The sequence below is a fragment of the Kaistia granuli DSM 23481 genome, assembly GCF_000380505.1.
GTDB lineage: Bacteria > Pseudomonadota > Alphaproteobacteria > Rhizobiales > Kaistiaceae > Kaistia > Kaistia granuli.
Genome location: NZ_AQYH01000019.1, coordinates 57,672 through 170,563, shown reverse-complemented (window position 1 = coordinate 170,563; position 112,892 = coordinate 57,672). Strand labels below are relative to the sequence as shown.

General features: G+C 64.1%; 108 protein-coding genes, 1 tRNA gene and 1 pseudogene (2 of these 110 cut by a window edge). 60 read left to right on the top strand and 50 right to left on the bottom strand.

Annotated features, from left to right (window positions below):
* From G342_RS0121300 to acuI, 3 genes are all read left to right on the top strand, one after another.
* On the top strand, positions 1–923 hold the 3' portion of the coding sequence (locus tag G342_RS0121300; RefSeq protein WP_051094415.1) for a patatin-like phospholipase family protein. The gene continues 121 nt to the left of window position 1, outside the view; 923 of the gene's 1,044 nt are visible here — the last part of the coding sequence; its start codon lies beyond the left edge, outside the window; it ends in the stop codon at positions 921–923.
* Between the two features lie 2 nt (positions 924–925).
* Entirely contained in the window at positions 926–2,374 is a 1,449-nt protein-coding gene (locus G342_RS0121295) for a GntP family permease (protein ID WP_018185202.1), read from the top strand.
* Between the two features lie 98 nt (positions 2,375–2,472).
* Positions 2,473–3,459 (top strand): acrylyl-CoA reductase (NADPH), encoded by a 987-nt coding sequence (gene acuI / locus G342_RS0121290; RefSeq protein ID WP_018185201.1) that lies wholly within the window; start codon positions 2,473–2,475, stop codon positions 3,457–3,459.
* Between the two features lie 36 nt (positions 3,460–3,495).
* Here the strand turns inward: acuI and G342_RS24915 are convergent, their stop codons facing one another.
* From G342_RS24915 to G342_RS0121275, 3 genes are all read right to left on the bottom strand, one after another.
* The gene (locus G342_RS24915) at positions 3,496–5,169 is read right to left on the bottom strand and encodes a L,D-transpeptidase family protein (RefSeq protein WP_018185200.1); all 1,674 of its coding nucleotides are present in this window, start codon (positions 5,167–5,169) and stop codon (positions 3,496–3,498) included.
* Positions 5,150–6,109 carry an amino acid ABC transporter substrate-binding protein gene (locus G342_RS0121280; protein ID WP_018185199.1) on the bottom strand — a complete coding sequence of 320 codons (960 nt, stop codon included), beginning with the start codon at positions 6,107–6,109 and terminating at the stop codon, positions 5,150–5,152. Before G342_RS0121280 ends, G342_RS24915 begins: the two co-directional genes overlap by 20 nt.
* 238 nt (positions 6,110–6,347) lie before the next feature.
* Positions 6,348–7,205, bottom strand: a complete 858-nt coding sequence (locus G342_RS0121275; RefSeq protein WP_425402251.1) for a class I SAM-dependent methyltransferase — start codon at positions 7,203–7,205, stop codon at positions 6,348–6,350.
* A 455-nt stretch (positions 7,206–7,660) separates the two neighbouring features.
* On the opposite strand from G342_RS0121275, the gene G342_RS0121270 reads away from it, so the two are divergent.
* The gene (locus G342_RS0121270) at positions 7,661–8,641 is read left to right on the top strand and encodes an AraC family transcriptional regulator (protein WP_018185197.1); all 981 of its coding nucleotides are present in this window, start codon (positions 7,661–7,663) and stop codon (positions 8,639–8,641) included.
* A gap of 107 nt (positions 8,642–8,748) precedes the next feature.
* Here the strand turns inward: G342_RS0121270 and G342_RS0121265 are convergent, their stop codons facing one another.
* The gene (locus G342_RS0121265; RefSeq protein WP_026304673.1) at positions 8,749–10,371 is read right to left on the bottom strand and encodes a GMC family oxidoreductase; all 1,623 of its coding nucleotides are present in this window, start codon (positions 10,369–10,371) and stop codon (positions 8,749–8,751) included.
* A gap of 27 nt (positions 10,372–10,398) precedes the next feature.
* Entirely contained in the window at positions 10,399–11,124 is a 726-nt protein-coding gene (locus tag G342_RS0121260; protein WP_156831052.1) for an FCD domain-containing protein, read from the bottom strand.
* A gap of 225 nt (positions 11,125–11,349) precedes the next feature.
* On the opposite strand from G342_RS0121260, the gene G342_RS0121255 reads away from it, so the two are divergent.
* The 8 genes from G342_RS0121255 (at position 11,350) to G342_RS25510 (ending at position 22,147) form a co-directional block, all read left to right on the top strand.
* Positions 11,350–12,828, top strand: coding sequence for an aldehyde dehydrogenase family protein (locus tag G342_RS0121255; RefSeq protein ID WP_018185194.1), 1,479 nt, complete (start codon positions 11,350–11,352; stop codon positions 12,826–12,828).
* Positions 12,829–12,878: 50 nt separating this feature from the next.
* Positions 12,879–13,979 carry a mandelate racemase/muconate lactonizing enzyme family protein gene (locus G342_RS0121250; RefSeq protein ID WP_026304671.1) on the top strand — a complete coding sequence of 367 codons (1,101 nt, stop codon included), beginning with the start codon at positions 12,879–12,881 and terminating at the stop codon, positions 13,977–13,979.
* Positions 13,980–14,061: 82 nt separating this feature from the next.
* Complete coding sequence (locus G342_RS0121245; RefSeq protein ID WP_026304670.1) at positions 14,062–15,045, top strand: ABC transporter substrate-binding protein; 984 nt, start codon at positions 14,062–14,064, stop codon at positions 15,043–15,045.
* A gap of 194 nt (positions 15,046–15,239) precedes the next feature.
* Positions 15,240–16,763, top strand: a complete 1,524-nt coding sequence (locus G342_RS0121240) for a sugar ABC transporter ATP-binding protein (protein WP_018185191.1) — start codon at positions 15,240–15,242, stop codon at positions 16,761–16,763.
* A 41-nt stretch (positions 16,764–16,804) separates the two neighbouring features.
* Positions 16,805–17,758, top strand: a complete 954-nt coding sequence (locus tag G342_RS0121235) for an ABC transporter permease (protein WP_018185190.1) — start codon at positions 16,805–16,807, stop codon at positions 17,756–17,758.
* 10 nt (positions 17,759–17,768) lie between these two features.
* Entirely contained in the window at positions 17,769–18,755 is a 987-nt protein-coding gene (locus G342_RS0121230) for an ABC transporter permease (protein ID WP_018185189.1), read from the top strand.
* A 947-nt stretch (positions 18,756–19,702) separates the two neighbouring features.
* Positions 19,703–20,851, top strand: a complete 1,149-nt coding sequence (locus G342_RS0121225) for an SH3 domain-containing protein (RefSeq protein ID WP_040879212.1) — start codon at positions 19,703–19,705, stop codon at positions 20,849–20,851.
* Between the two features lie 105 nt (positions 20,852–20,956).
* Complete coding sequence (locus G342_RS25510; protein ID WP_018185187.1) at positions 20,957–22,147, top strand: HNH endonuclease; 1,191 nt, start codon at positions 20,957–20,959, stop codon at positions 22,145–22,147.
* Positions 22,148–22,167: 20 nt separating this feature from the next.
* Here G342_RS25510 and G342_RS26190 read toward each other — a convergent pair whose 3' ends face one another.
* Positions 22,168–22,794, bottom strand: a complete 627-nt coding sequence (locus G342_RS26190) for a recombinase family protein (protein ID WP_156831051.1) — start codon at positions 22,792–22,794, stop codon at positions 22,168–22,170.
* Positions 22,795–22,888: 94 nt separating this feature from the next.
* On the opposite strand from G342_RS26190, the gene G342_RS0121210 reads away from it, so the two are divergent.
* From G342_RS0121210 to G342_RS26340, 3 genes are all read left to right on the top strand, one after another.
* Positions 22,889–24,376 carry an ADP-ribosylglycohydrolase family protein gene (locus G342_RS0121210; protein WP_018185185.1) on the top strand — a complete coding sequence of 496 codons (1,488 nt, stop codon included), beginning with the start codon at positions 22,889–22,891 and terminating at the stop codon, positions 24,374–24,376.
* 104 nt (positions 24,377–24,480) lie between these two features.
* Positions 24,481–25,203, top strand: a complete 723-nt coding sequence (locus G342_RS26185; RefSeq protein WP_156831050.1) for an 8-oxoguanine DNA glycosylase OGG fold protein — start codon at positions 24,481–24,483, stop codon at positions 25,201–25,203.
* A gap of 1,564 nt (positions 25,204–26,767) precedes the next feature.
* A complete protein-coding gene (locus G342_RS26340; RefSeq protein ID WP_198010850.1) occupies positions 26,768–26,962 on the top strand; it encodes a hypothetical protein in 195 nt (64 codons plus the stop codon).
* A 75-nt stretch (positions 26,963–27,037) separates the two neighbouring features.
* On the opposite strand, the gene G342_RS25845 is transcribed toward G342_RS26340, so the two are convergent.
* From G342_RS25845 to G342_RS0121180, 4 genes are all read right to left on the bottom strand, one after another.
* A complete protein-coding gene (locus G342_RS25845; RefSeq protein WP_083931318.1) occupies positions 27,038–28,981 on the bottom strand; it encodes a helix-hairpin-helix domain-containing protein in 1,944 nt (647 codons plus the stop codon).
* Entirely contained in the window at positions 28,965–29,783 is an 819-nt protein-coding gene (locus G342_RS25840; RefSeq protein ID WP_083931317.1) for a PP2C family serine/threonine-protein phosphatase, read from the bottom strand. The genes G342_RS25845 and G342_RS25840 overlap by 17 nt, the downstream gene beginning before the upstream one ends.
* 3 nt (positions 29,784–29,786) lie before the next feature.
* Positions 29,787–30,452: a vWA domain-containing protein gene (locus G342_RS25835; protein WP_083931316.1), complete on the bottom strand. Its 666-nt coding sequence runs from the start codon at positions 30,450–30,452 to the stop codon at positions 29,787–29,789.
* A 374-nt stretch (positions 30,453–30,826) separates the two neighbouring features.
* Positions 30,827–31,111 (bottom strand): hypothetical protein, encoded by a 285-nt coding sequence (locus G342_RS0121180; RefSeq protein WP_018185179.1) that lies wholly within the window; start codon positions 31,109–31,111, stop codon positions 30,827–30,829.
* Positions 31,112–31,701: 590 nt separating this feature from the next.
* Here G342_RS0121180 and G342_RS25830 point away from each other — a divergent pair.
* Positions 31,702–33,234, top strand: a complete 1,533-nt coding sequence (locus G342_RS25830; protein WP_026304666.1) for an AlbA family DNA-binding domain-containing protein — start codon at positions 31,702–31,704, stop codon at positions 33,232–33,234.
* A 429-nt stretch (positions 33,235–33,663) separates the two neighbouring features.
* Here G342_RS25830 and G342_RS0121170 read toward each other — a convergent pair whose 3' ends face one another.
* Positions 33,664–34,641 (bottom strand): hypothetical protein, encoded by a 978-nt coding sequence (locus tag G342_RS0121170; RefSeq protein ID WP_018185177.1) that lies wholly within the window; start codon positions 34,639–34,641, stop codon positions 33,664–33,666.
* Between the two features lie 186 nt (positions 34,642–34,827).
* Here G342_RS0121170 and G342_RS0121165 point away from each other — a divergent pair, with 186 nt between their 5' ends.
* Together G342_RS0121165 and G342_RS0121155 are read left to right on the top strand one after the other, a co-directional pair.
* Complete coding sequence (locus G342_RS0121165; protein WP_018185176.1) at positions 34,828–35,373, top strand: recombinase family protein; 546 nt, start codon at positions 34,828–34,830, stop codon at positions 35,371–35,373.
* A gap of 1,627 nt (positions 35,374–37,000) precedes the next feature.
* Entirely contained in the window at positions 37,001–37,375 is a 375-nt protein-coding gene (locus G342_RS0121155; protein WP_018185174.1) for a hypothetical protein, read from the top strand.
* Between the two features lie 519 nt (positions 37,376–37,894).
* On the opposite strand, the gene G342_RS24895 is transcribed toward G342_RS0121155, so the two are convergent.
* A complete protein-coding gene (locus tag G342_RS24895) occupies positions 37,895–39,424 on the bottom strand; it encodes a tyrosine-type recombinase/integrase (protein WP_018185173.1) in 1,530 nt (509 codons plus the stop codon).
* Positions 39,425–39,676: 252 nt separating this feature from the next.
* Positions 39,677–39,750: transfer RNA gene (locus G342_RS0121145), tRNA-Gln, on the bottom strand.
* A 750-nt stretch (positions 39,751–40,500) separates the two neighbouring features.
* On the opposite strand from G342_RS0121145, the gene G342_RS25825 reads away from it, so the two are divergent.
* From G342_RS25825 to G342_RS0121120, 5 genes are all read left to right on the top strand, one after another.
* Complete coding sequence (locus tag G342_RS25825; protein ID WP_018185172.1) at positions 40,501–41,064, top strand: hypothetical protein; 564 nt, start codon at positions 40,501–40,503, stop codon at positions 41,062–41,064.
* Between the two features lie 665 nt (positions 41,065–41,729).
* On the top strand, positions 41,730–42,833 hold the full coding sequence (locus G342_RS0121135; protein WP_018185171.1) for an ABC transporter substrate-binding protein: 1,104 nt from the start codon (positions 41,730–41,732) through the stop codon (positions 42,831–42,833).
* A gap of 197 nt (positions 42,834–43,030) precedes the next feature.
* Entirely contained in the window at positions 43,031–43,915 is an 885-nt protein-coding gene (locus tag G342_RS0121130) for an ABC transporter permease (RefSeq protein WP_018185170.1), read from the top strand.
* Positions 43,912–44,697, top strand: a complete 786-nt coding sequence (locus G342_RS0121125; RefSeq protein ID WP_018185169.1) for an ABC transporter permease — start codon at positions 43,912–43,914, stop codon at positions 44,695–44,697. Before G342_RS0121130 ends, G342_RS0121125 begins: the two co-directional genes overlap by 4 nt.
* A gap of 16 nt (positions 44,698–44,713) precedes the next feature.
* The gene (locus G342_RS0121120) at positions 44,714–45,784 is read left to right on the top strand and encodes an ABC transporter ATP-binding protein (protein ID WP_018185168.1); all 1,071 of its coding nucleotides are present in this window, start codon (positions 44,714–44,716) and stop codon (positions 45,782–45,784) included.
* A gap of 9 nt (positions 45,785–45,793) precedes the next feature.
* Here G342_RS0121120 and G342_RS0121115 read toward each other — a convergent pair whose 3' ends face one another.
* Positions 45,794–46,783 (bottom strand): aldo/keto reductase, encoded by a 990-nt coding sequence (locus tag G342_RS0121115; protein WP_018185167.1) that lies wholly within the window; start codon positions 46,781–46,783, stop codon positions 45,794–45,796.
* A gap of 153 nt (positions 46,784–46,936) precedes the next feature.
* Between G342_RS0121115 and G342_RS0121110 the strand changes: the two genes are divergently transcribed.
* Positions 46,937–47,830: a LysR family transcriptional regulator gene (locus G342_RS0121110; protein ID WP_083931313.1), complete on the top strand. Its 894-nt coding sequence runs from the start codon at positions 46,937–46,939 to the stop codon at positions 47,828–47,830.
* A gap of 15 nt (positions 47,831–47,845) precedes the next feature.
* Here the strand turns inward: G342_RS0121110 and G342_RS0121105 are convergent, their stop codons facing one another.
* The 11 genes from G342_RS0121105 to G342_RS0121055 all read right to left on the bottom strand — a co-directional run bounded on the left by G342_RS0121105 (position 47,846) and on the right by G342_RS0121055 (position 57,650).
* Positions 47,846–48,259: a GFA family protein gene (locus G342_RS0121105; protein WP_018185165.1), complete on the bottom strand. Its 414-nt coding sequence runs from the start codon at positions 48,257–48,259 to the stop codon at positions 47,846–47,848.
* A 45-nt stretch (positions 48,260–48,304) separates the two neighbouring features.
* Positions 48,305–48,769 carry an SRPBCC family protein gene (locus tag G342_RS0121100; protein ID WP_018185164.1) on the bottom strand — a complete coding sequence of 155 codons (465 nt, stop codon included), beginning with the start codon at positions 48,767–48,769 and terminating at the stop codon, positions 48,305–48,307.
* A gap of 2 nt (positions 48,770–48,771) precedes the next feature.
* The gene (locus G342_RS0121095) at positions 48,772–49,086 is read right to left on the bottom strand and encodes an ArsR/SmtB family transcription factor (protein ID WP_018185163.1); all 315 of its coding nucleotides are present in this window, start codon (positions 49,084–49,086) and stop codon (positions 48,772–48,774) included.
* A gap of 173 nt (positions 49,087–49,259) precedes the next feature.
* On the bottom strand, positions 49,260–50,696 hold the full coding sequence (locus tag G342_RS0121090) for an aldehyde dehydrogenase family protein (RefSeq protein ID WP_018185162.1): 1,437 nt from the start codon (positions 50,694–50,696) through the stop codon (positions 49,260–49,262).
* Between the two features lie 121 nt (positions 50,697–50,817).
* Entirely contained in the window at positions 50,818–51,822 is a 1,005-nt protein-coding gene (gene araD1 / locus G342_RS0121085) for an AraD1 family protein (RefSeq protein WP_018185161.1), read from the bottom strand.
* Positions 51,823–51,899: 77 nt separating this feature from the next.
* A complete protein-coding gene (locus G342_RS24885) occupies positions 51,900–52,679 on the bottom strand; it encodes a FadR/GntR family transcriptional regulator (RefSeq protein ID WP_018185160.1) in 780 nt (259 codons plus the stop codon).
* Between the two features lie 183 nt (positions 52,680–52,862).
* Complete coding sequence (locus G342_RS0121075) at positions 52,863–53,573, bottom strand: glutathione S-transferase N-terminal domain-containing protein (protein WP_018185159.1); 711 nt, start codon at positions 53,571–53,573, stop codon at positions 52,863–52,865.
* A gap of 173 nt (positions 53,574–53,746) precedes the next feature.
* Entirely contained in the window at positions 53,747–53,953 is a 207-nt protein-coding gene (locus G342_RS0121070) for a hypothetical protein (protein ID WP_018185158.1), read from the bottom strand.
* A 74-nt stretch (positions 53,954–54,027) separates the two neighbouring features.
* Positions 54,028–55,509 (bottom strand): Asp-tRNA(Asn)/Glu-tRNA(Gln) amidotransferase subunit GatB, encoded by a 1,482-nt coding sequence (gene gatB, locus G342_RS0121065; protein WP_018185157.1) that lies wholly within the window; start codon positions 55,507–55,509, stop codon positions 54,028–54,030.
* A 121-nt stretch (positions 55,510–55,630) separates the two neighbouring features.
* Entirely contained in the window at positions 55,631–56,140 is a 510-nt protein-coding gene (locus G342_RS0121060; RefSeq protein ID WP_018185156.1) for a CreA family protein, read from the bottom strand.
* An 85-nt stretch (positions 56,141–56,225) separates the two neighbouring features.
* On the bottom strand, positions 56,226–57,650 hold the full coding sequence (locus G342_RS0121055) for an MATE family efflux transporter (protein ID WP_026304665.1): 1,425 nt from the start codon (positions 57,648–57,650) through the stop codon (positions 56,226–56,228).
* A gap of 301 nt (positions 57,651–57,951) precedes the next feature.
* Between G342_RS0121055 and G342_RS0121050 the strand changes: the two genes are divergently transcribed.
* Positions 57,952–59,010, top strand: a complete 1,059-nt coding sequence (locus G342_RS0121050; RefSeq protein WP_198010849.1) for a DUF2865 domain-containing protein — start codon at positions 57,952–57,954, stop codon at positions 59,008–59,010.
* 191 nt (positions 59,011–59,201) lie between these two features.
* Positions 59,202–60,440: an AGE family epimerase/isomerase gene (locus G342_RS0121045; protein WP_018185153.1), complete on the top strand. Its 1,239-nt coding sequence runs from the start codon at positions 59,202–59,204 to the stop codon at positions 60,438–60,440.
* 204 nt (positions 60,441–60,644) lie between these two features.
* On the opposite strand, the gene gltX is transcribed toward G342_RS0121045, so the two are convergent.
* The 3 genes from gltX to G342_RS0121030 form a co-directional block, all read right to left on the bottom strand.
* Positions 60,645–62,018 carry a glutamate--tRNA ligase gene (gltX, locus tag G342_RS0121040; RefSeq protein WP_018185152.1) on the bottom strand — a complete coding sequence of 458 codons (1,374 nt, stop codon included), beginning with the start codon at positions 62,016–62,018 and terminating at the stop codon, positions 60,645–60,647.
* Between the two features lie 61 nt (positions 62,019–62,079).
* Entirely contained in the window at positions 62,080–63,069 is a 990-nt protein-coding gene (locus tag G342_RS0121035; RefSeq protein WP_018185151.1) for a potassium channel beta subunit family protein, read from the bottom strand.
* Between the two features lie 111 nt (positions 63,070–63,180).
* Entirely contained in the window at positions 63,181–63,663 is a 483-nt protein-coding gene (locus G342_RS0121030) for a VOC family protein (RefSeq protein WP_018185150.1), read from the bottom strand.
* 450 nt (positions 63,664–64,113) lie between these two features.
* Here G342_RS0121030 and G342_RS0121025 point away from each other — a divergent pair, with 450 nt between their 5' ends.
* The 4 genes from G342_RS0121025 (at position 64,114) to G342_RS0121010 (ending at position 68,271) form a co-directional block, all read left to right on the top strand.
* Positions 64,114–65,532, top strand: coding sequence for a circularly permuted type 2 ATP-grasp protein (locus G342_RS0121025; protein ID WP_018185149.1), 1,419 nt, complete (start codon positions 64,114–64,116; stop codon positions 65,530–65,532).
* 138 nt (positions 65,533–65,670) lie between these two features.
* Positions 65,671–66,612, top strand: a complete 942-nt coding sequence (locus G342_RS0121020; RefSeq protein ID WP_018185148.1) for an alpha-E domain-containing protein — start codon at positions 65,671–65,673, stop codon at positions 66,610–66,612.
* A 12-nt stretch (positions 66,613–66,624) separates the two neighbouring features.
* Positions 66,625–67,443, top strand: coding sequence for a transglutaminase family protein (locus G342_RS0121015; protein WP_018185147.1), 819 nt, complete (start codon positions 66,625–66,627; stop codon positions 67,441–67,443).
* A gap of 81 nt (positions 67,444–67,524) precedes the next feature.
* On the top strand, positions 67,525–68,271 hold the full coding sequence (locus G342_RS0121010) for a proteasome-type protease (RefSeq protein ID WP_018185146.1): 747 nt from the start codon (positions 67,525–67,527) through the stop codon (positions 68,269–68,271).
* Positions 68,272–68,327: 56 nt separating this feature from the next.
* Here G342_RS0121010 and G342_RS0121005 read toward each other — a convergent pair whose 3' ends face one another.
* Complete coding sequence (locus G342_RS0121005; protein WP_198010848.1) at positions 68,328–68,600, bottom strand: usg protein; 273 nt, start codon at positions 68,598–68,600, stop codon at positions 68,328–68,330.
* Between the two features lie 246 nt (positions 68,601–68,846).
* Between G342_RS0121005 and G342_RS0121000 the strand changes: the two genes are divergently transcribed.
* The 3 genes from G342_RS0121000 (at position 68,847) to G342_RS0120990 (ending at position 70,570) form a co-directional block, all read left to right on the top strand.
* Complete coding sequence (locus tag G342_RS0121000; protein ID WP_018185144.1) at positions 68,847–69,182, top strand: ArsR/SmtB family transcription factor; 336 nt, start codon at positions 68,847–68,849, stop codon at positions 69,180–69,182.
* Complete coding sequence (locus G342_RS0120995) at positions 69,179–69,631, top strand: SRPBCC family protein (protein WP_018185143.1); 453 nt, start codon at positions 69,179–69,181, stop codon at positions 69,629–69,631. Before G342_RS0121000 ends, G342_RS0120995 begins: the two co-directional genes overlap by 4 nt.
* A 183-nt stretch (positions 69,632–69,814) precedes the next feature.
* Complete coding sequence (locus G342_RS0120990; RefSeq protein ID WP_018185142.1) at positions 69,815–70,570, top strand: DUF899 domain-containing protein; 756 nt, start codon at positions 69,815–69,817, stop codon at positions 70,568–70,570.
* A gap of 10 nt (positions 70,571–70,580) precedes the next feature.
* Here G342_RS0120990 and G342_RS0120985 read toward each other — a convergent pair whose 3' ends face one another.
* Genes G342_RS0120985 through G342_RS0120965 form a run of 5 tightly spaced genes read right to left on the bottom strand, consistent with a single transcriptional unit; the run spans position 70,581 to position 75,399 of the window.
* Positions 70,581–72,191, bottom strand: a complete 1,611-nt coding sequence (locus G342_RS0120985; RefSeq protein ID WP_018185141.1) for an NTP transferase domain-containing protein — start codon at positions 72,189–72,191, stop codon at positions 70,581–70,583.
* Positions 72,188–72,910: an XdhC family protein gene (locus G342_RS0120980; protein WP_018185140.1), complete on the bottom strand. Its 723-nt coding sequence runs from the start codon at positions 72,908–72,910 to the stop codon at positions 72,188–72,190. The genes G342_RS0120985 and G342_RS0120980 overlap by 4 nt, the downstream gene beginning before the upstream one ends.
* Position 72,911: 1 nt before the next feature.
* Entirely contained in the window at positions 72,912–73,253 is a 342-nt protein-coding gene (locus G342_RS0120975; protein ID WP_425402250.1) for an XdhC family protein, read from the bottom strand.
* A gap of 2 nt (positions 73,254–73,255) precedes the next feature.
* Entirely contained in the window at positions 73,256–74,488 is a 1,233-nt protein-coding gene (locus G342_RS24880) for a vWA domain-containing protein (protein WP_018185138.1), read from the bottom strand.
* Positions 74,485–75,399, bottom strand: coding sequence for an AAA family ATPase (locus G342_RS0120965; RefSeq protein WP_018185137.1), 915 nt, complete (start codon positions 75,397–75,399; stop codon positions 74,485–74,487). The genes G342_RS24880 and G342_RS0120965 overlap by 4 nt, the downstream gene beginning before the upstream one ends.
* Positions 75,400–75,580: 181 nt before the next feature.
* Here G342_RS0120965 and pcaD point away from each other — a divergent pair, with 181 nt between their 5' ends.
* Positions 75,581–76,366, top strand: a complete 786-nt coding sequence (gene pcaD / locus G342_RS0120960) for a 3-oxoadipate enol-lactonase (protein ID WP_051094403.1) — start codon at positions 75,581–75,583, stop codon at positions 76,364–76,366.
* Here the strand turns inward: pcaD and G342_RS0120955 are convergent, their stop codons facing one another.
* The 3 genes from G342_RS0120955 to G342_RS0120945 all read right to left on the bottom strand — a co-directional run bounded on the left by G342_RS0120955 (position 76,367) and on the right by G342_RS0120945 (position 80,002).
* Positions 76,367–76,780 carry a DoxX family protein gene (locus tag G342_RS0120955; protein WP_040879211.1) on the bottom strand — a complete coding sequence of 138 codons (414 nt, stop codon included), beginning with the start codon at positions 76,778–76,780 and terminating at the stop codon, positions 76,367–76,369.
* Between the two features lie 101 nt (positions 76,781–76,881).
* Positions 76,882–78,543, bottom strand: coding sequence for an electron transfer flavoprotein-ubiquinone oxidoreductase (locus G342_RS0120950; RefSeq protein ID WP_018185134.1), 1,662 nt, complete (start codon positions 78,541–78,543; stop codon positions 76,882–76,884).
* Between the two features lie 145 nt (positions 78,544–78,688).
* Positions 78,689–80,002, bottom strand: a complete 1,314-nt coding sequence (locus G342_RS0120945) for a PQQ-dependent sugar dehydrogenase (RefSeq protein WP_018185133.1) — start codon at positions 80,000–80,002, stop codon at positions 78,689–78,691.
* Positions 80,003–80,088: 86 nt separating this feature from the next.
* On the opposite strand from G342_RS0120945, the gene G342_RS0120940 reads away from it, so the two are divergent.
* Together G342_RS0120940 and G342_RS0120935 are read left to right on the top strand one after the other, a co-directional pair.
* Complete coding sequence (locus G342_RS0120940; protein ID WP_018185132.1) at positions 80,089–80,913, top strand: uracil-DNA glycosylase; 825 nt, start codon at positions 80,089–80,091, stop codon at positions 80,911–80,913.
* Between the two features lie 145 nt (positions 80,914–81,058).
* Positions 81,059–82,363, top strand: coding sequence for an MFS transporter (locus G342_RS0120935; protein ID WP_018185131.1), 1,305 nt, complete (start codon positions 81,059–81,061; stop codon positions 82,361–82,363).
* Between the two features lie 25 nt (positions 82,364–82,388).
* Here the strand turns inward: G342_RS0120935 and G342_RS0120930 are convergent, their stop codons facing one another.
* Positions 82,389–82,886 (bottom strand): flavin reductase family protein, encoded by a 498-nt coding sequence (locus G342_RS0120930; RefSeq protein ID WP_018185130.1) that lies wholly within the window; start codon positions 82,884–82,886, stop codon positions 82,389–82,391.
* Between the two features lie 274 nt (positions 82,887–83,160).
* Between G342_RS0120930 and G342_RS0120925 the strand changes: the two genes are divergently transcribed.
* The 7 genes and pseudogenes from G342_RS0120925 to G342_RS0120895 all read left to right on the top strand — a co-directional run bounded on the left by G342_RS0120925 (position 83,161) and on the right by G342_RS0120895 (position 89,998).
* The gene (locus G342_RS0120925) at positions 83,161–84,078 is read left to right on the top strand and encodes a branched-chain amino acid ABC transporter permease (protein ID WP_026304662.1); all 918 of its coding nucleotides are present in this window, start codon (positions 83,161–83,163) and stop codon (positions 84,076–84,078) included.
* A 3-nt stretch (positions 84,079–84,081) separates the two neighbouring features.
* On the top strand, positions 84,082–85,467 hold the full coding sequence (gene livM, locus G342_RS0120920) for a high-affinity branched-chain amino acid ABC transporter permease LivM (protein ID WP_026304661.1): 1,386 nt from the start codon (positions 84,082–84,084) through the stop codon (positions 85,465–85,467).
* Positions 85,467–86,342: pseudogene (locus G342_RS24875) on the top strand (ABC transporter ATP-binding protein); the annotation flags it as partial. The gene livM and the pseudogene G342_RS24875, both read left to right, overlap by 1 nt.
* 20 nt (positions 86,343–86,362) lie before the next feature.
* Positions 86,363–87,100, top strand: a complete 738-nt coding sequence (locus G342_RS0120910; protein ID WP_018185126.1) for an ABC transporter ATP-binding protein — start codon at positions 86,363–86,365, stop codon at positions 87,098–87,100.
* A 37-nt stretch (positions 87,101–87,137) separates the two neighbouring features.
* Positions 87,138–87,482 (top strand): DUF6867 family protein, encoded by a 345-nt coding sequence (locus tag G342_RS0120905; protein ID WP_018185125.1) that lies wholly within the window; start codon positions 87,138–87,140, stop codon positions 87,480–87,482.
* Positions 87,483–87,646: 164 nt separating this feature from the next.
* Positions 87,647–88,765 carry a branched-chain amino acid ABC transporter substrate-binding protein gene (locus G342_RS0120900; RefSeq protein WP_018185124.1) on the top strand — a complete coding sequence of 373 codons (1,119 nt, stop codon included), beginning with the start codon at positions 87,647–87,649 and terminating at the stop codon, positions 88,763–88,765.
* A 105-nt stretch (positions 88,766–88,870) separates the two neighbouring features.
* Positions 88,871–89,998 carry a branched-chain amino acid ABC transporter substrate-binding protein gene (locus tag G342_RS0120895; RefSeq protein WP_018185123.1) on the top strand — a complete coding sequence of 376 codons (1,128 nt, stop codon included), beginning with the start codon at positions 88,871–88,873 and terminating at the stop codon, positions 89,996–89,998.
* Positions 89,999–90,036: 38 nt separating this feature from the next.
* On the opposite strand, the gene G342_RS0120890 is transcribed toward G342_RS0120895, so the two are convergent.
* On the bottom strand, positions 90,037–91,284 hold the full coding sequence (locus tag G342_RS0120890; RefSeq protein WP_018185122.1) for an NAD(P)/FAD-dependent oxidoreductase: 1,248 nt from the start codon (positions 91,282–91,284) through the stop codon (positions 90,037–90,039).
* A 161-nt stretch (positions 91,285–91,445) separates the two neighbouring features.
* On the opposite strand from G342_RS0120890, the gene rpe reads away from it, so the two are divergent.
* The 5 genes from rpe to G342_RS0120865 all read left to right on the top strand — a co-directional run bounded on the left by rpe (position 91,446) and on the right by G342_RS0120865 (position 95,220).
* The gene (gene rpe, locus G342_RS0120885) at positions 91,446–92,114 is read left to right on the top strand and encodes a ribulose-phosphate 3-epimerase (protein WP_018185121.1); all 669 of its coding nucleotides are present in this window, start codon (positions 91,446–91,448) and stop codon (positions 92,112–92,114) included.
* A 47-nt stretch (positions 92,115–92,161) separates the two neighbouring features.
* A complete protein-coding gene (locus tag G342_RS0120880; protein WP_018185120.1) occupies positions 92,162–92,875 on the top strand; it encodes a DUF2259 domain-containing protein in 714 nt (237 codons plus the stop codon).
* Positions 92,876–93,010: 135 nt separating this feature from the next.
* Positions 93,011–93,274, top strand: coding sequence for a hypothetical protein (locus G342_RS0120875; protein ID WP_156831046.1), 264 nt, complete (start codon positions 93,011–93,013; stop codon positions 93,272–93,274).
* A gap of 70 nt (positions 93,275–93,344) precedes the next feature.
* Positions 93,345–94,652, top strand: a complete 1,308-nt coding sequence (gene purB / locus G342_RS0120870; protein ID WP_018185118.1) for an adenylosuccinate lyase — start codon at positions 93,345–93,347, stop codon at positions 94,650–94,652.
* A gap of 91 nt (positions 94,653–94,743) precedes the next feature.
* Positions 94,744–95,220: a glutathione peroxidase gene (locus G342_RS0120865; RefSeq protein ID WP_018185117.1), complete on the top strand. Its 477-nt coding sequence runs from the start codon at positions 94,744–94,746 to the stop codon at positions 95,218–95,220.
* Between the two features lie 86 nt (positions 95,221–95,306).
* Here the strand turns inward: G342_RS0120865 and G342_RS0120860 are convergent, their stop codons facing one another.
* The 3 genes from G342_RS0120860 to G342_RS0120850 all read right to left on the bottom strand — a co-directional run bounded on the left by G342_RS0120860 (position 95,307) and on the right by G342_RS0120850 (position 97,205).
* The gene (locus G342_RS0120860; protein ID WP_018185116.1) at positions 95,307–96,005 is read right to left on the bottom strand and encodes an MIP family channel protein; all 699 of its coding nucleotides are present in this window, start codon (positions 96,003–96,005) and stop codon (positions 95,307–95,309) included.
* A gap of 76 nt (positions 96,006–96,081) precedes the next feature.
* Positions 96,082–96,855: an HpcH/HpaI aldolase family protein gene (locus tag G342_RS0120855; RefSeq protein WP_018185115.1), complete on the bottom strand. Its 774-nt coding sequence runs from the start codon at positions 96,853–96,855 to the stop codon at positions 96,082–96,084.
* Positions 96,856–96,881: 26 nt separating this feature from the next.
* Positions 96,882–97,205 carry a DUF1476 domain-containing protein gene (locus G342_RS0120850; RefSeq protein WP_018185114.1) on the bottom strand — a complete coding sequence of 108 codons (324 nt, stop codon included), beginning with the start codon at positions 97,203–97,205 and terminating at the stop codon, positions 96,882–96,884.
* A gap of 286 nt (positions 97,206–97,491) precedes the next feature.
* On the opposite strand from G342_RS0120850, the gene purC reads away from it, so the two are divergent.
* The 3 genes from purC (at position 97,492) to purQ (ending at position 99,250) form a co-directional block, all read left to right on the top strand.
* The gene (purC, locus tag G342_RS0120845) at positions 97,492–98,259 is read left to right on the top strand and encodes a phosphoribosylaminoimidazolesuccinocarboxamide synthase (RefSeq protein ID WP_018185113.1); all 768 of its coding nucleotides are present in this window, start codon (positions 97,492–97,494) and stop codon (positions 98,257–98,259) included.
* 72 nt (positions 98,260–98,331) lie between these two features.
* Positions 98,332–98,574 (top strand): phosphoribosylformylglycinamidine synthase subunit PurS, encoded by a 243-nt coding sequence (purS, locus tag G342_RS0120840; RefSeq protein WP_018185112.1) that lies wholly within the window; start codon positions 98,332–98,334, stop codon positions 98,572–98,574.
* Positions 98,575–98,593: 19 nt separating this feature from the next.
* A complete protein-coding gene (purQ, locus tag G342_RS0120835; protein WP_018185111.1) occupies positions 98,594–99,250 on the top strand; it encodes a phosphoribosylformylglycinamidine synthase subunit PurQ in 657 nt (218 codons plus the stop codon).
* Between the two features lie 10 nt (positions 99,251–99,260).
* Here purQ and G342_RS0120830 read toward each other — a convergent pair whose 3' ends face one another.
* Positions 99,261–99,653 carry a VOC family protein gene (locus tag G342_RS0120830; protein ID WP_018185110.1) on the bottom strand — a complete coding sequence of 131 codons (393 nt, stop codon included), beginning with the start codon at positions 99,651–99,653 and terminating at the stop codon, positions 99,261–99,263.
* A gap of 196 nt (positions 99,654–99,849) precedes the next feature.
* Here G342_RS0120830 and purL point away from each other — a divergent pair, with 196 nt between their 5' ends.
* The 4 genes from purL (at position 99,850) to G342_RS0120810 (ending at position 103,456) form a co-directional block, all read left to right on the top strand.
* Positions 99,850–102,063: a phosphoribosylformylglycinamidine synthase subunit PurL gene (gene purL / locus G342_RS0120825; protein WP_018185109.1), complete on the top strand. Its 2,214-nt coding sequence runs from the start codon at positions 99,850–99,852 to the stop codon at positions 102,061–102,063.
* A 41-nt stretch (positions 102,064–102,104) separates the two neighbouring features.
* Positions 102,105–102,338 (top strand): BolA family protein, encoded by a 234-nt coding sequence (locus G342_RS0120820; protein ID WP_018185108.1) that lies wholly within the window; start codon positions 102,105–102,107, stop codon positions 102,336–102,338.
* 32 nt (positions 102,339–102,370) lie between these two features.
* A complete protein-coding gene (gene grxD / locus G342_RS0120815) occupies positions 102,371–102,706 on the top strand; it encodes a Grx4 family monothiol glutaredoxin (RefSeq protein ID WP_018185107.1) in 336 nt (111 codons plus the stop codon).
* Between the two features lie 273 nt (positions 102,707–102,979).
* The gene (locus G342_RS0120810; RefSeq protein ID WP_018185106.1) at positions 102,980–103,456 is read left to right on the top strand and encodes a BA14K family protein; all 477 of its coding nucleotides are present in this window, start codon (positions 102,980–102,982) and stop codon (positions 103,454–103,456) included.
* Between the two features lie 49 nt (positions 103,457–103,505).
* Here the strand turns inward: G342_RS0120810 and ttcA are convergent, their stop codons facing one another.
* On the bottom strand, positions 103,506–104,396 hold the full coding sequence (gene ttcA, locus G342_RS24870) for a tRNA 2-thiocytidine(32) synthetase TtcA (RefSeq protein ID WP_018185105.1): 891 nt from the start codon (positions 104,394–104,396) through the stop codon (positions 103,506–103,508).
* 139 nt (positions 104,397–104,535) lie between these two features.
* Here ttcA and G342_RS0120800 point away from each other — a divergent pair, with 139 nt between their 5' ends.
* Genes G342_RS0120800 through G342_RS0120790 form a run of 3 tightly spaced genes read left to right on the top strand, consistent with a single transcriptional unit; the run spans position 104,536 to position 105,841 of the window.
* Positions 104,536–104,898 carry an ArsR/SmtB family transcription factor gene (locus tag G342_RS0120800; RefSeq protein WP_018185104.1) on the top strand — a complete coding sequence of 121 codons (363 nt, stop codon included), beginning with the start codon at positions 104,536–104,538 and terminating at the stop codon, positions 104,896–104,898.
* Positions 104,895–105,308 (top strand): VOC family protein, encoded by a 414-nt coding sequence (locus G342_RS0120795; RefSeq protein WP_018185103.1) that lies wholly within the window; start codon positions 104,895–104,897, stop codon positions 105,306–105,308. Before G342_RS0120800 ends, G342_RS0120795 begins: the two co-directional genes overlap by 4 nt.
* Positions 105,305–105,841: an SRPBCC family protein gene (locus G342_RS0120790; RefSeq protein WP_018185102.1), complete on the top strand. Its 537-nt coding sequence runs from the start codon at positions 105,305–105,307 to the stop codon at positions 105,839–105,841. Before G342_RS0120795 ends, G342_RS0120790 begins: the two co-directional genes overlap by 4 nt.
* Positions 105,842–105,848: 7 nt before the next feature.
* Here G342_RS0120790 and G342_RS0120785 read toward each other — a convergent pair whose 3' ends face one another.
* From G342_RS0120785 to G342_RS0120770, 4 genes are all read right to left on the bottom strand, one after another.
* Positions 105,849–106,742: a DMT family transporter gene (locus tag G342_RS0120785; protein WP_018185101.1), complete on the bottom strand. Its 894-nt coding sequence runs from the start codon at positions 106,740–106,742 to the stop codon at positions 105,849–105,851.
* 141 nt (positions 106,743–106,883) lie between these two features.
* Complete coding sequence (gene rpsD, locus G342_RS0120780) at positions 106,884–107,501, bottom strand: 30S ribosomal protein S4 (protein WP_018185100.1); 618 nt, start codon at positions 107,499–107,501, stop codon at positions 106,884–106,886.
* A 190-nt stretch (positions 107,502–107,691) separates the two neighbouring features.
* Positions 107,692–108,468, bottom strand: a complete 777-nt coding sequence (locus G342_RS0120775; protein WP_018185099.1) for an SDR family NAD(P)-dependent oxidoreductase — start codon at positions 108,466–108,468, stop codon at positions 107,692–107,694.
* Between the two features lie 94 nt (positions 108,469–108,562).
* Positions 108,563–109,552 carry a Gfo/Idh/MocA family protein gene (locus tag G342_RS0120770; RefSeq protein WP_018185098.1) on the bottom strand — a complete coding sequence of 330 codons (990 nt, stop codon included), beginning with the start codon at positions 109,550–109,552 and terminating at the stop codon, positions 108,563–108,565.
* Positions 109,553–109,714: 162 nt separating this feature from the next.
* Here G342_RS0120770 and G342_RS0120765 point away from each other — a divergent pair, with 162 nt between their 5' ends.
* Positions 109,715–110,716, top strand: a complete 1,002-nt coding sequence (locus G342_RS0120765; protein WP_018185097.1) for an LLM class flavin-dependent oxidoreductase — start codon at positions 109,715–109,717, stop codon at positions 110,714–110,716.
* Positions 110,717–110,746: 30 nt separating this feature from the next.
* Here G342_RS0120765 and murI read toward each other — a convergent pair whose 3' ends face one another.
* Both murI and G342_RS0120755 read right to left on the bottom strand, forming a co-directional pair.
* Positions 110,747–111,544 (bottom strand): glutamate racemase, encoded by a 798-nt coding sequence (gene murI / locus G342_RS0120760; RefSeq protein WP_018185096.1) that lies wholly within the window; start codon positions 111,542–111,544, stop codon positions 110,747–110,749.
* On the bottom strand, positions 111,541–112,350 hold the full coding sequence (locus G342_RS0120755) for an RNA methyltransferase (RefSeq protein WP_018185095.1): 810 nt from the start codon (positions 112,348–112,350) through the stop codon (positions 111,541–111,543). Before G342_RS0120755 ends, murI begins: the two co-directional genes overlap by 4 nt.
* Before the next feature lie 134 nt (positions 112,351–112,484).
* Between G342_RS0120755 and G342_RS0120750 the strand changes: the two genes are divergently transcribed.
* Positions 112,485–112,892, top strand: the 5' portion of a protein-coding gene (locus G342_RS0120750) for an HdeD family acid-resistance protein (RefSeq protein WP_018185094.1). 156 nt of this gene lie beyond the right edge of the window; the window shows 408 of its 564 coding nt (coding positions 1–408); its start codon is at positions 112,485–112,487; its stop codon lies off the right edge, out of view.

Sequence of the window (112,892 nt, the reverse complement as noted above, 5' to 3'; positions counted from 1 at the left end):
CCTGGCTGAAGATCGAGGCGGTCTCGGGCACCTCGGCCGGCGCCATGAACGCCGTGGTGATGATTTCGGGCTTCGCTATCGACGGCGCCGAGGGTGCGCGGCTGGCGCTGCAGGATTTCTGGGAGCGCGTCGCCAAGGCAGGCACGATGAGCCCGCTTCAGCGCAACCCGATCGACAAGGTGATGGGCAACTGGTCGCTCGACAGTTCGCCCGCCTTCCTCGCCATGGATCTGATGGCACGGATGTTCTCGCCCTACGACCTCAACCCGATGGGCTACAATCCGCTGACCGATATCCTGGCCGAGAGCGTCGATTTCGACCGCCTCGCCAAGGCGCCGATCAAGATCTTCGTCACGGCGACGAATGTCCGCACCGGGCGCGGCCGCATCTTCCGCAACAAGGAGATCACGCCCGACGTCCTGCTCGCCTCGGCCTGCCTGCCGACCATGTTCCAGGCGGTCGAGATCGACGGCGATCCCTATTGGGACGGCGGCTATGTCGGCAACCCGACGATCACGCCGCTGGTGCGCGAGAGCGACGCGCTCGACACCATCCTCGTCCAGATCAACCCGCGCGAACGACCGGGCACGCCGCGCACGGCGTCGGAAATCCTGAACCGGCTCAACGAGATATCCTTCAATGCTGCCCTGATGAAGGAACTGCGCATGATCGCGTTGATGCGCGAGATGGCGACGCCGGCGACGCCCGAAGGCGCGCGCTGGGCCGGCATGCGCACCCATCGGATCATGACCGAGATGATGACCGATCTCGGCCATTCCTCGAAGCTCAACGCCGAATGGGCCTTCCTCACCATGCTGCGCGACGAGGGCCGGCGCGCGGCGGGCGAATTCCTCGACGACCATGGCGACGATATCGGCAAGCGCTCCAGCGCCGATCTCGACGTCCTGCTGCAGGAGTGCTGAGCATGGGACTGCTTGGCATCATCCTCGGCCTCGCCCTCCTCGTCGGCCTCGCCTTTCGCGGCTGGACCGTGCTGCTGCTCGCGCCGCTCGCCGCCCTCGTCGCGGCGCTGTTCTCGGGCGAACCGCTGCTTGCCCACTGGACGCAGACCTTCATGGGAAGCGCCGCGCAGTTCCTAGCGCAGTTCTTCCCGCTCTTCCTGCTCGGCGCGCTGTTCGGCAAGCTGATGGAGGACAGCGGCTCCGTCACCGTCATAGCCGACGCGATGATCCAGAAGCTCGGCCAGCGCCGCGCCGTGCTCGCGGTGGTGCTCGCCGGCGCCATCGTCACCTTTGGCGGCGTGAGCCTGTTCGTCGCCTTCTTCGTGCTGGCACCGATGGCAGCCCAGGTGTTTCGTGCCGCGAACGTGCCGCGCCGGCTGATGCCGGCGGCGATCGCGCTCGGCACCTCGACCTTCACCATGTCGGCCTTTCCCGGCACGCCCTCGATCCAGAACGCGATCCCGATGCCGTTCTTCGGCACCACGCCCTTCGCAGCCCCCGGCCTCGGCATCATCGCCTCGATCATCATGCTGGTCTTCGGCATGGCCTGGCTCGGCCGCGTCGAGGCCGCGGCCCGCAAGGCCGGTGAAGGCTTTGGCGGCACGACGACGGTCACTGCCGCCAGCAAGGAGGACGGCCTGCGCGAACGGGCGGCGACCGCGCACGAATTCGACACCGCCGAGCTTTCGCGCGGCGAACACAGCAGCTCGGCCCCGTCGCTCTTCCTCGCAGCGCTGCCGCTCGTCGTCGTCATCCTCGTCAACATGGCGATGTCGCTGGTGATCCTGCCGCGGCTCGACCTCGCCTTCCTGGCCGAGCCGCGCTTCGGCGAGACCTCGCTCGCCGGCGTCGGCGGCGTCTGGGCCGTGATCACGGCGCTTGCCAGCGCCATTGTCGTCGCGCTGGCGATCAATTTCCGCCGCCTGCCGGCCGTGCGCGCCACGATCGATGCCGGCGCCAACGCATCGGTGCTGCCGGTGCTCAGCGTCGCGAGCCTCGTCGGCTTTGGCGCGGTGGTGGCGGCGATGCCGGCCTTCCAGATCGTCAGCGACTGGGTACTCGGCATAGGCGGCGGACCGCTCGTCTCGCTCGCCGCCGCGACCAACATCCTCGCCGCCCTGACCGGCTCGGCCTCCGGCGGCCTCACCATCGCGCTCGACGCGCTCGGGCCCACCTATCTGGAGCGCGCCGCCGCCATCGGCATGGACCCGGCCCTGCTCCACCGCGTCGCCGTGATGGCGTCGGGCACCCTCGACAGCCTGCCGCACAACGGCGCAGTGGTGACACTGCTCGCCGTCTGCGGCGTCAGCCACCGCGAGGGCTATCGCGACATCGTCATGGTCGGCATCGTCGGCGCGATGATCGCCCTCGTCGCGGTCATCCTGCTCGGCGGCCTGTTCGGCTCGTTCTGAAGGCAGAATAGCCAAGGCAACCTTATCATAGACTTCTTGCGAGAATGGTGGGCAGACGCCATCTGGATGCCATAGGCAATCATCGATCGGAATGAACTATGGCATTCAAGGCCTTGTGGGCGACGAAACCGGACGACGCGGTCAAGGTGGAACTCGTCGATCTCGAGACGGATGCGCTGATGGCTGGCGACGTCACCGTCGCCGTCGACTATTCGACCGTCAACTACAAGGACGGCCTCGCTGTCACCGGCGCCGCGCCGATCATCCAGACCTTCCCGCTCGTCCCCGGCATCGATTTCTCCGGCCGGGTCGAGACGTCGTCCCATCCCGACTTCAAGCCAGGCGACCGCGTCGTCCTGAACGGCTTCGAGCTCAGCATGAGCCATCAGGGCGGCTACGCACAAAAGGCCCGCGTTCCCGGGGAATGGCTGGTGAAGCTGCCCGACGCGATCTCCAACCGCGACGCCATGGCGATCGGCACGGCCGGCTATACGGCGATGCTGTCGATCCTGGCGCTTGAGCATGGCGGCGTCACACCGGATCGCGGCGCCATCCTCGTCACCGGCGCCTCGGGCGGCGTCGGCTCGATCTCGATCGCGCTTCTGTCGAAGCTCGGCTACCGGGTCATCGCCTCGACGGGCCGTCCCGAGGGCGCCGATTATCTGAAGCGGCTCGGCGCGGCGGAGATCATCGACAGGGCGACGCTGTCCGCGCCGGGCGCGCCGTTGGGACCCGAACGCTGGGCCGGCGCCGTCGACAGCGCCGGCGGCCGGACCCTGGTCAACGTGCTGGCGCAGACGCAATATCGCGGCACGGTGGCGGCCTGCGGCCTCGCCGACAGCCTCGACCTGCCCGGCTCGATGGTGCCCTTCATCCGACGCAACATCACGCTGGCCGGCATCGACTCCGTCAACGCGCCGCAATCCGTGCGGAGTACCGCCTGGCAGCGCCTCGCCACGGATCTGGACCTCGCCAAGCTCGGGCAAACGGTCGAAGAAATCGGCCTCGCCGAGGTACCCGCCGTGGCTGCCGCGATCCTGCAGGGCAAGGTGCGCGGCCGCACGCTGGTCGACGTCAACCGATAGAGCCAACCCATCGGCGGGTCGCGAAAGCGGCCTGCCTCACCAGGCGAGCGCCTTGCCGTCCAGCGCGGCGAGCAGCTTGGCGTCCTGCTTGTAGATGTCCTTGCGGAAATTGACGCCATTCTCGTCGACCCAGGCGGTCAGATAGGTGAGATGGATCGGCAGCGGTTCGTTGAGCTTGACGACGGTGTTCTTGTCCGTCGCCACGGTCTGGTTGATCCGATCGCGGTTCCAGCCGGAAACGCCGCCGGCGACCAGCACCTGCTCGGCCAGATCGAGCGGCTGGCTCACCCGGATGCAGCCATGGCTGAAGGCGCGCTCGCTACGGGCGAACAGGCTGCGCGACGGCGTATCGTGCAGATAGACGCTATGCTCGTTCGGGAACATGAACTTGACCCGCCCGAGCGCGTTCTTCGGGCCCGGCTGCTGGCGCAGCTGGAACGGGAAATTGCCCGGCCCGTAATTCGACCAGTTGATCGAGCGGAGATCGAAGACATCCTTCCCGCGCACGGCCTCGAACCCCTGCGCCGCGAGGCCGCCGGGATTGCTGCGCAGCTTGCCCAGCTCCTCCTTGACCGCGATGCCGGCCGGCACCGTCCAATAGGGGTTCAGCTCGATATAGCGGACCATGTCGCTGAAGACGGGCGTGCGGCTATAGGGCTTGCCGACGACGACCGACATGCGCTGCTCGGTCTCGCCGTCCTTGACGCGGCGCAGGTCGAAGCCGGCGATGTTGACCATCAGATATTGCTGGCCGAGATCGCGCGGCATCCAGCGCCAGCGCTCCATCGCCAGCACGATTTCCTGGACCCGGTCCTCGACCGGAACATTCATGGCGACCAGCACCGCCGGACCGACGACGCCGTCGACATCGAGCCCGTGCCGGGCCTGGAACCGCTCGACTGCCGCCACCAGATCGGGATCATAGGTGTCGGCACCACTCGGGCCCTCCGGATCGGCGGCATCCGTCACCGCCAGGCGGGCGCGGATGTACGCGACGCGCGGATCTGTCATGCCGGGCTTCAGCGGCGGCCCCAGCGGTACCAGATCCCAGCCGCCCTCAGCCTCGAATTCGCGATACTGCGCCAGAGCGCCCCGGAGCGAAGCGTAGTAGCTGCTGCTCGGCTGCCAGCTCTCGAAGAAGTCGTCGAGGCTGTCCGCCGTGGCGACTGCCTGCAGCGCCGCCCCCTGGTCGAGCGAGCGCGCCTTCAGAAAGAAGTTCGGGTCGACCTTGCTCGGCAGGAAGCGGCCGACGGAGAGGTCGGCGGTGTATTCGAGGAAGGCGGCGGAGAAATAGAGCTCGATCAGCGCCAGGCCGCGAACGTCCTTGAAATCCGTCTCCTGCAGCAGCGAGAGCAGCTGGCCGGTCGGGTAATCGTCCGGCCGCAATCCGTCCGCGGCGGCGCCGTCGAGGGCCGCCACCAATTGCTCGGGCCGGTCGTCGCGAAGCCAAAGCAGCTCGCCGCCCTGCTCCTCGTAATAGGCGCGCAGGATATCGCGGCGCTGCTGGATCGGCAGCGGCAGCCGCTCCCCTTTCGCCAGCAGGTCGATCGCATTGATGCGGATGATCGCCAGGCTGCGTTGCAGTTCCTGCACGGTCGCCGCCCGGGCCATCGGCGGCGCGACGACGGCCGTCGTGAACACGAGAAAAGCGCCGGCCAGAAGCCGGACGGAATGACGGGAGAGGGCGAAGCTACTGAAGGGGCGGCGCATAGAGAATTCCGCCTTGCGTCCAGAGTGCGTTGATGCCACGGGCGAGTTGCATTGGCGTTTCCTCGCCGAGATTGCGCTCGAAGATCTCGCCGGAATTACCGACGCCGCCAATCACCTTGGCAAGCCAGTCATCCGGCAGGCCGAGCAGCGGCCCGCTCGACGCGCCGAGCCGCTTCGCCTCGGTGGCCTGGCCGGTGGCGACGTTCGATTGGTTCAAACCGCTCTCCTCGGCCTCGATCAACCCGAACAACACCCAGCGGACCAGATTGACCCACTTCGCGTCGTCGTCGCGCACGACGGGGCCGAGCGGCTCCTTCGAGATGACGTCGTTGAGGATCATGTGGCCGTCGGGCTTCGGCAAGTCGGCCCGCTCCCCGGCCAGCGCCGAGCGATCAGCGGTATAGGCGTCGCATTGTCCGTCGGCATAGGCCTTGCGCGCATCCTGCCGCTCGGCGAAGGGCAGGAACGACACTTTGAGGCCAGCCTTGTCGAAATAGGCGGCGGCGTTGTCCTGCGTCGTCGTTCCGCTGACGACGCAGATGGTGGCGCCGTTCAGCTGCAGCGGGCTGGTCGCGCCGTAGAGCGCGGGCACCATGAAGCCCTGGCCGTCGAAATAGCTGACGCCGACGAATTCCAGCCCCTGCCCGGCGTCACGCGACAGCGTCCAGGTGCTGTTGCGCGCCAGGAGATCGACCTTCTTGTCCGCGAGCGCCTTGAAGCGATCGGTGGCCGATAGCGGCACGTAGTCGACTTTGGCGGCGTCGCCGATAACGGCGAGCGCGACGGCTTGGCAGAAATCGACGTCGAAGCCGCGCCATGTGCCGGCTGCGTCCTTCTCGGAAAAGCCGCCGAGCCCCTCGCTGACACCGCAGACGACCGTGCCGCGCGCCTTGACGTCTTCGAGTGTGCCGGCCCTGGCGCCCGTCGTGGCGAGAAGCATCAGGGAACATACCGTGGCGCGCGCCATCCAGCGCGCAGCGGGATTTCGTATCATCTTGTCCCCGTCCGGGTCGTTTCGTATCGGCAGTCGCGCCATGATTGCATCGACGGTGGCTGCCAACAAGCCGGTTCGCAACCGGATGCCACCATCCCCAACGCGAAAAGGCGGCGCCGCAACCTTCGGGCCGCGACGCCGCCGTCTCAGGGATCGGAGTTGGCGGGATCGTCCCGCCGCACTCTCAACGCCTCGTGATAACGATCTCGAGATATTCCGACGGCACCACCAGCGTGCCGTCCTCGGCCTTGTTGAAGCGCGCGATCAAGGCGGCGATGTCCTCGGCCAGCGCCTGCTTCCCCGCATCTTCCAGCGCGCCGAAGGCCTTCAGCGTCGGCCCGTAGAAGCGGCGGAAGACATCGAGAAAATGCGACGTCGAGCGATAGCGGAAGGTGAACATCCGCGGCTCGACGGCGATCGCCCGCGCCCCGGCGCCGAACATCTCGTCGATCCGGGCACGCGTGCCCCAGAGTGCCGGCGACTTCGCACCGGGCGGCGGCGGCACATGCTTGCCGATCGTCTTGAACATCTGGCCGATGAAACCATCCGGCGTCCAGTTGGCCATGCCGATCTTGCCGCCGGAGCGGCAGACCCGCAGAAGTTCCTCGGCGGCGCGGTCGTGATCGGCGGTGAACATGACGCCGAAGGTGGACATCACCGCGTCGAAGGCGCCGTCCGGGAACGGCAGGTTCTCCGCGTCGGCATGGCGGAAGGTAACATCGAGCCCCTCCGCCTCGGCGCGCTTGCGACCTAGCGCCAGCAAGGCGTCGACATAATCGGTCGAGGTGACCTCGCACCAGCGCCGCGCGGCGGCGAGCGTGGCGTTGCCGTTGCCGGCGGCGACATCGAGCACCGTCTGGCCGGAACGAAGATCCATCGCCTCCGCCAGCCTTTCGCCGACGATCTGCAACGTCGTGCCGACGACGGCATAGTCGCCGGCCGACCAGGTCGCCTGCTGTCGCGCCTTCAGGGCGCCGAGATCGGGGTTTGCCATGACGGCGGCCGGCGCCGCCATTTCGCTTCCAGTCGTGGTCATTGTCATGCTCGTCTCCTAGACGGTTCTGCGCACGCGGCGCGTTGTCGAGAGTTCAAGCGGCCGCGTAAGCGGTCGTGACGGGGATGCGAAGCGCGGCCTGTGCCGTCGGCGGACCGGCGGTCACGGAACGATCGGCTGCGTTATCAGGCACCGATGAGCGGAAGCGAACGTCCTGTTCGCTGCCCGGGACCATGCCAACCCGACTGAGGCTGCTCACGCCTTGCCGCGCGGATCTGCCCGACACGATGTCCCTGAGGCGGCGCATTGGGTACCGCGATTGCCGTTGCAGCAGAATGATCGATCCGCCGGATTTCTTGCCCGAGCGTCCAGACCTGCTATGGTTTTGACAGAACGTCCCGAGCGCTGCCCGGATACAGGCAAGCCGGCGCTGCTGCCGCCCGACGTTCCAGTTCATGCCCGCGACTGGAAATTGGCCGCATACGGCGATCACGGGTTCGCGCATGAGTACGGATGTACTTTCGGACGTTCTTTCCGCCGTGCATCTGACCGGCGCGGTCTTCTTCGACGTCAGCGCCCGCGCGCCCTGGGTGGCGGAAGCGCCGCCGAGCCAGCGGATCGCCAGGGACGTGGCCCCGGGCTCGCAGCACACGATCGAGTATCACGTCGTCACGCGCGGCTCGTGCTGGATCTCGATCGTCGATCGCGGCGATTTCGAACCGGTCGAGCTCGGCGAAGGCGACATCGCCGTCATGCCGCATGGCGATCCGCATGCGCTGTCGAGCCGGCCCGGCATGCGGGCCGAGCCCGAATGGAGCATCTTCCAGCGCCCGCAGGACGCCAATTTGCTGCCCTTCCGCCTGAATACCGGCGGCGACGGCCCGGCCGACACCCATCTGGTATGCGGCTTCTTCAGCTGCGACGCCCGGCCGTTCAATCCGCTGCTCGCCTCGCTGCCGCGCTTCATGCGGCTCGGCCGGACGGCGAACACGCCGGAGGGCCTGCTGGACCAGTTCATCCGCCTCGCGACCGCCGAGGCCGGCAACAAGCGGGCGGGCAGCCAGAGCATCCTGAACCGGCTGTCGGAGCTGATGTTCGTCGAGGTGGTGCGCCAGCACATGGACCAGCTCGGCGGCGACCATACCGGCTGGCTGGCCGGGCTGCGCGATCCGCTGGTCGGGCGCGCGCTGGCGCAGCTGCACGCCCACCCTGCCCGCGCCTGGACGCTGGAGGATCTCGCCTCCGAGGCGGGCGCCTCGCGCTCGGCGCTAGCCGAACGCTTCGCCCAACTCGTCGGCTATCCGCCGATCCAGTATCTGACGCAATGGCGCATGCAGATCGCCGCCCGGCGGCTAACGGATCGCGGCGTCAAGGTGGCCGCGGTGGCACAGGAGATCGGCTACGATTCCGAAGCCGCCTTCAGCCGCGCCTTCAAGAAATTCGTCGGCCAATCGCCGAGCGAATGGCGCTCGTCCCCCGGCTGAACCGTCTCGCACTGATTTTCGAGGAAATCGGCGATGAAGAGACTTTTCCCACCGGCTCGCGAACTTGGGCATCCGCATCCCGTCGAGTGCCCGGAATCGTGCGCCATTCAGTTTCGGTCGAGGATGAAGTCGGCACAGCGGTCGCCTAGCATCATGGCGGGCGCGTTTGTGTTGCCGGCATTGATGTTTGGCACTGCGGACATGTCGCAAACGCGCAAGCTTTCGACGCCGCGAACCCGCATGCGCGCGTCGAGCACGGCCATCGGATCGCCATCCGCGCCCATCTTGCAGGTGCCAGCCGGGTGGTAGTTGGTCTTGACGAAGCGCTTGCAATGCTCCCGGATCGCGTCGTCGTCGGGATCGGGCGCCGCAGGCAGGGCGATCCGTTCGATGCGGCTGGCCAGCGGATCGGTCCGGAACGCGCGCAGGAAGAAGCGTTGGCCCGCCATCATCTGGCGCATGTCTTCCTCGTCCTTGAGAAGGTTTGGGGAGACCAGCGGCATGGCGGCCGGATCGGCCGAGCGCAACTTGACGGTGCCGCGTGATTTCGGCTTCACCACGACCGTGGTGATGGTCAGGCCATAAGTATCCTTCATGGACTTGCGGGTGTCGCGATCGAGATAGACGATCGGGACACAGAAGGCCTGGATGGTGGGCGGCGCGTCGCGATCGAGTGGATTGACGAAGGCGCCGGCCTCGACGCCAGCGGAGGTGACGGGGCCACTGCCGAACAGCTTGAACTGGATGCCGTTCATCAGCATCCTCCAGCCGACACCCTGGTTGAAATAGCCGTATCGGCCATTGGTCGTGCTGGTGATCGGCACTTCCGGATGGTCAATGAGGTTGGAGCCAACGCCGGGCAGATCGGCGACGCATTCGATGCCGTGCTCGGCCAGATGATCGGCCGAGCCGATGCCCGAAAGCATCAGCAGCTTGGGGGTGACCAGGGCGCCGGAACTGACGATGACTTCGCCATCGGCATGGACGACATGCTCGACGCCGTCCTTGCGGTAGACCACGCCGACGGCCCTGCCGTTCTCGATCAGGATGCGCTGCACCTCGGCGTTGAGGCGGACGGTCAGACGCGCATCGTCCTTGAGCGGCTCGATGAATGCATAGGCGGCGCTACTGCGCTTTCCGGCCCGATTCATGAACTGGTAGAAGCCGACGCCGCGCTGGGCCGGACCGTTGAAATCGGAATTGAAGGGTTCGTCGAGCGCCTGCACAGCCTGGACGAACCAGCGCGACAGTTCATTGATGTGACCGGGATCGGAGACGAGCAGCGGACCATCCGCGCCATGCGCAGCGTTGTGCAACCGATTGTTGCCCTCCATGCCCCGGAAATGCTTCAGGACCGCGTTCCAGCTCCAGTCGGCGCCGTCATTGTTGCCGCGCAGGACGGCATCCCATTCGTCATAATCGGCCGCGCGACCGCGAATGTAGACCTGCGCGTTCACCGACGATCCGCCGCCCAGCACGTTGCCCTGCGGAATATCATGCGCCCGGCCGTCCAGGTGCTCCTGCGGCACGGTCGTGTGATATTTCATATACTTGCTGCCGTTGATCATCTTGAAGATGCCAGGCGGCATGTCGAGCAGAGGGTGATGGTGCGAAAAGCCCGCCTCAAGCAGGAGCACGCGATGGTTCCCCTTGGTAACCAATTGCGCCGCGGCCACGCATCCCGAGGATCCGCCACCGACAACGATATAATCAAACGCCTCCCGAGCCACTTCCCGGTTCCTTCCCTGTGAAATTCGCTAAAACGTGCCCCGGACCGTTTCCCATGCCTCCTCAAGATGGGACTTCAGGGCTGTTTCCGCGCCCTCGGGGTCACGATCGATGATCGCGTCGAATATCGCCTTGTGGCCGGCGTGATAGGCCAGGTTTTGCTCGGCTGAGCGGGGCATGCTTTGCCAATGACCGAAGAGCCAGCTGACGAACGCTCTGTGGACGGCCGGAAAGATCGGGTTTCCGGGGATCGCGTAGAAGACGGCGTGGAAGGCGACATCGGTATTGTCGAACGCGACCGGATCGTCGATGGCGGCGCGGTTTGCCGCGAGCGCCTCGCGGAGTGCCACGATGTCTTCCTTGCGCGCATGGAGCGCGGCATGGCGGACCAACGCCGCTTCCAGAAAGATGCGGACGTCGAACAGCGCTTTGACGCCGTTGTTCTGCTTCAGGAGGTGAACGACCACCCCGCCAACGGCCGAGAAGGCGGCGTCATAGCCCGGACTGCGCACGATCGGCCGATGGCGCGGCTTGCACTCCAGCAGCCCGCGCGTCGTCAGCGTCGCGATCGCCTCGCGCACCACGGTCCGGCTGATGCCGAAGCGGCCCATCAGGTCGCGCTCCGGCGGCAGAGTGTCGCCATTCGTCAGCCTCCCGGTGACGATATCCTGCTCGATCTCCATCACCACCGCGTCGGCGGCACGGCGCTCGGCCGGCCGGGCCGTCGCCTCATCCTGCTGGGCTTCGTTCAGCATGCTGTCCATCCGGCGGGAAACTCCCCTGCCCGCAGCAATCCATCAATCCGTCGCGAAGATCAAGGCCAACCGAACTTGGACGGACCATAAATTTTAGCTGAGTCCGCATACATACCTGAAAACGGCCGAAATCTGGCAAACTCGGTTTTATTTGACTCATCGTCGGGACTGTGGTCCAACTTTGTTGAGGATTTGGTCCTACCAAATAATCATCCGGAGGAAGCCTTGCTCGAAAAGTTGAAGGCCGCTGCGATGGCGGGAACGCCGTCGCATGTCGGCATGTATATCGATGGCGTCTGGCTGGCCGAGTCGAATGCAGCGCGGGTCGAGGTCGAGAATCCGGCGACCGGCGCAGTTGTCGCGACGGTGCCGGACGGCACGGCCGATCATGCCCAGGCCTCCCTCGACGCCGCGGCAAAGGCGCAGCCCGCCTGGGCGGCGATCCCCGCGCCCGAGCGCGGCCGGCTAGTAGGCTTGCTCGCCGATGCGATCCGCGACAACAGCGACGTCCTGGCACGCATCGTCGTCGCCGAGCAAGGCAAGCCGCTGAACCAGGCACAGGGCGAAATCGGCGCCACCGAGACGTTCCTGCGCTATGCGGCCGAAAGCGGCCGGCGGATCGAGGGCGATATCATCCCCTCCGATGCTGCCAACGAAGAAATCTGGATCCGCCGCGTGCCCTATGGCGTCGTGGTCGGCCTGACTGCCTGGAACTATCCTGCCGCCCTCACGGCGCGAAAGCTCGGCCCGGCGCTGGTCGCCGGCAACACCTTCGTGCTCAAGGCGCATGAGTTCACACCGCTCTCGGGCCTAGCGATCGCAGCCCTCGCGGAGAGGGTCGGCATTCCCGCCGGCGTCTTCAACGTGGTGACGGGAACCGGACGCGCGGTCGGTCAGGCGCTGGTCGAAAGCCCGCGCTCCGATCTCGTGACCATGACCGGCAGCACGCGAGCAGGTCGCGAGATCTACGCCGCCGGCGCGTTGCGCATCAAGCCGCTCCGGCTGGAGCTTGGCGGCAAGGCGCCCTTCATCGTCATGGAGGACGCCGATATAGACCGAGCGGTCGAGAGCGCGCTGACGGCGCGGTACACCAATTGCGGTCAGATCTGCACCTGCAACGAGCGCATGTATCTGCATCGCGCCATCGCTGACGAGTTCATCCAGAAGTTCGTCGCCCGCAGCCGCGCGCTGACCATTGGCGATCCGCTGGAAAATCCCGATATCGGGCCGAAGATCAGCGGTCCGGAGATTACAAAGATCGCCGATATCGTGCGCCGAAGCACCGAAGCGGGGGCGGAAACCCTCCTCGAGGGCGGCCGCCTCGGCGACGGTGCCTATGCCAAGGGCCATTGGTATGCGCCGACAATCCTGCTGGCCAAGGACAACGCCGTTCCCGCGATGCGCGAGGAAATCTTCGGGCCGGTAGTGCCGATCGTCATCGTCGATGATTTCGAGGAGGCGCTGGCGCTCGCCAATGATTCCGACTTCGGCCTGTCAGCCTATGTCTATACGGGCAGCCTGAAGCGACTGATGCGCCTGACGGACGGCCTGAACTTTGGCGAGATCTATTTCAATCGCACCAATGGCGAACTGATCCAGGGGTTCCACAGCGGCTGGGGCCAGTCCGGCATCGGCGGCGAGGATGGAAAATACGGCCTGGACGGCTATTTCCAGAAGAAGACCTTGTACGTGAACTGGAGCTGATCCGGCTCTGTACGATCCAGACACAACACCATCCCTAGGATATAATATAAATGTCCAGCCGAAGCATGATTAGCGGCATCCAATCTCGTGTCTTCAGGGTTCCACTCGAAGAGCCGATGCAGGATGCGCGGCACGGCCTGCAGACCCATTTCGAACTGGTGACGGCCGAGATCACGACCTCGGACGGCCAGACGGGCACGGGCTACACCTACACCATCGGCACAGGCGGCCACGCCACCAAGGCGATGATCGACCACGATCTTGCGCCGATGCTGATCGGCCACGATGCTGATGCGATCGACCAGCATTATGACGAGATGCAGTCGCGACTGCATTATGTCGGCCGCGGCGGCATTGCCTCCTTTGCCATCTCGGCCATCGACATCGCCCTATGGGATCTGCGCGGCAAGTCACGCGGCTTGCCGCTGTGGAAGATGGCAGGCGGCGCCGGCAAGACGCCGCTGACCTATCGCGGCGGTGTGGACTTGAACTATCCGCTGGAGAAGCTGGTCAAGAGCGTCGGCGGCTACATCGACCAAGGGTTCGTGGCGGTGAAGATCAAGGTCGGCAAGCCCGACCTCGCCGAGGACGTGGCGCGTCTGCACGCCGTGCGCGAGCGCATCGGCCCTGCCCACAAGCTGATGGTCGACGGCAATTTCGGCTATGATCTCGATCAGGCGATCGCCGCGGCCAAGGCTTTCGAGCCGTTCGACCTCACCTGGTTCGAGGAGCCGATGGAGCCCGACGATTTCGCTGGCTACGGCCAGCTCGCCAAGGCAACAACCGTGCCGCTGGCAATGGGCGAGAACCTGCACACCCTGCAGGAGTTCAAGCATGCCTTCGAGCATTCGTCGCTGTCCTTCATCCAGCCGGACGCCTCGAATTGCGGCGGCGTGACGGGCTTCCTGCGCGTGGCGAAGCTTGCCGAGGCCAGGGGCATCCCCGTCTGCAGTCACGGCATGCAGGAACTGCATGTGAGCCTTGTTCCCGCCGTGCCGAATGCCGGCTGGCTTGAAGTGCATGCCTTCCAGATCGATCGCTATACCCATCGGCCGCTGGTGGTGGAGAACGGCCGCGCCGTCGCGCCGGATGAGCCGGGCTCGGGCGTGCGCTTCAACTGGCAGGCCCTGGAGGAGGCCGATCGCGCCTGAGGCGCGATCTGGAGGAGGATCACGGCGGCCAAGGGCCGGCCGGGTAAGAACGAACACAACAAGCCTTGGAGGAGGTACTACAATGTCTGCAATCACCCGTCGCATGTTCATGATGGCGACCACGACGCTCGGCGTTCTCGCCATAACGGGCGCATCGGCCATGGCCGATCTGCCCAAGCTGGCGCAGAAGGAAAAATACAAGGTCGGTTTCGCCCAGACGGAATCGAACAATCCCTGGCGCATCGCCCAGACCGAAAGCATGAAGGCGGAAGCGGAAAAGCTCGGCTACCAGTTTGTCTATACGGATGCCGCGGGCTCGGCCGCCAAGCAGGTTGCCGACGTCAATTCGATGATCGCCCAGGGCGTCGACGTCATTTTCCTCGCCCCCCGCGAAGAGAAGCCACTGATCCCTGCCGTCATGGCCGCCAAGAAGGCCGGGATTCCGGTCATCCTGCTCGATCGCACCGTGGATCCGAGCCTTGCCAAGCCGGGCGTAGACTATCTGACCTTCATCGGTTCGGATTTCGTAGAGGAAGGCAAGCGCATCGCCGAATGGCTGATCCAGAACGCCAATGGCAAGACCAAGATCATCGAGCTCGAAGGCACCACCGGCTCGTCGCCGGCCAATGACCGCAAGAAGGGCTTTGACGACGCCATCAAGGCTGCCGGCGGTTTCGAGATCGTCGCGTCGCAATCGGGCGATTTCGCCCGCGACAAGGGCCGCCAGGTCGCCGAGGCGCTGCTGCAGGCGCATCCGGACGCCAATGTGATCTACGCCCACAACGACGAAATGGCGATGGGCGCGATCTCGGCCATCGAAGCGGCCGGCAAGGTTCCCGGCAAGGACATCCTCGTGCTGTCGATCGACGGCGGCAAGGAAGCGGTCCAGGCTGTCGTTGACGGCAAGATCAACGCCGTCGTCGAGTGCAACCCGCGCTTCGGGCCCAAGGCCTACGAGACGATGCAGCGCTATGCGAAGGGCGAAGCGATCGAGCCCTGGGTCATCAATGTCGACAAGTTCTACGACCCGTCGAACGCCGCCGCGGAGCTCGAAAGCGCCTACTAGCGTCTCTGGCCGGGGGGATTGGCGCGTGGAAGGACAGCACGCCCTTCGGGACTGGAACGCTCAGAATCGTTGCTTCAGGGTGACGTTCCGGAGCGCAGCCGCCCCCCTAGTCGACGAGAGGCTCGCGCTTAGGCTGATTTACCGGCCGGGGCTCAGTGCGCCGGCCGGTTCATACCCAGGAAGGACCTGCCGGCATGCTGTTGTCGATGCAGAATATCAGCAAATCCTTCGCCGGAATTCCGGCGCTCCGGGAGGCGTCGCTCGAGATCGCCCCCGGCGAAGCCATGGCGCTGGTCGGCCAGAACGGCGCGGGCAAGTCGACCCTGGTCAAGATCCTGACCGGCGCCTACACGCGCGACAGCGGCACCATCCGATTTGGCGGCCGCGACGTCGCCTTTGGCTCGCCGGCCGAAAGCCAGGCGGGCGGGATTGCGACGATCTATCAGGAAATCAACCTCGCGCCGCAGCGTTCGGTGGCGGAAAACATCTACCTTTCGCGCGAACCGCGCCGCTTCGGCTTCCTGGACCGCGCCGCGATGCGAGAAGGCGCCCGCAAGGTGCTGAAGACCTTCAACCTCGACATCGACGTCGACCTTCCGGTCGCACGCTTCAGTGCGGCGACCCGGCAGATGGTGGCGATTGCCCGTTCCGTCACCCAGAACGCCAGGCTGCTGATCATGGACGAGCCGACCTCGTCGCTGGATGAGCGCGAAGTGGTCGTGCTGTTCGAAACCATCCGCACGCTGAAGAAACGCGGCGTGGCGATCCTGTTCATCGGCCACCGGCTGGATGAGCTCTATGCCATTTGCGAGCGCGTGACGATCATGCGCGACGGCCAGACCGTCGCCGTCAGCGATATGGCCGCCATGCCCAAGATGGAGCTGGTGCGCCACATGCTCGACCGCGAGCTGGCTGCTTTCCAGGCCATGGCCTCCAGCAAGGTCGAAGGGCCGGAGAAGCCGGTGCGAATGGAGGCGGACGCCATTGGTTCGGGCGTGCGGGTTCGCGACGTCGACCTCACCATTCGCCAAGGCGAGATTTCGGGCCTTGCCGGACTGCTCGGCTCCGGCCGTTCCGAGACGGCGCGGATCCTGTTCGGCGACGATCGCTTCGACAAGGGCAGCCTGCGCTTCGAAGGACAAGAGCGGCGTTACCGCGAGCCGGCCGACGCGATCGCCGACGGCATCGGCCTGGTGTCGGAAGACCGCAAGGTCGATGGCATCATCCCGGACATGAGCATCCGCGAGAACATGACGCTTGCCCTGCTGCCCCGGCTCAGGAAAGCGGGCATCGTGGATCGTGCCCGGCAGGAGGAGATCGTCCGGCACTTCATCAAGGCGCTCGGCGTCAAGTGCGCCTCGCCTGACCAGCCGATCAAGGAACTCTCCGGCGGCAACCAGCAGAAAGTGCTGCTCGCCCGCTGGCTCTGTACCGACCCGAAGGTTCTGATCGTCGACGAGCCGACCCGCGGCATCGATATCGGCGCCAAGGCGGAAATTCTGAAGCTGCTCCGCAGCCTCGCCGATGAGGGGCTGAGCGTGCTGATGATCTCCTCGGAGCTGGAGGAATTGCTGGCAGCGGCCGATCGCGTCACCGTCTTGAGCGACGGCCGCTCCGTCGCCGAATTGCCACGCGCGGCGCTGTCGGAAGCGTCCCTGCTCGCCGCCATGGCTCACCAGGATGCGGAGCATCAGAATCCAGCTGGAAATGTGTCATGACCGTCAGTGCCAGTTCATCCCCCGGGGCAGCGACCGCCTCCATGTCGCCCCTGGTCTTTCTCAGCCGCTACGGCACCTTTCTCGCCTTCCTCGCGCTCATCCTGTTCAACGTCTTCATGACGCGGAATTTCCTGTCCTGGCAGACGCTGAACGTGAACCTGACCCAGGTGGCGCCAATCGTCATCGTCGCCATCGGCATGACTCTGGTGATCGCGACCGGCGGCATCGACCTTTCTGTCGGCTCGCTGATGGCGATCGCGGGGGCGATTGCGCCGATGATCTTCATGGGAAAGCTGTTCCCGGTCGATCCGGTTCTGGGCGTGGCGCTGGCTTTGGTAATCCCCATCCTGATCGCCGGCATGCTCGGCTGGTTCAACGGCTTCCTGGTGACGAATTTCCGGATCCAGCCGATCGTCGCCACGCTGGTACTGTTCATCGCCGGTCGTGGCATCGCGCAGGTCATCACCAACGGCAATCTGCAGGTCTTCAAGAACCCGGAGTTCCAGTTCATCGCCATGGGCAGGATCGGCGGAATCCCTGTCCAGGTCATCCTGATGCTGGCGGTCGCGGCCCTTGCCTTCGCCCTGATCCGCCAGACGGTGATCGGCCGCCAGATCATCGCCGTCGGCGGCAATGAGAAGGCGGCGCGGCTGACCGGCATCCCCGTCCGCCGCGTCAAGCTATTCGTCTATATCGTCTCCGGCGCGCTGGCCGGCCTTGCCGGCCTGATCGTCATTGCCCGCAATTCGGCCAGCGATGCCAACCTGGTCGGTTTCGGCATGGAACTCGACGCCATTGCCGCGGTGGCCGTCGGCGGATCGCTGCTGACGGGCGGACGCGCCAACATCATCGGGACCGTGCTGGGCGCCTTCGTCATCCAGCTGGTCCGCTACACGCTACTTGCCAATGGCGTGCCGGATGCGGCCGCCTTGGTCGTCAAGGCCGGGCTGATCGTCGCGGCGGTCTTCATCCAGCAACGCGCCAGCAAGGCTTGAGGAAAATCTGATGTTTCCAGCCATCTTGAAGCCGAAAACGTCCGGCGACCTTGCCCGCCTCTGCGTTATCGTCGCGCTGTTCGGGCTAATCGCCTTCGGCGCGCTGCGCTATGACAATTTCCTCTCCTCGTTCAATATGCTGAGCTTCCTGCGCTACAATTCGATGTTCTGCCTGATCGCGCTCGGCATGGCGTTCGTCATCATCTCGGGCGGCATCGACCTGTCGGTCGGCGCCGTCGCGGCCATGGCCAGCGTTTGCGCGGCGATGCTGTCGAACCATAGCTGGTATGCCGGTCTTGCCGCTGGCGTGGGGGCGGGTCTCGCCGCCGGGCTGCTGAACGGCTTCATGGTCGCCAAGATGCGCATTCAGCCCTTCATCGCCACGCTGGCGATGATGCTGGCGGCCTATGGCACAGCGCTGCTTCTGGCCAACAACCAGTCGGTGTCGGTCTCATATGAAACCGGCTTCACGATCATCGGCCAGGACGATTTCCTGGGCTTCCCGATTCCGGCCTGGATCGCGCTGGCAGCCTTTGTGCTGGGCTGGATCGTGCTCGAGCGCCGGCCCTCAGGCCGCCACATCCTGGCGGTGGGCGACGGCGAGATGACCGCGAAGCTGATGGGGCTCAACGTCGATCGCACGCTGGTTGCCGTCTATGCGATCTCCGGTGCGCTGGCCGGTCTCGCCGGTGTCATCCTGGCATCGCAGTTCGGGGCGGGCCAGCCAACCGAGGGCATCGGCTGGGAATTGTTCGCCATTGCGTCGGTCGTCGTCGGCGGTACATTGCTTACGGGCGGGTCAGGATCGGTCGGCGCGACGCTCGCGGGCGCGCTGCTGCTTTCTATGGTCTTCAACATCCTGAACTTCGAGAACGGCCTTGGATGGATCTCGCTCTCGGCCTATTGGCAATCGGTCATCCGGGGCGGCTTCCTGCTCGTCGTCGTCGTGCTACAGGCGCGGCTGAACAAGCACAGCCATGAAGGCGCCGCCGCCTGACGGCACGACCGCTGCACCGACGGGATGCCTGTGCCGACCAAGCAAGCTAGCCTCGCTCCCGAACGGGTGGGATGTACGCTGCTGATGGCCGACTTCGTTGAGGCAAGGCGCGCTGACGCTCTAGAAGCGAACCGGTCCTGTTGCCCGCTCGTGCACTCGATGTCCACATCATTGGTCCCACCCGGCAGGCCCGAATAGCTCATATTAGGTGCCGGGTTGCCGCAATCGGCCGCAATGATCTGTGTTCGCGTCTCCTCAAGCAGAGGGCGTCTCTCGAGCCTGAAGGCAGCAAGTATCCTCTAGCATCGGCCATAGGATCAGCGATTCGGACGTCAAAATGCGCGCTGGGTCTTCGGCGATATACTCGGCGCGCCCGAAATTCCTTGCATTGAGAGACAGGGCAACTTGGCCGGATGGGGACGAGGCAGCCGACGCCCGAAATAGCACATGCCACCCTTGCGGGGCGATGCGGGAAGATTGCGGAAGCGTCATGAACAAAACCCCGGCAACAGACGATGCCGAGGTGAAAACGCTTCAATATTCGAATGCTTGGAAATGAGTGGCTGGGGAACCTGGATTCGACTCTCCCGCGACTAACCCCAAGCAGAACCTACGTTTCCCGCTTCGGTCATCGTGACTTGTGGGAGTGTTGTGGGAGTCTGTCAACCACTAGCCTTGCGTGTCAGGTTGTCACCCCGCCCAAGGTGGCGCCCGACACACCAGATCGTCTCGCGTAGAGCAGCGGTAAGCGTCCACTAACTAGGCTGGGTTGGGCGGGAGAAGCCCAAGTCACGCGTTCATAATGCAATAAAGTCAATGACTTAACATGCGTCGATCAAACTATTTTAGTACATAACTTTAGTACATCTCCCAGGCCGCGACAGACCGTCGGCCGCGCTCGACACCACCCCGCGCCCATCGTACGGTCGGACGCGGGGGCAGGACTGATGACATCAAGAAAATTCTGGTACTTGGCGGCATTGATTGCGGCCGCGAACGCGCTCATTGAGCCAGCCAGCGCGCAGCTTCAGTTTCAAACGAGCGCCTCGGATGAGATGACGATCATCATCGCATCGGGAGAGATTGAGTTCACCGACGATCTCAACGCCTTTGAAAGGATCGCCCAGTCGAGCGGCGCTCAACTGGTGACGTTCGATTCCATCGGCGGCAACCCATACAAAGCCATGGAACTCGGGAGATTGATCCGCCGTCATGGCTTGGCCACCATGCAACTTCGATCCGGTGAGTGCGCATCAGCGTGTGCGCTCGCTTTCCTGGGGGGGACTTGGCGAGCAGCCATGCCCGGAGCCATCGGCGTTCACAAAAGCTCCTTTAGCAACACCTTCGGCATCACCACCAATGACGCGGTCTCGTCGATTCAGGCGCTGACTGCTGACATGATGATCTACATCGGCGAGATGGGGGCCGATCCATCGTTGTTAAAGCTAGCCCTGCAGTACGATTCCGACGACATGCGTTACCTGTCACGGCGCGAGATGGAAGAATATCGCGTCACTACCCTGTCCGCAGATAGCTCTGCGACTGCACCGAGGGCGGCGGCGGCCCCACTCCCGCCTCGAAACTCGACCGCCGCAGAAGCGACTACGTCCAAGTTCAAGATCCCCAACCCGACATCCGGGCGCGTCCAGCATCCGGGCGAGCATGTCGATCTCAAACAAAGCCCATTCGAAAATGCGCCTGTTGTTCGCCAGATAGCGAACGGAACGCAGGTTGCAATACTGGGGCGCACCGCTGAATGGTACCGCGTCCGCGCGGCCGGACTGGTTGGTTACGCGCACACGTCGTGGATCCTTGTTGACCAGTTCGAGGCGGCAATCCCCGGAGTGAGGCGCATCCAGGTGAAGAGCTTCCGTCGTTTTGAAGATGCCGAGGCATTCGTCGAGGCATCGTCGACTCCGCTAGCCGCCTACCTGACCACGAGTGGCTGGTTTGCCGTCACGCTTAGGGAACAAGTTCAAGACCGCGCGCAAGGACTCAAACTGTTGCAGCGAATGAAGTCACGCAACCTCGTGCCCAAGGACAGTCTCCTGACCTTTGGAAACACCTATGTGCGAGAGGTGTGCTGCGGGTCGTGAACATACAGATCAGCCCAAAAAAAACAGGGACTCACGCCCGACGATGGCTTACTTAAACTACCTTATACTTACAATTTTCCGAGCAATAGCCGTTGGGGAGGGAGCATGATACTCAATAGAGACGACCTCCAGGTCTTCGATAGATACCGTAATGCTGGTTCCCATGCGTTTAGTACGGGCACGGTCACAGAGGATGACAAGGACGCCTACCTCAGGATATTCGATGCCCTCTCATCGGCAGCCCACATCGCACTGGAACAGAATGGGCTTAGCTCCGTCTGCAAGACGTGGAGCACTCGCTTTTATCGCAATGGCGGGGTCCAAGGTCAGAGGCCGCTAGATCTCTGGGCATCAGTGATCAACCAAGAGCCAGACTCGTTTGGACCATTTCCTCAGACCTACGCTATCGCATCCGAAGCTGGACTAGAGCTGGGCTTCTCCGTCGCCATTCACGAGGATGACTACTACAACAACACGGTCAAGCTTCGGAACCGAGAGATCATTCCAGCACTCTACCGAAAGCTACCGGAACCAGACAGCGCAGTTGTTCATACGCTCTCAAGCTCTCTCAATGACGACGGGGGGTGGCAATTCGGCATCAAGTCTCGACAGGGTCCGGACGGCAGCTTTGCCAACCTCTCGGAGCTCCTCCAATTTCTCAAGGCGACTAGCCCTGAGCGCGGTGGCGGCTCAATCTACAAGCTCGTGCCGTTGCCCGCTGTGGGGAGTGCGTTCAATATTGAGGCGGAGTTCAGTCGGACGGTGAAGCTCTTCGCGCCGCTAATGAGAACCATTGTTCCAACTGCAGCCGAGCGCTCAGTAATCGACAACAGCGAGGCCGTCAGGAAGTTTGCCGAGCAACTTAGCGAGTTGCCCCTCCCCGCATCCTTCGGCGGGAAACAGTGGCTGCTTCGGCAGATCGCGATTCGCCAGGGCCAAGCACGATTCCGCGATCAATTGATCGACGCCTATGGGGGGCGATGCGCGATTACCGGAACGCCCATCATCGCGACACTGCAAGCCGCCCATATCAAACCATACGACGGCCCCTCCACCAACTCGATATCAAACGGCCTCCTGCTACGCGCGGACATCCACAACCTATTCGACCTCGGGCTACTTCAAATTGACCCGCAGAGCCTCAGCGTTGTAGCGAGCCCTGACATTCGACAGAGCAGCTTTGGCAAACTGCATGGGAGACGAATTCGAGAGCCTGTAAACCCAAAGCACCGCCCGTGTCGCACTGCACTCGCTGCTCGTTGGGCAGAACACAACGGAACATCGCTCTCGTCGTAAACTTCATTCCGCCAGTCACATCACTCTCCAACTACCTCCGGCATCAAAAGCGCCTTCTTGACGTTCTCGCCGGTCCAGGCCTTGCCGGTGAACGTCTTGACACCAGTCTGGTTGAGGAGGTGAGCGATTTTTTCGTAGCGGCCGGGATCGGGCCCGATCTCGCGACCCGCCTTTCGAAGGGCGGCAATGGCATCGCGACGGCGAGCGGCAGAGGCGGCTTCACCTGCGCTCGCCCAGTGCCGGAAATGCTCGATCGGCTCGAACCGGACACCATCGATCGTCATCGGCTGCGGATCCAGGTCGACAAAGTCGATACGCATTTCTCCCAGGCGGTGATGCAGAAAATGATGCTGACGCCAGCGTCCAAACCGCGCAATCACCAGTCGAGCGTTGTGCGCAACACAGATGGGCTGCACCCGCGAAACAGCCTCGTAAATGGCGTCGGTTGGACGATCCGGACTAGAGTCCATAAATGTCACCTCATCAACGAGATGACCGGCCTCGTCGGCAACCCAGCGGCGAATCAGCTCCCTCTGATATCGAATCGTGCGGCTCTGAGCCGCTGCAGCATCGACATCTACGGAGAGTTGACGAAAGCCAGCCCAATTCACCGGGTAGGTCCAATACAGTCCGACAAACGCCTCCATCAGCCCTCTTCTTCTGCCTCCGGGAAAAATCCGGCGGAGCCTGTGTCGCCTATGAATCCCATGCCATGCTCTCTCCACAACCAAGGAGTGATGCATGCACAAAAAGAACTCAAGATTGCGAATTGCAGAAATCGAAAGCGGCGAAGGGTGCGGTCTTCTCGGCGTGACCTTTGCTCCCGGAAAAAAACAGGTCGGCGCCCTGAGCGGCAATCACGACCGCGATCTCGGCGCGGATCTCGACGTCATTGCAGACTGGAATGCGGCTGCCATCATTACGCTGCTGGAGCCCCACGAACTCGCAGCACTTCACATCGACGCCCTCGGCCACGAAGCTCGGCGGCGCATGATGGAGTGGCATCACCTGCCGATCGAGGATGGCAACACCCCCGACGCCGGCTTCGAACTCGGATGGGAAGCGGAGTCGGCACGGTTGCGGGGACTTCTCCGCAATGGAGCGAACGTGCTCGTTCACTGCAAGGGTGGGCTCGGGCGAGCGGGTATGATTGCGGCCCGGCTGCTGGTCGAAATGGGAGTGCCATGCGCGGAGGCAATGGTGCAGGTCAGAAGTGCTCGCCCCGGCGCGATAGAGACGCGCGCCCAGGAACGCTGGGTTGCGCGCGGCGAACGCTCGAACACGCCCTCGGCGGGAGCGGGTCAGCTCGATGTCTTGGATCGAGGCCAGGGCGCCCTCGTCGGGCTCGCTGTGGGTGACGCGGTCGGCACGACACTAGAGTTCGAACCCAAACCAGCCTTCGCCCGCCTTTCCGACATGATTGGAGGCGGGCCCTTCGGTCTCCAACCCGGTCAATGGACCGACGATACCGCGATGGCCCTCGCCCTCGCCGACAGCTTGCTGGCCAGTGAGGATTTTGCCCCCCGCGATCTGATGATGCGCTTCGTCGACTGGTCGGAGAACGGGACTTACTCCTGCACCGGCGAGTGCTTCGACATCGGCAATACGGTGGATGACGCGCTTCAGCGCTTCGAAGCCACCGGCGATCCGCTGTCTGGTTCGACTGACCCGATGTCCGCTGGAAATGGTGCGCTCATGCGCCTCGCACCGGTCGCCATCCGTCACTGGGACGATCGTTCCACCTTGATGAAGGTCGCGGAGTTGCAGACGCGGACGACCCACGGCGCGGCGGAAGCAGTCTTTGCATCACGCCTGTTCGCAAACATGCTCGCCGACGCCATCGGTGGCAGACGTCTTCCGGATATTCTGAACGATTTTGCCGATTTGGGCCCACTTCATCCATGGCGAGGAACACATCGGGATGAGATTCGCGGTTCGGGCTATGTCATGCACTCCGTCCAAGCCGCGATCTGGGCAGTATCTCGAACCACAGATTTCCGCTCCGCCATCTTGCTAGCCGCCAATCTTGGCGAAGATGCCGATACGACGGCCGCGATCGCAGGACAGTTGGCTGGCGCGATCTACGGCCTTACAGGAATTCCACCGGAATGGCGGAACCGCCTCGCCTGGCACGATCGCCTCATGAAGACGGCAGAAAGGCTGCTGTCAGCGAACACCAGCGTCAACCAGGGCACAGCCCTCATTCCGGAAGTCCAAAAGGACGAATAGGCTCCAGCACCGTTGAATTCGCTCACAACGCCATACCGACTACGTGAAGCAGATGGTGAGCGTTCGCACGCACAAATTCCATAGAGATCGGGGGTTCGTACATCATGAAATTCAGGCCACCTGCAATCGAGATTCTAGACAACATCGTCTTGACGCGGCAACGCGACGAAAATGGCAATCTGTTACCGAATGGCCCAGCGTGGCTCGGCAAATCGTACCGAAAGTGGGCTCTGTCGGTAACGGGCAAGCAACAACCGAATCTCCCCAATGAGCGACACACTAGAGAACGGCTGCATTGCCTCATCCGGGACGGCGGGCTGTCAGAGAGCGAGATCTATCTTGCAGTCATGGCATGGGGCGGCCAACGGAGAAACCACGGTCGGTCGAGTTGGGCCGGGATTGACCGCCTAGAGCCAATTCTGGGAGCGCTCAGGCTCGGAGAAATTTGCCGTCTCGAAGGATATCGTCAGTTCAGCATCGCCACCACGGGTAGCGACAAAGCAGTCAGGGGACTAGGACCCGCATTCTACAGCAAGTTGCTCTTTTTCGTGCCGCCCGCCTCGCCGGGTTTTATCATGGACCAGTGGACGGCGAAATCGATGCAATTGCTTGTCGAGCGTGGAAGTGCTGCACCGCCCATCAAGTTGAGTAGTGGAATTGTATCCACAACCAACAACGCTGACGTCTACGAACGATTCTGCCACTTCATCGAAGAGTTGGCCGGACGGTACAGCATCGACCCCGGCAATGCGGAGGAGCTGATTTTCTCAGGGTCCCGCCAACCGTGGCGATCTCACGTGGTTAGCAATTGGACGGCGGACGCTTGACCCCACCTGATTATCTCGCCGTCCATAAGCGATCGCGAGACTACCGAGCCATTGACGTGCGCTGCGGGTATTGAGTCTCCTTGGTTAAAAAAACAGGGGCTCGCTTCCAATTATGGCGTGACGGAGCGCCATCGGTCCGTCGCGAAACCCTGATTCCAGCTTCTTTTCACCAAGGTCGTGAAGCAATGAAACTTGGAAGGACCGCCGCTCTGCCTGATGTTACCTCACCCTCCGGCGCTGACCGCTCGGGCGCAACTTCCAAACGTTTCGCCAGCCGGGACAGGGTCGACATAGAACATCCCGTCGCCGCAGCAATGTCCCGCCACTTCTGCACACCTCGGAGCATCTGGAGAATAGCGGCATTCCTCTCGGTGTCCTCTGGTCGCCCCCAATAGGGCCCCCCTCCTCCTTCGCCTTGGCGATGCCTTGAGCCTGACGCCGGAGCCGGTCCTCATAGTCCTTGCGCGCAATGGCAGCGAACATGTAGAGCATCATCGCGTTGATGGCGCTGAGCATCCGGCTCTGGATGTCGTCGGACTTCGACTGGATCATACCAAATCGAAGCAACTGGGTAGGGCCGGGCGACATGAGCAAGAAATCGCCGCAGATGGGCGTGGTTGCGGCGGAACCACCCAAAGAAACAACCGGCGCCTAGCGCGGATGAAAGGCGAACCTTTTGTAGCAGCGGGACGGCCGAAGGGCGCCGGGGGACCGCGCGCTCTGCAAAGAGTGATTTCGCCCCCTCGGATTTTTGTGCACTTTAGACGCTCAGCAACCCACCTTCGACACCAGAGCAAACGGGTCCGTCATAGCGTTCGAACTATGCGTTTCTCAGTCTTGCAATTCTGTCGGAAACGCCTTGAACAACAACCCGTCCTTGGGTAATGACGTGATGCTACTTCTAGGCGCGTGAACCCCACGGACACAGCCTCCGAAGGCCATTCGGATGGGATCTAGCCCGACCAGGCAACGGACCCAAATCGAATTATCGGGAAGTACGACGAAAGAAAATGCGCTCAGAACACGCATCTACACCTGCTGGTGACGGAGCGGACGTCTGAGGCACAAATCTGAAAGGTTAGCGCGATTCAGCAGTTGCCATGCCCCCCCCACGCACCTAGAGACTGGTGACACGCTATGCGCGATAACATCCCAGGAATTCGATTGAACTCTCCTTGGAAAGTATTTCTTCTGCCGGGACTTGTCATCCAATGGCTACTGTATATGCGTCCGGGGAAAGGTATCAGCGGCGTGGCTGCCTCAACCCGCGCGGCACGTTCACCACTAATGACGTGGCTATTCTCAATCGGAGCCTGGGGAATCGCGGCCTTCTACGCTATATCGTGGGCAACTATGCCCTCCCCTTGACGCGGGTCCGATCCCCCGAGCAAATACTCAACCTAGAAGTGCAACATGCAGCTGCTGCTAGGGGGATTCTTTGAGCGTCATACTGGGCATAGCAGCGATAGTCATCGCTATCGTATTGATCCGAAACTTTAAGACTAAAAAGAGAAGAAACTTTCTCTTAAATAAATACAAAGACGATTCTATTGTTGATAGAATCATGAAGGAGCTGATCTGGCAAGGCATGTCAGAGGAACAGTTGATAGATTCCTGGGGCAAGCCGATCGCAAAAGACCATAAGGTCTATAAGACAAAAACGTCTGGAACGTACAAATACAATCAGATCGGAAAAAATCGATTCGGGAGTCGAGTGCAGCTAGAAAATGGTGTTGTCGTTGGCTGGTATCGAAAGTGAGAGATAGCCCAGCTTCCAACACTAGACGCCTTCCAACGCCTCCTTGATCCACAGCACACTTCGTCAAACCGCGCCCTACCCCCCAAGAGCCGCTTTCAGATTTGCCACAGCCTGGGCATGGGCCAGTTGCAATACCTCCATCTGAGGACGCAGATATTTGCGTGCGACGCGTATCTGATCATCGACCTGCCGCAATTCGAGCAGAGTTGAGCGGAGCTTGTCCTCGATGTTTCTCCTTTGCGTAGACACCTCCAGCTCTATCTTTGCCGTATCCCGGGGGTCCACGCCTTTATTCGGGTCGAAGAGAAATCTCCGTTCGATTGACGCGCGCCAGGCAATAAGTGCCGCTTGGAGTTTCGGCCCGAATCCCGGGACGCTGGCGATACGATGCTTTTTAACGTCAGCTGCAGTCTCGATGCCGTAGGACTCAAGCGTCCGTTTGCGCCCAGCACCCACCCCCTCAATCTTAGCCGCATCAATCTCAAAGCTGTCCAAGTACCGCTCTAGCTGATGGTTTCGCTGATCCTGCTTCAGCTGCATCAGTTTTCGTTGCCTTAGATTAGGGATATCGTTCCACTCGGCTCTGAGCGCAACCATCTTTGCTTTTCTGGTATCAAATTCTCCAGAACCGGCTCTGCGAACCCATTCCTCCCTTGCGAGTTGCCACTTTTTTTCGGCCTCTGCCAATTCGGACCGAAATTTCCCAACCGCTGCGCTATTGTCGAAAAGGTGACGCACCACGAAGAAGGCTAGGATTCCCGCAATCCAGAGTAAAATTCCAGAACTTCCCACGTTTCCAAATATCGCGAAGCCGATAAGGGCGCCGGAAACACTCAACGCCCTGAAATTCCTAGCGAAGGCGGAAGTAGTATCCTTTGCCTCTCGGGAGGCGTCGGTCGTAATTGCGCCAAATTCAGGGGCGGTGCCGGGATGGGGTATGGCTTCTAGCTGCTTCCAAAGTAGATCAAGATCAAAAAGCGTTCCTGCAGATCCGTGGACAACAACCGGAAACAGCGGCACACCGGTAGCAGCTTCCATCTGACACCAAGGGCACACGGCCAAGTCTTTATGATGCCAGTGAGACGGGCTTTTTCCACATTGCTTGAGCCGCTGCTCCAAACTCTCAAGGGCGGCAATCCACTCTTTGGCGTCGGGGCGCCCACCGGCGACCATCTGTTTTGAAAATGCAAGCTCAAACAATATGGATACGTCGTCACCGGCAATAGAAAGAGGGGGAGTTCCCGGCGGCCTCTCCATGTTAAGGTCCGTGCGCCTGACCCCATATGCGAATCTGAATTGCTCAATTGCCTTAGGTATCGGCATATCCCCAGCGCCGAGATATCTTCCCGAAAAGGGATGGCGCCCCATAAAGAGCAGCAGAAAAACCATGACGGCCAAGCCAAAATTGTCATGATTGCTCGTACGGACGATCCCTTTGAAGGGCCTATCCTGCAGTTCTGGGGAAGTAAAAGTCTCGACGCCCACTTCGCAAAGGAACTTCCTGCCATTCGAAATAACTTGAAAGCTATCACAGTCGATCAGTTTTACCGTGGCATCCTGCGCTACTAAAACGCCGCCGTGATTAACGTCTCCTATGACACAACCGGCCTCATGAACGGCAGCAAACGCTCTTGCAGTATTGGCGGCCGCACGAACTAGGAAGCGCCAATCTGCACGCTGAAAATCTGCCCGCCGACTCTTGGGGCTATAGAGATGATGGATATCTTTGCGACCAACAATCTTCGGCATCAGTAGGCCGATGGGCTCCCCCGACCGCCTCAACAACAACTCCAACGGCCACGCAGACAGCGCCGATATCTTGTCATTGCGCAGGCTCGCCATAAGGCGAATTTTGTCAGCTTTGTCACTATTCAAAGGCTGATGATAGATTTTCGCAACACATCTATCATCCGATTTTATCTCGAAGACCGAGCCTTCTCCGCCTCTGCCGATTTCTCGCCCGAGCGCTACCGTGCGTCCTTTGGAATCGACGATATCTTGCCTAAGAGCCTGACTCATCGCCCGCTCCCTGCATCTCAACGAGGGACCGCCGCGAAGCGAGGATCAGGGTTTTATCATCGTCTGTTTTTTCGCAAATCCTTGGCGATGAAAGGTACTGTTCGAGCCGCTCAGACAGCCTTAAGTCGACGCCCGCAGAGGCAGCACGAACGGGAGGGAACATCGAATCAAAAAACGCTGCATGAACCGTTTTACTAGCCTGGTGGAGGACAAGATTTTCTATCCCGTCAGAAAAGATCGCAAATTCTTCAATTCTGTTTGCTGACACGGCAAAATCCATGAGTCCCGCCACGTCGGGAGAAACTATAAAATTCGTCGTATTGGCGAACTCGCCGTGTTGCGGCCAAAAGACCCACGACCACCCGTCGTCCTGCCCCTCCGAAACGACAATTGCTCCGTCTCCCACTTGAATAAAAACAGCGCTGTTCTCACCCACCACCGCAACAAGCAAAGTGCACGCGTAGTCTCGGACTTGATGTCCAGCCCCACGGGCGGCTATCTCAAGAGCTTCAGCAGTTTCAAGAAGCCATTGTTCGGCAATAGTGCGATCTATGGACTGCAGTGCTCCGCCCTGCTCAAGAAACAGGCTGACATGTTCGGCGAATGTTTGGGCGGCAAGCCAAGATCCGACATCTGAATGAGCAGCGCTTCCTGCGCCATCGCAAACGACACCAATCAGAATGGTCCCACCAGCCGTTTTAACGAATTGATGCGTAGCGCTGTCCTGACATGGCGACCCAGTCGCTATATGGGAAGTACCAATCGACGACGCGAGGGCTACCCGCCAAGGATCACACTCCATGGGCTATACCTCTGCCCACCCCGCAGGAGAACTAAGCGGGACCGCTTGACCTACCTGAGATCGGGAAACTCCGCTTAGCGAACTCGACAGCCAAGCAAACAGCTCTCGAAATTTCAGGCCGTCCAATTTTAGCGGAGTGCGTGTTGAGATCTGAGCCAAGACGTCCATACTTGCGCCTTGAACACCTACGGCGAAGAACGAAAAAGCCTTTGCATTCTCGCCCTCTTTCACAAGTTGGGCAGCGCGGCTCCAGTTGTCGGTGGGAGCACCATCGGTGATGAGGAAAATCCAAGGCCGATAGTAAGAAATTCCGTTCGCGCGATACTCGTCCTTGCGTCGGCGCAGCATTTCCAGTCCCTGCTCAATCGCAGCACCCATCGGGGTGTCCCCACTAGTTGCAAGCGGAGCAGGATGGAACATATCGGGTGTCTGAAATTCGGCGAGCACATTGACGGGGCCAAAGGTAACGACCGCCACCTCTACCCTTTTCATTGCTAGGCTGTCCGTGGCCAGTTCATCTTTAAACCCAAGAAGCCCCCTATTGAGTTCGCTAATTGGAGCACCCTGCATCGAATAAGAGGTATCGAGAAGCAACAGGCAGGGGCAGCGCGGTTCCGGATTGTCCGCAAATTCCGATGCACCGAACGGTATCTGATCGAATTCAGTCACTTCAGTTCCCCCCGAGCCACGACGGCCGCCAGCGCGACTATCGCGGGCGCCGGGACGATGTTCAAGCTACGAATGCAACCAGTTCACGCCTACATTCGAGAATTAATCGCTAGAGATGCTGGGGATTGTCGATCCAACGCCAAGCCGAGGGCAGCTTCCTCTCACACTGCCGATGATCTGGCCGGTTGTCGCCCTTCTACATGGGCCGTGACATCAAGAAGCTTGTGAAGGAGGGTATCAGCAATTTTGCGGAGCCCCGTATGTCTCCGCAGACCTCTAGGAGACTCACTGACAGTAATCCCCCTATCCAGGCTCGGTGCTCTAGCCGGGCCCCGCCAGAACCCGCTCAGTGACTCTACCGCAAGGCTGGGTGCCTAGCAGAACATCCGCTGCTTAGTCACCAGACCCTGGTCATCGGATTGGACAATGAGCCCGCACTTGTTGTCCTCCCCGAGATTCGTCAGGACCACGGTCATGCCGGTCAGCTTCTTCCTGTTGTCACGCTGCATGACGACCCAGCTGATTGGCCTTCCGGTGGTCAGGAACTCGTCAATGAGGAGACCCGGCTTTACCGGGATGTCCTTGTAATTGGCCTTCTCCTCAGCCAACGCGGGGGAGAACAGGATCGTGGACAGGATGATGGCGGACAGTATGCGCATGCGGACTGGATCCCGTTTCAAAAAATAGTGTCGCATTTACAGGCATATATCTCTGGGCGCGCGCGTTCCAGCGCCCCCGTAGTCCGGCCCCCGAAGGGCCCCAGCTTCCGCTCACACACAGGCTCCGCTCTATCGACCGGGCGACCAGCCTTGGTTTGTCGCCACTGAGGTGTGCATCACTCTCAGTCTGGTCAATGTGACGCTGCTGGACGAGAAGGGTGTTGCCGCCTTGCGGCATCCTCGTCAGAATGTCCCGCTCGCTCATCCCGTATGGCCAAGCCGCCGCCACCATGTGGGAGACTCACTGAGAGGCGGTTAGTTATGGCCACATCTGAAGCCAAGCCCCCTCAGGAACCCGCTCAGCGAGTCTACCGCAAGGCGACGCGGGCTACTTGGGGATAAAGACCTGGAGATCCCGCCCGGCCGATCTGAATACCAGGAGGCAAAACAGTCATTGCGTGCCACCAGCGCGAAGAAAGGCGACTGAGCCAAGCCGAGTCCTCCGCGCTGCTCAAATGAATAGTGCAAGCCGACAGTAGGCGCTTATGATCTAAATGTCGGTAGCGTTAAGCGGCGGGGGACGCCTGAATATGACCAAGAGATCAATAACCGATGACGAGATTGCTCTTATAAAAGGAATGATCCGCATTGGGATGAAGAACAAGGATATTCAGTTTTACTTCAATCGGCCGAATCGTGCAGTGAACAGCGGCAGAATCTCTGGAATTGGCAACGGATCCTACAGCAACTCAAACGAAATTTTGGCAGCAAGTGACGAGAAAATCGCCGATTTCATACGCGCCTACGTGTCAGAAATCGGCACATCGGTCCAAACTTTACCCGAGGATACAAAAGCTGCCGGATCGCGGACGGGCGACGACGTGACAGAGCTTTTTGTCTCCGATGAGAGCGGCCTGTGGCGCCTCAAGCAGGGTGAGACCGACCAGCATGAATGCAAGAGTGGTTTTGGTTTTAAGCACGCAGACAAATGGCTAAGGGCAATTGCCGCGCTTGCCAACAACCGTGGTGGTTACGTTCTTTTTGGCGTTCATGACAAGGGCACCAAGGGACCAGAAGGGCAGGATCTCGGCTACGTTGCCACGGGCCTCGGAAATTCTGATTTTCAAGATGCAGACCCGGCCGATTTTTCAACTCGGCTCAAATCATTTTTTGATCCAACTCCGCGCATTAGGACCTCAGTAAAAACTATCGGATCTGCGACTATAGGGGTGATCCATGTTGAGCAACATCCAAGCCGCCCAATCATAGCGACCAAGAACGAAGGCAGCATACGCGAAGGGGACATATTCTACCGCTACCCAGGTCAATCGAGCAGAATAACATACAGCGACCTTCGCGCGATTCTCGACGATCGCGATCTGCGCGCCCGAGAACAAATATTGCCAATGGTTGAAAGGCTGCTCACGCTTGGGCCGTCTCGGGCCATGGTTGCCGATCTCGAAGCAGGATCCCTAACTGACGGACGAGGCGTGATTCAGATAGACAAGTCGCTGCTGGAAAAGATTAACTTTATCAAGGAAGGCGAATTTAGCGAGACGAACGGCACACCTACCTTGCGACTTGTGGGTGATGTCCAATCGACGACACCCGTCGCCAGTCCTCCGATCAAAGGCGTCATAACGCGCTCTGACCTGATTGCAGATTTCCTAAATCAAACCAATGTCCAGCAACCGAGTGAATATCTGCGTTTCGCACTTGAGGCGACTAGCGGAGAGTGGTTGCCAATCAGGTACTTCGCCAAGCTGGCAGGAATGTCGACTGAGGAGCTTCTAGCGCTTGTTGACAACACAAATGCGGCTCCCGGTCGAAAGGCAACTTATCGCCGCCGCATCGCGGATCCCAACGCGGCCTACGAAAACCATGGGGGAACTCCAGCGGAGATGCTCCAAGCGTTGGAGCGTGGCGAGACCCTAGCAATAGAAAACTATCGGGATGCCAGCTTTGTTGGGCGAGCGCTCCAAGGTTTGCAGATGGACACAACTTTAGGGATCCCCACGCTTCTGGACCTGCTCATGCAGTCATGGCGGCTCGCTCGCGGATCTGGTGAAAGTGTCGTCAGAAGGGCTGTCTGTCGAGCTGACGAAGTTTTCTTCGGGCTCTGACATTGCGACGCGGAGCCGTAAGGCCCACATGCAGATTCAGACTTGATGGTGCGTTGCAGCCTTGCGGTCACTCCTCTGGTGGCCATTTGTGCTCGGCTGGATCAACTACGCCAAGCGAACCTAGACGCCCGCCCCTGCTGTCACCGCAAGGCGGAAAGCAGGATCCTCAATGCTTGGCATCCATACGGAGGCCGCCCGATCCTGCGCACTAACGATGGCGACGGATGGACGAGGCGAACATCCGAGGCTCTCACGAGTGGCGCCGTCGCGCCATTTTAGGACCGTGTTGCATATCAAAAATCGGCTAACGATTTACGGACATATATTGATGTGGGACGAAATCAGCAGCGCCCCCGTGCCCCCGCCAGAAGCCCTCCCCCCGAAAGCGACGAGAGAATTCCAAGCCAAGTCGCGCCCTTGGCGAGTGGGTCAGTCTTTGAAGTCAGCCGTCAACTCTTCAAACGTTTTTGCCGTGCTCAGAGCGTCCTGATCGGTCAGCTGGCTGAAGTGGGCTCCAGAGGGAGGACCTTCCTCCGGGTCTGTATTGGTGACAATCGACGCTCGCATTGGCTTGTCACCCTCTGACCTCACGCGAACTACGCACGAAGACGCACCCTCAGCTCCGAAACCGTTGAAGGTATATTCCACGGTTTTCTTGTCGACCCTACGACTAGGAGCCGTCCGAGCCCGATCACAAGCATCTGTAGTGCTGAAGCCGCCGTTACGGACGATACACGCGTTGCAAGCTTCGGGCGGAGCCCACCGCGCCTTTGGAACGCCAAAGAGCTGAATGTCCAGCTCCGCAGACTTCAACACCGTATCGACTAAGTAGACCTCATCGGGGCCCTTCTTCAGCAATTCGAGGATCACTCGGTTAGGGATATGTCCCTCACCTAGGCCGTAGGCATTTTGGCCCAAAGTCATCATTCTCGCGACAGCATCCAGCCCAACGGCATATGCAGCCTTAATGTGCTCCGACGTGTAGGATGTCACTGGCGGCAAGACATAGGGCGCATGAAAGCCTAGTTGGGCTGTGATGTGCATTCTCCGCAACGACAATTGGATTCCTTCTTCACTCTCGCTTCCGGCCATGAAGATGATCGCGCAGGATGAGAAACAGTGGGATTTTCGGTCTATGACTGTGTAGATTCCTCGTCCGACGAGGTACTCGGCAATATTGAGGCCCGCTTGGTAGCTGCCTCCATCGCTCTCCAGACATAGAGAGTCGCCATACTTAATCTCGGTCGCTTGGAGTTCTTCCAGGTCACCTTTTGCGATTTCTCCCTTCAGGAGATACTTGCAAGCCGGGCGATCGACCTGGGTGACTTGCGCCGCGCCAGCATGTGACGCTGCCGACATCAGTGCAGCAATCACCCCCATGAGCAGTCCAAGGCGCTTCAGCGTCATACTTCACCCCCCCCCACCGGTTTTCTCTGCATACCAAGCCGGTGACAAACTGGCGATGCTAACGTTTGGGTACACTCCAGCGTTACACGTGGATGTGACGTTAGGATCGTCACATTAGGATTGATTTAGCATCAATGTTACGCCATAGCGGCAGGGTGGATCCTAATGTGACATCCGGAGAACCTCATGGCCCGCTATGGCTACGCTCGCGTCTCGACCCATGATCAGGATCTTGAGACCCAGAAGACTCGGCTCAGCGCGGCCCGATGCGATCTGGTGCGCTCCGAGAAAGTCAGCGGAAAGAGCCGCGAAGGGCGCGACGAGTTGGCGATCCTGATCGATTTCATCCGCCCCGGTGACGAGCTTGTGGTCGTCAAGCTCGACAGGCTCGGACGATCCACGCGGGACGTCCTCAACCTCGTACATGAGTTGGACGCCAAGGGAGCGGCCCTTCGTGTCCTGGAGCCCGAGTTCACGACCGGCACTGACACCGGACGCATTCTGGTGACGGTACTTGGCATGGTCGCGGAGATGGAGCGCACCTTCATTGCCGACCGCCAGCGGGCGGGCATTGAGAAGGCCAAGAAAGCTGGCGTTTACAAGGGGCGGGAGGCGAAGATGCCAGTAGGCACCATCAGAGCGCGCCACGATGCGGGAGAGAGCCCCACCAAGATCGCAGCCGACCTCAAGATATCCCGGATGAGCGTCTATCGCGCCCTCAAGAGCGCCTAGTCGCCGCTTGGCAATCAACAGGCATTGGCTACTGGATCCGATATTCGCGACCCGCGCGAGTCCGGCTAGTCGATGACGCGCTTGTATGATCAGGATCGATCACCTGATCTACTCCACGATCTCGGGAGCCGTGAGGGCACCCGACCTCAGGCGGCTTCCCGCCGAGGGGAAAGACGATGACCGAGAGCTATTACAAAGGCACGTAGAGTCGGGCTTAGCCGATTGAGTGTAGGCGCTTGGTCTGGAGCCTCGATTGCTGCCTTGCGGTATCCGCAGGGACGGCCTTTCTGCGCCTTCGATGTACTAACTCAGCCAAATTACGCTAACGCCAGCCCTGGGGCCGACCGACTCGCAAGCCAAACCCCATTTATTTCTTCCATCTGGGGGGATGATAAGAGTTGGAGGACGTACGTAATGTAACCACTATGTGTACGTTATGACCGACGCAGAGTCCGACGCAAGGCAACACGATACGAGTAGGAACGTACGAGTGAGATTTATCCCTTCCATACGGGAGAAGTTCCCCCCCTACGGTTTGAGATGATACATTAAGGACGAACATTAGGTAGACGCCATGTGGCCTTCATGTGCACGAGACGTTGAGCGTGATGGTCTACGACAAGTGTTCTAGATTGATACTCTGTATAAAGAGGAATAGAGGGATTGATCCTATCAATCCCGAGATTTCTCAACACATATCGATCTAGAACAACAGCTACCCCTTATCCACTCCATCTGTAGGGTCGTCCTCCAGGTTTCAGGATCGATGATCCATGGGGGGCGCTGACACTTCCGTGACGACGGACGTCTTCGGACCAGCACTCCCCAGAGGCGCTTGCGATCCACGCCCGATAGCGTTCAGCAGCGCGGCAGCATCATTGCAGCGCTCCCGTTAGCCTCGCACATACATCCTCTCGATATCCGATCGTCGGTCAGGTGCCGTATTGCTTCACCAAGGCTACCGATCGCTGACGATACGCCGAGGGTGCGAGCGGTCACCACCTTTGCGGTCCGCTACAGGGGCCGAGCCCCTCGTTCGATTCGTGGTCATCCATTCGGCGGATTGGACGGCCGATTGTTGTTCGCTCTCGCGCCCTGGTTCCCAGCGGTTGCGTACCCACGGACCCCGCTCTACCGAACCCTTTCAAATCGAGAGAGGCGACATCGATGCGAGCCCCTGTCCGGTTTTTGTCGAACAACGACATGCATCGCTTCCCACGCCCCTTCATGTTTGCAGAGAAAGAATATGCCCTACAATCCAAACCCCAGACTTACCGAACGCATATCCGTGCGTCTTGCTGACGAAGAACTCCAGATGCTCGATGCGGTGTGCCGCGCCATTCTTCCGTATGGGCGAGCCACGATTTCGACGGCACTGCGCTATCTAATCCGAGACTGGACGCATCGAGACCATTCTTGATCGTTCACATATCCGAGATCCTCGCGGCTCTGGTGGCCGTCTACCCGGCGCTGCCCAGATCGACCGTTGTCCATGCTCTTCACTGCTCACTTCTAACCTTGCGGACTCGTCGCTGGGAGCCGTTCGTACGCGGCTTGAGCAAATCCTCCATGTCAAAGCAGACGCCCGTCCCTGCCTGGACCGCAAGCCGGGAACGGAGGGCCTCCCTTGCTGGCAATCCTGACTGAAGCCAACCCGATCCAGCGCACGATCGATGGCGATAGAAATCATATCGTCATCGTAACGCTGTTGCGTGGGGAGAAGGCGCTCCTTTTGGAGGAGGACTTCAACCGCATTATAGCGCAAGGCTACAGCCCACTATGGCGTATGGCGCGTGCGCGTGACGGCTCCAGCTACGTCGCCATTTATGGCAGATCCGGTAGGGCGGCGAAGTTCCGCCCGGCAATCGCCGATCTTGTGGTCGAACGGAAGCGATCCCAGCCCTTGCCCATTCACCTCGACAACAATCCACTGAACCTCCGGCGAGACAATCTTCTCATCCCGCAAAGGCAGAGCGGCGGTCAGAATCCACGCCCCGCCTGATCATTCGAAAGCTCCTACCCCATCCGGCCCGCCCCACCCAGGCGGGCTTTTTTTCATGTCTGGAACTATGACACCGCAATCCATCGAACTTATCCTCATCCCATCCGCCCGCCGCAGAGCCTCTGACCGGGTAGCGTCCGAGGCCCGTATGGGCGACCGACTCATCTGCACATCAGACCAGCCGTTATTCGACGGCGCGCGCGTCCTTCTCGCAGAAGGCTTTGTGCCTGACACTGCGCTAACGACCCGGTGGGCAGGTTCTCCGCATGTGGCTATGCAATCGACCATCGGAGAGGCCGCCAAGTGGACCGTATGGGAAACTGACGATGGCCCCGTGTTCGCGCGATATCGCCCTATCGATAGAGAGCGAGTCGAGAGCAAGCGAAAATCGCCAGTTCGCAACTTATCGTAACGTCAAGACAGAGGGCTGGTCCCTCTGTTTTTTTTCGAGCGCACCTATGCGACCGACTCGGCTGTGATTGCAACGTACAGTCTCTAAACGTCGCGTGGCGGCCATCCTCAAGGGTTAAGATGGGGAAGCGACGACAACTCAGGCCAATCGACAAGACATATGGCCTCTTGCAAGCGCCTCAATGGAAGATCCTTGAGATAGACTTTTCGACTTGTCCCCCCACCCTCATGTCCAGTGAGCATTTCGACCACCGCCTCCGGCACATCGGCAGCGAACAGTTTGTTTGTCACGCCATGTCGGAAAGAGTGGTAGTCGAGGCGCTTCTCGTAAAGCCCAACGTCCCGGCGATATCGAGTCCACCACTTGCTGAAATAGTATCCATACTTCCGGTCTGGACCACCAGGTTTCAACTGCGGAAAGATCCGATCGGTCGGCGCCTTTGTGGTTTGCTCGACGTAGTCGAGGAAGCCCATCGTAACGAGATTCGGGTGAAGCGGTACACGACGAGCGGACTGGGCATTCTTGATCTGCTTGTCATCTTCGTCGTTGATGTCAAGGTACCAGATGCCGCCATCATTTCGGAGATCTCCCCGGAGTAGTTGGGCGAACTCCTCGAGCCGGTTGCCGTGATAGAGACCGAGCAGAGGCAGCCAGTATTTTTCGTCTTTGATTATGAGAGTGCCTGGCGACGATCGGCGCGACTCAGATTCACAGCCCGACCAAACCGGTGATGAGAAAAGGTCGCGCAATCTCTCGCCCTGCCAGAACTCCCGCCCTGCGTTCGCCCTGAAGCGCTTCCCTCTCGGGAAATCGAACCCGTACGCCGGATTCTCTCCGAGATACTCGCCACGCTTCCTTAGGTGCTCAAATAGGCCGCCCAGCGCTGCAAAATGACGCTTAATAGTCGTCATGGAGAGACGATCGATATTCTCGTCCTTAGTACGTGCTGCTATCTCCGCGAGCGGAAGCTTGTTCCATTCGGGCTTTTTGGAATAGAGCGCCGGGAGTCCTCGAAGCACGTCGTAGAATGATGCGATGTCCCGACGTGAGTACTCCGAAGCGGACCTGTCGCCGCAGTGGCTGATGAACATGCGATACGTGGCGCGGCTTTGGGCTAACGTTTGCCCAGTCCAAGTTTCGGTCGAACGCATCAACTCGGCGAAGTTCGACGCTAGTTCCGAGAGCTTCAGCCGCGTATCGGAAAAATCAGAGGGAGGCTCTGAACGTACCGACTCGACGATCGGCCCGTCCACAAGCGGTGCCTGATGCCAATCGATATCGATTGGGCCATTCTTGAGCCATTCAAGCTCTTGCTCCATCACCGAGATGTACATCGCTACCCAAGCCATTCGATACTCAAGATAGGAACTCTCGGGAACGCCATACTCGTCCATCGATTTTCTGACGAGCGAATCGGGTGCTACCCACTGCCTCTTGGCAAGAGCTGTCTTGAGCGTCGCGATCCAAGTCTCGTGCCCATCAATATCGGCCTGATTGGCCTCATCGGGATCGCCCGCGTAGTTGGTCGCGAAAACCGGCCGTCCATATTCCGTTGCAAGAATTCGATCGCGCGACTCCTGCAACCGGCGGGTCCGCTCCTGCTTTAGAGCGGCGACGATTCTATCGGATTCCATCATTGGATCATCATTGAGAAGACGTTCGAAGAGAGCGGTTAGGCGTTCGGCAACATACTCGGCGAGCCTGAAATCCCTGATCCCGAGTGAGATAGCAACCTCCCCTCTACGGGGGTCAGGGAAACGACGACGGAAATAGTAGATGCCACGCTTCCGGGTGATGTGGGAGCATTGTGGGAGCGTCATAGGAAAAACCCCGGCAAGAGACAATGCCGAGGCAGGAAACGCTATGATTTTCAACTACTTGGAGATGAGTGGCTGGGGAACCTGGATTCGAACCAAGACTAACGGAGTCAGAGTCCGTCGTTCTACCGTTAAACTATTCCCCAACTAAGCCGTTGCACCATCTCGATAAATCTTCCGGATCTTGCAATCCGGCGAGAGGTTTTTCGCAACTGGCCGCGCCGTGGGTGTGGAGATAGGCTGTTTCGGCATAAGGGTCAAGCGCCTCTTTCGTCAATTCACAGCCGGGCCAAATATCACGCGAAAACGACAATCGCGCCACCGAGAGAAAGCGGCACTCGGCGGAACGCAACGAGACGTTCGCGCCATTCGAATCGCATTTGCGTAGCGAACGCAACGATGTCGCCCCGTTACGGCGAGCGATGACAGCCCGGCCCGCGGTACGCCAGCACCGCCATCCGATCAACATGTCGTGAGACCCGGCCTCGAAGCGGCGGCAACCGACGCTGCCGGACAAGGCATGTCAGCGCGCTGTTGTCCCGCCCTTCCCCAGCCGTCCTTCGAACTTCTTTCGTAGGTCTTTCCCGCAATTATTTCAAAATTCATTCTAATTTTTCCCCGACAGTTAGGCTCCCTTAGATTTTGAAAGCCATAGCAACCAAAGCAGCATTCGTTAAATCCTGACAACCGGGCCCATTGCGAACAACAAGCAACTACAGAATATTAAATCGATCTTGGGGTTTAGGGGTTAAGGTGAAAATCAAATGGACCTCAAACGTATTGTCTTCGCGACTGCGATCGGATTCATCGGTTCGAACTACATTGCCGATCGTGAGTTTATTTCAACATCGATCGCCCAACAAAGATTAACTTGCAACAACCCGATTGTCTTCGAGATGCTGAAGACGTCCTCCTGCGCCTCGGCGTTGTCGAGCGGCACCGGAGGGGCCGGCTTCCTGGCCCGCAGCAACCGAGCCGCCCCCCCGCGGAGCGGCGGCGGCACGCCCGGCGGCCAGAGTGGTGGCGGCGATGGTGGCTCCAATGGCACCGGCGGTGAGGGCGGCGGCGGCACCGGCAACGAAGGCGGCGGTGGCACCGGCGGTGAGGGCGGCGGCGGCACCGGCGGCGAGGGCGGCGGTGGCACCGGCGGCGAAGGTGGCACCAGCGGCGAGGGTGGCACCGGCGGCGAAGGCGGCACCGGCGGCGAGGGCGGCACCGGCGGCGAAGGTGGCTCCGGCGGCGAAGGCGGCACCGGCGGCGAAGGTGGCTCCGGCGGCGAAGGCGGCTCCGGCGGCGAAGGCGGCACCGGCGGCGAAGGTGGCTCCGGCGGCGAAGGCGGCGCCGGCGGCGAAGGCGGCACCGGCGGCGAAGGTGGCTCCGGCGGCGAAGGCGGCACCGGCGGCGAAGGCGGCGGTGGCACCGAGTCGGGCGGCGAAGGCGGTACCCGCGGCGGCGGCTGACACGGCCGCGAGGAGCGCCCGATGGATGGACTACGATTTGGGGAGCGGGAGCCAAGGCGATAAGGGCAGTGAGAAGTCCCGGCCTTGCGCCCGGTGAACGAGAACGGCGGCCTGTCAACAGGTCGCCGTTCTTGTTCAGGCAACAGTTGTTCTGGCGGAGCCTGCATTGCAACCGTCGCCGAGGCCGTCATGAACCACTGGACGCGAAGTCCTGCCATCGCGAAGCCCCACCGCGGCGCCGGCTCGCGCTGGCGGCGGCTCAGGAGTTCAAGGGGCAATGGATGCCGCGCGGTTGCCGTGACCGAGCCAAGCCGGCGAAGAGGCCGGCGCCCGATCGCAATCAGATCCCTTCCCTTCTAGCCGACTGCCCGTCTCGCCAGCGCCGTTCACGAGGTGGCTTACCGATCGGCGATCGCTGCGATAAGCTTGCCGCTCGCCGGCCGCGCCTCGCTTGCAGCCGGCGAACAGAGGGACGGAACCACGATCGCCCGGACCCTGGCCGGAACAACTGTGGATGGAGCCATCCACTGGGCCGCGCCTCGATCCCGGGCGACATCGAAGCTTCAAACTTGCGTGCTAGCTTTCAGAATAGACGGCTTATCATCTGGCCGGCCACGGGGCCGAGCCGGGGCAAGTGGGCGATGATTCGCCGAGGGAGAAGAAGCATGAAGACGAATTGGATGCGGATGTCGGTTTCCGCACTCGCCATCTGCGCGACGACGGGCGTTGCCTTCGGCCAGAACCTCGACGAGCTGATCGCGGCGGCGAAGAAGGAAGGCCAGCTGACGACGATCGCGCTGCCGCATGACTGGTGCGGCTATGGCGCCGTCATCGAGGGCTTCAAGAAGAAGTACGGCATCGCCGTCAACGAACTCAACCCGGACGCCAGCTCCGGCGACGAGATCGAGGCGATCAAGGCGAACAAGGGCAACACCGGCCCGCAGGCTCCCGACGTGATCGACGTCGGCCTGCCCTTCGGCCCGTCGGCCAAGGCCGATGGCCTGCTGCAGCCCTACAAGGTCTCGACCTGGGACACGATTCCGGACGCTGCCAAGGACGCCGAGGGCTATTGGTACGGCGACTATTACGGCGTGATGTCCTTCCTGGTGAACACCGACATCATCAAGACGGTGCCGCAGGACTGGAAGGACCTTCTTTCCGACGAGTATGCCAACTCGGTCGCACTCGCCGGCGATCCGCGCGTCGCGGCGCAGGCGATCCAGGGCGTCTTCGCCGCCGGCCTGTCGGGCTCGGAAGGCGACATCGCCAAGGCGGGTGACGAGGGGCTGAAGTTCTTCGCCGAGTTGAACAAGAAGGGCAATTTCGTCCCGGTCATCGGCAAGGCCGCGTCGCTGGCGCAGGGCTCGACGCCGATCGTGATCGCCTGGGACTACAATTCGCTCGCCTGGCGCGACGTGCTGAAGGGCAACCCGGCCGCCGAGGTCGTCGTGCCGAAGACCGGCATCGTCGCCGGCGTCTACGTCCAGGGCATCAGCGCCTTCGCGCCGCATCCGAACGCCGCCAAGCTCTGGATGGAGTATCTCTATTCCGACGAGGGCCAGCTCGCCTGGCTCGCCGGCTACTGCCACCCGATCCGCTTCGACGATCTCGCCAAGAACGGCAAGATCCCGGCCGACTTGCTCGCCAAGCTGCCGCCGGCCGAAGGCTATGCCAAGGCCGTGTTCCCCACGGTCGAGCAGCAGAACGCCGCCAAGGAAGTCATCGCCAAGCAGTGGGATTCCGTCGTCGGCGCCGACATTCCGAAATAAGGTGCAGCCGGGCCTGCCCGGAAACCTTCGGCGGCAAACCAGTCGCCGCGCGAACAAGGGAGCCCGGCCCGCGCCGGGCTTTCCCGCATCGGGGCGAGCGATGGCCTCGCCGTCCCGCATTATTTTGACCCCTGCCCTTGCCTGATGCGGGTCAGGTCAGCATCCTGCATTCCCGTAGCGACGACAGATAGGCTGCCATGGCAGAAACCGCCGCCGAGCTCGCCCGTACGAGACCGCGCCCCGTCTCGCTGACATGGCTCGGCGTCGTGCCGTTCATGCTGTTCGCGCTGATGTTCCTGATCGTTCCGGCGACGCTTCTGATGATCGGCGCCTTCCAGGATCCGCAGGGCAATTTCACCCTGCAGAACATCGCCAATCTGAACCAGCCAACGATCATCCGCGCCTACCAGACCAGCATCGCGATCAGCGCCGCCTCGGCCTTCGGCGGCGCGCTGCTCGGCTTCGGGCTCGCCTATGCGGTGGCGCTCGGCCATGTGCCGCGCTGGATCCGGCCGACGATGATGACCTTTTCCGGCGTCGCGTCCAATTTCGCCGGCGTACCGCTTGCCTTCGCCTTCATGGCGACGCTCGGCCGCACCGGCCTCGTCACGGCGCTGCTGACCAGCATCTTCGGCATCAACATCTACCGCTACGGCTTCAACCTGCTGAGCTTCGGCGGCCTGACGCTGACCTATCTCTATTTCCAGATCCCGCTGATGATCCTGATCATGACGCCGGCGATCGACGGGCTGAAGCGAGAATGGCGCGAGGCCTCGTCCATTCTCGGCGCCTCGACCTGGCAATACTGGCGAATGATCGCCTTTCCGATCCTGTGGCCGAGCCTGCTCGGCTCGTTCCTGCTCCTGTTCGCCAATGCCTTTGGCGCCATCGCCACCGCCTATGCGCTGACCGGCTCGTCGCTCAACATCATCACCATCCTCCTATTCGCGCAGATCCGCGGCGACGTGCTGCACGATCCCAACCTCGGTTACGCGCTGGCGCTCGGCATGATCCTGATCACCGGTCTTTCGAACGGCGCCTATATCTGGCTCCGCTCGCGCAGCGAAAGGTGGATGCGATGAAGCGTCCCGTCATCGGCCCGTGGATCGCGATCATCATCGGCGTGATCTATTTCCTGGTGCCGCTCATCGCCACCTTCGAGTTCTCGCTTCGCATGAAGCGCGGCGTCTATTCCTTCGAAGCATACCGCGTCGTCTTCGGCGATCCGAATTTCCAGGCGAGCTTCACCTATTCAGCCGTGATCGCGATCGCCGCCATCCTGTTCGGCATCCTGATCGTGGTGCCGACGGCCTATATCGTGCAGCTGAAGCTGCCGCGCCTGCGGCCGCTGGTCGAGTTCATCACGCTGCTGCCTCTGGTCATCCCGGCCATCGTCCTCGTGTTCGGCTATCTCAGGATGTACAATTCCTCGTCCTGGATCCCGCTGACGAACTCCGTGCGCGGCACGGATTTCCTGCTCACCTGCGCCTATGTCACGCTCGCCCTCCCCTACATGTATCGCGCCGTCGATACGGGCCTGCGGGCGATCGATATCCGCACGCTGACGGAAGCGGCCCAGAGCCTCGGCAGTTCCTGGCCGCGCATCCTGTTCCAGGTGATCCTGCCGAATGTGCGCGTCGCCGTGCTCTCCGGCGCCTTCCTGACGTTCGCCATCGTCATCGGCGAATTCACCATGGCGAGCCTGTTGAACCGGCCGGCTTTCGGACCCTACCTGCAGCTGGTCGGCGCCAACCGGGCCTACGAGCCGGCGGCGCTCGCCATCATCGCCTTCATCATCACCTGGGCCTGCATGGGCCTGATCCAGCTTTTCGGCGGTGGTCGCCAGAACGCTACCCGTCGCTGAATTGGGGCCCGGACGCATGACCTTCCTGACGCTCGAGAGCATCACCAAGACCTTCGGCAACCAGACGACGATCCACGGCATCGACCTCGCCGTCGAGCGCGGCGAGTTCGTCTCGTTCCTGGGGCCGTCGGGCTGCGGCAAGACGACGACGCTCCGCATGATCGCCGGCTTCGAGACGCCGACCAGCGGCACGATCAAGATCGACGAGAAGGATGTCACCGACCTGCGCCCGAACCAGCGCAATATCGGCATGGTGTTTCAGGCCTACGCTCTGTTCCCCAACATGACGGTCGCCGACAACATCGCCTTCGGCCTCAAGGTTGCGAAGAAGTCGTCTTCCGAGATCGCGGCCAGGGTCAAGGAGATGCTGGCGCTGATCAAGCTGCCGGATGTCGGCAGCCGCTATCCCTACCAGCTCTCCGGCGGCCAGCAGCAGCGCGTGGCGCTCGCCCGCGCGCTCGCCATCCAGCCGAAGATCCTGCTGCTCGACGAGCCGCTCTCCGCCCTCGACGCCAAGATCCGCATATCGCTGCGCGAGGAAATCCGCGCCGTGCAGCGGGCGCTCGGCATCACGACAATCTATGTGACGCACGACCAGGAGGAAGCGCTCTCCATGTCGGACCGGATCTGCGTCATGAATGACGGCCGGATCGAGCAATTGGGCACGCCGTTCGAGATCTACAACTATCCGAAGACCCGCTTCGTCGCCTCCTTCGTCGGCACGCTCAACATCCTCGCCGGCAAGGTGCTCGATTCGACCGCCGGCCGGATCGCCATCGACGACCAGGAAGTCGTCGCCTCGACCGGTCTCAACGGCGCCAGTGCCGGCGACACGCTCGCGGTGGCGCTGCGGCCGGAGGCGCTGTCGATCGGGCATGCGAATGGCGGCAGCAACAATCTGACCGGAACCATCGACGAGGTGCACTTCCTCGGCTCGGTCGTCCGCATCCGGGTCCGCTTCGGCGACAATGTCGTCTCGCTCGATACCTTCAACCGGCCGCACAGCGCCCCGCCCGAGCGCGGCCAGCCGGTGACGGTCAATTTTACCCGCGAGGACATTCTCGTGCTCGACCGGCCGGCGATCTGAGCCGGGTGCTCAGGCGACAGCTTCCTGCTCGCGGCCGATGACGCGCTCGATCTCGGCCATCACGTCGGCGGCGAGCGGCCCCTTCTCCAGCGCGCCGGCATTCTCGGTGATCTGCCGAGGCGTGCGGACGCCCGGGATCGGCAGCGTCCGGTCAGAACGGCCCCAGAGCCAGGCGATCGCGCCTTGCGTCAGCGTGCGACCGTCCGTCTGGAGCAGGTCGCGGATGCGCTCCAGCCGCGCGGCATAGGCGGGCGCCGCCTGCCCGTCCTTGAAATAGGTCATCCAGTCGAGCGCCGCGACGCGGACGTCGTTGACGGCAAGCGTCGCGCCGCCGGCAAACTTGCCGGTCAAGAGGCCCATGGCGAGCGGCGAGCGGTTGATCGAGAGAAGGCCCGCCGGCTCCACCGCCGCGATCATAGCATCGGCAGGCTCGAAGACATTCATCGCGTGCTGGATCGCGACAAAGCCGTCCAGCCCGGCGAAATGGCGGGCGCCGTCCGGATTGTCCGTGCTCCAGCCGAACGCATCAATCTTGCCGGCCTGTCGCAGCGCCGCCAGTTTCTCGAAGATCGGCGCGGCGCGCGCGATCGGAAGATCGTTCAGGTGGAGCTGCAGCAGGTCGATCCGCTCCCGGCGCAACCGCCGCAGCGAGGTTTCGACAATCGCCTCGATCGCATCGGGCGACGATTCCTCCCCCAGCGCCTGCTTGGTGACGGCATCGACGACATGGCCGAACTTGGTCGCAATCACGACATCGTCGCGGCCGGCAAGCGCCTCGCCGAGGATCTCCTCGGAGTGACCGCCGCCATAATTGCTGGCGGTGTCGAAGAAGCGGATGCCGAGGTCAAGCGCCGCATGGATCGCCGCGACCGATTCCCGGTCGTCGACGTCGCCCCAGCCAAGCGGAACGGTGCCGGCATAGAACGGGCCGCCGATCGCCCAGCCGCCGAAGCCGAGTGCTGCGACCTTCCGGCCGTTCCAGAGCGTGCGTGTGAGCATGACGAACTCCTTGTGAGGAAAGGCTGCCTATTACAAAATCGCAACGACGCGCGACCTTTCCTGCTGGCGTGGCCGCAGGACCGTCGGGGGTGTCGCGAGCATCGCGCCTATTCCTAGCCTTTGACCGCCAAGCCCGAAACGAACGAAGCCGCAATGAGCATTTCAAAAATGAACGAGTTCGACTGGCAGGATCTGAAACTGTTCCTCGCCGTGGCGCGGGCCGGCGGCCTCGGCCCGGCGGCGCGGGCGAGCGGCAGCAGCGCGCCGACGCTGGGACGGCGCATGACCGCGCTCGAGCGCGCGCTCGGCGTGCGGCTGTTCACGCGGGGACGGCAGGGCTACGAACTGACGGAGGACGGGCGCACGCTGCTCGCCCACGCCCAGGACGTGGAAGCGGCGGCGGCGGGCGTCGAACGCTGGCGGGCCGGCACGGCGACCCGGCCGGTGGTTCGCATTTCCGCCGGCCACTGGATGACGGCCTTTCTCGCTCGCAACATCGAAGCGGTGTGGACGGTGGCGGATGCCTGGACGCTCGAATTCACCACCGCCAATGCCCGGCTCGACATCGGCCGGCGCGCCGCCGACATCGGTATCCGCAACCGGCGGCCGGAAGAGGCATGGCTGGCGGGACGGCGCGTCGGCGTCGTCGCCTTCGCGAGCTATGCCCGCCGGACGATGACCGAGGATTGCGCCACCCTGCCCTGGATCGGCATCGGCGGCGAGGCCGCGATCACGCCCTCCGCCCAGTGGCTGGCCGCCGAACATGGCGAGGCGATCGCCATCCGGGCGAGCGACCCGCGCACGCTGCTCGACCTGGTGCGCGCCGGCGCCGGCCGGGCCGTCCTGCCCTGCCTGATCGGCGATGTCGAGCCGGATCTCGAACGCGCCGGCGAACCGATCGCGGCGCTCGCCTCCGAACAATGGCTCGTCACCCATCACGAGGACCGCCACCAGGCCGCGATCCACACCGCGGCCGAGCGCGTCGCCCGCCTGATCGGCCGGCACCAGCCGCTCTTCTCCGGCAAGACGCCGCTCATCCGCGGCTAGCCGAGGTTGCCTGCTCTACCCGGGCATCCGCTCGAAGCGCGGCAAAGCGGCATCGATCGTGTCCCAGGCGAGGCCGCGGACGCCATAGGTGACGAATTGGGGCTTGAACCGGCCGGGTTCGTCCAGGCTGGCCGCGTGGACCGCGATCAACTCCGGCATGGCAACGAAGGTCAGATAGACCGGCGTGCCGCAGTTCGGACAGAAGGCATGGACCTTCATGTTGCCGCTCTCGCCGGCGACCTGCCACTCCTTCGCCTCGCCGGTGATGGTCATCTCGGACCTCAGGGCGAAGGTCAAATAGGAGCTATGGCCGGTGCCGCTCCGCTTCTGGCATTCGCGGCACTGGCAGTGGAGCTCGACGATGGGCTCGCTCGTCGTCTCGTAGCGGATCGCGCCGCACGCGCATCCACCCCGGTAGGGCTCGGTCATGCTCGTTCTCCTGGAGTCAGGTTTCCGGATCGGTACCGTTCGGGATCAGGCCGCTTTCGGCTTGGCGAAGACGTCGATGGCGCGGCCGGTTTCCAGGAAGGATTTCAGGCTGGAGAGGACGATCGGCCATCCCTGCTGGATGCCCTTCGCCATGCCGCTGCCGGCCTCGAGCTCCTCATGGCTGACGGTCAGCCGAACCATGTCGTCATAGGGATCGATCGCGAACGTCACCCGGCTGTGGCTTGCCGGATTGTCCATCTCAGACGGGTCAGCCCAGGAGATCACGAGGCGGGTCGGCGGCGAGCTCTCGAGAACCTTGCCGACCAGATCGACCCGCCGCTCGTCATTGGTGCGGACATGCTGCCAGTTCGAGCCCACCTTCCAGTCGGAGACATTCTCGTGGCCCCAGTAGCGCCGGGCGACTTCCGGTTTCGTGATCGCCTCGAACACCTTCTGGGGCGTCGAGACGATGTAGGTCACATAAACAAAACTCGTCTTGTCCTTGGCCATGACTACTCTCCTTCCAGTTCTCGCTTCAGATCATGCAGCAGGCTGAGCCGCTGCTTTTCGAACTTTCGCACCCACCGCTCGTAGACCTCGTGCAAGGGCACGGGGTTGATGAAGTGCAGCTTTTCCCTGCCGCGCCGGACCGTGCTCACCAGATTGGCCGCTTCCAGGATCCCGAGATGCTGGGTGGCGGATTGCCGGGCCATGTCGAGATGCTCGCAGAGCTGGCCGAGCGTCTGCCCGTTCTGCTCGCAGAGAAGGTCGAGCAGCCTTCTGCGGGTGGGGTCGGCCAGCGCCTTGAAGACATCGTCCGCGTGCATCGATCTCCCTCGCTTCGGAGACAGAGATATGCAGGTAAATACCTGCATGTCAAATCACGGTTGAGCGTGCCCACCTCCCGGCTAATCACATCGCGAGCCTGCCCTGTTGCCGTGGCCCGAAACGAAAACGGGCGCCCGAAGGCGCCCGTTCTGAACTCGATGACGACAGCCGATTACGGCTGCGTGTAGGCCGTCTTGACGGTCGTGAAGAACTCGACCGCGTACTTGCCCTGCTCGCGCGGGCCGTAGCTCGAACCCTTCCGGCCGCCGAACGGCACGTGATAGTCGACGCCTGCCGTCGGCAGGTTGACCATGACCATGCCGGCTTCCGAATGGCGCTTGAAGTGGGTCGCGCTCTTCAGGCTGGTCGTCACGATGCCGGCGGCGAGGCCGAACGGCGTGTCGTTGGCGACCGCGAGCGCTTCCTCGTAGTCCTTGACCTTGATCACGCTGGCGACCGGGCCGAAGACCTCTTCCTTGTTGATGCGCATGTCGGGCGTCGTGTTGGTGAACAGCGCCGGCTGCAGGAAGAAGCCCGGATTCTCGCGCTCGATGCGCTCGCCGCCGTAGGCGAGCGTGCCGCCTTCGTCCTTGGCGATCTGGATGTAGCGCAGATCCTGGTCGAGCTGGCTCTGGTCGACCACCGGGCCGACATGGGTACCCTGCTTGACCGCGTCGTCGACGACGATGTCCTTCATGCGGGCAGCGAGCGCCTCGACATACTGGTCGTGGATCTTCTCGGTGACGATCAGGCGCGACGAAGCCGTGCAACGCTGGCCGGTCGAGAAGAAGGCGCTGTTCGCGGTCGACTCGACGGCGACCTTCAGATCGGCGTCATCGAGCACGATGGTCGGGTTCTTGCCGCCCATCTCGAGCTGGAACTTGCGCATGACGGCGATCGAGGCCTCGGCGACCTTCTTGCCGGTGCCGACCGAACCGGTGAACGAGACGGCATTGACCTTCGGCGATTCGAGGATCGCCTGGCCGACGACCGAACCGCGGCCCATGACCAGGTTGACGACGCCCTTGGGCAGGCCGTTGCGGACGAGAATGTCGACGATCGTCCAGGCGCAGCCCGGGACGAGATCGGCCGGCTTCAGGACGACGGTGTTGCCATAGGCGATGGCCGGGGCGATCTTCCAGGCCGGAATGGCGATCGGGAAATTCCACGGCGTGATCAGGCCGACGACGCCGACCGGCTCGCGGGTGATCGCGACGTCGATGCCCGGACGCACGCTCGGCAGGATCTCGCCGGCCAGACGCAGGGTTTCACCGGCGAAGAAATGGAAGATCTGCGCGGCGCGCGTCGTCTCGCCAATGCCCTCGGGAAGGGTCTTGCCCTCTTCGCGCGACAGCAGGCGGCCGATTTCTTCCTTGCGCGCCAGGATCTCGTCGCCCGTCGCCTTCAGGATGTCGTGGCGCTGCTGGATGCCCGAGAGAGACCAGGTCTTGAACGCATCGGCGGCGGCGTCGATCGCAGCCTTGGCGTCTTCCGCCGTCGCCTGTGCGAATTCACCGACCACTTCGTTCGTATTGGACGGGTTGATGTTGGGACGCGCGGTGCCGCCGACCCATTCGCCACCAATGTAGTTCTTGTGCAGTGTGCTCATCAGTTGATCCTTGAACGTCGTGGAACGGATATGGCCCGGCCGGAGCCGGGATGGAGGGGGCAGGAACCGAGGTTCGGAAAGTTCCGTCCTTTTATCCCGCCAGCCCCCCGATGGCCAACCCTCAAAGCTGGGTGACGGTGACCTTCTCTTCCTTGGCGAAGGCGAGCGGGTTCGTGAGCGGCAGACCGAAAGTGTCCGACTGGATGTCGAACACGTCGCCGGCCTGCGTCTTGATTCCGAAGGCAACGCTCAGAGTCGCCGTGCCATAGGTGTGGACATGCACCTGGCCCGGACGACGGAAGAAGTCATACTTGAAGTGGTGATATTCGAGGTTTTCCAGCGTGTGCGACATGTTCGCCTCGCCCGAAAGGAACGGCTCGTCGAAGATGACCTTGCCGTCGCGGTAGATCTTCGAACGGCCGCGCACGTCGTCCGGCAGCGCACCGACGAGGAGTTCCGGGCCGACCGAGCACGGACGCAGCTTGGAATGGGCGAGATAGAGATAGTTCACCCGCTCCATGATGTGGTCGGAGAACTCGTTCGCCATGGCGAAGCCGATCCGGTAGGGCTGGCCATTGTCGCCGACGATGTAGATGCCGGCCACTTCCGGCTCCTCGCCGCCGTCCTGGGCGAAGGACGGCGCGGTCAGCGGCTGGCCCGGGCCGACGAGCAGCGCGCCGTCGCCCTTGTAGAACCACTCCGGCTGCACGCCCTGCTGGCCGACGGCCGGCTTGCCGTTCTCGAGGCCCATGCGGAACATCTTCATCGAGTCGGTGAGGACCTCGTCCTCGTCCGGCGTCTTGTGCATGGCGTCGCGGGCCGAGGCGGAGCCCAGATGGGTCAGGCCCGTGCCGGTGATCAGGAGATGCGCCGGATCCTCATGGTCGATCGGCGCCAAAACACGGCCGGAGGCCAGCAGGGCTGCGCGGTCGACTTCCTCGGTCGCGCCGGCCGAAGCCGCCTCGACGATCGCCTCGATGCCCGACTTGGCGGCGATCGCGGCCTGCGCGATGGCGTAGACGGTGGCGAAGCCCGGCACGATGTAGGACCGCTCGCCGGCGCCGTTCGGCACCGTGGCGACGACGGCGCGCTCACCGGCTTCGGTCTTGATCTGCATCAGTCTCATTGTTTCTCTCCTGTTGTGCCAGACGGCCGTCTGCGCAGGCGCCGCGGCCGATTTTCGTTGATGGAACGGTGGTGAAGCTAGCTGAGGCTGGTTTCGCCTTCGGCGTCGGCATTGCGGCCGACCCAGATAGAGTCGAAGACATTGCCCTTGGCGTTGCGCAGCAGCCGGCGCATGGCGAGGAACGCCTCGTCCGGATTGCGGTCGCGGATCGCTTCGAACACATCGCGATGCTGCAGCACCGCGTCGTCGCCCATCACCGTGCGCCAGCCGAGCGAAAAGCTGATGATCAGGCCGGATTCGATCAGGCCACCGACCGACCGAAGCATTGGGTTGTGCGACGCCTCAAGCACGGTCATGTGAAAGGCGAGATCGGCGCGGATCTGGTCGACGCTGCCACGATCGCGGTTCTTGATGCCGTCAAGCGCCTTGCCGAGCTTGTCGATCTCTTCCGCCGTCGCCCGTTCCGCCGCGCGCGAGGCCGCGGCCGGCTCGATGATCTCGCGCATCTCGAACAGGGAATGGATGAACTCGTCACTCGGCCGCTGGTCGATCTGCCAGTGCAGGACATCGGGATCGAGCATGTTCCAGTCGACGCGCGGCCGCACCTTGGTGCCGATCTTCGGGCGCGAGACGGTCAGCCCCTTGGCCGACAGCAGGCGGATGGCCTCGCGGACGGCGGTGCGGGAAACGCCGAACTCTTCCTGGACCATCGGCTCGGTCGGCAGCGTATCGCCGGGATTGTAGACACCGGACACGATGCGGCGGCCGAGCTCGGCGGCAACCTGATCCGACAGGCTGCCGGACCTGTCCCTGCCGGGGGCACGCAGTGTCCGCGTCTTATCCTGGGTACCGCGCATCCGCCAGGGGCCCCTTTCCGCAATCACGGGCGTCAAACGAAACGCGGCATCAGTGCAATACCGCCATGCCGTTATCATAGTATGTTTGCCCTGACGGGGCTACCACCCCGCCAGAGAACAACATCTTATCCGTTTCGCGGTGGGTCAACCGGCCAACTGGCGCGGAACCGTCCGTCCCGGGACTTATCGGGCGCGCTGATTGAAGAGAATCTTCTGCGCTTCCTTGTCGTCGGCGAGACTGACCGGGGCGACGGGAGCCTTGACCGCCATGCCGCGCGCGACGGCCGGACGCGCATTCATCCGATCGATCCAGCGCTTCACATGCGGGAAGTCCGACGTATCGAACTGCTGGGTCTCCCAGCCGGCGGCCCAGCCAAAGATCGCCATGTCGGCGATCGAATAGTCGCCGGCGACGAAATCGCGATCGGCGAGGCGCCGGTTGAGCACGCCATAGAGGCGATGCGTCTCGTCCTGATAGCGCTTGGTGGCGTAGGGAATGCGCTCGGGCGCATAGACGGAAAAGTGGTTGCGCTGGCCGAGCATCGGGCCGAAGCCGCCCATCTGCCACATCAGCCATTCCTCGACCTCGACGCGCGCCCGCTCGTCATCGGTCGGATAGAACCGGCCGAACTTGCGGGCGAGATAGAGCAGGATGGCGCCCGATTCGAACACCGAGATCGGCTTGCCGTCCGGGCCTTCCGGATCGACGATCGCCGGCATCTTGTTGTTCGGCGAGATCTTCAGGAAGTCCGGCTGGAACTGGTCGCCCTTGCCGATATTGACGAAGTGGAGGGAGTAGGGAACGCCGAGCTCCTCCAGCATGATGGTGATCTTCTTGCCGTTCGGGGTCGGCCAGTAGTGCAGCTCGATCGGCTGGGTCTGGTTCACGGACATGGAAAACCTTTGGCTTGGCTGGGGCTGGATCGGTCACCGATCGGCAAGCGATCGGTCATAGATTCATATTTGGGTTTCCCACGACGGCAAGGCAAGGCTTCCATAGCAAGCGTGAAGCTCCCGCGCCCCGGCAGCCGCGGCCGTTGACGCTGAATGCGGCCTCTATCGAGGCGTCATCGCCCCGGGTCGCGGATGTCGAGATGCTCGACCGTAAGCCTGCCGACCGACAGCTTGTCGATGCGGGCCTCCAGGATCCGCAGACGGCCGATCGCCATGGCGCCAAAGGCGATCGCGCCAATCGCGGCGGCGCCGATCGCGAGAGCCCCAAGCGCTGACGCACCGGTGGCGCTCGCCTGTGTCTTCCGCACAATCTTGGTCATGGTTGCCCTCACGACAGTTCGATGTCGGCGGCAACCATAGCGCGGAATGCAATCGGTTCGCAGGTTTCCCCGCCCTACTCCAGGCCGAGCTTCTTCTTTAGGATATCGTTGACGACCTGCGGATTGGCCTTGCCTCCCGACGCCTTCATGATCTGGCCGACGAACCAGCCTGCCAGCGTCGGCTTGGCCTTGGCCTGCTCGACCTTTTCCGGGTTGGCGGCGATGATGTCATCAACGACCTTCTCGATCGCGCCGGTATCGGTGACCTGCTTCAGGCCGCGCGCCTCGACGACGACCTTCGGGTCACCGCCCTCGTTCCAGACGATCTCGAACAGGTCCTTGGCGATCTTGCCGGAAATCGTGCCGTCACCGATCAGGTCGATGATGGCGCCGAGCTGCTCGGCCGAGACCGGGCTGGACGCGATGTCCTTGCCGTCCTTGTTCAGACGGGCGGCCAGTTCCTGCGTCACCCAGTTGGCCGCCGTCTTGGCATCGCGCCCGTTGGCGACGACCTCAAAATAGTCCGCCGTGTCGCGCTCGAGCACCAGCACGCTGGCGTCATAGGGCGAGAGGCCGAGATCGGCGATGAAGCGCGCCTTCTTGGCGTCGGGTAGCTCCGGCAGCAGCGCCTTCAGTCCGTCGACCCAGGCCTGCTCCAGTTCGAGCGGCAGCAGGTCGGGATCCGGGAAGTAGCGATAGTCATGCGCCTCTTCCTTCGAGCGCATCGACCGCGTCTCGCCCTTGTTGGCGTCGAACAGGCGGGTTTCCTGATGGATCGAACCGCCATCCTCCAGAATGCCGACCTGGCGGCGCGCCTCGTAGTCGACGGCCTGGCCGACGAAGCGGATCGAGTTGACGTTCTTGATCTCGCAGCGCGTGCCGAGCGGCTCGCCGGGACGGCGCACCGAGACGTTGACGTCGGCGCGCATCGAGCCTTCGTCCATGTTGCCGTCGCAGGTGCCGAGATAGCGCACGATCGTGCGCAGCTTGGTCAGATACGCCTTTGCCTCGTCGGCCGAACGCAGGTCCGGCTTCGAGACGATCTCCATCAGCGCGACGCCGGAACGGTTCAGGTCGACAAAGCTCATGGTCGGATGCTGGTCGTGCAGCGACTTGCCGGCATCCTGCTCCAGATGCAGGCGCTCGATGCCGACGGTGACGCTCTCGCCGCCGTCGAGATCAATGATGATCTCGCCCTCGCCGACGATCGGCTGCTTGAACTGCGAGATCTGGTAGCCCTGCGGCAGATCCGGATAGAAATAGTTCTTGCGGTCGAACACGCTGTAATTGTTGATCTGCGCGTTGAGGCCGAGGCCGGTGCGCACAGCCTGCGCCACGCATTCCTCGTTGATCACGGGCAGCATGCCGGGCATCGCCGCGTCGACGAGGCTGACATGGGAGTTCGGCGGTCCGCCGAATTCGGTCGAGGCGCCCGAGAACAGCTTCGACTTCGACAGGACCTGGGCATGCACCTCCAGGCCGATCACGATTTCCCAGTCCCCGGTCGCGCCTTTGATCAGCTTCTTGGGATCGGGCTGGCGGACGATGGCGTTCATGCGAAAAGAGCTCCGAATAGAATACTGATCATCCGGTTAGAGCCTCGCGCGGCTTCCGGCAAGTCGTGTCGGTCAGAACGATGCCTGCGCACCGCGGAAAACCGGCGGCACGCGGCGCCCCTTATCGCAGGAAATCACCGCATTTGGCCGCCGGCTGGTCGCCCCAGGGCATGATCGGCACGCTTGAGATGGAGTTCTTCGGGCTGCCGTCGACGAGCTTGTCCGAATAGACGAGATAGACGAGCACGTTGCGCTTCGCGTCGCAGCCGCGCGAGATCCGCATCTTCTTGAACCAGATCGAGCGGCGCTGATTGAACATCTCCTCGCCCTGGCCAATCTTGCCCTTGAAGGAGATCGGGCCGACCTGCCGGCAGGCGAGCGAGACGTCCGAGGTCTCCTCGGCCACGCCGAACATGCCGGCGACACCGCCGCGCTCGGCCGCGGCGAAATAGCAGGCAACGCCCTCGACGTCCGGATCATCGACGGCATAGGTCGCGATCTTGTCGTTCGGCGTCACCCATTTGAAGGTCGTCGATTCCTTGAAGATCAGATCGGGATCGGCGGCCATCGCCGGCGCCTCAGCCCCGGCAAGGGTGACGACGGCGGTCAGGGCAGCGAGGGCAAGGCGCATGGCGTTCTCCGTTGCGAAACTGTGCCCAATATAGGAATGCCGGGCGCCGCCGCGAGACCCGCCGCGGCCGAAAATGGCGCCAGGCTCAGGGCGCCACGATCGGCTCGGTGCCGCCGCGCACCAGACCGAGGCGCTCGCGACGCAGCCAGCGCGTGATCAGCATCGCCGAAACGGCGGCGAGACCGGTCGCCAGGCCGATCCAGATGCCGATGCCGCCAAGCCCGAACCAGAAGCCGAGCAGGACGCTGAGCGTGAGGCCGACACCCCAGAAGCCGAGTGCCGCATAGATCATCGGCACCCGGGCGTCGTGCAGGCCGCGCAGCATGCCGCCGGCGATCGCCTGGGCGCCGTCAAACACCTGGAACAGGGCGGCGATGCCGAGGAAGGACACGGCCAGCGCGATCACCTCGGCATTGTTCGGATCGGCCCGGTCGAGGAACACCCCGATCAGCACGTTCGGAATGGCGAACATCATCAGCGCCGTGCAGGCCATGAAGCCGACGCCGAGGATGAACGGGGTCCAGCCGGCGCGGCGGATCGCATCGGGATCGCCGGCGCCATAGGCGATGCCGACCCGGACGGTGACGGCCTGCGAGAAGCCAAGCGGCACCATGAAGCAGAGCGAGGCGACCTGGATGGCGATGGCGTGCGCCGCCACGGCGGAAGCGCCGATCAGCCCCATCAGGAATACCGCCGCGTTGAACACCGTGACCTCGAGACCGATGGCGATGCCCATTGGCAGGCCGAGACGCCAGAGCGCGCGGAAGCGGGCCCAGTCGGGACGCCAGAAGCGGCCGAAGACGTGATAGCGGCGAAACTGGCGGTCGAACAGACAGACCAGCGCCATGCCGATGAACATCAGCATCGCCGACAGCGTGCTGCCAATGCCGGCGCCGAACATACCGAGCTTCGGCAGGCCGAAATGGCCGAACACCAGCGCCCAGACGATCAGAGCGTTGAAGATGACACCAGCGATGCCGACCACGAGCGACCAGGCCGGCCGCTCCAGCGCGGCGATGAACGAACGCAGCACGATGTACCAGAGGAACGGCAGCATCGCCCATTGCAGGCCGCGCATATTCTCGGCCGCGAGCCGCGCCAACTCGGGCTCCTGCCCGAGCCACAACAGGATTTCCTCGGTATGCCAGAGCACGATCCAAAACGGGATGACGAGGGCGACCGACGCCCAGAGGCCCTGCCGCACCGTGCGCCGCACTTCCCGCACCGCATGACGATTGCGGCCGCGCTCGCGCGCCACCATCGGTGCCACCGCCGACACCAGGCCAATACCGAAGATCAGCAGCGCGAAATAGAGATTGGTCGCCAGCGCGCCCGCTGCCAGATAGGCCGCGCCGACCCAGCCCAGGATGACGACATCCGTGGCGGTGATGACGGTCTGCGCCAGATTGGTGAGAATCAGCGGTACAGACAGCTGGATCGTGGCCCGGATCTCGGTCCACCAGGGCCCGGCCGGATCCTTCGCGGCCAGGGAAACGTCGCGCGCGGTCATGATGCAAAGGCTCTTTTCATGCAGGGAGCGGACCACGGCCCGCAGTTCCAGCGCGCCACCTAGTCACAAGATGCCGGCGTTTGCCATCCAAAGATCGGGCTATCAGGCATCCTTACGGTGCTTTCCGGCAACGCCGGCGCCGATTCACGCCCGATCGGCGCGCGGCATGGATGACCCTGCCGGCCATCCATGCTATTTCGATTTGCCCTTTCTGGGCATGGGCGGACGAATTGATGGCAGCGCGGTAAGGGCCGCTTCAATGGGTATCGAAAGAGTGTTCTCGCGTATCGTAATGGCTGCGATGATCCTTGCCGCGGGCGTCGGCGTCGCGGAAGCGGCGTCGAGCGTGTGCGTCCGGCTCGAGCGTCAGCTCGCCTCGCTGCAGCGTGGCCAGAACGCCGCCGCCGGCCAGCAGGCCAATCTCAACCGCTACCGGGCCGATCTCAATGCCGCCAATGGCGAAGCACGCCGCGCCGGCTGCAAGGGCGGCTTCTTCCGCTCCGCCAATCCCGGCCCGGAATGCGCCGGCATCAACAAGCGCATCAGCGCGATCCAGGGCCGCATCAGCAAGGCGGAACAAGGAAGCCGGGCTGCAGACCCCGCCACCTCCGGCCGCCAGCGCACCGATATCCTGCGCCAGCTCGGCCAGAACGATTGCGGCCCGCAATACGCCAATTACGTCAATGCCGGCCAACGCCCGCGCAACTTCTTCGAACGGCTCTTCAACCCCGACAACCGCGTCTACGACCAGCAGCAGGACGTGGCGCGGATCCCGGCGCGCGAACCGAGCACGCGCTCCGAGACCAGCTCGAACGAGCGCGGCTTCGGCGGCGGCAATTACCGCACCCTCTGCGTCCGCACCTGCGACGGCTATTATTTCCCGATCAGCTTCGCGACACGCCGCTCCAATTTCGCCGCCGACGAGGCGACCTGCCGGCAGATGTGCCCGAGCGCCGATGTCGCGCTCTACGCCCATCGCAATCCCGGCCAGAACAGCACCGATGCCCGCTCGACCGTCGACGAGACACCCTATAGCGCGCTGTCGACCGCGTTCTCCTATCGCACCAGCTTCAATTCGAGCTGCACCTGCGGCAGCCCGACATCGCTGCAGGCCCTGAACGGCGGCTATGATCCCGCGAGCCTCGCCAAGACGCCGGCCGCCGAGGCCATGCCGCCGATCCCGGGATCGGCGCCCTTCCTCGGCGAGGACCCGGAAACGCTCGCCAACCGCGCCGGCAATCTCTCGCCGGACGATCTCGGCACCGCCAGCATCGAAACGCCCGTAGCCGGGCTTTCGGGCGCGCCGCGGACGGCGGGCGTGACGCGCCGCGTCGGTCCCTCCTACTTCTACGCCCAATAGCGATCCGCGGGCCGCCGCCGCGGTGGACGGCCCGATCGACTCAGTGTTCAACTAGCCGCCGCCGGCCGGGCACGCTTGGCCGGGCCGTCGCCTGTGCGCAAACGCCGGCGCGGCGACACGCCATGAACGAGCCCATCCGACACTGCCGGGAGGCGGACGCTGCGCGATGGGCCTTACGGGAGCAGGACGCCATGACATCGACCGCCACCCCGCCCTGGCTCGGGCTGAGGTCTCACTGCGACTGGCTGGACGATCAGTTCCGCCGCCTCGTCCATTTCATGAACGGCGCCCGGCTTGATGCTGGCGGCTTCGGCTATCTGCTCGAGGACGGCACCAGCGACCTGACCCGTCCGCGCGAGCTCTATCTCACCTGCCGCAAGACCCATGTCGCAGCGCTCGCACAGCTGCGCGGCATTCCCGGCGCTGGCCCGCTCGTCGACCACGGCATCACGGCGCTGCTCGGCATCTTCCACGACAAGGCGAATGACGGCTGGTACTCGGCGCTGAGCCCGACCGGCGGCCCGCTCCCGGGCCGCAAGGAGGCCTATGCCCATGCCTTCGTGCTGCTCGCCGGCTCGTCGGCGACCGAGGCGGGTCGTCCGGGTGGCCGCGAACTGTTCGAGCGCGCCCAGGCGGTGTTCCTGAAGCATTTCTGGGACGCGGAAGCCGGCATGTCGCGCGAGTCCTTCGCGGACGATTTCTCGGATTCGGAAAACTATCGCGGCGCCAATTCCAACATGCACCTGGTCGAGGCCTGCCTCGCCGCCGGCGACACCTCGGGCGATCCGGCCTGGTATGACCGCGCGCTGTCGATGGCGGACCGGCTGATCAACGGCGCCGCGCGCCGGCACAACTGGTTCCTGCCCGAGCATTTCGACACGGCCTGGCAGCCGACACCGGAATACAATACCGACGACCGCGCCCATCCGTTCCGGCCCTATGGCTCGACGGTCGGCCACTGGCTCGAATGGTCGCGCCTGCTGATCCATGTCGAAGCATCGCTCGAGACGCCGCCCGCCTGGCTGCGCGAAGCCTCGATCGCCCTCTTCAACCACGCCATCACCTATGGCTGGGCTGTCGATGGCCATGACGGCTTCGTCTACACGACGGATTTCGACGGCAAGGTCGTCACCGACGTCCGCATGCACTGGGCGCTCTGCGAAGGCATCGCCGCTGCCGCCCTGCTCGGCGCGGTGACCGACGATCCGGCCTACGAGCATTGGTACCGCAAGCTCTGGGACCATGCCGCCGTGCACTTCGTCGAAGCGGAACGCGGCACCTGGCGGCACCAGCTCGCCGCCGACCTCTCCGAGGCCGGCACCGTCTGGCCGGGCCGCCCCGACGTCTATCACGTCGTCAACGCGCTGCTGCTGCCGCAGCTTCCGGCAACACCCAGCGCCGCTCCGGCCCTGGCTCGCGGCTTCCTGTAGAGGGAGCCCCGCGGCTCGTGCCTCAGAGATGAGAGGCAGAGCGTGTCGCCCCGGCGGAGGCCGGGGCCCATAAGCGCCGGCGCGGCAAGCCGTGACACGGCTTTCTGGCCATACGGCAGTGTGTCTGGATCCCGGCCTCCGCCGGGATGACGGCGGCGCTTAGCCAGCGTTGTGCGAAGGCCCCTCAGGGGGAGGTAGAGGGCCTCAGTCCGCCGGCGCTGTCACGGCGTCAAGCCGGGCAACGGTCCGGTCGCGACCGATCAGGGGCAGCAGCGCCGCCAGTTCCGGACCATGGTCGAGGCCGGTCAGCATCTGGCGCAGCGGCATGAACAGCGCCCTGCCCTTGCGCCCGGTCGCCGCCTTCAGCGCATCGGTCCAGGCCTTCCAGCTCTGCCCATCGAACGTCCCCTCCGGCAGCGCGGCCCGCGCCGCGGCGAAGAAGGCGACCTCGTCGGCATCGGCGGCGACATGGGCGTCGACCGGTCCGGTCACGACGCGCCACCAATCGCTCGCCTCCTGCAGACGGACCAGATTGCCGCGCACGGCATTCCAGAAATCCTCGCCGCCAGCGACGCCGAGCGCCGAAAGCCGGTCGGCCACTTCGGCATAGGGCTTGGCGTGCAGCAGCTTGGCGTTGAGGCCGTCGAGATCGGCGGGATCGAACTTCGCCGGCGCCTTCGACACCATGGAGAGATCGACGATGCCGGCCAGCGTCGCGAGATCGGCGACGGGCTCGACGGAATGGGAAGTGCCGATCAGCACGGCCAGCGAATTGACCGCCATCGGCTCGTAGCCGGCGTCACGCAGCGAGCCGAGCGACAGCGCGCCGGTCCGCTTCGAGAGCCCCTCGCCCGTCGACGTCGTCAGCGTGTTGTGATGGCCGAACACCGGCGCCGGCGCGCCGAGCGCCTCGAACAGCTGCAGCTGCACGCCGGTATTGGTGACATGGTCGTCACCGCGGATGATGTGCGTCACCCCCATGTCGGCGTCGTCGACGACCGAGGGCAGTGTGTAGAGATAGGTGCCGTCCTCGCGGATCAGCACGGGATCGGAGAGCGAGCCGATGTCGACCGTCTGCGGCCCGCGCACCAGATCTTCCCAGGTGACGTGGCCGACGCTCTCGTCGAGCTTGAAGCGCCAATGCGGCCGGCGGCCCTCGGCCTCCAGCTTCGCCCGGTCCTCGTCGCTCAGCTTCAGCGCGGCGCGGTCATAGACGGGCGGCAGGCCGCGCGCATGCTGGCGCTTGCGCTTGCGGTCCAGCTCGTCGGCCGTCTCGTAGCAGGCATAGAGGCGACCGGCCTGCTTCAGCCGCGCCACGGCGGCATCATAGGAATCGGTGCGCAGCGACTGCCGCTCGAAGCGGTGCGGCTCAATGCCGAGCCAGGCGAGATCGCGCTGTATCGCCTCGGCATATTCCTCTTTCGACCGCTCGCGATCGGTGTCATCCAGCCGCAGGATGAATTGCCCGCCGGCCTTCAGCGCGAACAGCCAGTTGAGCAAGGCGGGGCGCGCATTGCCGATGTGAAGATAGCCGGTTGGCGACGGGGCGAAGCGGACGGTGACGGATGGGCTGGTCATGCGAACGCTTTAGCGTGCGCCGCCGGGCCGTGCAATCGGTCCGGCGGCGCACTTTGGAAGACTAGTAGCGCTGCGGCGCCGCCGGCTTGTTGCCGAGGATCGCGTCGATCTTCGCGAGCACGTCTGCGGTCAGCTTGTCGCGGCTTTCGAGGGCCGAGAGATTGTCCTCGAGCTGCGCCTTCTTCGAGGCGCCGAGAATGACGGTGGAGACGTTCGGATTGGCGAGGCACCAGAGCAGCGCCATGTGATGGATCGGCATGCCGATCTCCTCGGCGACCGCCGCCAGCTTCTCGACCTGGGCGATGCGCTCGCGGCCCTTCTCGCTCTGCCAGAGTTCCTTCAGCCATTCATAGCCCGGCAGGTCGAGACGGCTGCCGGCCGGGATGCCCTTGTTGTACTTGCCCGTCAGGATGCCGGAAGCGAGCGGCGACCAGATCGTCGTGCCGAGGCCCATCAGATCGTAAAGCGGGCGATAGTCGCCCTCGACCTTGTCGCGCTCGAACAGATTGTACTGCGGCTGCTCCATGGTCGGCGGCGTGATCCGGAGATCCCTAGCGACGGCCCAGGCCTCGGTCAGCTGCTGCGCCGACCATTCCGACGTGCCCCAGTAGAGCACCTTGCCCTGCTGGACGAGGTCGTGCATGGCGCGCACCGTCTCCTCGATCGGCGTGTCGATGTCGGGTCGATGGCAAAAATAGAGATCAAGATACTCGACCTGCAGGCGCTTCAGCGCTGCGTGGCAGGCATCGGTGACGTGCTTGCGCGACAGACCGCGCTGGGTCGGCTTGTCACCTCCCCAGAACACCTTGCTGGAGACGACGTAGCTGTCGCGGCTCCAGTTAAGCTTGGCAAGCGCCTCGCCCATCAATGCCTCGGAAACGCCGGCCTCGTAGCCTTCGGCATTGTCGAAGAAATTGATGCCGCGCTCATAGGCGAGCGCCATGATGTCGAGCGCGTCGCGCTGATCGACCTGCTTGCCGAACGTCACCCAGGAGCCGAGCGAAAACTCGCTGACCTGAAGACCCGATTTTCCCAGCCGACGATACTGCATCACTTCTTCCGATCATTCCTGGACGTTTCCTCGGCGCAGACGCCGTGCGCGGCAAGCTAGGGCAGATCCCTCGCGCGCGCCACAGCCATCCCCTAGTTTGCTTGCTGTCCCTCAGGCCAGTTCGCCTTCGAAGGCGCGCCGCAGGGCGCCGATGTCGATCTTGGTCATGCCGAGAAAGGCCTCCATCACGCGCTGCGCCTTCTGCGTGTCGGCATCGGTCAGCATCGTCACGAGGCCGTTGGGCACGATCTGCCAGGAGATACCGAACTTGTCCTTGAGCCAGCCGCAGCGATTGGTGCTGCCACCGCCCTCCGACAGCCGCTCCCACAATTCGTCGATCTCCTCCTGGTCCTCGCAGCGGATGACGAACGAAATCGCCTCGCTGAACTTGAACTCGGGGCCACCGTTCAGCGCGGTGAACTCGACCCCTTCGAGCTCGAACGAGGCGGTCATGATGGTTCCCTTGGGACCGGGACCGGCATCGCCATACCGGCTGACCTTTCCGACCTTCGCGTTCTTGAAGGTCGAAACGTAGAAGATGATTGCTTCCTCAACCTGATTGTCGAACCACAGGAACGGGATGATTTTCTGCATGGCCATTTCCTCTAGAGCGAGTTCCGGCGCGTGGCTCCGCGATCAGCGCGCCGCCCAGGCGGTCGCAAAGCGCCCCCCATCCGGCCTCGGACCGGCTTCCAGCTTGTGCGGTTGCGCCAACATCGCGGACGGCAAAACGCGTCCGTCATGTGATCTTGGAAACGCATGGGAACGGCATTGCGTTCCCTCCCCGCGGGGCTTGCGAAACGATGCGCTTCTCTCGATCGGCGGCGAGCCCGGATGTCCATTTTTCGGGCAATTGCCGCCTCTTGCGCCGCTTTGGAACCGTTCTTCCGAATTCGGCCGATTGCCACTAGCCAAGATTGCCCGGCTCATATGCAATGGTCCCCGCACTCCCGCTCTGCAGGCGTGTCGGCCGCCGGGGGGGAAGTCCGGTTGGCACGGGGCTTGCGGGTCGGAGGGAGGAAAACAAAAGGGGATAGCGCGCCTATGGTCGTTGCCTTCGACGAAATGAGCGCGAGCAGCGAAAGCTGCCGGCCAGGCTACGAAATCCTCAAGCGCTGGCTGGACTCGACTCCGCCGGATCTCTTATCCACCCGGCGCGCCGAGGCCGAGCTGCTCTTCCGCCGCATCGGCATCACCTTCGCGGTCTATGGCGACAATGACGGCGAAGAACGGATCATCCCGTTCGACATCATCCCGCGCATCATCACCGCGCCGGAATGGACCAAGCTCTCGAAAGGCCTGGAACAGCGGGTCAAGGCGCTCAACGCCTTCCTGACTGACATCTATTCCAAGGGCGACATCCTGCGCGCCGGCATCGTGCCGCAGGACCTGATCTACCAGAACCCCTACTACCGGCCGGAGATGGCCGGCCTGAAGCTCGCGCACGACATCTATGTGATGATCGCCGGCATCGACATCGTCCGCGTCGATCCCGACACCTTCTACGTGCTGGAGGACAATGCCCGCACGCCTTCCGGCGTCTCCTACATGCTGGAGAACCGGGAAGTGATGATGAAGCTGTTCCCGGACCTGTTCGCCGAACATCGCATCGCGCCGGTCGAGAACTACCCGGACGCGCTGCTGGCAACACTGAAATCGGTGGCGCCGCTCTCGGCGCCGGGCGATCCGACGGTGGCGCTTTTGACGCCGGGGCCGTTCAACTCCGCCTTCTATGAGCACTCCTTCCTCGCCGACAAGCTCGGCATCGAGCTGGTCGAGGGCCGCGACCTGCTGGTGCGCGACAATGTCGTCTACATGCGCACGACAGAGGGGCCGAAGCGCGTCGACGTGCTCTATCGCCGCCTCGACGACGACTTCCTCGATCCGCTCACCTTCCGGCCGGATTCGATCCTCGGCGTGCCCGGGCTGATGAACGCCTACCGCGCCGGCAACATCACGCTCTCCAACGCCGTCGGCACCGGCGTCGCCGACGACAAGGCGGTCTATTCCTACATGCCGGAGATCGTCCGCTTCTATCTCGGCGAGGAGCCGATCCTGAAGAACGTGCCGACCTGGCGCTGCCGCGAGCCCGACGCACTCAAATACGTGCTCGACAATCTCGATACGCTGGTGGTCAAGGAAGTCGCCGGATCCGGCGGCTACGGCATGCTGATCGGCCCCGCCTCCGACCGCAAGACACGGGAGGAGTTCGGCGCCAAGCTCCGCGCCAATCCCGACGATTTCATCGCCCAGCCTACGTTGGCGCTGTCGACCTCGCCGACCTTCGTCGACGCCGGCATCGCCCCGCGCCATGTCGACCTGCGGCCTTTCGTGCTTTCCGGCCGCGACAAGGTCCGCATCGTGCCCGGCGGGCTGACCCGGGTGGCGCTCAAGGAAGGATCGCTGGTGGTCAATTCGAGCCAGGGCGGCGGCACCAAGGATACATGGGTGCTCGATGCCTGATCCCCTCGCTTCAGCGCTCTCCGCCCTGCGGGAGAGCGGGCGCCTTTCTCCCATGTCGATGCAGCCTTGCCGCCCATGTCCCTCGCCCGCTTGCGGAAAAGGGCCCGGCGCAGGATCTGATTTCCGGAGTTCCGTTCCGTGCTGAGCCGTACCGCCGACAATCTTTTCTGGCTGGCCCGCTATGTCGAGCGCGCCGAGAACACCGCCCGCATCATCGACGCCGCCAACCGCCTTGCCGCCATGCCGATCGCCTATGCCGGCGGCTCCAACGAATGGGAATCGGCGGTCGCCGCTACCGGGGCCCTCGGCCTGTTCAAGTCGCTGAACCGCGAGCCGACGGCCGAGAACATCATCGACTTCCTCGCCTTTTCACCCGAGAACCCGTCCTCCATCCGCTCCTGCCTGGAGCGGGCCCGCGTCAACGCCCGCTCGGTGCGGACCGCGTTGACCTCGGAGATGTGGGACGCGATCAACGGCGCCTGGCTCGGCCTGCGCCAGTTCGACGGCGCCTCGCGCGACCGCATGAGGCTCAACGAGTTTCTCGTCTATGTGAAGGAAGCCTCGCTGCGCTTCGACGGCTCGGCCTATCGGACGATGATCCGCAACGACGTCTATTTCTTCTCGAGCCTCGGCTCCTTCATCGAGCGGGCCGACAACACAGCGCGCATCCTCGACGTGAAGTATCACCTGCTGCTGCCGGCGCAGGAGAGCGTCGGCGGCGGCCTCGACTATTTCCAATGGTCGTCGATCCTGCGCTCGGTCTCGGCCAACACCGCCTATCACTGGGTCTATCGCGAGAGCCTGAAGCCTTGGCTGGTCGCCGACCTGCTGGTGCTGAACGACCAGCTGCCGCGCTCGCTCGCCTCCTGCTACGACAATATCTGCGCCTTCCTGGACGAGCTGTCGCTTGCCTATGGCCGGCAGGGCCCGGCGCAGCGTGTCGCCCGCTCGACCCGCAACCGGCTGCAGAACGCCACCATCGACGACGTGTTCGCCGACGGCCTGCACGAGTTCCTGACCGAGTTCATCGGCGAGAATGCCCGCCTCGGACAGGCGATCACCGATCAGTACCTCGCCTGACGGAACCGTTTCATGCGCCTCAAAATCGTTCACGAGACGGCCTATCGCTTCGACCCTCCGGCAACCGGGGCGATCCAGACCCTGCGGTTGACGCCGCGCGGCCATGACGGCCAGTTCGTCGTCAACTGGCGGATCGAGGTCGATCATGATTGCCGGCTTGATCCGGCCACCGATCCGTTCGGCAATGTCGTCCATTCCTTCACCACCGAGGGTCGGCTCGACGGGCTGGTCATCACCGCGCTCGGCGATGTCGAGACACACGACATGGCCGGCATGGTGCGCGGCCAGACCGAGCGCTTTCCCGTCGGCGTTTTCCTGCGGGTGACGCCGTCGACGACGCCGGACGCCGACATCCGCGCCTTCGCCGACGAGATCGCCGCTTCGGCGCCGGCCGACCGGCTGTCGCGGCTGCACGCGTTGATGGGCAGCCTGCATGAGCGGATCCTGCCGGGCGGCGATGGCAAGGACGACAGCGCCAAGGCCACCTTCGCTTCCGGACGAGGCGACGCCCGGGCGGTCTCGCATGTGATGATCGCCGCCGCGCGCCATCTCGGCATTCCGGCTCGCTTCGCCAGCGGCTACCTGTTTCGTCCCGACACGGAAACGCCGGCGACGGCCGAACACGGCTGGGCGGAAGCCCATGTCGACGGCGTCGGCTGGATCGGCTTCGACGCGGCGATGAACCTCTGCCCGACGGATACTCATGTCCGGCTGGCGATCGGCCTCGACGCCATCGGCGCTGCCCCCGTGCGCGGCACCGCCTATGGCGACGGCGTCCGTTCGCCGGCGATTTCGATCAGCGTATCAGAAGCCCGTGCGTCGAAACGATAGGGAGCGTCGGTGGAATTTTCACTTGCGCCTCAATCTCAGTCCCCTAAAACTCCGGCCGGGGCGGGGCAGGACGAAGAGTTTATGACCTATTGCGTTGGAATTCTGGTGCGCGACGGGTTGGTCATGCTGGCCGACACCCGCACCAATGCCGGACTCGACAACATCGCGACGTTCCGGAAGCTGCACCTCTACCAGACCGAGGGCGAGCGCGTGATCGCGATCGCCACGGCGGGCAACCTTGCCGTCAGCCAATCGGTGCTGAACGTGTTGACCGAAGGTCTCGAGAACCCGGAAACCGGCAAGATCGAGACGATCCACACCATCCCCTCGATGTTCAAGGTCGCGCAGTTCGTCGGCCGCGCCATCCGCGAGGTCTACCGCATCCACGGCAAATCGATGGAGCAGCAGGCGGCGAGCTTCGACGTGACCATGCTGCTCGGCGGCCAGGTCAAGGGCGGGCGCCTGCGCCTGTTCATGATCTATTCGGCCGGCAACTTCATCGAGGCGACGCCCGACACGCCCTATCTGCAGATCGGCGAGCACAAATACGGCAAGCCGATCCTCGATCGCGCCGTGACCGGCGAAACCGACGCCTCCGAGGCGCTGAAGCTCGGCCTGATCTCGATGGATTCGACGCTGCGCTCCAATCTCGGCGTCGGCATGCCGATCGATATCGCCGTCATCCGGCGCGACGAGCTCAAGATCGGGATCTCGCATCGCATCGACGAGAGCGACACGTATTTCTCCCATATGAGGACCCACTGGTCGGAGGCGCTGCGCGCCGCCCACCAGGCGATCCCTGCACCGCCCTACGGCCACGACGTTTGACGCGCATCGTTTCGCCAGCCGCACGCCTGCGGCTGGCGACGCCCCAACACCTGTCGTCAGTGATAGGCGAATTGGGCCGCAGCGATCCGGCATTCTGCCGGACCGATCAGACGCTTGTGCGCCACCCTGACCGAATGCAACTTGCCGTCGATCTCGCGCCTCCAGAACGCGAGAAACTGATTGAGCTCCGGGAAATCCGGCGCGAGGTCGTATTCCTGCCAGATGAAGGTCTGCAGGAAGAACGGGTGATCGGGAAGGCGATACAGGATATGGGCGGTGGTCAGGCCATAGCCTGAAAGCTGACGCAGCAGGGGTGACGACATAGGCACCTCATCCAGCGATCGAACGTCCCACAGAAGGACCTCACCATGGTCTCAAAACAGTCGTCGATTTTCAATCGAGATCTTGGCGATTATCTATACATATCAGTATTTTAGCAGCATTGGCGCAACAGTGCTGCCAAGCCGGAAATTGCGGCCGGGCCGCTTCACCCGAGTGCGGTTTGACGGACAGTCTCACGCGCCCATTTCCGCGCGGCTTGACAGCGGCGCCCGCGCGGGCATACACTTAACCACATGGTTAAGTTAGACGACACGGAGCTGGACCGAACCTTCGCCGCCCTGGCCGATCCGACGCGGCGCGCCCTGCTCGCCCGACTGGGATCGCAGGACGGAGCCTCGGTCAGCGAACTGGCAGAACCCTTTCCGGTCTCGCTTCCGGCGATCCTCAAGCATCTGAACGTCCTGTCGGACGCAGGGCTGATCACGCGCCAGAAGACGGGACGAACGGTGACGTGCCGCCTGAACGCCGGACCCATGGCCGACGCGATGGCCTGGCTCGATCACTATCAGCAATTCTGGTCGACCCGGCTCGACCGCCTCACCGAATTCGTGGAGAACGACCCGTCATGACCGAGCATCAGCCGAGCCTGACACTGAAGCGCCAGCTCAAGGCGTCCCCTGCCCGGATCTTCAAGGCCTGGACCGACCCGGCCAAGCTCGTCCACTGGTTCGGGCCGCACGAGACCGAGGCCGGCAGCGTCGTCGCCGAGACGGATCTGCGCGTCGGCGGCGCCTACCAGATCCGCTTCAAGTCCAATGACGGCAAGGAACACGGCGCCAGCGGCGTCTATCAGGAAGTCGTGCCGAACGAGAAGCTGGTGTTCACCTGGACCTGGTTCGAGATGCCGGAGATGCCGACGCTGATGACCATCACGCTGCGCGGCGAGGAGGGCGGCACCATGCTGACCCTGACCCACGCCCAGCTCGCCGACGAGGCCCTGGTCGCGAGCCATCGGACCGGCTGGAGCGGCGCGATCGACAAGCTCGAACGTTTCGTCACCCGCGGCGCGCAGAAGTAGCGCGCGAAGGTCATTTTTCCGGCCCGGAGCAGTCCGGGCGACACAAGTCACCAATCGGGCAGAACATCCTGCCGATATCGGCCGGCCGAAGGGCCGGACCGCATGCCGACGCGCGCCCGCATTCCGAACCCGCGCCGGTGTCGACGACGAAGCCGTAGGAACCTCTCACAGGGAGTTACAGCGATGAACACGCTCGACCGATCGACGTCCAATCCGAAGGTCGTCTCGCGGGACGAATGGGTAGTGGCGCGCAAGGCGCATCTCGCCCGGGAAAAGGAACTCACCCATCTGCGCGAGCAATTGAGCGCGGAACGCCGCGCCCTGCCCTGGGTCGAAATCGACAAGGACTATGTCTTCGAAGGCCCCAACGGGCGAGAGACGCTCGCCGACCTCTTCGACGGTCGCAGCCAGCTGATGGTCTACCACTTCATGTTCGGCCCCGGCTGGCAGGAAGGCTGCATCGGCTGCTCCTTCGTGTCCGATCACATCGACGGCGCCAATCTCCACCTCGCGCATCACGACGTGACGCTGCTCGCCGTCTCCCGCGCCCCTTACGCGGAATTCCAGGCCTTCAAGAAGCGCATGGGCTGGCAGTTCAAATGGGTGTCTTCGGCGGGAAGCGATTTCAACGCCGACTACCACGTCTACCCCTCGGAGGCGGAAATCGCCGCCGGCCGCTACGAGCACAACTACACGCTCCGCGACCTCTATCTCGACGAGCATCACGGGCTCAGCGTGTTCTACAAGGATCCCGACGGCCGGATCTTCCACACCTACTCGACCTATGCGCGCGGCGCCGACATCCTGATCGGCGCGCACAATTACCTCGACCTGACCCCGAAGGGGCGCAACGAGGCATCGACGATGAACTGGGTCCGCCTGCACGATCGATATGAGGATCGTCCGGCTGCGGCTGCGAGCCATAGCTGCTGCGAGTAAGGCGGATCTCTCAGGCCGGCAGCTTGCCGCCCGCCGCCCGGAGCGCTTCCGGCGTATCGAGATCGAGCGCGACTTCGGGCCCGATCTCGACCTCGACGACCGCGTCGGCATGCGCGCCGATCAGGTGGCGCGCGCCGGTGTCGCCCTCGATCGCCTGCAACTCGCCGAAGAAGGCCCGCGACCACAGCACCGGATTGCCGCGCTTGCCGGCGTTTGTCGGCACCACGACCAGCCGGTCCGCCTTCGGATCGAACGCCGCGATCAGCCGGTCGAGGATGTCGGCGGTCAGGAGCGGCATGTCCGCGAGCATAATCAGGACGCCGTCGATATCCGCATCGAGACTGGCGATGCCCTGACGGATCGAAGTCGAGAGGCCCTCGGCATAGTCGGGATTGTCGACAAGGCGTACCGGCTGTCCCGCCAGCGCCTGTTCAACCTCGTCCCGCCGATGTCCAGTGACGACCGTGACCGAAGCAGCCTTGCTGGCGAGAGCCGCCTCGACGACGCCGCGCACAAGGCTGCGGCCGCCGATCTCGGCCAGCAGCTTGTTCGGACCGCCCATGCGCCGCCCCTGCCCGGCCGCCAGCACCAGCGCCGCGATCTTCGGCGGCCCTGCCGCGGCCGGTTCGCGCGGCTGCGGCCGCGAGGCGATTTCCATCAGCAGCCCGCCGACGCCGAGGCCGGAGATTTCCTCCGGCGTGACGGCGATCCCGGCCAACAGGCGGCCGAGCACCCAGTCGAAGCCGTTTTCGCGCGGACTGCGGGCGCAGCCCGGCGCACCGATGACGGGCCGGCCGTCGAGCTCGCCGAGCACCAGCAGATTGCCGGGATCGACCGGCATGCCGAGCTGGATGACCCGTCCGCCCGCCGCCTGGATGCCGGCCGGCACGACATCCTCGGCATCGACCATGGCCGAGGCGCCGAAGACGATCATAAGGTCGGCGCCCGCGCGAGAAAGATCCGAAAGCGCTGCGCCGATAGCAGCCGCGTCATGGGCCACCCGCCGCTCCGCCAGCAGGGTCGCGCCGGCGGGCTTCAGGCGGGCCTCGGTCATCCGCCGGGTCTTGTCCAGCGTCGACGGCTTGAGGCTCGGTAGCACGGTGGCGACGAGGCCGACGGCGAGTGGCCGAAACGGCGCGACGCGAACGAGGCTCGACGCGGCGGCGATCCGCTCCGCCGCTTCCAGCGGCGCATGGCCGACGGCGAAGGGGATGATCTTGACGGTGGCGACCATCTGCCCGGCCGATACCGGGGCATAGGCCGGCAACGTCGCCAGCGTTACCGCCGGATCGACGCGGTTGAAGCGGTCTATGGCGTCGCGATCGACGACCAGCAGGCCGTTCGCCTCGGCATGCAGATTGGAGCGTCCGGTGAAGGGCGCCTCGACCTCGACATGCGGTCCGGCGACGGCCGAGGCGAGACGCGCGGCCGCCGCATCCTCATGCACGTCGGCGGCCTCGAGGCGCGCCACCACGACCCGTTCGACACCGGCCGCCTGCAGCGAGGCGAGATGCTCCGCCGTCAGGCGAATACCCTTGCGCAGGACATGTCCGTCAAAGGCGAGCGAATGGGCGAGCAGCGCCCCCTCGGCCTCGGCGACGGGACAGGAGCCGAACTTCACGATGCGAGCTCCGTTGCCACGACACCCCGCTTGCGGAGAGCCTCGACCAGCTCGGCGAGCACGGAGACGGCTATCTCCGCCGGCGACTGCGCGCCGATAGCAAGTCCGATCGGGGCGCGGATCGTCGCCGTTGCCGCAGGGGAAACGCCCGCAGCCTGCAGCCGCTCGATCCGCTTCGCATGCGTCTTGCGGCTGCCGAGCGCCCCGACATAGAAGCAGCCGGCGGCGAGCGCCGCCCGGATCGGTTCGTCGTCTATCTTCGGATCATGCGTCAGCGCCGCCACCGCGGTGAACGCATCGAGCGGTGCGCGTTTCAGCACGTCCTCCGGCCATTCGGCCAGCACGGCGACGTCGGCGAAGCGCTCGGGCGTCGCGAAGGCGGTGCGCGGATCGATGATCGTCACGTCGAAGCCGGCGATCCGCGCCATCGGCGCCAGCGCCTGCGAGATATGCACCGCGCCGATGATGACGAGGCGCGGCGGCGGCACATGCACCGTCAGGAAGAACTCGTCGCCATCCGCCGTCCGCACCAGGCCCGACCGGGCGGAGCGAAAGCGATCCGGCAGCAGCTCGGCGAGCGCCGGCTCGATCATCCGGTCGAGGCCGGCATCGTCCTCACGCACGAGCCGGACGACGCCGGAGGCGAGATTGGTGACCAGAATAGCGGCCTGCCGTTGCCGGCGGGCCTCGTTCAGCCTTTCGAGCGTGAAGCGATCCACCTCAGACAACCTTCTCGACATAGACGCGGATACGGCCGCCACAGGAGAGCCCGACCCGCCAGGCCGTCTCGTCGGCGACGCCGAATTCGAGCAGGCGCGGCTCGCCCTTGCCGATCACCTCGATCGCCTCCTCGATCACGGCGCCCTCGACGCACCCCCCGGAGACGGAGCCTTCGAAATGACAGTCACCGTCGATGACCAGATGGCTGCCGACGGGGCGCGGTGCCGAGCCCCAGGTCTCGACCACGGTGGCGAGCGCCACCGAACGGCCGGCTCGCACCCAGTCCTCGGCGATGCCGAGGACATCGGCATTGTCCAGTTGCAGCGGTGGCTCGACGGTCACGATCAACCTCCTGAAGCGATGGCGAGATGGCGGCGCGGGTGGGCGCGATCCTCAGTCCCGGCGCCCAGCGCACGAACCAGGTCGCCGACAGCGTCGAGCGAATGGACGGCGCGAAATTCGTCGACATGCGGCAGAATGGCCCGGATGCCACGCGCCCTCGCCTCGAAGCCGTCGAAGCGCAACAGCGGGTTCAGCCAGATCAGCCGCCGGCAGGAACGATGCAGGTGGTCCATCTCGGCGCCCAGTTCACCGAGGCTATCGCGCTCCAGCCCGTCGGTGACGAGGAGGACGATCGCCCCCTGCCCAAGCACGCGGCGCGACCAGAGCCGGTTGAACTCATGCAGCGCCGTGGCGATCCGCGTGCCGCCCGACCAATCCGGCACCGCCCCGGCGCAGGCGGCGAGCGCCGCGTCCGGGTCCCGGAGACGCAGGGCGCGCGAGACATTGGTGAGCCGCGTCCCGAACAGGAAGGTCTCGACGCGCCGCCGCTCGCCGAGCGCATGCAGGAAATGCAGCACGACGCGGCTATAGGCGTTCATCGAGCCGGAGATGTCGCAGAGCGCCACCACCGGCGGCCGGATCGTCGCGCGCTTGCGCGCCAGGGGCAGGATCATGTCGCCGCCGGTCCGGAGCGCCGCGCGCAATGTGCGGCGTGGATCGATGCGGCCGCGCGCCGCCGCCACCAGCCGCCGCGTCGGCAGGCGGTCGTCGGCGAAGGCGAGACGAGCGATGCGCGCCTTCGCCTCGGCGATCTCCTCCGCGTTCATCTGCGCGAAGTCGCGACGCTGGAAACGCTCCTGCGCCGAGGCGGTCAGGCGCAGGTCGCGCTCGACGCCCTCGGCGGCCTCGGACGCTTCCGGCGGGCGGTCGGCATGGAGCGCCTGCGCCACGCGGGCGGCGGCGGGACGCGGCGGCTCCCGCTCGGGCCCGGATGCGGCCGGCCGGTCGACGAGGACAGGCGCCTGCAGGCGGCCGGGCTTCCAGAACAGCCGGAACGACTCGTCGAAGACGGCGCGCTGTTCGCGCTTCGTCACCAGCACTGCGTGCAGCGTCCAGTAGAAATCCTCGCGCGACTCGATGCCGACGACCTCGACGGCGCGGATCGCATCGATGATGGCGGCGGGCCCGACCGGCAGGCCGGCGCGCCGCAGCAGACGGCCGAACTCGACGAGGTTCTCGTCGAGCCTGCAGCCTGAGGAAAGCGCGCCATCCCGCTGTTCGGACTCGTTCTTCACGCCGCTACCTCGGCCCGCGCCGCGTCGACAAGCGCCTTGATGCGACTACCTTCGATCTTGGCGATATCGTCCTGGTATTTCAGCAGAACCCCGAGTGTGTCCGCGACCATGCCAGGCTCCAGCACGACCTGGTCGAGCTCGACCAGCGCCGCCGCCCAGTCGAGCGTCTCGGCAACGCCCGGGCTCTTGAACAGCGCCTCGCCGCGCAACGCCTGCACGAAGGCGACCACCTGCCGGGCCAGCCTTTCGCCGGCGCCGGGCACCTTGGCGCGCAGGATCGCCAGCTCGCGATCGCGATCGGGATAATCGACCCAGTGATAGAGGCAGCGCCGCTTCAGCGCGTCATGGATCTCGCGCGTCCGGTTGGTGGTGACGACGACGATCGGCGGTTCGATGGCGCGGATGGTGCCGAGCTCCGGCACCGTCACCTGATTGTCCGCCAACACCTCGAGCAGATAGGCCTCGAACGCCTCGTCGGCACGATCGAGCTCGTCGATCAACAGCACCGGCGCACCGCCGGGGCCGGCTTCGAGCGCCTGCAGCAGGGGCCGGCGGATCAGGAATCGTTCGGAAAAGACGTCGCCGACCAGCCGCTCGCGATCGACGCTGCCGGCCGCCTCGGCGGCGCGGATCTCGACCATCTGGGCAGCGTAGTTCCACTCATAGACGGCCGAGGCGACATCGAGCCCCTCGTAGCATTGCAGGCGGATCAGCGGCCGGCCGAGCTGCTCGGCCAGCACCTTGGCGATCTCCGTCTTGCCGACGCCGGCCTCGCCCTCCAGGAACAGCGGCCGCTTCAGCCGGAGCGACAGGAAGAGCACGGTGGCAAGCGCCCGATCGGAAACGTAGCCTCCAGAAGAGAGCAGCGCCTGGGTAGCCTCGATCGAAGCGGGAAGCGGCTGGTTATTCATCCCATAAACCTACAGATGGTAAAACCTGAAGACAATAGAAGCCGACGCGCCCCCTGCGTAAACCAATCTCTTGGCCGGACCTGTTCCATTATATAGGTTGAGGCCGGCACGGCACCCGGCAGGGGCGTGTCGCCATCATGCGGGCCGACCGGACCCGCTGGCAAGTTGTACGGGGTTTCTCATGCCACTGATCGCTATGGACGATCGTATCCGACTGAATGTCGAGGCCGATCCGGACACTGGCAAACCATCACTGCTCCTGACCAACGCCCTGGGGACCAATCTCTCCATGTGGGAGGATCAGCTCCCGGCGTTCCGCGAGCATTTTCGTGTTATCCGCTATGACGACCGCGGTCATGGCGGCTCCGACGTCCCCGACACGCCCTACACGATCGACCGGCTCGGCCGCGACGCCCGCGGCGTGCTCGACGCGGTCGGCGTCGAGACGGCGCATGTCGTCGGCCTGTCCAAGGGCGGCATGGTCGCCGCCTGGCTCGCCGCCAACAAGCCGGATTATGTGGAAAAGCTGGTGATCTGCGCCTCGGCGCCGCATCTGCCGCCGCGCGACATGTGGGAAGGCCGCGCCAAGACAGCGCGCAATGAGGGCCTGGCAGCGCTCGTCGACGCGGTCATCGGCCGCTGGTTCCAGGAAGGCTTCCGCGCCGCCGAGCCGGAAACGGTGGCGCGCATTCGCGCCATGATCCTCGACACCCCGGCGGAAGGCTATGCCGCCTGCTGCGAGGCGCTCGGCGAGATGGATCTGCGCGACGACATTACGCTGATCCAGGCGCCGACCCTGGTGGTCTGCGCCGATCACGACGCCACGGTGCAGCCCGCCAAGGCGCGCGAATGGGTCGCCTCGATCGACGGCGCCCGGATGGAGGTCATCCGCAACGCCGCCCATCTGTGCAATGTCGAGCAGCCGACCGCCTTCAACAACGTCCTGCTCGACTTCCTGCGCGCCTGATCAGCCGCGCTCGCGGCCGAGGAGCGCATCGACGCTCCAGCGGCCGGGGCCGGCGAAGACGATGAACAGGAAGATGAAGCAATAGAGGATGGCGGCGTCGCCGCCATTCAACACCGGGAACGGGCTGCGCGGCGCGTGGGCGATCCAGTAGGCGCAGGCCATCAGGCCCGACAGCACGAAGGCGACCGGACGCGAGAACAGGCCGATCAGCAGCAGGAAGCCGCCGACGAGCTCCAGCGCGCCGGCATTCCAGGACAGACTGAACATTTCCGGCGATTTGTCCGAGGCCGGGAACCCGAGAAGCTTCTGCGTGCCATGGGCAAAGAAGATCAGGGAAGAAACGATGCGTAGAACGCCGAGCGCGGCAGGCTCGAACTTGGAAAGCTTCTCAACAAGCACTGACAGAATCTCCATGTGACTAGGCCCGCCCTGCTAACACAGCAGGATTACAGCGCCTAGCACAGGAAAATGCCGCTTCCGTGACGACGTTACGGAAGCTGTGCGTCGCTATAGTCTCACATATTGGGATAGTTCGGCCCGCCGGCGCCTTCCGGCGTCGTCCAGTTGATGTTCTGGTTCGGATCCTTGATGTCGCAGGTCTTGCAGTGCACGCAGTTCTGCGCGTTGATCACGAAGCGCGGACCGTCCGCTTCTTCGACCCATTCATAGACGCCGGCCGGGCAATAGCGGCTCGAGGGGCCGCCATAGACGTCATGCTCGGACGTCTTCTGCAGCGCCGCGTCCAGCACCTTGAGATGCACCGGCTGGTCCTCCTCGTGATTGGTGTTCGACAGGAACACCGAGGAGAGACGGTCGAAGGTCAGGATACCGTCCGGCTTGGGATAGTCGATCTTCTTGCACTGGGAGGCGGGCTTCAGCGTCGCGAAATCCGGCTTGCCGTGCTTCAGCGTGCCGAACAGAGAGAAGCCGAGCGTGTTGGCCCACATGTCGGCGCCGCCGAGGGCGATACCGAGATAGGTGCCGAGCTTCGACCACAGCGGCTTGACGTTGCGCACCCGCTTCAGGTCGCGGCCGATCGGGCCGGACCGCCAGTTCGCCTCGTAGCCGAGCAGTTCGTCATGCGAACGGCCGGCCGCCAGCGCGTCGGCGACATTCTCCGCCGCCTCCATGCCGGACAGCATGGCGTTGTGGCTGCCCTTGATGCGCGGCACGTTGACGAAGCCGGCCGAACAGCCGACCAGCGCGCCGCCCGGGAAGACGAGCTTCGGCACGGACTGGAAGCCGCCCTCGGTGATGGCCCGCGCGCCATAGGAAAGGCGCTTGCCGCCGGCGAAGACCGGCGCGATCGCCGGATGGGTCTTGAAGCGCTGGAATTCCTCGAAGGGCGACAGGTTGGGATTGTCGTAGTTCAGGTGCACGACGAAGCCGACAACGACCTGGTTGTCCTCGAGATGGTAGAGGAACGACCCGCCGCCGGTCGCGCTACCGAGCGGCCAGCCGAAGGAGTGCTGCACCAAGCCGGGCTTGTGCAGCTTCGGATCGACCTGCCAGAGCTCCTTGATGCCGAGGCCGTATTTCTGCGGCTCGCGACCTTCGGAAAGGCCGAACGAGGCGATCAGCTGCTTGGCGAGCGAACCGCGCGCACCCTCGCCGATCAGCGTGTACTTGCCCCGGAGCTCCATGCCGCGCTGATAGTTCGGGCCCGGGTCTCCGTCGCGGCCGACGCCCATGTCGCCGGTGGCGACGCCAGCGACGGCACCGTTCTCGTCGAACAGCAGCTCCGCCGCCGCGAAGCCCGGATAGATCTCGACGCCGAGCGCCTCGGCCTTGGCCGCCAGCCAGCGGCAGACATTGCCGAGCGAGACGACATAGTTGCCATGGTTCGACATCAGCGGCGGCATCAGGAAATTCGGCAGCCGGATCGAGCCCGCCGGTCCCAGGAACAGGAACTGGTCCTCGGTCACCGGGGTCTTCAGCGGCGTGTCATCCTCCTGGCGCCATTCCGGCAGCAGCTTGTCGAGGGCGATCGGATCGATCACCGCACCCGACAGGATATGCGCGCCGACCTCGGAGCCCTTCTCGACCACCACGACGGTGATATCCGGATCGCGCTGTTTCAGTCGGATCGCGGCCGCGAGCCCTGCCGGCCCCGCCCCCACGATCACAACGTCAAATTCCATCGCCTCGCGATCGGGAAGCTCTGCCGAGATTGCCATACTGCCTGTCCGGTTCCGAATGTCGGCCCCTGTTTAGAAGAGCAACAAACCGCAGGCAATGGCGAAAATATAGTGCCGCGAAGGACTTGATGAGCCTCACGCATCAACATGATGCGTCGTTGCGTCACGCATCGGCGGACGCGGTTTATTTCGCCTTCCGAACCCGCCAGACCGTTCCATTGGCATCCTCCGAGACATAGAGCGCGCCGTCCTTGCCCATGGTGACACCGACTGGCCGCCCCCACAGCGCATCGTCCGACAGGACGAAGCCGGTCATGAAATCCTCGTAGACGCCGGTCGGATTGCCGTCGCGCAGGACGAGCCGCACGACCTTGTATCCCGTCGGCCGGCCACGGTTCCACGAGCCGTGCAGCGCGACGAAGGCGCTGCCGGCATAATCGGACGGAAAGGTGTCGCCGTCATAGAAGGCGATGCCAAGCGGCGCCGAATGCGGCTGGATCAGCACGTCCGGCACGGTGACAGCGTCCTTCAGATCGGCCCGCGCTCCAGCGTGGCGGGGATCCGGATGCGCGCCGATATAGAACCAGGGCCAGCCATAGAACGCACCGTCGACGACGCGGGTAGCGAAATCGGGCGGTACATCGTCGCCGAGACCGTCCCGTTCATTGACGGCGCACCAGAGGTCGCCGGTGCCGGGCGCAACCGCAAGACCCGAACAATTGCGCAATCCCGTCGCGAAGCTGCGCAGATTGCCGCCGTCGGGATCGGCGACCAGCACGGCGGCGCGACCGGCTTCCTCGCCCCAGGCGGCGCCCCGGCCGTGCCGTCGTTCCCAGTCGGCGATCGCGCGCGCGTTCTTCGTTCCCATACCCGCCCCGACATTCGAAGCCGAGCCGACCGAGATGAACAATTGCCGGCCGTCCGCCGAGAAGGCGATGTCGCGGGTCCAGTGCGACCCGCGATTGGGCAGGCCCTCGACGACGAGTTCGGCTCCAGCCCGCGCCGAGCGGTCGCCATCCGCATAGGGGAAACGGACGACGCGGTTCCGCTCCGCCACATAGACGAATTCGGGCTTGGGTCCGGGCGGATAGAAGGCAATTCCATAGGGCCTATTGAGACCGTCGGCGAAGGTCACCGGCGCATAGCGCCCTCCGGCCAGCACGCTGATGCGCCCCGCCCGGCTCTCCGCGACGAAGATGTCGCCGTTCGGCGCCGTGCGCAGCACGCGCGGCCCCTCCAGCCCTTCCGCCACCAGCTCGACGACGAAGCCATCGGGCACGCGTGGCTCCGCCCCTTGCGGACGCGGCACGATTTCCGGCTGCGCCGCGGTCGATTGGGTCGCGAAGGGTTGCGGCAGATCGGCGGGACGGATCAGCCGTTGCACGCCCGGCCTGTCGGCGCGCCAGTCGCCGAACGCCGATACGCCGGCAAGCGGCGGGTCCGCCAAAGCGGGGAGCGGCAGCAGGATCAGGACAGCGGCGACGAGGCGTGATTTCACTGCGGTTTCTCCCAGAACTTTGTCATCATGCCGGCGAGCGACAGGGTCGACACGGACGCCGGTTGCGCCTACTCAAGAACGATATGATGGCTCGAGAGTTTCATCCTCCCTCCCCCGAAGCGCTGGCGGCGCTGCTGGATTGGTACGTCGCCAATGATGTCGACGTGGCGATCGAGGAGGAGGCTGTCAACCGGCTGGTGCCGCGGCCCGCCGAGGAACCGCCGCCGCCGGTCGAGCGCGGCCTGCCGCCGATCGCCGAACCGGCGCCCCGGCCGCAGCCGATGATCGCCACCGCCGCCTCGCCGGAAGCGGACGCGCAGGCGGCGCGGGAGGCGGCGGCGAGCGCAGCCACGCTCGACGAACTCCGGGACATCCTCGGTCGCTTCGAGGGCTGCGCCCTGAAGACGACGGCGAAATCGCTGGTGCTAGCCGAAGGCAATCCGAAGGCGCGCGTCATGCTGGTCGGCGATCCGCCGGGACGCGACGAGGATCTGCAGGGCGAAGTGTTCGCCGGCCCGTCCGGCACGATGCTCGACCGCATGCTGAAGGCGATCGGTCTTCTGCGCAGCGACGTCTACGTAACCCCGATCGTGCCGTGGCGTCCGCCGGGCAACCGGGCCCTCACGCCGCAGGAGGCGGCCGTGTGCCGGCCCTTCCTCGAGCGGCAGATCGAACTGGTCGATCCCGACTTCCTGATCTGCCTCGGCGCGACGGCGGCGAAGGAGCTTCTGCAGACGTCCGAAGGCATCTTGCGACTGCGCGGCCAATGGCGCCCCTACGTCATCGGCGGCCGGGAGATCCGGGCCATGGCGACGCTGCACCCGTCGCACCTTCTGTTACAGCCGCTACAAAAACGGCTGGTGTGGCGTGATCTTCTGTCGTTGAAGGCGGCTCTTGACGCGAGCACCTGATGAAGACCTGAAATTCCTTCGGTTTTTCATGCTGTAAACTTGATATTCACCTTAAAGTGCCATCATTTGGACATGTGGGCGGCTGACAAGGTCGAACCACCGTAATCGATTCAAATTTGGACGCATTCGGCGCCCCCCGGTCCACATGGCATCCCAGCTCATTCCCGTCGCCGCGCTCCTCATGGGGTCGGCCCTCCTCCTCATCGCAGGCGGCATCCACGGCCTGCTCCTCCCGATCCGGGGCGCGATTGAGGGGTTTTCGACCACGGAACTGGGCCTGATCGGCACGGGCTGGGCCGTCGGTTTCGTGCTCGGCTGTTTGATCGTGCCGCGGATCGTGCGCCGCGTCGGCCATGTCCGCGCCTATGGCGTCATGGCGTCGATCGCCGGCGTCGTCATCCTGATCAACCTCTTGTGGATCTCGCCCTGGGCCTGGATCGGGCTGCGCGCCTTCTCCGGCTTCTGCTTCGCCGGCGCCCAGATGATCGTCGAGAGCTGGCTGAACGAGCGCGCCACCCGCGAGAACCGCGGCACCATCTTCTCCGTCTACCAGATGGTGAATTTCGCCGCCTCGACGGCGGGCCAGCTGCTGCTCGCCACCGCCCCAGCCGAAGGCTTCTTCTTCTTCGTGCTCGGCGCCATCTTCTACAGCCTGGCGATCCTGCCCTCGGCGCTCTCGACCGCGCAGACGCCGCGGCCGCTAAAGACCACCAAGCTCGACCTGCGCAGCCTGTTCCGAAATTCGCCCGTTTCGGCCGTCGGCTGTTTCCTGATCGGCCTCGTCAACGGCGCCTTCGGCACGCTCGGCGCCGTCTACGGTCAGAAGATCGGCCTGCCGACCGCCATCATCGCCTTCTTCATGAGCGCGGCCGTGCTCGGCGGCGCCATCACCCAGGTGCCGCTCGGCAAGCTCTCCGACAAGGTCGATCGCCGCTTCGTGCTGATCGGCGTCGCCGTCGCCGCGATCGTGATGAGCCTGGCCATCGCCTTCGTCAACCCGACCCAGCCGGTGGTCATCATCGGCATGATCGCCCTGTTCGGCGGCATGATCTATCCGATGTACGGCCTCACCGTCGCCCACGCCAACGACTACGCGGCGCCGGACGACTTCGTGAAGGTGGCGAGCGGCCTGCTGCTGATGTCGGGTTTCGGCACCATGATCGGGCCGATCATCGGCGCGCTGGCCATGGAGCATCTCGGTCCCGGCGGCCTTTTCACCTTCTTCTCCGTCGTCCACGTCGTGTTGATCGCCTATACGGCCTACCGCATGTCCCGCCGACCGGCGCCCCGCGACGTGCCGCGCGACGCGTTCCAGTCGGTACCGCCGCTGAAGAACGCCACGCCGGAGACGATCGCCATGGATCCGCGCGCCGAAGACAGCAAGCCCGCCGCCCCGGCGGCACCCGTGGCGGCCCTGCCGCCGGCGCCGGCGAGCGCGCCGGTCCCCTGACGAAACTCTCGGCGGGTAGCCTGGCTCAGACCCGGCGATAGCTGCGGTCGAGATAGACCAGCGCCTGGTCGTGCGAGCCGACCCGGACGGCCTCGACGAGGCCAAACAGCACCGAATGCGAGCCCTGCTCGATCACCTCGGTCAGGCGGCAGTCAAAGCTCGCGCGCGCCGATTCCAGCACCGGCGCGCCGGTCGCCAGCGTCACCCAGGATCCGAGCGCGAAGCGCTGCGGCATGGTGAGCCCGGTCCGGCCGGCGAACGCCTCGGCCAGATCCTGCTGGTTGCCTTCCAGGGTGTTGATGCAGAAGCTGCCGTTCCGCTTGAACGCCGCGTTGGTCAGGCTCTTGCGATTGACGCAGACCAGCACGATCGGCGGGCTGTCGGAGACGGAGGTGACCGCCGAGGCGGTCAGGCCGCACGAGCCGCCCTCGCCGGACGTCGTGACCACGTGAACCGGCGCGACGAGGCGGCTCATCGCTTCGCGGTACATAGCCGGATCGACCAGATCCGTGAGCGTATCCATGCTTCTTCTTATCCCACACATGCCCGCGCCGTCTCGTGTGGTCGTATCGGGTCGAACCGGCGACGACAAGCCACCACGCGATCCCGCGGCTAAAAATCGGCCGGCACATTTATCAGGCAAACTTATCAAATTCCTCTGCGGAAGCCCGTGTTGTTCGTACGACTTTTGTTTTGTTCGTTTCCAGTTGCCAAGCGAAAGGATCGGTGAGAGGCTCAGCCAGGGAACAGAGCTTCCAAGAAGCAACAAAAACGAGCTTCACGCGGGGATCTATAAGATGGAAGTATTCCTACAGCAGCTGATCAATGGGATCACGCTTGGGTCAATTTATGGTCTGATTGCTATCGGATACACGATGGTGTTCGGCATCATCGGCATGGTCAACTTCTCTCACGGGGATGTCTTCATGACATCCGCTTTCATCGCACTCATATTCCTTCTCGTTCTGACAACAGTATTCGGCATGACGTCGATGATACTGGCTCTCATCATCGTGATGGTGATCGCCATGGTGCTGACGAGCTTGTTGAGCTGGGCCATAGAGCGGATCGCCTACCGGCCACTGCGCGGCTCGTTCCGCCTGGCGCCGCTGATCTCGGCGATCGGCATGTCGATCGTGCTGTCGAACTTCGTCCAGGTCGCCCAGGGTCCGCGCAACAAGCCGATCCCGCCGATGTTCAGCGGTGGCGTCACCGTGATGGATTCCAACAATTTCGCCGTCACGCTCTCCTACAAGCAGATCATGATCTGGGTCGTCACGGCGGTGCTGCTGGCGGCGTTCTGGTACATCGTCCAGAAGACCTCGCTCGGTCGCGCCCAGCGCGCCTGCGAGCAGGATCGCAAGATGGCGGCGCTGCTCGGCGTGAATGTCGACCGCACCATCTCGCTGACCTTCGTCATGGGCGCAGCGCTCGCCGCGGTCGCCGGCACGCTCTACCTCTCCTACTATGGCGTGGTGAACTTCTCCGACGGCTTCGTTCCGGGCGTGAAGGCCTTCACGGCCGCGGTTCTCGGCGGCATCGGCTCGCTGCCGGGCGCGGTGATCGGCGGCCTGCTGATCGGCCTGATCGAGACGTTCTGGTCGGGCTATTTCTCGATCGACTACAAGGACGTGGCCGCCTTCTCGATCCTCGCCATCGTGCTCATCTTCATGCCGCAGGGCCTCCTCGGGCGACCTGAAGTCGAGAAGGTGTGAACCATGGCAGCGGAAGGAACTGCGAATAAACACGGCCCCGACATCGCCGCGGCCGTGAAGGATGCCCTTTTGAGCGGCCTGGTCGCCCTCGCCCTGTTCGGACCTCTGGTCGGTCTCCGGACCGAGCAGAACATCCGCAACGAGCTGGCGATCCAGCAACGGTGGGGGCTCGTCGCGGCCATCGTCGGGACCATCGTGGTCGGCCGCTTCCTGCTGCTGACGCTGGTCTGGCCCGCCATGGCGGCGCGCAAGCAGCACCAGTCGACCATACCGGACACCGGGCCCTCGACGCTTCGACAGGCCGTCTCGCGTTGGTTCGCACCGGCCTCGGTCGTCTTCCTGTTCCTCTATCCCGTCCTGATCGTGAGCGCGCTCGGCTTCCAGGGCTCGCTGAAATGGGTCGACAATTTCGGCATCCAGATCCTGATCTACGTCATGCTCGGCTGGGGCCTGAACATCGTCGTCGGCCTCGCCGGCCTGCTCGATCTCGGCTACGTCGCCTTCTACGCCGTCGGCGCCTATTCCTACGCGCTGCTGTCGAGCCATTTCGGCCTGTCGTTCTGGATCCTGCTGCCGATGGCCGGCATCTTCGCGGCGCTCTGGGGCATCATGCTGGGCTTCCCGGTGCTGCGCCTCCGGGGTGACTATCTCGCCATCGTCACGCTCGCCTTCGGCGAGATCATCCGGCTGGTCCTGATCAACTGGCGCGACTTCACAAACGGCTCCACCGGCATCAGCTCGATTCCGAAGGTGACGCTGTTCGGCATCAAGTTCGACGCCTCGCCGGACGGCTTCGCCAAGATGTTCGATCTGCCGATCTCGTCGGCCTACTACAAGATCTTCCTCTACTACCTGATCCTGCTGCTCGCGCTGCTGACGGCGTTCGTGACGATCCGTCTGCGCAAGCTGCCGGTCGGGCGGGCCTGGGAGGCACTGCGCGAGGACGAGATCGCCTGCCGCTCGCTCGGGATCAACACCACCAACACCAAGCTGACCGCCTTCGCGCTGGGCGCCATGTTCGCCGGCTTCGCCGGATCGTTTTTCGCCGCGCGCCAGGGCTTCGTCAGCCCCGAATCCTTCACCTTCATGGAATCGGCGATCATCGTGGCAATCGTCGTGCTCGGCGGCATGGGTTCGATGGTCGGCGTGGCGCTGGCCGCCGTCGCCATGATCGGCGGCACCGAACTGCTGCGCGAGCTCGACTTCCTCAAGACCATCTTTGGCGACAATTTCGATCCCAGCCAGTTCCGCATGCTGATCTTCGGCCTGGCCATGGTGGCGGTGATGATCTGGAAGCCGCGCGGCTTCGTGTCGTCGCGCGACCCGACGATCTTCCTGTCGGAGAAGAAGGTGATCTCCGGCTCGCTCGTGAAGGAGGGTCATGGCTGATGGTTGACCTCCCTTCGAACGAAACCGCCCCCGCGCATCCGTGGGAAAACAGCCCCGTGCTCGCCGTCGAGCATGTCTTCATGCGCTTCGGCGGGCTGGTGGCGGTCAACGACCTCTCCTTCAGCGTCGGCCGCGGCGACATCACCGCGCTGATCGGACCCAACGGCGCCGGCAAGACGACGGTGTTCAACTGCATCACCGGCTTTTACAAGCCGACGCAGGGCATGCTCCGGCTGGAGCACGCCAGCGGTGCGACCTTCCTGCTCGAGCGGATGCCCGATTTCCGCATCTCGGCCAAAGCCAAGGTGGCGCGGACGTTCCAGAACATCCGCCTGTTCTCGGGCATGACGCTGCTCGAGAACCTGCTGGTGGCGCAGCACAATACGCTGATGCTGGCCTCCGGCATGACCATCCTCGGCGTGCTCGGCCTGCCGGCCTACCGCAACGCCGAGAAGAAGGCGGTCGAGCGAGCCAAGTACTGGCTCGACAAGACTGGGCTGACGGCTCGCGCCGACGACCCGGCCGGCGATCTTCCCTATGGCGCGCAGCGCCGGCTGGAGATCGCACGCGCCATGTGCACAGAGCCGGAACTGCTCTGTCTCGACGAGCCGGCCGCGGGCCTCAATCCGCGCGAATCCGCTGAATTGAACGCCCTGCTGCTCGGCATTCGCGAGACCGAGAAGACGTCGATCCTGCTGATCGAGCACGACATGTCGGTGGTGATGGAAATCTCCGACCATGTCATCGTCCTCGAATACGGCACCAAGATCGCCGACGGCACGCCGTCGGAGGTGCGCAACGATCCGCGCGTGATCGCCGCCTATCTCGGCGTCGATGACGAGGAAGTCGAGATCGTCGAGGAAAAGCTGGACCAGATCATCGAAGGGGCGGCGTCATGAGCGGCCAGAACGGCGCGCCGCTGCTTTCCGTGCAGGGCGCCAAGACCTATTACGGCAAGATCATTGCCCTGAAGGGCGTCGACGTCGATGTCCACAAGGGCGAGATCGTCACGCTGATCGGCGCCAACGGCGCCGGCAAGTCGACGCTGATGATGACGATCTGCGGCAATCCCCGCGCCCGTGAGGGCAAGGTGCTCTTCGAGGGCCGCGACATCACCAACCTGCCGACGCATGAAATCGCGCGGCTGCGCATCGCCCAGTCGCCCGAAGGACGCCGCATCTTTCCGCGCATGACGGTGCTGGAAAACCTGCAGATGGGCGCGGCGCTCGACAACCTGGCTCATTTCGACCAGGACGTGGAGCGGATGTTCACGCTGTTCCCGCGCCTGAAGGAGCGCGTCGCCCAGCGCGGCGGCACGCTTTCGGGCGGCGAGCAGCAGATGCTGGCGATCGCCCGCGCGCTGATGGCCCGGCCGAAGCTGCTGATGCTCGACGAGCCGTCGCTCGGTCTCGCCCCGCTCATCGTCAAGCAGATCTTCGACGTCATCGGCGAACTGAACCGCACCGAGGGGCTGACCGTCTTCCTGGTCGAGCAGAACGCCTATCACGCGCTGAAGCTCGCCCACCGCGGCTATGTGCTGGTGAACGGTCTCGTCACCATGACGGGAACCGGCAGGGAACTCCTGCAGAAGCCGGAAATCCGTGCGGCCTATCTGGAAGGAGGCGCACATTGACCATCGCCGTTTCAAGCCCGAAAGCGAGGCATGACTGATGTCCGGCATTCTCTACGAAGAAGCCTCGTTCGGCACCTTCCTGCTCGTGACCGTGATCATGGGCGGCGCGGGCGCCTGGATGACGGGACGCGCCTGCGCGCTGACCTGGCGCCCGTACTACATGCTCGTCTTCTACCTGCTTGTGCTGTCCTTCGGCGTGCGCTTCATCCATTTCGCGCTGTTCGAGGCGACGCTGCTGTCGCTGCACTACTGGATCGTCGACGCGCTGTTCGTGTGGATCGTCGGCTCGATCGGCTTCCGCTACACCCGCACCAACCAGATGGTTTCGCAATATTATTGGCTTTACGTAAAGTCAGGCCCGTTCGCATGGCGCGCGATATGACATGACCATGCAGCCTTCAGCCATCCTGAAAGATTGGATCAAGCTCGAATCAAGAATCCGGATGACATCCCCTATGAAATCGGCAAGATAAGCGATCAGAATGGGGCTTCCATCCGCATAAAGGGCCAAAGGCCCACCTTCCAGTACGAACGGGAGACTACCGAATGAAGAAGTCAATCATCTCTGGCCTTGCGCTCGCCGCGGGCCTGACTCTGGCCGGCATGGCCCATGCGGACGACATCAAGATCGCCGCCGCCGGCCCGCTGACCGGCCCGAACGCCGCCTTCGGCGCCCAGATCCAGAAGGGCACGGAACAGGCGATCGCCGACATCAATGCCGCCGGTGGCGTCAACGGCAACAAGTTCGTCCTCACCCTCGGCGACGACGTCTCCGATCCGAAGCAGGGCGTCTCGGTCGCCAACAAGTTCGTCGGCGACGGCGTGACCTTTGTGGTCGGCCACTTCAACTCCGGCGTCTCGATCCCGGCCTCGGAAGTCTATGCCGAAAACGGCATCTTCCAGATCTCGCCGGCTTCGACCAACCCGAAATTCACCGAGCGTGATCTCTGGAACACCTTCCGCACCTGCGGTCGGGACGACCAGCAGGGTGCCGTGGCCGGCCAGTACATTGTCGACCACCTGAAGGACAAGAAGATCGCCATCATCCACGACAAGACCCCCTATGGTCAGGGCCTTGCCGACGAGACCAAGAAGGCCGCCAATGCCGGTGGCGTCACCGAAGTCGTCTATGAAGGCATCAACGTCGGCGACAAGGACTTCTCCGCCTTGATCTCCAAGATGAAGTCGGCTGGCGTCGAAGTCATCTATTACGGCGGCCTGCACCAGGAAGCCGGTCTCATCGTCCGCCAGGCAGCCGAGCAGGGCCTGAAGGCCGTGCTGTTCTCCGGCGACGGCATCACCGACCGCGAGTTCGCGGCCATCGCCGGCCCGGCCGCCGACGGCACGCTGATGACCTTCGGCCCCGATCCGCGCCTGAACCCCGACGCCAAGGAAGTCGTGGAACGCTTCCGCGCTTCGGGCTTCGAGCCGGAAGCCTACACGCTCTACTCCTATGCCAGCGTCCAGGTCATCGCCCAGGCGATGGAAAAGGCCGGCTCGACCGATCCGCAGAAGGTCGCGGAAATGGTCAAGTCGGGCGGCCCGTGGAAGACCGTTCTCGGCCCGCTCTCCTATGACGCCAAGGGCGACCGCACCACCGCCGACTATGTCGTCTATTCCTGGGTCAAGGATGCCGACGGCAAGCTCGACTACAAGCAGCTCTGATCCGAGCCCCTCTTGAGACCAGCGCCCGCGTCGCTCCGAGACGCGGGCGTTTTCTTTTGGTCCGGCGCCGGGCATGATTGCGCCATGCCCCGCGAAGGACGATCCATGCCGCTCAGACTTTCCACCGCCCGCACTTCCCTATCCCTGGCTCTGGCCCTCTCCCTGACCACCTTCGCCGGGTCCGTCCGCGCCGATATCCGCGTCATGGCAGTCGGGCCGATGAGCGGCCCCTACCAGGCGCTCGGCAAGCAGATCCGCGCCGGCGTCGAGATGGCCGTCGACGCCCTCAATGCCACGGGCGGCATCCATGGCGAGCGCATCGTCGTCGATGTCGAGGACGATGCCTGCAAGCCGGACAACGCGCTGGCCGCCGCCAACCGGGCGATCGGCCGCGGCGACGCCCTGGTGGTCGGCCATGTCTGCGCCGAGGCGGCGCTGGCCGCGGCTCCCGTCTATGTCGACAAGGGGTTGGTGGCGATCACCCCGGCCGTCACAGCCAACCGCTACACCGACAGCCGCCCCGGCCCGACGCTGTTCCGGCTCGCCGCGCGCGACGATGCCCAAGGCGCCACGGCCGGCGCTTTCCTGGCGGAGCGCTTCGGCACGCGACGGATCGCCATCCTCAATGACGGTTCGCCCTATGGCAAACCGCTGGCCGAGGTGACCAGACAGGCGATGAACGAGGCCGGCAAGCGCGAGGCCCGCGCCGACAGCTACGAGCCCGGCGCCAAGGAATATTCCGCCCTCGCCGACCGGCTGATCGCCGATGCCATCGACGTCGTCTTCGTCGGCGGCGACCCCGGCGACATCGCGCTGATCCTGAAGGCCTTGCGGGCGAAGGGATCGGAAGCTGTCCTGGTCGGCGGCGACGCGCTGGCGACGGGCGAGTTCAAGACCTCGGCCGGCGATGCCGCCGACGGCACGCTTCTGACCTTCTTCACCGACTGGCGGCGTGGCGGCGCGGCCGACAGCGTCAACGCGGCGCTGCGGACGGCCGGGGTCGAACCGCTGGGCTTCGTGCTGCCAGCCTATGCAGCCGTCCAGCTCTGGGCCGAGGCCCGCCGCGCCAGCGGCTCCGACCAGGGCGATGTGCTTGCCACGACGATCTCAGGCACCGCGACGCCGACCGTGCTCGGCCCGGTCGGCTTCGACGCCAAGGGCGACGCCCAGCTGCAGGGCTTTTCCATCTTCCGCTGGCAGGACGGCGCCCTCGTCCCGGACGCGCGGGACTAGGACGGCGTCGGCCCGGACCCGGCCAGGCGGAGCTGCCCCTACCGAAAACGCAGCGGGCTGAACGGGGCGGGATCGACGAAGGGCATTTCGCGGGTGATCAGCTCGGACACCAGCCGGCCCGTCGCCGGCCCGAGGGTGAAGCCGAGATGACCATGGCCGAAATTCAGCCAGAGGCCCGGATGGCGCGGCGCCGGGCCGACGATCGGCATCGAATCCGGCAGGCAGGGCCGCGCGCCCAACCAGGGCTCGGCCTCGATCTGGTCGCCGAGCGGGAACAGCGCCCGCACCTGCGGCAGGATGCGGCCGATCTGCACCGGCGTCGGCGGCGCATCGCGATCGTCGAACTCGATGCCGGAGGTGATCCGGTAGCCCTGGCGCATCGGCGTCAGCACATAGCCATGCGCCACATCGACCACCGGCCGCTCCAGCGCCGCGTCGCCGCGCGGCTTGAAGTGCAGGTGGTAGCCGCGCTTGACGGCGAACGGGTAGCGGTAGCCGAGCGGCTTCAGGAGATCCATCGCCCACGGCCCGAGCGCCACCACGACGTCCGGCGCCGTCGCCGAACGCCCGTCCATGTCGACCACCCAGAGATCGTTCTCGCGGCGCAGCGTCAGCGCGTCGCCATGCGATACCGTGCCGCCCATCGCCTCGAACAGGCGGGCATAGGCCTTGGTGACGCCACCCGGGCTCGATACCGACACCGTATCCGGCCAAAACACGCCGCGGGCGAAGACCGGCGCGAGATCGGGCTCGAGGTCGGTGATCTCATGGCCGTCGAGGATCTCGTAGCGAACGCCGAAGCGCTCGGCCAGCGCCAGATGCGCCTTGGTATCGGCCTCGAAGCCGGCAATGCTGCGATAGCCCTTGATCCAACCGGTGCCGCGAAAGAACTCGACCGCCCTGCCCTTGCCAGCGAGCACCCCGTGTTCGCTCGCGGCATGGGCGAGGATCGGGTTCATCGCTTCGGCATAGTCCTCGATGGCGCGCGGCGACGAGCTGGCCCTGAGCCGCATCAGCCAGGGCGCGATCTTCGGCAGGAAGCGGCGGTTATAATGGAGCTCGGTCTCCCTGTTGCGGCCATATTTCCACAGCGCCCCGAACTGACGCGGGAAGACGATCGGGAAGAAGCCTTCGCGCTCGATCACGCCGGCATTGCCGTAGGACGTCGCCTCGCCCGGATCGCGCTTGTCGATCAGCGCGACGGTACGGTTTCGCTTCTGCAGGTTAAGCGCCGCGGACACGCCGACGATGCCGGCGCCCAGCACGATCGCGTCGAACCGCTCCATCTCTTTCGTGCCGGGAATCGCTCTGTTCCTTCCTCGTGTTCGGGCCAAGTTTGCCCGTCCCGCGCCGGACGGGCAATTGCCCAGCTGCGGTTGCCGTGATACGGCCGAAACAAACCAGTCCCGGACCTGGCTTCCTGGTCCCAGAAACTGAAAGCAGTATCATGGCCGCTCCCCTCCTGATCTCGCCATCCATTCTCGCCTCGGACTTTTCCCGTCTCGGCGACGAGGTGCGCGCCGTCGAAGCGGCCGGCGCGGACTGGATCCATCTCGACATCATGGACGGCCATTTCGTCCCCAACATCACGTTCGGCCCGCCGGTATTGCGCTCGCTGCGGCCGCTTTCGAACAAGCTTTTCGACGTGCATCTCATGATCACGCCGGCCGATCCCTATCTGGCCGAGTTCGCCGAGGCCGGCGCCGATCTGATCACCGTCCATGCCGAGGCGGGGCCGCATCTGCACCGCTCGCTGCAGACCATCCGCCATCTCGGCAAGAAGGCCGGCGTCGCGCTCAACCCGTCGACGCCCGAAAGCGCCATCGCCTACATACTCGACATGGTCGACCTCGTCCTCGTCATGAGCGTCAATCCCGGCTTCGGCGGCCAGAGCTTCATCCCGGAATCGGTCGACAAGGTCGCCCGCATCAAGGCGATGATCGGCGACCGCCCGATTCATATCGAAGTCGATGGCGGCGTGACTCCGGCGACCGCCCCGGCGCTGGTGCGTGCCGGCGCCGACGTGCTGGTCGCCGGTTCCTCCGTCTTCAAGGGCGGCAGCGCCGCCGCCTATGCCGCGAACATCGCCGCCATCCGCGAGGCCTCGGCCGCCTGACGCCGCCCGGCGTCCGTCCTCATCCTCCCAACAGGAAAGCCCAGTCCATGCGCAGCTTCGTCCTCGCCGTCTCGCTTTCGGCTGCCGCCATGTTCGCCGCCGCGCCGGCGATCGCCGGCGACTTTGCCGAGCGCGCCATCCTCGGCTTCTCGGAAGATGGCGGCCGCTTCGCCTTCGAGGAGTTCGGCATCCAGGACGGCTCCGGCTTTCCCTATGCCAATCTCTTCGTCATCGACACGAAGAAGGACAGCTGGGTCGACGGCACGCCGATCCGAATCCGCCTCGACGACGAGACCAAGACCCTCGCCGCGGCGCGGCAGGCAGCCGCTGCACAGGCGGCGCCGCTGCTGAAGTCGATCGACCAGCCGGGAACCCTGCTCGCCTCCAATCCGATCACCGAGAGCGGCCGCGATCCCTACAGGATCGTGTTCAAGCGCCATGCGCCCCAGCAGCTGGCAGGGCCGGACCTGACGGTGGAGCTGGAAACCATTCCGCTCGCCGCCCCCGGCAATGACGATCCGAGCTACAAGACGCAGGGCTTCCGCCTCCTGCTGAAGACCGAGGACGGCACCACGGTCCTGCATGAGGACGAGGCCCTCCCCGCCAGCCGTGGCACGGCGCTCGACTACCGCATCAACGATGTCGTCATTCACCAGCGTTTCGGCCAGCCGGCGACGCTCGTCGTTCTCGTCATGGTGCTGACGCGCGGTTTCGAAGGCCCGGACGGACGCTATCTCGCCGTCACCGCGCCGTTGCCCTGATCACAAAGAGCGGCGCGGCGGCGTTTTTGGAAGCGCCGTCCCGCCGCTCCCGTTAATTTGGCCGGGGGCTTGTCGGAGGACGGCTCCATGGGACGCCGGCCGCAACTGCCACTGGGCATCAGCGCGACAGCGTCCTTGCTGCTGCTCGTCATCGGCATGCCCAGTTCATCGTCCCCGCGCGAGGCAACCCAGCGGGAAGCCGGCACGATTTCGATGATCGAGGATGTCGACAAGCCACAGCCGACCGTCGAGCCTCCCCCCGCCCCGCCGCCCGGCTGCCAGGAAAGCTCCATCCGGACCGAGGACGATTCGGGGGCGACCGTCGAACCGCGCATCGACTGCCCGCCTCATCTGCCGCCGGAAGCCCCCCGCCTCCCGCAGCCGCCGCCGCTGGAATAGGCAGGCGATCGGGTTGTTCGGGCAGGCCCGCTCTGGTAGACCCCGGGGCGAAAACTGAGAGGGCCCGCCAATGATCCCGCGCTACTCGCGCCCCGAAATGACGGCGATCTGGTCGCCGGAGACCAAGTTCCGCATCTGGTTCGAAATCGAGGCACATGCGCTCGATGCGCTGGCCGAGATTGGCACGGTGCCGAAATCGGCCGCCAAGACCGTCTGGGAAAAGGGCGGCGCCGCCACGTTCGACATTGACCGGATCGATGAGATCGAGCGCGTCACCAAGCATGACGTCATCGCCTTCCTGACGCATCTCGCCGAGATCGTCGGCGAGGACGCGCGCTTCGTGCATCAGGGCATGACCTCGTCCGACGTGCTCGACACCTGCTTCAACGTTCAGCTGGTGCGCGCCGCCGATCTCCTGATCGCCGATGTCGACAAGCTGCTGGAAGCGCTGAAGCGTCGCGCCTTCGAGCACAAGGACACCGTCACCATCGGCCGCAGCCACGGCATCCATGCCGAGCCTATCACCTTCGGCATGAAGATGGCCCAGGCCTATGCCGAGTTCGACCGCTGCCGCGCCCGCCTGGTCGCTGCCCGCGCCGAAGTCGCCACCTGCGCCATCTCCGGCGCCGTCGGCTCCTTCGCCAACATCGATCCCCGCGTCGAGGAACATGTCGCGGAGAAGCTCGGCCTCGTACCGGAGCCGGTCTCGACGCAGGTCATCCCGCGCGACCGCCACGCCATGTATTTCGCCACGCTCGGCGTCGTTGCCTCGTCGATTGAGCGCCTCGCCACAGAGATCCGCCATCTACAGCGCACCGAAGTGCTCGAGGCCGAGGAGTATTTCTCCCCCGGCCAGAAGGGTTCGTCGGCGATGCCGCACAAGCGCAACCCGGTGCTGACCGAAAACCTGACCGGCCTCGCCCGCCTGGTGCGCGGCATGGCGCTGCCGGCGATGGAAAACGTCGCCCTCTGGCACGAGCGCGACATCTCGCACTCCTCGGTCGAGCGCATGATCGGCCCGGACGCGACGGTCACCCTCGACTTCGCGCTCGCCCGTCTGACCAACGTCATCGACAAGCTGCTGGTCTATCCGGAGAACATGCAGAAGAATCTCGACCGCCTCGGCGGCCTGGTTCACTCGCAGCGCGTCCTGCTGGCGCTGACCCAGAAGGGTGCCTCGCGCGAGGACGCCTATAGTCTCGTCCAGCGCAACGCGATGAAGGTGTGGGAACAGGGTGCCGACTTCCTGACCGAGCTGAAGGCCGACGCCGACGTCAAGGCGCTGCTCACGGACGCGGAGATCGAGGAGAAGTTCGACCTCGGCTACCACACCAAGCAGATCGACACGATCTTCCGCCGCGTCTTCGGCGAGGCGTAGGCTTCGGCAAGACGGAGCTTGAGCTTATGGCAGGCGCCCTTATCTCTAGGGCGCCTGTTTTGTTTCATGCCCCGACAACCGAGGTCCGAACATGCCCTCTCCGCTCTACGACATTCCCGTCGACCGCATCGACGGCAGCCAGGCGTCGCTGGGCGACTATGCCGGCCGCGTCCTGCTCGTCGTCAACGTCGCCTCGAAATGCGGGCTGACGCCGCAATATGACGGGCTCGAGGCCCTCTATCGCACCTACAGGGACAAGGGCCTGACCGTTCTCGGCTTCCCGGCCAACGACTTCAAGGGCCAGGAGCCGGGCACGAATGAGGAGATCCAGGACTTCTGCCGCCTGACTTATGGCGTCGATTTCCCGATGTTCGCCAAGATCTCCGTGACCGGCGGCGACCGGCATCCGCTTTACGACGCGCTGGCCGGCGACCAGGACATCAGCTGGAACTTCGAGAAATTCCTGATCGGCCGCGACGGCGCCGTTGCCGCGCGCTTCCCCCCGAAGACCGAGCCGGACGATCCGTCCGTCGTCGCGGCGATCGAATCCGAACTCGCCAAGGCCTGAACAGCAAAAAGCCCGCCTTGAAGGGCGGGCTTTCTGCATGTCTGCATCCAGGGGATCAGTCTCGCCCCCGTGGCTCCCGGCGTCGACTAGCGCTCGCCGTGATAGAGAATGCCGGCCTTGTAGACGAAGCCGGCAAGGGCCGCGCCGATGAACGGCGCCACGATGAACAGCCAAAGCTGCGAAATCGCTGCGCCGCCGGCGAACAGTGCCGGACCGAGGCTGCGGGCCGGATTGACCGACACGCCGGTGACATTGATGCCGACGATGTGGATCATGGCCAGCGTCAGGCCGATGGCGAGGCCCGCGAAGTGATGCGGCACCAGCTTGTGCGTCACGCCGAGGATGACGACCAGGAAGATGAACGTCGCCACCACTTCGAAGATGAAGGCCGAGGTGACATTGTATCCGCCCATGTAGCCCGGGCCCCAGCCATTGGTGCCCATGCCGCCGTCCCAGCCCTCGGCCTTGCCCTTCATGATCAGGTAGAGGACAAGCGCGCCGGCGATGGCACCGAGAACCTGCGCGATCACGTAGGTGATAAAGTCGCCGACAGTCATGCGGCCGGCGACGAGCGCGCCGAGGCTGACGGCCGGATTAACGTGGCAGCCGGAGATCGGGCCGATGGCGTAGGCCATGGCGACGATCGCCAGGCCGAACGAGAAGGCGATGCCGAGCACGCCGACCGTATTGGCACCGGCGATGGCCGGGCCGGCGATGACGGCGGCGCCACAACCGAACAGAACAAGCGTGAAGGTTCCGATAAACTCTGCGACAGCTTTTTGCATGCGTAATTTCCCCGATCAGCCGAATCACTGCCGAAAAAAGGTACGCCGGAACCTGGACTTGTAAAATAGTGCCGAACTACTCGGCTCTCGCTTCGGCAAGCATGGTAGAAGCGCCAAGACGGAAGTAGGCCCCGTCGGTCCCGAGAGCGATGAAGTCATAACCAAGCGCTCGGTAGTGCTTCGCCTGCGCTCCCGTGATCGCGAAGATGCCGGCAAGCTTGCCGGCCTTGCGGGCGCGCGCCAGGATGTCAGCCGCCGCGGCCTGGTTGTCGGCCCGCATCGGATTGACGTCGGCGCCGTCGGAAAGCGCGATCGACAGGTCCGAGGGGCCGATGAACACGGCGTCGATGCCCGGCACCGCCAGGATCTCGTCGAGCGCGGCGACGGCGGCGCGTGTCTCGATCATGGCGAAGGTCAGCGTCTCGGCGTTGGCGGAGCGCAGATAGGCGCCGCCATCGGCCGCGCCGGCGAGTTGCATGGCGCGCACCGGCCCCCAGCTGCGCTCGCCGATCGGCGGGTATTTGGTGGCCATGGCGAAGGCGCGCGCATCCTCGGCCGAGTTGATCATCGGCGCGATGATGGCGCTGGCGCCCTTGTCGAGCGCGCGGCTCGCCATGGCGAAATCACCGACGGGAATGCGGACGATGGCGGGAACCCCGCCAAGCGCCACGGCGCCGATGCCGCGCATGATGCTGACGGGGTCATGCAGGCCATGCTGCATGTCGAGCGTGACGCAATCGAAGCCGACGCGCGCCGCATTCTCGGCGAGCAGCGGCTCCGGCGTGGCAATCCACGCGGTGAGGCATGTGCCGCGCGAACGGAGCACCGAAACAAGGGACGGAAGATGCATATTCGGTGCTCCGAGGGGCTGAGGGTTTAGCCCTCGGACTTGACCTGTTCGACGGCGACGGCGAGCAGCTCGTCCATCGTGCGGCGGATCTCATGGTCCGACTGCTTGACGCCGGCCGCGTCGAAATCCTTGCGGATCTTGCGGAACACGTCCTCATCGCCGGCTTCCTCGAAATCAGCGGCGACAACCTCCGATGCATAGGACTCGGCGTCCGCCCCGGACTTGCCGAGAAGCGCCGCGGCCCACAGGCCCAGCTGCTTGTTGCGCCGTGCCACGGCCTTGAAGCGCAGCGCCTCATCCAGGGCGAAGCGGTTCTCGAAGGCGTCCTTGCGCTGATCGAACGTCGTCATACGGAGTATCTCCACTCATCAACATGTTAGCGAGGACCATGATATGGGCCTTGCATATCGTCGTCACCACCCCAAATCAACGGAAGCACCGAAAGGGAAACGCGGAATGCGTGCTTTGGGTCGCCCAAAGCGTCGCATTTATCCATCATTGTGAATTGGCGAGTGATCGAGTAGGTTCACGCCGCGCAAACGACCTCGCAGAGTCGGTTGGCAAAGCTTCGCCGCGGCGAATCCCTGACATTGGAACCCCGGCTGTATGGATTTCCTCAAACCACGGTATGTGCCCATGAACCGTCGTCGGCGCATCTATGAAGGCAAGGGCAAGATCCTTTTCGAAGGACCGGAGCCCGGGACGCTGATCCAGTTCTTCAAAGACGATGCGACTGCCTTCAACAATAAGAAGCATGAGGTTGTTGACGGAAAGGGCGTGTTGAACAACCGCATTTCCGAGCACATTTTCACGCATCTGAACCGGATGGGCATCCCGACGCACTTCATCCGTCGGTTGAACATGCGCGAGCAGCTGATCCGCGAAGTCGAGATCATCCCGCTCGAGATCGTCGTCCGCAACGTCGCGGCCGGCTCGCTGGCCAAGCGCCTTGGCCTCGAAGAGGGCACGGTCCTGCCGCGCTCGATCATCGAGTTCTACTACAAGGCAGACGCGCTCGACGACCCGATGGTCTCGGAAGAGCACATCACCGCCTTCGGCTGGGCGACCCCGCAGGAGATCGACGACATCATGGCGCTCGCCATCCGTGTCAACGACTTCCTCTCCGGCCTGTTCCTCGGCGCCGGCATCCAGCTCGTCGACTTCAAGATCGAGTGCGGCCGCCTCTGGGAAGCCGACATGATGCGGATCGTCGTCGCCGACGAGATCTCGCCGGATTCGTGCCGGCTCTGGGACGTGCAGACCCAGAACAAGCTGGACAAGGACCGCTTCCGCCGCGACATGGGCGGCCTCGTCGAGGCCTACCAGGAAGTCGCGCGCCGGCTCGGCATCCTGACCGAAGAGCAGGAACGGCCGCAGGGCGGCGGGCCTGTTCTCGTTCAGTAACCACCCGTTCATGGCAACGGCCGCCGCGAGGCGGCCGTTTGCATTTCTGGAACCATCCGACTGGAGTACCCGATGAAGGCCCGCGTCACCGTCACCTTGAAGAACGGCGTTCTGGATCCCCAGGGCAAAGCCATCGAAGGCGCGCTCGGCGCGCTCGGCTTTGCCGGCATCGGCAGCGTCCGCCAGGGCAAGGTGTTCGACATCGAGGTCGAATCGACCGATGCCGCCAAGGCGAAGACGGAGCTCGAGGCCATGGCCGCCAAGCTGCTGGCCAATACGGTCATCGAGAATTATCGGGTCGAGATCGTCGACTGAGCTACGAGGGACACCACCGATGAAATCCGCCGTCGTCGTTTTCCCCGGCTCCAATCGCGAACGCGACATGGTCGCCGCGATCGAGAAGATCACCGGCCACCGGCCCGCCACCGTCTGGCATGGCGATCATGACCTGCCCAAGGTCGACCTGATCGTCATCCCCGGCGGCTTCTCCTATGGCGACTACCTGCGCTCCGGCGCCATCGCGGCGCGCGAGCCGATCATGGCCGCGATCGCCCGCGAGGCGGAGCGCGGCGTCGCCGTGCTCGGCGTCTGCAACGGCTTCCAGATCCTGTGCGAGGCGGGGCTGCTGCCGGGCGTGCTGATGCGCAATGCAGGCCTCAAGTTCATCTGCAAGGAAGTCGACCTCCGCGTCGAGACGACCGACAGCCGGTTCACCCGCGGCTACGCCAAGGGCGAGGTCATCCGTTCGCCGGTGGCCCATGGCGACGGCAATTACCGCACCGATGACGAGACGCTGAAGCGCCTGCAGGACGAGGACCGCATCGCCTTCCGCTATGTCGGCAACCCGAACGGCTCGGTCGACGACATTGCTGGCATCCTGTCGGAGAAGCGCAACATCCTCGGCATGATGCCGCATCCGGAAAATCTGATCGAGCCGCTCAATGGCGGCCTCGACGGCCGGCCGCTGTTCGAGAGCCTGCTCGCAGCCTGAGCCGACGCGCTCAGACCGTGACGGGGTAATCGGCCAGCTCGGGGCGCATCGCCTCGATGACGAAATCGACCAAAGCTTCGGGGACATCGAGATAAAACTCCCGGTCCGAATAGGCTCCGACATTCGCCTCGAGGCCACGCTGGCGCAGCCATGCGGCCAGGTCCTCGAGCGCCTGTCGCGGCGTTTCGCTCAGGAAGGACACCTGGGAGCGGCGCTTGTCCTCGTCGCGACGGGTCTCGACGCTCTGGCAGAACTGCAGGTCGATGTTCGCGCCGGGCTGGCGCATCCAGATCACGCCCTCGGTTCGCCGGAGCTCGACGAAGCCGAGCTGCTGGATGAACAGATCGACGATCGTCTCGAAATGCTTCGCGTCGAGACGGTTGGCGACGTGATTGAACCGCATTGGATTTCCCCGATTTGCCCGCCACGAGCCTCGGCGGAAATCGACTTCAAGTCACGCGCCAAATCACGCGCGAACCTCGGCGCGGCCCCGTACCGCGCCCTGCCCGCTTCCGCCGCCTCCGCAAATTCGCCCCCGCCATTTACACACGCGACGCCGCGCTCTATCGCATCGTCGAAACATCCGCCCGAGGTTTTCCGTGCTCCAGAATGATACGCCGATCACGCCCGAACTCGTCGCCAGCCATGGCCTCAAGCCCGACGAGTATCAGCGCATCCTTGACCTGATCGGCCGCGTGCCGACATTGACCGAGCTCGGCATCTTCTCGGCGATGTGGAACGAGCACTGCTCGTACAAGTCCTCGAAGAAGTGGCTGCGCACGCTGCCGACCACCGGCCCGCGCGTCATCTGCGGCCCCGGCGAAAACGCCGGCGTGGTCGACATCGACGACGGCCAGGCGATCATCTTCAAGATGGAGAGCCACAACCACCCGTCCTTCATCGAGCCCTACCAGGGCGCGGCGACGGGTGTCGGCGGCATCCTGCGCGACGTCTTCACCATGGGCGCCCGCCCGGTCGCGGCGATGAACGCGCTGCGCTTCGGTTCGCCCGACCATCCCAAGACCCGCCATCTCGTCTCCGGCGTGGTCTCCGGCGTCGGCGGCTACGGCAATTCCTTCGGCGTGCCGACGGTCGGCGGCGAGGTGAACTTCCACGAGCGCTACAACGGCAACATCCTCGTCAATGCGTTTGCCGCCGGCCTCGCCGATGCGGACAAGATCTTCTATTCGAAGGCCGAAGGCGTCGGCCTGCCCGTCGTCTATCTCGGCTCGAAGACCGGCCGTGACGGCGTCGGCGGGGCCACCATGGCGTCGGCCGAATTCGACGAATCGATCGAAGAGAAGCGCCCGACCGTGCAGGTCGGCGACCCCTTCGGCGAGAAGCTGCTGCTGGAAGCCTGCCTCGAGCTGATGAAGACCGGCGCCGTCATCGCGATCCAGGACATGGGCGCCGCCGGCCTCACCTGCTCGGCCGTCGAGATGGGCGCCAAGGGCGACCTCGGCATCGAGTTGGACCTCGACAAGGTGCCCTGCCGCGAAGCCAACATGACGGCCTACGAGATGATGCTCTCGGAGAGCCAGGAGCGCATGCTGATGGTGCTGCGCCCCGAGCAGGAGAAGGAAGCCGAGGCGATCTTCCACAAATGGGGCCTCGACTTCGCCATCGTCGGCTGGACCACGGACGACCTGCGCTTCCGCATCCTGCACAAGGGCGAAGTCGTCGCCGACCTGCCGATCAAGGATCTGGGCGACCAGGCGCCGGAATATGACCGTCCGTTCGTGCGCCGGCCCGTGCCGGCCGTTCTGAAGGCCGAGGACGTCGCCGAGCCCAATAGCTATGCCGAGGCTCTGCTCAAGCTGGTTTCCTCGCCCGACATGGCCTCGCGCCGCTGGGTCTGGGAGCAGTATGACCATCTGATCCAGGGCAATACGGCGCAGAAGCCCGGCGGCGACGCCGCCGTGATCCGCGTCGAGGGCCACGACAAGAAGGGCCTCGCCTTCACGCTCGACGTCTCGCCGCGCTACTGCGAGGCGGATCCGTTCGAGGGCGGCAAGCAGGCGATCGCCGAATGCTGGCGCAACCTGACCGCGGTCGGCGCCGAGCCGCTGGCTGCGACCGACAATCTCAATTTCGGCAATCCGGAAAAGCCCGAGATCATGGGCCAGCTTGTCGGCGCCATCGAAGGCATCGGCGCCGCCTGCCGCGCGCTCGACTTCCCGATCGTCTCCGGCAACGTCTCGCTCTACAACGAGACCAACGGCGTCGGCATCCTGCCGACCCCGGCCATTGGCGGTGTCGGCCTGCTGCCCGACATCGACGTGATGGCGACCGTTGCCTTCAAGAACGAAGGCGACGTCATCGTCCAGATCGGCCGCGACGGTCACCATCTCGGCCAGTCGATCTATCTGCGCGAGATCCTCGGCCGCGAGGAAGGCACGCCGCCGCCGGTCGACCTGGCCGAGGAGCGCCGCGTCGGCGATTTTGTCCGCGGCATCATCCGCAACCGTCTCGTCACCGCCTGCCACGACATCTCCGATGGCGGTCTCCTCACCGCGCTGGCCGAAATGGCGATGGCGCGCGGACTGGGCGCCTCGGTCACCGTGCCGCAGAGCGCCGCCACTCCGCACGGCTTCCTGTTCGGCGAGGATCAGGCGCGCTACGTCGTCACCGTGTCACCTGCCCTGCTCGACGCCGTCACGGCGGCGGCGGCCGAAGCGGGCGTCGAGGCCAAGGTCCTCGGCACGGTCGGTGGTGAAGTGTTGGATGTGGCGCGGGTCGCCACCATATCTGTTGCAAAGCTGAAGCAGGGCCACGAGAATTGGTTCCCTGAATTCATGGCCGTCAGCGACTGATTTGCCGACGGGTCTGGGTTTCTGGCTGAGGGGTACATTCTATGGCGATGGACGCACGCGACATTGAGGCTCTGATCAAGGAGGCTCTTCCGGACGCAACGGTCACCATCCGCGATCTCGCGGGCGACGGGGACCATTATGCTGCCGAAGTTGTGTCGGAGTCTTTTCGCGGCAAGAACCGCGTGCAGCAGCACCAGATGATCTACGCTGCGCTCAAGGGAAACATGGGCGGAACCCTCCACGCTCTCGCCCTGCAGACGAGCGCGCCCGACTGAGATCGGCCTGGGCCGAGAAAAGGAAGTTTGAGATGAGCGATATTCAGGCCTTCATTCAGAACGAGGTCAGTTCGAACGACGTGGTGCTCTTCCTGAAGGGCACGCCGGCTTTCCCCCAGTGCGGGTTCTCCGGCCAGGTCGTGCAGATCCTCGATTTCCTCGGTGTCGAATACAAGGGCATCAACGTGCTCGCCGACGCCGATATTCGTCAGGGCATCAAGGATTTCTCCAACTGGCCGACGATTCCGCAGCTCTACGTCAAGGGTGAGTTCGTCGGCGGCTGCGACATCGTCCGCGAGATGTTCCAGTCGAACGAGCTGCAGCCCTATCTGACGGAAAAGGGCATCACGGTCGCTCAGTCGGCCTGATCGCGAGCCTACTCCGATCCAAGCGAGCGCGAACCCGTTTCGCGCTCGCTTTTTTTGCGCGTGCACGAGCCCCCGAGCCATCCCCTCGCCTTTTCTTTGAAGGATCGCTGGTAGCCTTCAGTGGAACGCTAGCGCGGGGAGATTTCAGCGCTGCCCGGAACCAACTCGCTTCCGTATCGTTACGTATCCATCAGAGCGAAATTGTCGATCGATTTGACCTTTGGCGTTGCCGAAGGCGGCATAAATCATCGCTCTTCGCAAAGGAGTAGAACGATGTTGACGCAGTTCAAGAATCTTCTGAAGGCTGGCCTCGCCGTTGCTGTCGTCGCGACATCCTTCGTCACGTTTGGAGCCCCGGCCCAGGCGGCTGAATCCGGTGTTCGCAGCGATGGTTCTTATCAGGTCGCGGACAACTGGAACGGGCGCCGTGGCAACTGGAACGGCAATCGCAACTGGCGTGGCGGCAATGACTGGCGCTGGCGCCACGGCAATCGCTGGCACAATCGCGGCGGCTATTACTACAACGACAACAATAATTGGGGCGGCGCGGCCGCTGCCGGCATTATTGGCCTCGCCGCGGGCGCCATGATCGCCAATTCGGCGAACCAGCAACGCTATTACGACGCCCCGGCCTATTACGGCGGCGACGACTACGTCGCGTATTGCTCGAACCGCTACCGCACGTTCAATCCGCGCACCGGCACCTTCACCGGCAATGACGGATTGCAGCATCGCTGCGTGATGCGATAGCCGACCCGGTTCGGAACCGGAGGTGGCCCGCGCAAGCGGGCCGCTTTTTCTATGGCTGGTCCGCGGCCGGTTCGGCGCGCTTGCCGACCAGGCTCTCGAAATCGAACAGGGTTCGATCCAGCAGGTGCGACGGGTTGGTTTTGCCGAGCGCCCTGAGCATCGTCTCCTTGCGTCCGGGCGTCTTCATCTCCCAGTCGGCCAGCATCTGCTTGATGACATTGCGTTGCAGGCCCTCCTGCGAGCCGCAGAGGTCGCAGGGAATGATCGGGAACTGCAGCGCCGTCGAGAAACGGGCGATGTCGTCCTCCGCCGCATAGGCGAGCGGCCGCAGCACCAGTGTCTCGCCATCCTCGTTCAGGAGCTTCGGCGGCATGGTGGCGAGCTTGCCGCCATGGAAAAGGTTGAGGAAGAAGGTCTCGAGGATGTCCTCGCGGTGATGGCCGAGCACGACCGCCTGGCACCCCTCCTCACGCGCGACGCGATAGAGATGGCCGCGACGAAGCCGCGAGCACAGCGCGCAATAGGTCTTGCCGGCCGGGATCTTCGAAGTGACGATCGAATAGGTATCCTGCCGCTCGATCCTGTGCGGCACGCCGAGCTCGGTCAGGTAGCGCGGCAGGATATCGGCCGGGAAGCCCGGCTGGGCCTGGTCGAGATTGCAGGCGAGCAGGTCGACCGGCAGCACGCCACGCCATTTCAGATCGAGCAGCAGCGCCAGCAGCGTATAGGAATCCTTGCCGCCCGACAGACACACGAGCCAGCGGTCGCCCGGCCGCACCATGGCGAAATCGTCGAGCGCCTGCCGGACCTGACGGATCAGCCGCTTGCGCAGCTTGCCGAACTCGACCGTGTCCGGTCCCTTGCGGAACATCGGATGGCAGGCGTCGTCGGCCAGATCTGCATCCGCCAGTTCGGCGTCGCGCTCGATCACATCGGACATCGGAAACTCCTTGAATTCGGCTCCCTTGTGCCCGGATGCGCGAACGGGCGCAACGAGGAATGACGGCTCGATGCCATCGGCGGGCGGCAACGTTGAACCGGATGGTTGACCACCCCGTTCGCGGGCGCTATTAAACCATATGGTTTACCAAGAACCCGCCCAGCTCGATCGCCTGTTCCACGCCCTGTCCGACCCGACCCGGCGCGCCATGCTCAAGGCGCTGACCGAGGACGAACAGAAGATCGGCGACCTCGCCCGGCCGTTCGCCATGTCGTTCGCCGCTGCCTCGAAGCATGTCCGCGTGCTCGAAAGCGCCGGCCTTGTCCGCCGCCGCATCGAAGGCCGGGCCCATGTCTGCCGCATCGAGTCGGAGCCGCTCGCCGCGATCGAGGAATGGCTCGCTTTCTACGCGCGGTTCTGGAGCCGCCGCCTCGATACCCTCGAGGCGCTGCTGCAAGCGGCGCCGGATCCGACCCTGCCCGCAACGGAGGAGAAGTCATGACGCTGCACATCGCTCTGACCAGTGTATTGGTCGACGACCAGGCCAAGGCCCTCGCCTTCTACACCGACGCCCTCGGTTTCCGGCTCAAGCACGACTTTCCGATCGGCGGCGCCCGCTGGCTGACAGTGGTTTCATCGGCCAAGCCGGAGGGAACCGAGCTCCTGCTGGAGCCGATGGGCTTCGAACCGGCGCGCGTCTACCAGAAGGCGCTGTTCTCGATGGGCATCCCGGCTGCCGCGTTCGCCGTGGACGACATCAACGCGGAGCATGCCAAGCTGACGGCCAACGGCGTTCGCTTCCGCTCCGAGCCCTTCCGACCGGCGTCGGGCCCCGCCATCGCCCTCTTCGAGGATGGCTGCGGCAACCTCATACAGATCTTCGAGGCCCCGCAGGAGAAACAGCCATCATGAGCGATTACGGCACGGTCATCGCCCCTGGCACAATCCGCTTCGAGCGCCTGCTGCCGGGCCCGATCGAGCGGGTGTGGAGCTTCCTGGTCGATTCCGACAAGCGCGGCCGGTGGCTGGCAAGCGGCGCGATGGAGCCCCGCGCCGGTGCCCGCTTCGACCTGACCTTCCATCACGCCTCCCTGTCGCCCAACGTCGTGCCGACGCCGGAGCGCTTCAGGGCCATGGAGAACGGCGCCACCAGCCGGCACACGGTGCTGCGCGCGGAGCCGCCGCGCCTGCTCTCCTTCACCTGGAGCGCCGAGGCGGAGGCGCCGTCCGAGGTGACGTTCGAACTGGAGCCGGAAGGCGACAAGGTGCGGCTGACGCTGACCCACCGCCGCCTGCCGCAAGGCGAAATGGCCAATACCGCCGGCGGCTGGCACACCCACCTCGCCATTCTGTCGGACAAGCTGGCAGGGCGGACGCCGCCCTCGTTCTGGAGCCTGTTCGAGGGGATCGAGGCGGAATATGGCCGCCGCCTCGCCGCGTCCTGAGACCGAACTATCGGCGGCGGGTCAGATTGACGATCAGCACGCCGCCGATCGCCAGCGCGCCGCCCAGCAGGCTGAGCAGCGCGGGGATCTCGCCGAGCCAGAGATAGCCGATCAGCGTCGCCGTCGGCGCGATGCAATAGAGGAAGTTGGACGCCATCGAAGCCGGGAAGCGCTTCAGCGCGATCGCCCAGGTCAAGTAGCCGATGATGGTCGGCAGGATGGCGAGATAGACGATCGACCACAGCACGGTGGCGGGAGCGATCCGCAGCGCCGCGATCGTTTCGGGAATCGCCGGGGTTAACGGAAGGCTACCAAGCAGCAGTACCCAGGCGGTCACCACCAGCGGCGGCATGCGGCCGAGCAACGGCTTCTGCAGGATGGTCGAGATCGAGGTGCAGAACGCGGCGCCGAGAATCAGCAGCGCGCCGACATTGAGCCCGAGCCCGTCGCCGCTGCCATAGGCGATCAGCCCGACGCCGAGGAACGAAACCAGCGTGCCGAGCCAACCATAGAGGCCGAAGCGCTCGCCGAGCATCGGCATGGCGATCAGCGCGACGAGGATCGGGTTGACCTGGATGATGAAGGAAGCGGGCCCGGCGGCGATCGTCTGCTCGCCGGTATTGAGCAGCACCGCATAGGCCGAGATGAACAGCACGCCGATGACGACAAGCCGGACAAAATCGCGCCGGGACGGCAGCGGCGGCCGGACAATGGCGAGGTAGAGCCCGGCGGGAACCGCGGCGGTGAGATAACGCGCGGCGGCGAGTTCGACCGGCGTCAGCGCCGTCAGGCCGACGCGGATGGCCGCGAAGGCCGACGCCCAGCCGATGATCGTCGTGGCAATCGCGGCCAGTCCGACGACGTCGGTGGCCCGTCCCGTCCTGCTCGCAACCTCGGCCATGCCATCCCCCGTGCTCGATCGGCATCCTTGATACGCCGGAGCTCGGTGGTTTCGAAGAGCGTAAATGCCGGGCGATCGCTCCAAGAAAAGAAAAGGCCGCCCGAAGGCGGCCTTTTCCAGAATTCGAACGACGCTGACGGATCAGCGCGAATAGAATTCGACGACCAGGTTCGGTTCCATGTGAACCGGATACGGCACGTCGGCCAGAGCCGGCACGCGCGAGAACTTGGCGGTCATCTTGTGATGATCGACTTCGATGTAGTCCGGCACATCGCGCTCTGCGAGCTGGGTCGCCTCGAGGACGATCGTCAGCTGACGCGAAGCTTCCTTGACCTCGATCACATCGCCGACCTTCGCCTGGAAGGACGGAATGTTGACGCGGCGGCCATTGACCTTGATGTGGCCGTGAGAAATGAACTGGCGCGCGGCGAAAACGGTCGGAACGAACTTGGCGCGATAAACGATCGCGTCCAGACGGGTCTCGAGGAGACCGATCAGGTTCTCCGACGAATCGCCCTTGCGACGGGTCGCATCGGCATAGATCTTCCGGAACTGCTTCTCGGAGATGTTGCCGTAGTAGCCCTTGAGCTTCTGCTTGGCGCGGAGCTGGGTACCGTAGTCGGAAACCTTGCCCTTACGACGCTGGCCATGCTGGCCGGGGCCGTATTCGCGCTTGTTGACCGGGGACTTGGGACGACCCCAGAGGTTTTCACCAAGACGACGGTCAATCTTGTGTTTGGACGAAGCACGCTTCGACATCGCATATCCCTTGGATACGAGTTACAGGGACACGTGCCCTCCTCTGCCGGTTCTAAGGCCGGCCGACAGGAAACGAAGAACGTTTCCGCGGGTGCGTGAAATACCGCGCCGGCCCGAATGGACCCGCTCGATGGGCCGGGATGTAGAGGAGAAGCCCGGGCGAGTCAAATGCCGGAGCCGGTTCACCGCCTCAAGCAAGCGACATCAACAACCCGCCCTCGACCCGCAGCGCCGCCCCATTGGTGGCGGCACCCAGCGGGCTCGCGACATAGGCGACCAGCGCCGCGATCTCCTTCGGATCGATCATCCGCTGCAGGAGCGACGACGAACGATAGAGCCGGAAGAATTCCTTTTCCAGTTCGGTCTCGCTGCCGGTGTTATCCGGGAACACCGAACGCAGGAAATCGCCGATACCGGCCGAGCGAGTCGGTCCCGGCATGACCGAATTAACCGTCACCGCCGTGCCCTTGGTCAGCTCGGCGAGACCGCGCGCCACCGAGAGCTGCGCCGTCTTGGTCATGCCGTAGTGAATCATGTCGGGCGGCACCTGCAGCGAGGATTCGCTGGAGATGAAGATGATGCGCCCCCAGTTGCGCTCCAGCATGGCCGGGAAATAGTGGCGCGCCAGCCGGATGCCGCTCAGCACGTTGACGTCGAAGTAATGCAGCCAGTCGGCGTCTGTGATCTCGACGAACGGCTTCACTTCATAGATGCCGAGATTGTTGACGAGAATATCGACAGCCGGCTGCTCGCGCAGGAGGATCGCGGCGCCCTCGGCCGTCGCCGGATCGGCGACGATGCCGCGCGCCGCGCCGATCTCGCGCACCACCGCCGCGACCTTTTCCGCCGATCGTCCCGTGACGGTGACAGCGGCGCCCTCTTCCGCCAGCGTCCTGGCGATCGCCAGTCCGATACCGCCGGTCGAACCGGTCACCAGCGCCGTCTTGTCCGCGAGCTTGAAGTCCATTCTGATCTCCTGATCCGGCCACAGGCGCCCGACAGCGGGCCCGAATGACGTTGCGGCAGACTAGGAGACTTTTACGCCTCGAGCACGCCCGCATTCAGGGCCGGCGGATATCCGCCTCCCAATCGGTCAGCATTTCCATGATCTCGATCGAATCGGCTGGACGCGGCGAGGGGCGCTTGGCTTGCCCGAGGCCAGCGGCCAGGCTGCGCTCGACCATGCGGACCTGGTGCAGGAAGGCATCCGCGTCGCTTTCGACGACGATCTCTTCGCGGGTGCCGTCAAAGCCGGTGAACAGCAGCCGGCTGGCGCCCGCCTCAGGCAGCCAGGGATTGTCGAGAAAGCGCAGGCTTCCCTTGTCGCCGACGACAGTGAAGTCCGGAAGCATGCCATAGGTCTCGGCGGCCTGGACGGTCGCGAGGATGCCGCAGCCGAAGCGCACGGCGAGCGCCGCTTCGCTGACATTGCCGTCATGCGGCGAGATCGTGCCGGTACCGGTCTGGCTGCGATCGCGAAACGCCCCTTCGCCCGCCACCGTCTGCACCGCGAGCTGCAGTAGCGACACTGGATAGCAGCCGAGATTGTACAGCGTGCCGCGCCCTTCGGGATTGACCACCTGCCAGATATCGGCGGCGTAACTCGCATGGATCGACTTCACCGTGCCAAGACGACGGTCGCGCAAGATCTCGACGAAACGGGCAATCAGCGGATGGGCTAGATACATCAGACCCTCGACGAAGAAGACGTCGCTGGCGGCCACCGCCTCGACCAGCGCCTGGCTCTTCGCCATGTCGACGGAAAGCGACTTCTCGCTAAGGATCGCCTTGCCAGCAGCCGCCGCCTCGCCAACGAAGCGGTGGTGCAGATGGTTCGGCAGGCCGACATAGACGACGTCGACGGCCGGATCGGCAAACAGATCCGCATGATCGGCATAGGCGCGATCGCCCTCGAAGCGGGCACGAAATGCCTCCGTGCGGCCGATATCTCGCCCGGCGACGGCGGCGATGCGCGAGCCGGGGCTCTTGACGATGGCCGCCGCGACCGTGTCGGAGATGAACCCCGTCCCCAGAATGCCCCAACCGATCATTGCGCGCTCCCTGTCATGGCTTTCGTGCTTCTAGCCTCGCGACGAGCCCGAGAACAGCGACCTCCATACTGTATCACTCCATACAAAAATCGGTGCCACGATCTTTCCGAGCGACGGCCGGCTTCCCACATAGTCGAGACCCTTCCCCCACCGGATCGTTTCATGCCCCAGAACCCCGCCATCCCGCTCTCCGTTCTCGACCTCGCCCCGGTTCGCCAGAACGGCACCGTCGCCGGCGCCCTCGCCAATTCGCTCGACCTCGCCCGCCATGTCGAGAAGCTCGGCTACAACCGCTTCTGGGTCGCCGAGCATCACAACATGCCGGGAATCGCCAGTTCGGCGACATCGGTTCTGATCGGCTACCTGGCCGGTGGGACTTCGACCATCCGGGTCGGGTCCGGCGGCGTCATGCTGCCGAACCACGCACCTTTGGTGATCGCCGAGCAGTTCGGCACGCTGGAGGCGCTTTATCCGGGACGGATCGATCTCGGCCTCGGTCGCGCGCCGGGCACCGACCCGATGACGATGCGGGCCCTGCGACGCGAGCTCGTCGATGACGACAACGCCTTTCCGCAGAATGTGCAGGAACTCCTCGCCCTGCTGGCGCCGGCCGTCGAAGGACAGAAGCTGCGCGCGGTTCCGGGTGCGGGCTCCAACGTGCCGGTATGGCTGCTCGGCTCATCAACCTTCAGTGCGCAGCTCGCGGGCCTGCTCGGCCTGCCCTTTTCCTTCGCCAGCCATTTCGCGCCGCTGCGCCTGATGGATGCGCTCGAAACCTACCGACACTTCTTCAAGCCGTCCGCCTATCTGGAAAAGCCCTATGTGATGGTCGGGCTGCCCGTCCTTGCCGCGGAAACCGACGAGGAGGCACAGTTCCAGGCGACGACGCAGTACCAGCGCCTGGTCAATCTCGTGCGCGGCCAGCCGACCGTGCTTATGCCGCCGGTCGACAGCATGGAAGGACTCTGGGAGCCAAGGGAAGAGGCCTATGTCCGCTCGCATCTCGGCGTCGCCATCATCGGCGGCCCGGATACGGTGCGTACGAAGCTCGCGGCCTTCATCGAGCAGACTGGCGCCGACGAGTTGATCGTGACGACGGACTTTTATGACCCGGCCGATCGCAAGCGCTCATTCGAGATCCTGATGGACGCGCACCGGGACTGAACTCCCACGGCCGGCTGGGCTTGGCGGCGCTTAGTCCAGCCGCGCCGCTTCGAGCCCGAAACGGCCGAGCAGCTCGACCTGCGCCGGCGCCCAGGGCTTGCCGGAGGTCAGGAATGCCTGACCAGACGAGGCTATGGTTCCGGCCGGCTCCGATACGAGGGACAGAACCGAGAGTACGCGGCGGGCGATAGCCTCGGCCGGATCCACCCAGGCGACTGGCCATGGCGCCACCGCCTCCAGCCGCTCGATCAGGAAGGGATAATGCGTGCAGGCGAGCACGATCGTATCTGTCCGCTTACCATCCACCTCGATGAAGGCGGGTTCGATTTCGGTCCGGATCGCCGCGTCTTCGACCCGCTCGCCGCGCATCACCGCTTCGGCGAGCGGCGCCAGCTCGGACGAGCCGACCAGGCGGACGTGACAATCCCTAGCGAAACTCTTGATCAGTTCGCGCGTGTAGTCGCGCTTCATCGTGCCGGGTGTCGCCAGCACGCCGACGACACGGCTCGCTGAGCGTTCCGCCGCCGGCTTGATCGCCGGGACCGTGCCGATGAACGGAAGGGCGTGGCGGGCGCGAAGCGGCGGCAGGACGAGGGTCGACGCCGTATTGCAGGCAATCACCACCGCGTCGGGCTGGAAGCGTTCGATCAACCGGCCCATCAGGGCGACGATGTGATCGGAGAGCGGTTCGGCCTCCCAGTCGCCATAGGGAAAGGCGGCATCGTCGGCGACATAGGCGATTTCCGCCGACGGCAATTGACGCCGGATCTCGCGCAGCACCGACAGGCCGCCAATGCCCGAATCGAAGACCAGCAGGCTTGCGCTCAATCCTCTGCCTCGCGGCTGGTCGTCTCGGTACCGTCGGCGCGCTTCCGCGGACGGGTCGGGCGGTTCTCCAGCGCCGCGATGACCCCACGCAGCGTTCGGATATCGGCTTCGGTGAACTGCGCCCGCTGCAGCATGGCGCGCAGGGTCTGCACGACGACGGGGCGCTTCTCGACCGGCCGGAAGAAGGTGACGCCGTCGAGCGCGCCCTCGAGATGCTCGAACAGGCCGAGCAGTTCCTGCTTGGTCGCCGGGCGGCTGTCGTTCGGCGTCGCGAAGCGGAGGCCCGCCTCCTCCGTCTCGAGCCCGCTGCGCCGCCATTCATAGGCGACGATCAGCACGGCCTGGGCGATATTGAGGGACGCGAATTGCGGGTCGATCGGCAAGGTGACGATCTCGTCGGCGAGCGAGATTTCCTCGTTGGTGAGGCCGATCCGCTCGCGCCCGAACAGCACGCCTGTCTTCACGCCCGCCGTCATGTGGCCGCGCATAATGCCGGCGGCGGAGGCAGGACCGCGCACCGGCTTTGCCAGTTCGCGCGAGCGTGCCGTCGTCGCCACCAGATAGCCGAGATCGGCCACCGCCTCCTCGACGCTGCCGAACAGACGAATGCGGTCGAAGACGTGATCGGCCCGGCTGGCGGCGCGGCGGGCGCTTTCACTCGGCCAGCCGTCGCGCGGATTGACGATGCGGAGGTCGCGCAGGCCGAAATTCGCCATGGCGCGGGCGGCCGTGCCGATGTTTTCGCCCAGCTGGGGCTCAACGAGAATGACGGCGGGACCGTCGACAAGAAGTTCAGAAGAAGACATGTCGTCCGTGCAGCGGAGAGAGAAAGGCATGTCCTAGCTGATTGATGGCGGTCACGCTATATTTGCGACGCTGGTTGCACGATTCTCGCGAGTCGCAATCATGGCAACAGGATGGTCCAAGGGGAGGACAAGAGATGCCCGCAGATCTGGCAGCCAATAAGAGCTTTTCCACGGCCGTGCGGGAGAAATGGGGTTGGTTCCTCTTTCTCGGCATCGTCTTTCTGATTGGCGGTATCTGCGCCATCGCCATGCCGCTGGTCTCCAGCGTCACGGTCACCGTGTTCCTGGCCGTCGTGCTGGCGATCGCCGGCATCTTCCAGATCTTCCAGGCCTTCAGCATCCAGGGTTGGGGCGGCTTCCTCTGGCAGCTGATCGTCGGCCTCGTCATGCTGATTGGCGGCATCGCGATCTATATGTCGCCCGTCTTCGGCAGCTTCGCGCTGACGCTGGTGATTGCCTCCGTGTTCCTCGCCAAGGGCATCTTCCAGATCGCCCTCTCCTTCCGCATCAAGCCGCTCGACGGCTGGGGCTGGATCCTGGCA

What these genes read in the sequence shown, in the direction of transcription:
- G342_RS0121295 (WP_018185202.1), top strand. Translation starts at nt 926, where the DNA reads ATGGGACTGCTTGGCATCATCCTCGGCCTCGCCCTCCTCGTCGGCCTC.
- acuI (WP_018185201.1), top strand. Translation starts at nt 2,473, where the DNA reads ATGGCATTCAAGGCCTTGTGGGCGACGAAACCGGACGACGCGGTCAAG.
- G342_RS24915 (WP_018185200.1), bottom strand. Translation starts at nt 5,169, where the DNA reads ATGCGCCGCCCCTTCAGTAGCTTCGCCCTCTCCCGTCATTCCGTCCGG.
- G342_RS0121280 (WP_018185199.1), bottom strand. Translation starts at nt 6,109, where the DNA reads ATGCTTCTCGCCACGACGGGCGCCAGGGCCGGCACACTCGAAGACGTC.
- G342_RS0121275 (WP_425402251.1), bottom strand. Translation starts at nt 7,205, where the DNA reads ATGACAATGACCACGACTGGAAGCGAAATGGCGGCGCCGGCCGCCGTC.
- G342_RS0121270 (WP_018185197.1), top strand. Translation starts at nt 7,661, where the DNA reads ATGAGTACGGATGTACTTTCGGACGTTCTTTCCGCCGTGCATCTGACC.
- G342_RS0121260 (WP_156831052.1), bottom strand. Translation starts at nt 11,124, where the DNA reads ATGCTGAACGAAGCCCAGCAGGATGAGGCGACGGCCCGGCCGGCCGAG.
- G342_RS0121250 (WP_026304671.1), top strand. Translation starts at nt 12,879, where the DNA reads ATGTCCAGCCGAAGCATGATTAGCGGCATCCAATCTCGTGTCTTCAGG.
- G342_RS0121245 (WP_026304670.1), top strand. Translation starts at nt 14,062, where the DNA reads ATGTCTGCAATCACCCGTCGCATGTTCATGATGGCGACCACGACGCTC.
- G342_RS0121240 (WP_018185191.1), top strand. Translation starts at nt 15,240, where the DNA reads ATGCTGTTGTCGATGCAGAATATCAGCAAATCCTTCGCCGGAATTCCG.
- G342_RS0121235 (WP_018185190.1), top strand. Translation starts at nt 16,805, where the DNA reads ATGTCGCCCCTGGTCTTTCTCAGCCGCTACGGCACCTTTCTCGCCTTC.
- G342_RS0121230 (WP_018185189.1), top strand. Translation starts at nt 17,769, where the DNA reads ATGTTTCCAGCCATCTTGAAGCCGAAAACGTCCGGCGACCTTGCCCGC.
- G342_RS0121225 (WP_040879212.1), top strand. Translation starts at nt 19,703, where the DNA reads ATGACATCAAGAAAATTCTGGTACTTGGCGGCATTGATTGCGGCCGCG.
- G342_RS25510 (WP_018185187.1), top strand. Translation starts at nt 20,957, where the DNA reads ATGATACTCAATAGAGACGACCTCCAGGTCTTCGATAGATACCGTAAT.
- G342_RS26190 (WP_156831051.1), bottom strand. Translation starts at nt 22,794, where the DNA reads ATGGAGGCGTTTGTCGGACTGTATTGGACCTACCCGGTGAATTGGGCT.
- G342_RS0121210 (WP_018185185.1), top strand. Translation starts at nt 22,889, where the DNA reads ATGCACAAAAAGAACTCAAGATTGCGAATTGCAGAAATCGAAAGCGGC.
- G342_RS26185 (WP_156831050.1), top strand. Translation starts at nt 24,481, where the DNA reads ATGAAATTCAGGCCACCTGCAATCGAGATTCTAGACAACATCGTCTTG.
- G342_RS26340 (WP_198010850.1), top strand. Translation starts at nt 26,768, where the DNA reads ATGAAGGAGCTGATCTGGCAAGGCATGTCAGAGGAACAGTTGATAGAT.
- G342_RS25845 (WP_083931318.1), bottom strand. Translation starts at nt 28,981, where the DNA reads ATGAGTCAGGCTCTTAGGCAAGATATCGTCGATTCCAAAGGACGCACG.
- G342_RS25840 (WP_083931317.1), bottom strand. Translation starts at nt 29,783, where the DNA reads ATGGAGTGTGATCCTTGGCGGGTAGCCCTCGCGTCGTCGATTGGTACT.
- G342_RS0121180 (WP_018185179.1), bottom strand. Translation starts at nt 31,111, where the DNA reads ATGCGCATACTGTCCGCCATCATCCTGTCCACGATCCTGTTCTCCCCC.
- G342_RS25830 (WP_026304666.1), top strand. Translation starts at nt 31,702, where the DNA reads ATGACCAAGAGATCAATAACCGATGACGAGATTGCTCTTATAAAAGGA.
- G342_RS0121170 (WP_018185177.1), bottom strand. Translation starts at nt 34,641, where the DNA reads ATGACGCTGAAGCGCCTTGGACTGCTCATGGGGGTGATTGCTGCACTG.
- G342_RS0121165 (WP_018185176.1), top strand. Translation starts at nt 34,828, where the DNA reads ATGGCCCGCTATGGCTACGCTCGCGTCTCGACCCATGATCAGGATCTT.
- G342_RS24895 (WP_018185173.1), bottom strand. Translation starts at nt 39,424, where the DNA reads ATGATGGAATCCGATAGAATCGTCGCCGCTCTAAAGCAGGAGCGGACC.
- G342_RS25825 (WP_018185172.1), top strand. Translation starts at nt 40,501, where the DNA reads ATGCTGAAGACGTCCTCCTGCGCCTCGGCGTTGTCGAGCGGCACCGGA.
- G342_RS0121135 (WP_018185171.1), top strand. Translation starts at nt 41,730, where the DNA reads ATGAAGACGAATTGGATGCGGATGTCGGTTTCCGCACTCGCCATCTGC.
- G342_RS0121130 (WP_018185170.1), top strand. Translation starts at nt 43,031, where the DNA reads ATGGCAGAAACCGCCGCCGAGCTCGCCCGTACGAGACCGCGCCCCGTC.
- G342_RS0121125 (WP_018185169.1), top strand. Translation starts at nt 43,912, where the DNA reads ATGAAGCGTCCCGTCATCGGCCCGTGGATCGCGATCATCATCGGCGTG.
- G342_RS0121120 (WP_018185168.1), top strand. Translation starts at nt 44,714, where the DNA reads ATGACCTTCCTGACGCTCGAGAGCATCACCAAGACCTTCGGCAACCAG.
- G342_RS0121115 (WP_018185167.1), bottom strand. Translation starts at nt 46,783, where the DNA reads ATGCTCACACGCACGCTCTGGAACGGCCGGAAGGTCGCAGCACTCGGC.
- G342_RS0121110 (WP_083931313.1), top strand. Translation starts at nt 46,937, where the DNA reads ATGAGCATTTCAAAAATGAACGAGTTCGACTGGCAGGATCTGAAACTG.
- G342_RS0121105 (WP_018185165.1), bottom strand. Translation starts at nt 48,259, where the DNA reads ATGACCGAGCCCTACCGGGGTGGATGCGCGTGCGGCGCGATCCGCTAC.
- G342_RS0121100 (WP_018185164.1), bottom strand. Translation starts at nt 48,769, where the DNA reads ATGGCCAAGGACAAGACGAGTTTTGTTTATGTGACCTACATCGTCTCG.
- G342_RS0121095 (WP_018185163.1), bottom strand. Translation starts at nt 49,086, where the DNA reads ATGCACGCGGACGATGTCTTCAAGGCGCTGGCCGACCCCACCCGCAGA.
- G342_RS0121090 (WP_018185162.1), bottom strand. Translation starts at nt 50,696, where the DNA reads ATGAGCACACTGCACAAGAACTACATTGGTGGCGAATGGGTCGGCGGC.
- araD1 (WP_018185161.1), bottom strand. Translation starts at nt 51,822, where the DNA reads ATGAGACTGATGCAGATCAAGACCGAAGCCGGTGAGCGCGCCGTCGTC.
- G342_RS24885 (WP_018185160.1), bottom strand. Translation starts at nt 52,679, where the DNA reads ATGCGCGGTACCCAGGATAAGACGCGGACACTGCGTGCCCCCGGCAGG.
- G342_RS0121075 (WP_018185159.1), bottom strand. Translation starts at nt 53,573, where the DNA reads ATGTCCGTGAACCAGACCCAGCCGATCGAGCTGCACTACTGGCCGACC.
- G342_RS0121070 (WP_018185158.1), bottom strand. Translation starts at nt 53,953, where the DNA reads ATGACCAAGATTGTGCGGAAGACACAGGCGAGCGCCACCGGTGCGTCA.
- gatB (WP_018185157.1), bottom strand. Translation starts at nt 55,509, where the DNA reads ATGAACGCCATCGTCCGCCAGCCCGATCCCAAGAAGCTGATCAAAGGC.
- G342_RS0121060 (WP_018185156.1), bottom strand. Translation starts at nt 56,140, where the DNA reads ATGCGCCTTGCCCTCGCTGCCCTGACCGCCGTCGTCACCCTTGCCGGG.
- G342_RS0121055 (WP_026304665.1), bottom strand. Translation starts at nt 57,650, where the DNA reads ATGACCGCGCGCGACGTTTCCCTGGCCGCGAAGGATCCGGCCGGGCCC.
- G342_RS0121050 (WP_198010849.1), top strand. Translation starts at nt 57,952, where the DNA reads ATGATCCTTGCCGCGGGCGTCGGCGTCGCGGAAGCGGCGTCGAGCGTG.
- G342_RS0121045 (WP_018185153.1), top strand. Translation starts at nt 59,202, where the DNA reads ATGACATCGACCGCCACCCCGCCCTGGCTCGGGCTGAGGTCTCACTGC.
- gltX (WP_018185152.1), bottom strand. Translation starts at nt 62,018, where the DNA reads ATGACCAGCCCATCCGTCACCGTCCGCTTCGCCCCGTCGCCAACCGGC.
- G342_RS0121035 (WP_018185151.1), bottom strand. Translation starts at nt 63,069, where the DNA reads ATGCAGTATCGTCGGCTGGGAAAATCGGGTCTTCAGGTCAGCGAGTTT.
- G342_RS0121030 (WP_018185150.1), bottom strand. Translation starts at nt 63,663, where the DNA reads ATGCAGAAAATCATCCCGTTCCTGTGGTTCGACAATCAGGTTGAGGAA.
- G342_RS0121025 (WP_018185149.1), top strand. Translation starts at nt 64,114, where the DNA reads ATGGTCGTTGCCTTCGACGAAATGAGCGCGAGCAGCGAAAGCTGCCGG.
- G342_RS0121015 (WP_018185147.1), top strand. Translation starts at nt 66,625, where the DNA reads ATGCGCCTCAAAATCGTTCACGAGACGGCCTATCGCTTCGACCCTCCG.
- G342_RS0121010 (WP_018185146.1), top strand. Translation starts at nt 67,525, where the DNA reads ATGACCTATTGCGTTGGAATTCTGGTGCGCGACGGGTTGGTCATGCTG.
- G342_RS0121000 (WP_018185144.1), top strand. Translation starts at nt 68,847, where the DNA reads ATGGTTAAGTTAGACGACACGGAGCTGGACCGAACCTTCGCCGCCCTG.
- G342_RS0120995 (WP_018185143.1), top strand. Translation starts at nt 69,179, where the DNA reads ATGACCGAGCATCAGCCGAGCCTGACACTGAAGCGCCAGCTCAAGGCG.
- G342_RS0120990 (WP_018185142.1), top strand. Translation starts at nt 69,815, where the DNA reads ATGAACACGCTCGACCGATCGACGTCCAATCCGAAGGTCGTCTCGCGG.
- G342_RS0120965 (WP_018185137.1), bottom strand. Translation starts at nt 75,399, where the DNA reads ATGAATAACCAGCCGCTTCCCGCTTCGATCGAGGCTACCCAGGCGCTG.
- pcaD (WP_051094403.1), top strand. Translation starts at nt 75,581, where the DNA reads ATGCCACTGATCGCTATGGACGATCGTATCCGACTGAATGTCGAGGCC.
- G342_RS0120955 (WP_040879211.1), bottom strand. Translation starts at nt 76,780, where the DNA reads ATGGAGATTCTGTCAGTGCTTGTTGAGAAGCTTTCCAAGTTCGAGCCT.
- G342_RS0120950 (WP_018185134.1), bottom strand. Translation starts at nt 78,543, where the DNA reads ATGGCAATCTCGGCAGAGCTTCCCGATCGCGAGGCGATGGAATTTGAC.
- G342_RS0120940 (WP_018185132.1), top strand. Translation starts at nt 80,089, where the DNA reads ATGGCTCGAGAGTTTCATCCTCCCTCCCCCGAAGCGCTGGCGGCGCTG.
- G342_RS0120935 (WP_018185131.1), top strand. Translation starts at nt 81,059, where the DNA reads ATGGCATCCCAGCTCATTCCCGTCGCCGCGCTCCTCATGGGGTCGGCC.
- G342_RS0120930 (WP_018185130.1), bottom strand. Translation starts at nt 82,886, where the DNA reads ATGGATACGCTCACGGATCTGGTCGATCCGGCTATGTACCGCGAAGCG.
- G342_RS0120925 (WP_026304662.1), top strand. Translation starts at nt 83,161, where the DNA reads ATGGAAGTATTCCTACAGCAGCTGATCAATGGGATCACGCTTGGGTCA.
- livM (WP_026304661.1), top strand. Translation starts at nt 84,082, where the DNA reads ATGGCAGCGGAAGGAACTGCGAATAAACACGGCCCCGACATCGCCGCG.
- G342_RS0120910 (WP_018185126.1), top strand. Translation starts at nt 86,363, where the DNA reads ATGAGCGGCCAGAACGGCGCGCCGCTGCTTTCCGTGCAGGGCGCCAAG.
- G342_RS0120905 (WP_018185125.1), top strand. Translation starts at nt 87,138, where the DNA reads ATGTCCGGCATTCTCTACGAAGAAGCCTCGTTCGGCACCTTCCTGCTC.
- G342_RS0120900 (WP_018185124.1), top strand. Translation starts at nt 87,647, where the DNA reads ATGAAGAAGTCAATCATCTCTGGCCTTGCGCTCGCCGCGGGCCTGACT.
- G342_RS0120895 (WP_018185123.1), top strand. Translation starts at nt 88,871, where the DNA reads ATGCCGCTCAGACTTTCCACCGCCCGCACTTCCCTATCCCTGGCTCTG.
- G342_RS0120890 (WP_018185122.1), bottom strand. Translation starts at nt 91,284, where the DNA reads ATGGAGCGGTTCGACGCGATCGTGCTGGGCGCCGGCATCGTCGGCGTG.
- rpe (WP_018185121.1), top strand. Translation starts at nt 91,446, where the DNA reads ATGGCCGCTCCCCTCCTGATCTCGCCATCCATTCTCGCCTCGGACTTT.
- G342_RS0120880 (WP_018185120.1), top strand. Translation starts at nt 92,162, where the DNA reads ATGCGCAGCTTCGTCCTCGCCGTCTCGCTTTCGGCTGCCGCCATGTTC.
- purB (WP_018185118.1), top strand. Translation starts at nt 93,345, where the DNA reads ATGATCCCGCGCTACTCGCGCCCCGAAATGACGGCGATCTGGTCGCCG.
- G342_RS0120865 (WP_018185117.1), top strand. Translation starts at nt 94,744, where the DNA reads ATGCCCTCTCCGCTCTACGACATTCCCGTCGACCGCATCGACGGCAGC.
- G342_RS0120860 (WP_018185116.1), bottom strand. Translation starts at nt 96,005, where the DNA reads ATGCAAAAAGCTGTCGCAGAGTTTATCGGAACCTTCACGCTTGTTCTG.
- G342_RS0120855 (WP_018185115.1), bottom strand. Translation starts at nt 96,855, where the DNA reads ATGCATCTTCCGTCCCTTGTTTCGGTGCTCCGTTCGCGCGGCACATGC.
- G342_RS0120850 (WP_018185114.1), bottom strand. Translation starts at nt 97,205, where the DNA reads ATGACGACGTTCGATCAGCGCAAGGACGCCTTCGAGAACCGCTTCGCC.
- purC (WP_018185113.1), top strand. Translation starts at nt 97,492, where the DNA reads ATGAACCGTCGTCGGCGCATCTATGAAGGCAAGGGCAAGATCCTTTTC.
- purS (WP_018185112.1), top strand. Translation starts at nt 98,332, where the DNA reads ATGAAGGCCCGCGTCACCGTCACCTTGAAGAACGGCGTTCTGGATCCC.
- purQ (WP_018185111.1), top strand. Translation starts at nt 98,594, where the DNA reads ATGAAATCCGCCGTCGTCGTTTTCCCCGGCTCCAATCGCGAACGCGAC.
- G342_RS0120830 (WP_018185110.1), bottom strand. Translation starts at nt 99,653, where the DNA reads ATGCGGTTCAATCACGTCGCCAACCGTCTCGACGCGAAGCATTTCGAG.
- G342_RS0120820 (WP_018185108.1), top strand. Translation starts at nt 102,105, where the DNA reads ATGGCGATGGACGCACGCGACATTGAGGCTCTGATCAAGGAGGCTCTT.
- grxD (WP_018185107.1), top strand. Translation starts at nt 102,371, where the DNA reads ATGAGCGATATTCAGGCCTTCATTCAGAACGAGGTCAGTTCGAACGAC.
- G342_RS0120810 (WP_018185106.1), top strand. Translation starts at nt 102,980, where the DNA reads ATGTTGACGCAGTTCAAGAATCTTCTGAAGGCTGGCCTCGCCGTTGCT.
- ttcA (WP_018185105.1), bottom strand. Translation starts at nt 104,396, where the DNA reads ATGTCCGATGTGATCGAGCGCGACGCCGAACTGGCGGATGCAGATCTG.
- G342_RS0120800 (WP_018185104.1), top strand. Translation starts at nt 104,536, where the DNA reads ATGGTTTACCAAGAACCCGCCCAGCTCGATCGCCTGTTCCACGCCCTG.
- G342_RS0120795 (WP_018185103.1), top strand. Translation starts at nt 104,895, where the DNA reads ATGACGCTGCACATCGCTCTGACCAGTGTATTGGTCGACGACCAGGCC.
- G342_RS0120790 (WP_018185102.1), top strand. Translation starts at nt 105,305, where the DNA reads ATGAGCGATTACGGCACGGTCATCGCCCCTGGCACAATCCGCTTCGAG.
- G342_RS0120785 (WP_018185101.1), bottom strand. Translation starts at nt 106,742, where the DNA reads ATGGCCGAGGTTGCGAGCAGGACGGGACGGGCCACCGACGTCGTCGGA.
- rpsD (WP_018185100.1), bottom strand. Translation starts at nt 107,501, where the DNA reads ATGTCGAAGCGTGCTTCGTCCAAACACAAGATTGACCGTCGTCTTGGT.
- G342_RS0120775 (WP_018185099.1), bottom strand. Translation starts at nt 108,468, where the DNA reads ATGGACTTCAAGCTCGCGGACAAGACGGCGCTGGTGACCGGTTCGACC.
- G342_RS0120770 (WP_018185098.1), bottom strand. Translation starts at nt 109,552, where the DNA reads ATGATCGGTTGGGGCATTCTGGGGACGGGGTTCATCTCCGACACGGTC.
- G342_RS0120765 (WP_018185097.1), top strand. Translation starts at nt 109,715, where the DNA reads ATGCCCCAGAACCCCGCCATCCCGCTCTCCGTTCTCGACCTCGCCCCG.
- G342_RS0120755 (WP_018185095.1), bottom strand. Translation starts at nt 112,350, where the DNA reads ATGTCTTCTTCTGAACTTCTTGTCGACGGTCCCGCCGTCATTCTCGTT.